General features: G+C 67.6%; 86 protein-coding genes and 1 tRNA gene (1 of these 87 only partly in view). 45 read left to right on the top strand and 42 right to left on the bottom strand.

Features of this window, described 5'->3' with window-relative positions; all coding sequences use genetic code 11:
• Positions 1 to 68: 68 nt before the first annotated feature.
• Positions 69 to 626, bottom strand: coding sequence for a hypothetical protein (locus tag CD928_RS13940; RefSeq protein ID WP_255247174.1), 558 nt, complete (start codon positions 624 to 626; stop codon positions 69 to 71).
• 258 nt (positions 627 to 884) lie between these two features.
• Between CD928_RS13940 and rtcR the strand changes: the two genes are divergently transcribed.
• Together rtcR and CD928_RS13930 are read left to right on the top strand one after the other, a co-directional pair.
• Positions 885 to 2,474 (top strand): RNA repair transcriptional activator RtcR, encoded by a 1,590-nt coding sequence (gene rtcR, locus CD928_RS13935; protein WP_095387701.1) that lies wholly within the window; start codon positions 885 to 887, stop codon positions 2,472 to 2,474.
• 325 nt (positions 2,475 to 2,799) lie between these two features.
• Complete coding sequence (locus CD928_RS13930) at positions 2,800 to 3,837, top strand: IS110 family transposase (protein WP_095387700.1); 1,038 nt, start codon at positions 2,800 to 2,802, stop codon at positions 3,835 to 3,837.
• Between the two features lie 620 nt (positions 3,838 to 4,457).
• Here the strand turns inward: CD928_RS13930 and CD928_RS13925 are convergent.
• The 3 genes from CD928_RS13925 to CD928_RS13915 all read right to left on the bottom strand — a co-directional run bounded on the left by CD928_RS13925 (position 4,458) and on the right by CD928_RS13915 (position 8,398).
• Positions 4,458 to 6,440 carry a site-specific integrase gene (locus tag CD928_RS13925; protein WP_095387699.1) on the bottom strand — a complete coding sequence of 661 codons (1,983 nt, stop codon included), beginning with the start codon at positions 6,438 to 6,440 and terminating at the stop codon, positions 4,458 to 4,460.
• 252 nt (positions 6,441 to 6,692) lie between these two features.
• Positions 6,693 to 7,922: a cyanate transporter gene (locus CD928_RS13920; protein ID WP_095387698.1), complete on the bottom strand. Its 1,230-nt coding sequence runs from the start codon at positions 7,920 to 7,922 to the stop codon at positions 6,693 to 6,695.
• A complete protein-coding gene (locus tag CD928_RS13915) occupies positions 7,919 to 8,398 on the bottom strand; it encodes a nucleoside deaminase (protein ID WP_095387697.1) in 480 nt (159 codons plus the stop codon). The genes CD928_RS13920 and CD928_RS13915 overlap by 4 nt, the downstream gene beginning before the upstream one ends.
• A 144-nt stretch (positions 8,399 to 8,542) precedes the next feature.
• On the opposite strand from CD928_RS13915, the gene CD928_RS13910 reads away from it, so the two are divergent.
• The 4 genes from CD928_RS13910 (at position 8,543) to CD928_RS13895 (ending at position 14,540) form a co-directional block, all read left to right on the top strand.
• A complete protein-coding gene (locus CD928_RS13910; RefSeq protein WP_095387696.1) occupies positions 8,543 to 9,409 on the top strand; it encodes a LysR family transcriptional regulator in 867 nt (288 codons plus the stop codon).
• 199 nt (positions 9,410 to 9,608) lie between these two features.
• The gene (locus CD928_RS13905) at positions 9,609 to 10,136 is read left to right on the top strand and encodes an RNA polymerase sigma factor (RefSeq protein WP_255247173.1); all 528 of its coding nucleotides are present in this window, start codon (positions 9,609 to 9,611) and stop codon (positions 10,134 to 10,136) included.
• On the top strand, positions 10,133 to 11,089 hold the full coding sequence (locus CD928_RS13900; protein ID WP_095387695.1) for a FecR domain-containing protein: 957 nt from the start codon (positions 10,133 to 10,135) through the stop codon (positions 11,087 to 11,089). Before CD928_RS13905 ends, CD928_RS13900 begins: the two co-directional genes overlap by 4 nt.
• A gap of 91 nt (positions 11,090 to 11,180) precedes the next feature.
• Positions 11,181 to 14,540 carry a TonB-dependent receptor gene (locus CD928_RS13895; RefSeq protein ID WP_255247172.1) on the top strand — a complete coding sequence of 1,120 codons (3,360 nt, stop codon included), beginning with the start codon at positions 11,181 to 11,183 and terminating at the stop codon, positions 14,538 to 14,540.
• A 297-nt stretch (positions 14,541 to 14,837) separates the two neighbouring features.
• Here CD928_RS13895 and CD928_RS13890 read toward each other — a convergent pair.
• A tRNA-Leu gene (locus CD928_RS13890) sits at positions 14,838 to 14,924 on the bottom strand.
• Between the two features lie 314 nt (positions 14,925 to 15,238).
• Here CD928_RS13890 and CD928_RS13885 point away from each other — a divergent pair.
• The 15 genes from CD928_RS13885 (at position 15,239) to CD928_RS13810 (ending at position 31,880) form a co-directional block, all read left to right on the top strand.
• Positions 15,239 to 16,804 (top strand): hypothetical protein, encoded by a 1,566-nt coding sequence (locus CD928_RS13885; protein ID WP_095387694.1) that lies wholly within the window; start codon positions 15,239 to 15,241, stop codon positions 16,802 to 16,804.
• Between the two features lie 80 nt (positions 16,805 to 16,884).
• On the top strand, positions 16,885 to 19,566 hold the full coding sequence (locus tag CD928_RS13880; protein WP_095387693.1) for a TonB-dependent receptor: 2,682 nt from the start codon (positions 16,885 to 16,887) through the stop codon (positions 19,564 to 19,566).
• 260 nt (positions 19,567 to 19,826) lie between these two features.
• Positions 19,827 to 20,705 (top strand): type II secretion system protein N, encoded by an 879-nt coding sequence (locus CD928_RS13870; RefSeq protein ID WP_095387691.1) that lies wholly within the window; start codon positions 19,827 to 19,829, stop codon positions 20,703 to 20,705.
• Positions 20,706 to 20,710: 5 nt separating this feature from the next.
• Entirely contained in the window at positions 20,711 to 22,870 is a 2,160-nt protein-coding gene (gene gspD, locus CD928_RS13865) for a type II secretion system secretin GspD (protein ID WP_095387690.1), read from the top strand.
• Entirely contained in the window at positions 22,867 to 24,372 is a 1,506-nt protein-coding gene (locus CD928_RS13860; RefSeq protein ID WP_095387689.1) for a GspE/PulE family protein, read from the top strand. Before gspD ends, CD928_RS13860 begins: the two co-directional genes overlap by 4 nt.
• Positions 24,365 to 25,582: a type II secretion system inner membrane protein GspF gene (gene gspF, locus CD928_RS13855; protein ID WP_095388065.1), complete on the top strand. Its 1,218-nt coding sequence runs from the start codon at positions 24,365 to 24,367 to the stop codon at positions 25,580 to 25,582. The genes CD928_RS13860 and gspF overlap by 8 nt, the downstream gene beginning before the upstream one ends.
• Before the next feature lie 11 nt (positions 25,583 to 25,593).
• A complete protein-coding gene (gene gspG / locus CD928_RS13850; RefSeq protein WP_255247205.1) occupies positions 25,594 to 26,079 on the top strand; it encodes a type II secretion system major pseudopilin GspG in 486 nt (161 codons plus the stop codon).
• Entirely contained in the window at positions 26,066 to 26,548 is a 483-nt protein-coding gene (locus tag CD928_RS13845) for a GspH/FimT family pseudopilin (RefSeq protein WP_255247171.1), read from the top strand. Before gspG ends, CD928_RS13845 begins: the two co-directional genes overlap by 14 nt.
• Positions 26,538 to 26,912, top strand: coding sequence for a type II secretion system minor pseudopilin GspI (gene gspI / locus CD928_RS13840; protein ID WP_255247170.1), 375 nt, complete (start codon positions 26,538 to 26,540; stop codon positions 26,910 to 26,912). The genes CD928_RS13845 and gspI overlap by 11 nt, the downstream gene beginning before the upstream one ends.
• A gap of 80 nt (positions 26,913 to 26,992) precedes the next feature.
• Positions 26,993 to 27,637 carry a GspJ family type II secretion system protein gene (locus CD928_RS13835; protein ID WP_255247204.1) on the top strand — a complete coding sequence of 215 codons (645 nt, stop codon included), beginning with the start codon at positions 26,993 to 26,995 and terminating at the stop codon, positions 27,635 to 27,637.
• Positions 27,634 to 28,638, top strand: coding sequence for a type II secretion system minor pseudopilin GspK (gene gspK / locus CD928_RS13830; protein WP_095387686.1), 1,005 nt, complete (start codon positions 27,634 to 27,636; stop codon positions 28,636 to 28,638). Before CD928_RS13835 ends, gspK begins: the two co-directional genes overlap by 4 nt.
• Before the next feature lies 1 nt (position 28,639).
• Entirely contained in the window at positions 28,640 to 29,791 is a 1,152-nt protein-coding gene (gene gspL / locus CD928_RS13825; RefSeq protein ID WP_095387685.1) for a type II secretion system protein GspL, read from the top strand.
• A complete protein-coding gene (gene gspM, locus CD928_RS13820; RefSeq protein ID WP_095387684.1) occupies positions 29,788 to 30,270 on the top strand; it encodes a type II secretion system protein GspM in 483 nt (160 codons plus the stop codon). Before gspL ends, gspM begins: the two co-directional genes overlap by 4 nt.
• Entirely contained in the window at positions 30,267 to 30,986 is a 720-nt protein-coding gene (gspN, locus tag CD928_RS13815) for a type II secretion system protein N (protein ID WP_095387683.1), read from the top strand. Before gspM ends, gspN begins: the two co-directional genes overlap by 4 nt.
• 102 nt (positions 30,987 to 31,088) lie before the next feature.
• Complete coding sequence (locus CD928_RS13810; protein WP_176473584.1) at positions 31,089 to 31,880, top strand: A24 family peptidase; 792 nt, start codon at positions 31,089 to 31,091, stop codon at positions 31,878 to 31,880.
• On the opposite strand, the gene pal is transcribed toward CD928_RS13810, so the two are convergent.
• The 16 genes from pal to CD928_RS13735 form a co-directional block, all read right to left on the bottom strand.
• Positions 31,867 to 32,382: a peptidoglycan-associated lipoprotein Pal gene (pal, locus tag CD928_RS13805; protein ID WP_176473583.1), complete on the bottom strand. Its 516-nt coding sequence runs from the start codon at positions 32,380 to 32,382 to the stop codon at positions 31,867 to 31,869. The two genes, CD928_RS13810 and pal, sit on opposite strands and share 14 nt — an antisense overlap.
• 115 nt (positions 32,383 to 32,497) lie before the next feature.
• Positions 32,498 to 33,877: a Tol-Pal system beta propeller repeat protein TolB gene (gene tolB, locus CD928_RS13800; protein ID WP_095387682.1), complete on the bottom strand. Its 1,380-nt coding sequence runs from the start codon at positions 33,875 to 33,877 to the stop codon at positions 32,498 to 32,500.
• Between the two features lie 5 nt (positions 33,878 to 33,882).
• A complete protein-coding gene (locus tag CD928_RS13795; RefSeq protein ID WP_255247169.1) occupies positions 33,883 to 34,680 on the bottom strand; it encodes a hypothetical protein in 798 nt (265 codons plus the stop codon).
• A 36-nt stretch (positions 34,681 to 34,716) separates the two neighbouring features.
• Complete coding sequence (tolR, locus tag CD928_RS13790; RefSeq protein ID WP_095387680.1) at positions 34,717 to 35,181, bottom strand: protein TolR; 465 nt, start codon at positions 35,179 to 35,181, stop codon at positions 34,717 to 34,719.
• Positions 35,181 to 35,879, bottom strand: a complete 699-nt coding sequence (tolQ, locus tag CD928_RS13785) for a protein TolQ (RefSeq protein ID WP_095387679.1) — start codon at positions 35,877 to 35,879, stop codon at positions 35,181 to 35,183. The genes tolR and tolQ overlap by 1 nt, the downstream gene beginning before the upstream one ends.
• On the bottom strand, positions 35,873 to 36,352 hold the full coding sequence (locus CD928_RS13780) for a YbgC/FadM family acyl-CoA thioesterase (RefSeq protein WP_095387678.1): 480 nt from the start codon (positions 36,350 to 36,352) through the stop codon (positions 35,873 to 35,875). Before CD928_RS13780 ends, tolQ begins: the two co-directional genes overlap by 7 nt.
• A 100-nt stretch (positions 36,353 to 36,452) precedes the next feature.
• Complete coding sequence (gene ruvB / locus CD928_RS13775; RefSeq protein WP_095387677.1) at positions 36,453 to 37,478, bottom strand: Holliday junction branch migration DNA helicase RuvB; 1,026 nt, start codon at positions 37,476 to 37,478, stop codon at positions 36,453 to 36,455.
• Positions 37,475 to 37,741: a hypothetical protein gene (locus tag CD928_RS23050; RefSeq protein ID WP_141237156.1), complete on the bottom strand. Its 267-nt coding sequence runs from the start codon at positions 37,739 to 37,741 to the stop codon at positions 37,475 to 37,477. The genes ruvB and CD928_RS23050 overlap by 4 nt, the downstream gene beginning before the upstream one ends.
• On the bottom strand, positions 37,719 to 38,060 hold the full coding sequence (locus tag CD928_RS13770) for a GIY-YIG nuclease family protein (RefSeq protein ID WP_095387676.1): 342 nt from the start codon (positions 38,058 to 38,060) through the stop codon (positions 37,719 to 37,721). The genes CD928_RS23050 and CD928_RS13770 overlap by 23 nt, the downstream gene beginning before the upstream one ends.
• Positions 38,061 to 38,125: 65 nt before the next feature.
• Positions 38,126 to 38,536: a GFA family protein gene (locus CD928_RS13765; protein ID WP_095387675.1), complete on the bottom strand. Its 411-nt coding sequence runs from the start codon at positions 38,534 to 38,536 to the stop codon at positions 38,126 to 38,128.
• Positions 38,533 to 39,132, bottom strand: a complete 600-nt coding sequence (gene ruvA, locus CD928_RS13760; RefSeq protein WP_095387674.1) for a Holliday junction branch migration protein RuvA — start codon at positions 39,130 to 39,132, stop codon at positions 38,533 to 38,535. Before ruvA ends, CD928_RS13765 begins: the two co-directional genes overlap by 4 nt.
• Positions 39,133 to 39,343: 211 nt before the next feature.
• Positions 39,344 to 39,817 (bottom strand): crossover junction endodeoxyribonuclease RuvC, encoded by a 474-nt coding sequence (gene ruvC / locus CD928_RS13755; RefSeq protein WP_095387673.1) that lies wholly within the window; start codon positions 39,815 to 39,817, stop codon positions 39,344 to 39,346.
• Between the two features lie 100 nt (positions 39,818 to 39,917).
• A complete protein-coding gene (locus CD928_RS13750; RefSeq protein ID WP_095387672.1) occupies positions 39,918 to 40,664 on the bottom strand; it encodes a YebC/PmpR family DNA-binding transcriptional regulator in 747 nt (248 codons plus the stop codon).
• A 72-nt stretch (positions 40,665 to 40,736) separates the two neighbouring features.
• Positions 40,737 to 41,054, bottom strand: coding sequence for a heavy metal-binding domain-containing protein (locus CD928_RS13745; RefSeq protein WP_095387671.1), 318 nt, complete (start codon positions 41,052 to 41,054; stop codon positions 40,737 to 40,739).
• Positions 41,055 to 41,085: 31 nt separating this feature from the next.
• Positions 41,086 to 41,328 (bottom strand): DUF2312 domain-containing protein, encoded by a 243-nt coding sequence (locus CD928_RS13740; RefSeq protein WP_095388060.1) that lies wholly within the window; start codon positions 41,326 to 41,328, stop codon positions 41,086 to 41,088.
• 54 nt (positions 41,329 to 41,382) lie between these two features.
• Positions 41,383 to 41,712, bottom strand: a complete 330-nt coding sequence (locus CD928_RS13735; protein WP_095387670.1) for a DUF1244 domain-containing protein — start codon at positions 41,710 to 41,712, stop codon at positions 41,383 to 41,385.
• 111 nt (positions 41,713 to 41,823) lie between these two features.
• On the opposite strand from CD928_RS13735, the gene pyk reads away from it, so the two are divergent.
• From pyk to CD928_RS13695, 8 genes are all read left to right on the top strand, one after another.
• Complete coding sequence (pyk, locus tag CD928_RS13730; RefSeq protein WP_095387669.1) at positions 41,824 to 43,278, top strand: pyruvate kinase; 1,455 nt, start codon at positions 41,824 to 41,826, stop codon at positions 43,276 to 43,278.
• A 144-nt stretch (positions 43,279 to 43,422) separates the two neighbouring features.
• A complete protein-coding gene (locus CD928_RS13725) occupies positions 43,423 to 44,220 on the top strand; it encodes a hypothetical protein (RefSeq protein WP_095387668.1) in 798 nt (265 codons plus the stop codon).
• A 50-nt stretch (positions 44,221 to 44,270) separates the two neighbouring features.
• Positions 44,271 to 44,633: a hypothetical protein gene (locus tag CD928_RS13720; RefSeq protein WP_095387667.1), complete on the top strand. Its 363-nt coding sequence runs from the start codon at positions 44,271 to 44,273 to the stop codon at positions 44,631 to 44,633.
• Between the two features lie 255 nt (positions 44,634 to 44,888).
• Positions 44,889 to 45,662 (top strand): arginyltransferase, encoded by a 774-nt coding sequence (locus tag CD928_RS13715; protein WP_095387666.1) that lies wholly within the window; start codon positions 44,889 to 44,891, stop codon positions 45,660 to 45,662.
• A gap of 210 nt (positions 45,663 to 45,872) precedes the next feature.
• Positions 45,873 to 48,311: an FAD-dependent oxidoreductase gene (locus CD928_RS13710; RefSeq protein ID WP_095387665.1), complete on the top strand. Its 2,439-nt coding sequence runs from the start codon at positions 45,873 to 45,875 to the stop codon at positions 48,309 to 48,311.
• Positions 48,311 to 49,192, top strand: a complete 882-nt coding sequence (locus tag CD928_RS13705) for a hypothetical protein (RefSeq protein ID WP_255247168.1) — start codon at positions 48,311 to 48,313, stop codon at positions 49,190 to 49,192. The genes CD928_RS13710 and CD928_RS13705 overlap by 1 nt, the downstream gene beginning before the upstream one ends.
• Before the next feature lie 10 nt (positions 49,193 to 49,202).
• On the top strand, positions 49,203 to 51,143 hold the full coding sequence (locus CD928_RS13700) for a cytochrome c3 family protein (protein WP_095387664.1): 1,941 nt from the start codon (positions 49,203 to 49,205) through the stop codon (positions 51,141 to 51,143).
• Between the two features lie 42 nt (positions 51,144 to 51,185).
• Positions 51,186 to 52,034 (top strand): phosphodiesterase, encoded by an 849-nt coding sequence (locus CD928_RS13695; RefSeq protein WP_095387663.1) that lies wholly within the window; start codon positions 51,186 to 51,188, stop codon positions 52,032 to 52,034.
• A gap of 5 nt (positions 52,035 to 52,039) precedes the next feature.
• Here the strand turns inward: CD928_RS13695 and CD928_RS13690 are convergent, their stop codons facing one another.
• The 7 genes from CD928_RS13690 to CD928_RS13660 form a co-directional block, all read right to left on the bottom strand.
• Positions 52,040 to 52,978 carry a D-2-hydroxyacid dehydrogenase gene (locus CD928_RS13690; RefSeq protein WP_095387662.1) on the bottom strand — a complete coding sequence of 313 codons (939 nt, stop codon included), beginning with the start codon at positions 52,976 to 52,978 and terminating at the stop codon, positions 52,040 to 52,042.
• Positions 52,979 to 53,083: 105 nt separating this feature from the next.
• Entirely contained in the window at positions 53,084 to 54,544 is a 1,461-nt protein-coding gene (cysS, locus tag CD928_RS13685) for a cysteine--tRNA ligase (protein WP_095388058.1), read from the bottom strand.
• Between the two features lie 46 nt (positions 54,545 to 54,590).
• A complete protein-coding gene (locus CD928_RS13680; protein WP_095387661.1) occupies positions 54,591 to 62,867 on the bottom strand; it encodes a hypothetical protein in 8,277 nt (2,758 codons plus the stop codon).
• Positions 62,868 to 62,897: 30 nt separating this feature from the next.
• Positions 62,898 to 64,775, bottom strand: coding sequence for a ShlB/FhaC/HecB family hemolysin secretion/activation protein (locus CD928_RS13675; protein WP_255247167.1), 1,878 nt, complete (start codon positions 64,773 to 64,775; stop codon positions 62,898 to 62,900).
• A 125-nt stretch (positions 64,776 to 64,900) separates the two neighbouring features.
• On the bottom strand, positions 64,901 to 65,668 hold the full coding sequence (locus tag CD928_RS13670) for a hypothetical protein (RefSeq protein ID WP_095387660.1): 768 nt from the start codon (positions 65,666 to 65,668) through the stop codon (positions 64,901 to 64,903).
• Complete coding sequence (locus CD928_RS13665) at positions 65,655 to 67,721, bottom strand: adenylate/guanylate cyclase domain-containing protein (protein ID WP_255247166.1); 2,067 nt, start codon at positions 67,719 to 67,721, stop codon at positions 65,655 to 65,657. Before CD928_RS13665 ends, CD928_RS13670 begins: the two co-directional genes overlap by 14 nt.
• 24 nt (positions 67,722 to 67,745) lie before the next feature.
• The gene (locus tag CD928_RS13660) at positions 67,746 to 70,841 is read right to left on the bottom strand and encodes a CHAT domain-containing protein (protein WP_095387658.1); all 3,096 of its coding nucleotides are present in this window, start codon (positions 70,839 to 70,841) and stop codon (positions 67,746 to 67,748) included.
• A gap of 215 nt (positions 70,842 to 71,056) precedes the next feature.
• Between CD928_RS13660 and CD928_RS13655 the strand changes: the two genes are divergently transcribed.
• Genes CD928_RS13655 through grxD form a run of 3 tightly spaced genes read left to right on the top strand, consistent with a single transcriptional unit; the run spans position 71,057 to position 72,015 of the window.
• Entirely contained in the window at positions 71,057 to 71,383 is a 327-nt protein-coding gene (locus tag CD928_RS13655; RefSeq protein ID WP_095387657.1) for a DUF1476 domain-containing protein, read from the top strand.
• 12 nt (positions 71,384 to 71,395) lie between these two features.
• Entirely contained in the window at positions 71,396 to 71,629 is a 234-nt protein-coding gene (locus CD928_RS13650) for a BolA/IbaG family iron-sulfur metabolism protein (RefSeq protein ID WP_176473581.1), read from the top strand.
• 53 nt (positions 71,630 to 71,682) lie between these two features.
• Positions 71,683 to 72,015: a Grx4 family monothiol glutaredoxin gene (grxD, locus tag CD928_RS13645; RefSeq protein ID WP_095387656.1), complete on the top strand. Its 333-nt coding sequence runs from the start codon at positions 71,683 to 71,685 to the stop codon at positions 72,013 to 72,015.
• Positions 72,016 to 72,030: 15 nt separating this feature from the next.
• Here the strand turns inward: grxD and CD928_RS13640 are convergent, their stop codons facing one another.
• Genes CD928_RS13640 through CD928_RS13630 form a run of 3 tightly spaced genes read right to left on the bottom strand, consistent with a single transcriptional unit; the run spans position 72,031 to position 73,444 of the window.
• Positions 72,031 to 72,360: a multidrug efflux SMR transporter gene (locus tag CD928_RS13640; RefSeq protein WP_095387655.1), complete on the bottom strand. Its 330-nt coding sequence runs from the start codon at positions 72,358 to 72,360 to the stop codon at positions 72,031 to 72,033.
• A gap of 18 nt (positions 72,361 to 72,378) precedes the next feature.
• Positions 72,379 to 72,690 (bottom strand): alkylphosphonate utilization protein, encoded by a 312-nt coding sequence (locus CD928_RS13635; RefSeq protein WP_095387654.1) that lies wholly within the window; start codon positions 72,688 to 72,690, stop codon positions 72,379 to 72,381.
• A gap of 4 nt (positions 72,691 to 72,694) precedes the next feature.
• Positions 72,695 to 73,444: a class I SAM-dependent methyltransferase gene (locus tag CD928_RS13630; protein WP_095387653.1), complete on the bottom strand. Its 750-nt coding sequence runs from the start codon at positions 73,442 to 73,444 to the stop codon at positions 72,695 to 72,697.
• A gap of 126 nt (positions 73,445 to 73,570) precedes the next feature.
• On the opposite strand from CD928_RS13630, the gene CD928_RS13625 reads away from it, so the two are divergent.
• Entirely contained in the window at positions 73,571 to 75,310 is a 1,740-nt protein-coding gene (locus tag CD928_RS13625; RefSeq protein ID WP_095387652.1) for an amidohydrolase family protein, read from the top strand.
• Between the two features lie 18 nt (positions 75,311 to 75,328).
• On the opposite strand, the gene CD928_RS13620 is transcribed toward CD928_RS13625, so the two are convergent.
• Both CD928_RS13620 and nhaA read right to left on the bottom strand, forming a co-directional pair.
• The gene (locus CD928_RS13620) at positions 75,329 to 76,921 is read right to left on the bottom strand and encodes a hypothetical protein (protein WP_095387651.1); all 1,593 of its coding nucleotides are present in this window, start codon (positions 76,919 to 76,921) and stop codon (positions 75,329 to 75,331) included.
• Positions 76,921 to 78,207: a Na+/H+ antiporter NhaA gene (nhaA, locus tag CD928_RS13615; RefSeq protein ID WP_095387650.1), complete on the bottom strand. Its 1,287-nt coding sequence runs from the start codon at positions 78,205 to 78,207 to the stop codon at positions 76,921 to 76,923. The genes CD928_RS13620 and nhaA overlap by 1 nt, the downstream gene beginning before the upstream one ends.
• A gap of 150 nt (positions 78,208 to 78,357) precedes the next feature.
• Here nhaA and CD928_RS13610 point away from each other — a divergent pair, with 150 nt between their 5' ends.
• The 5 genes from CD928_RS13610 to CD928_RS13590 all read left to right on the top strand — a co-directional run bounded on the left by CD928_RS13610 (position 78,358) and on the right by CD928_RS13590 (position 84,483).
• Complete coding sequence (locus CD928_RS13610) at positions 78,358 to 79,770, top strand: glycosyl transferase family protein (RefSeq protein WP_095387649.1); 1,413 nt, start codon at positions 78,358 to 78,360, stop codon at positions 79,768 to 79,770.
• A complete protein-coding gene (locus CD928_RS13605) occupies positions 79,767 to 80,900 on the top strand; it encodes a hypothetical protein (RefSeq protein WP_141237155.1) in 1,134 nt (377 codons plus the stop codon). The genes CD928_RS13610 and CD928_RS13605 overlap by 4 nt, the downstream gene beginning before the upstream one ends.
• A gap of 109 nt (positions 80,901 to 81,009) precedes the next feature.
• Entirely contained in the window at positions 81,010 to 81,918 is a 909-nt protein-coding gene (locus CD928_RS13600; RefSeq protein ID WP_095388055.1) for a sulfite exporter TauE/SafE family protein, read from the top strand.
• Positions 81,915 to 82,688 (top strand): TIGR02186 family protein, encoded by a 774-nt coding sequence (locus CD928_RS13595; protein ID WP_095387647.1) that lies wholly within the window; start codon positions 81,915 to 81,917, stop codon positions 82,686 to 82,688. Before CD928_RS13600 ends, CD928_RS13595 begins: the two co-directional genes overlap by 4 nt.
• A gap of 82 nt (positions 82,689 to 82,770) precedes the next feature.
• Positions 82,771 to 84,483, top strand: coding sequence for an ATP-binding protein (locus CD928_RS13590; RefSeq protein ID WP_095387646.1), 1,713 nt, complete (start codon positions 82,771 to 82,773; stop codon positions 84,481 to 84,483).
• 131 nt (positions 84,484 to 84,614) lie between these two features.
• On the opposite strand, the gene CD928_RS13585 is transcribed toward CD928_RS13590, so the two are convergent.
• From CD928_RS13585 to CD928_RS13570, 4 genes are all read right to left on the bottom strand, one after another.
• Entirely contained in the window at positions 84,615 to 85,001 is a 387-nt protein-coding gene (locus tag CD928_RS13585; RefSeq protein ID WP_095387645.1) for a VOC family protein, read from the bottom strand.
• 46 nt (positions 85,002 to 85,047) lie between these two features.
• A complete protein-coding gene (locus CD928_RS13580; protein WP_095387644.1) occupies positions 85,048 to 86,184 on the bottom strand; it encodes a cell wall hydrolase in 1,137 nt (378 codons plus the stop codon).
• A gap of 140 nt (positions 86,185 to 86,324) precedes the next feature.
• Positions 86,325 to 86,807, bottom strand: coding sequence for a DUF1772 domain-containing protein (locus CD928_RS13575; RefSeq protein WP_095387643.1), 483 nt, complete (start codon positions 86,805 to 86,807; stop codon positions 86,325 to 86,327).
• 81 nt (positions 86,808 to 86,888) lie between these two features.
• Complete coding sequence (locus tag CD928_RS13570; protein ID WP_095387642.1) at positions 86,889 to 87,683, bottom strand: ABC transporter ATP-binding protein; 795 nt, start codon at positions 87,681 to 87,683, stop codon at positions 86,889 to 86,891.
• Between the two features lie 369 nt (positions 87,684 to 88,052).
• Between CD928_RS13570 and rimP the strand changes: the two genes are divergently transcribed.
• From rimP to rbfA, 6 genes are read left to right on the top strand one after another with little or no spacing between them, the layout of a single operon-like run.
• The gene (gene rimP, locus CD928_RS13565) at positions 88,053 to 88,598 is read left to right on the top strand and encodes a ribosome maturation protein RimP (RefSeq protein ID WP_095387641.1); all 546 of its coding nucleotides are present in this window, start codon (positions 88,053 to 88,055) and stop codon (positions 88,596 to 88,598) included.
• The gene (nusA, locus tag CD928_RS13560; RefSeq protein WP_095387640.1) at positions 88,598 to 90,253 is read left to right on the top strand and encodes a transcription termination factor NusA; all 1,656 of its coding nucleotides are present in this window, start codon (positions 88,598 to 88,600) and stop codon (positions 90,251 to 90,253) included. Before rimP ends, nusA begins: the two co-directional genes overlap by 1 nt.
• Positions 90,234 to 91,001 carry a DUF448 domain-containing protein gene (locus tag CD928_RS13555; protein ID WP_095387639.1) on the top strand — a complete coding sequence of 256 codons (768 nt, stop codon included), beginning with the start codon at positions 90,234 to 90,236 and terminating at the stop codon, positions 90,999 to 91,001. Before nusA ends, CD928_RS13555 begins: the two co-directional genes overlap by 20 nt.
• Before the next feature lie 9 nt (positions 91,002 to 91,010).
• Positions 91,011 to 93,548 carry a translation initiation factor IF-2 gene (gene infB, locus CD928_RS13550; RefSeq protein ID WP_095387638.1) on the top strand — a complete coding sequence of 846 codons (2,538 nt, stop codon included), beginning with the start codon at positions 91,011 to 91,013 and terminating at the stop codon, positions 93,546 to 93,548.
• 45 nt (positions 93,549 to 93,593) lie between these two features.
• Entirely contained in the window at positions 93,594 to 94,151 is a 558-nt protein-coding gene (locus tag CD928_RS13545) for a DUF1697 domain-containing protein (RefSeq protein ID WP_095387637.1), read from the top strand.
• Complete coding sequence (gene rbfA, locus CD928_RS13540) at positions 94,148 to 94,558, top strand: 30S ribosome-binding factor RbfA (protein ID WP_095387636.1); 411 nt, start codon at positions 94,148 to 94,150, stop codon at positions 94,556 to 94,558. The genes CD928_RS13545 and rbfA overlap by 4 nt, the downstream gene beginning before the upstream one ends.
• 30 nt (positions 94,559 to 94,588) lie before the next feature.
• On the opposite strand, the gene CD928_RS13535 is transcribed toward rbfA, so the two are convergent.
• The 5 genes from CD928_RS13535 to CD928_RS13515 form a co-directional block, all read right to left on the bottom strand.
• Positions 94,589 to 95,170: a YceI family protein gene (locus tag CD928_RS13535; protein ID WP_095387635.1), complete on the bottom strand. Its 582-nt coding sequence runs from the start codon at positions 95,168 to 95,170 to the stop codon at positions 94,589 to 94,591.
• 95 nt (positions 95,171 to 95,265) lie between these two features.
• On the bottom strand, positions 95,266 to 96,687 hold the full coding sequence (locus CD928_RS13530; RefSeq protein WP_095387634.1) for a wax ester/triacylglycerol synthase family O-acyltransferase: 1,422 nt from the start codon (positions 96,685 to 96,687) through the stop codon (positions 95,266 to 95,268).
• Between the two features lie 72 nt (positions 96,688 to 96,759).
• Positions 96,760 to 97,062 carry a DUF1971 domain-containing protein gene (locus tag CD928_RS13525; RefSeq protein ID WP_095387633.1) on the bottom strand — a complete coding sequence of 101 codons (303 nt, stop codon included), beginning with the start codon at positions 97,060 to 97,062 and terminating at the stop codon, positions 96,760 to 96,762.
• 3 nt (positions 97,063 to 97,065) lie between these two features.
• Positions 97,066 to 97,479, bottom strand: a complete 414-nt coding sequence (locus tag CD928_RS13520; protein WP_095387632.1) for a hypothetical protein — start codon at positions 97,477 to 97,479, stop codon at positions 97,066 to 97,068.
• On the bottom strand, positions 97,472 to 97,951 hold the full coding sequence (locus tag CD928_RS13515; RefSeq protein ID WP_095387631.1) for a group III truncated hemoglobin: 480 nt from the start codon (positions 97,949 to 97,951) through the stop codon (positions 97,472 to 97,474). The genes CD928_RS13520 and CD928_RS13515 overlap by 8 nt, the downstream gene beginning before the upstream one ends.
• Before the next feature lie 82 nt (positions 97,952 to 98,033).
• On the opposite strand from CD928_RS13515, the gene CD928_RS13510 reads away from it, so the two are divergent.
• Positions 98,034 to 98,063, top strand: the beginning of a protein-coding gene (locus tag CD928_RS13510) for an Rrf2 family transcriptional regulator (RefSeq protein ID WP_095387630.1). The gene runs 402 nt beyond the window's last position; only the first 30 of its 432 coding nucleotides appear in the window; the start codon lies at positions 98,034 to 98,036; its stop codon lies beyond the right edge, outside the window.

The following is a 98,063-nucleotide window of genomic DNA, read 5'->3' as shown; positions in this document are numbered from 1 at the left end:
ATCTTGCGCTGCGCGCGCCTCCGGTCGGGCTACGCCCGCCCTCCGCCGCACGCAGCGCAAGGCGACCCTCAACTAACCGGCATCATATCCGAAAAGGGGGTCCCTCTTCGACGCCGATAGGGGGTCCCTTTTGAACGCCGTTTGACAGCCGCGGCCATCAGCTGCGGCATCGAGGCCTTTTCCAGCCACTCACGGACGAGTCGCTTCGGACGCGAGCCGAGCGAACGGCGCCCGACCTGGCCCGAGCGCATGATCTGCACGAAGTTGCGCAGCATGCGGCCATTGTCGATCACGCGGCCGAAGACACGCACCGCCAGATCGGGATCGGCGACGGTCAGATAGGCGGCGAGCAATGCCGGCATATCCTTCATAGCGCCCGACTTGCGAGCGTAGACCGCCGCCTTGGCGACGAAATCGGGCGAGACTGCCTGCGCGGCCTCCAGAACGTCGGCAAGCTGGGCGCCAGCCCCCGAATAGAAGCTGTCCGACAGCGTGCCCGTCGCGGCAAGCTGCGCGAGCTTCGCCTCGGCGCCATAGGCATAGGCCGCACCGCCGGCGTTGTTCACCGCGTCGGCCCGCGGCAGAAAGCGCGCGAGGGCGCTCGAGAAAAGCGACTTGTTGGCCATCGTCCAACTCCAAGATCTTGGAACCTTGGGGCGGCCGGCCCATTCCGGCCGCCCTCTGTTCCGCTCTGCCGGGTGACGTGACCCCGACGCAGATAGCTTTGCAGAAGGCGTGCCAAATGGGCTCAGCCAATCGGTTTGACAGACATCTAATTGATATAAATGAATAATAAATTCAGAAGAAGAACGGGTACTCTCTTCGCATGCTAGAGATTTAGAGATAATGATATCGCTAGTTATATTTCTGTATAAAATGTCCCTATGAAACCGCTCACCGTCATCGGCTTCCTTGGCTCGACGCTCGACGCTGCCAAGTTCGGCCCCTCCCGTTGGAACAAGTGGCGTCCGACGGTCAGTATCTGCATGCAGGAAGATCTGCGGGTCGATCGCTTCATACTGCTGCACGGCACCTACCACCGCCGTCTCGCCGAATATGTCGCTGATGATATCCGCGACGTGTCCCCTGAGACCGAAGTGGCTCCGCATCTGCTCGACTTCGACGATCCGTGGGACTTCGAAGAGGTTTATGGGAAGCTCCTCGACTTCGCGCGAAGCTTTCCGTTCGATCCCGACAATCAGGACTATCTGATCCACATCACGACGGGTACGCACGTTGCGCAGATCTGCCTCTTCCTGCTGACCGAAGCGCGATACCTGCCTGGGAAGCTGCTCCAAACGCAGCCGCAGCGCGGTGCGCCGCAGCCGGTGGGGACGTGGAGCGCCATCGATCTCGACCTGTCGCGGTACGACAGCATCGCGACGCGCTTTGCCGAGGCGAGCGCGGAAAGCGCAAGCTTCCTCAAAAATGGCATCGAGACCCGCAACGCCGCCTTCAACCGTATGATCGACGAGATTGAGCAAGTCGCGGTGCGCAGCCGTGCGCCGATCCTCCTCATGGGTCCGACCGGCGCGGGGAAAAGCCAGCTCGCGCGCAAAATCTATGAGCTCAAAAAGCTCAGACACCAGATTGGCGGCGCCTTCGTCGAGGTCAACTGTGCGACCCTCAAGGGCGACAGCGCGATGTCCGCACTGTTCGGACATCGCAAAGGCGCTTTCACTGGCGCGGTCCAGGACCGGCCGGGCCTGCTCAAGACAGCCGACAAAGGGGTGCTCTTCCTCGACGAGATCGGCGAGCTCGGCCTCGACGAACAGGCGATGATCCTGCGGGCGATCGAAGACGGACGTTTCCTTCCGGTAGGCGCCGACAAGGAAACGGCCAGCGACTTCCAGCTCATCGCCGGCACCAATCGCGATCTCGTGGACGAAGTTGCGGCAGGCCGGTTTCGCGAGGACCTGTTTGCCCGTCTTAACCTCTGGACATTCAGCCTTCCGGGGCTTGCCGAGCGCCGAGAGGATATCGCCCCCAACCTCGACTATGAGCTCGAGCGCTTTGCCGAGCGCGAAGGCATGCGCGTGACGTTCAACAAGGAAGCGCGGGATCGCTATCTGCGCTTCGCCGAAGATCCTGGATCTCGCTGGCGCGGTAATTTCCGTGATCTCGCTGCCAGCATCACGCGCATGGCAACGCTTAGCCCCGCGGGACGCATCGATATCGACACCGTGGCTTTTGAGTCGGCGCGGCTTCGTTCGCTCTGGTCGGGCGACAAGCATGCTGGCGATGCGCTCGATGGCCTATTGTCGGCAGATCGACTCTCGCAAATCGATCCGTTCGACCGCGTCCAACTCGCTTATGTCGTCGGGGTCTGCCGAGGCTGCGGCAGCCTGTCGGCGGCGGGGCGGCAATTATTCTCCGCCTCGCGGGAGCAGCGAAGGTCGACGAACGACGCGGATCGACTGCGCAAATACCTTGCCCGCTTCGATCTCGATTGGATCAGCGTTACGGGCGAGTAGACGCTTGGTGCGCTAACCGAAAAGGTGATCAATGGGGCATCTCCCGATGCAACCTGGAAGATCCGCTATCCGAATCTTCACCCGCAAAGCGGATGAGGTGGATGGCTCCCGCTCACGGCATCCAGGTGCCAAGATGGGTTGCTGTCATGCAAACCCGAGCAGAGGAGCCATCCACCATGGAGATTACCACGATCGGCCTCGATCTGGCCAAGAATGTTTTTCAGGTTCACGCANAAAGCGGATGAGGTGGATGGCTCCCGCTCACGGCATCCAGGTGCCAAGATGGGTTGCTGTCATGCAAACCCGAGCAGAGGAGCCATCCACCATGGAGATTACCACGATCGGCCTCGATCTGGCCAAGAATGTTTTTCAGGTTCACGCAGTTGATGCGGCGGGCGATGTCGTTGTGCGAAAGACGCTTCGCCGTGCTCAGCTTCTGCCCTTCTTTGCGAAGACGGGGCCGTGCCTTGTCGGCATCGAGGCCTGCGGGACGTCGCACCATTGGGCGCGCGAACTGACCGCACTTGGGCACGAGGTGCGGCTGATGCCGCCTGCCTATGTGAAGCCATATGTGAAGCGCGGGAAGAACGATGCCGTGGATGCGGAAGCAATCTGTGAAGCGGTCACGCGGCCGACGATGCGCTATGTCGCGGTGAAGTCGCGCGAGCAGCAGGCGGCGCTGACGCTGCATCGTAGTCGCAGCCTGCTCGTCGGGCAGCGGACGCAGTTGATAAACATGATCCGAAGCCTGCTCGCCGAGTTTGGGATCGTGATCCCGGAAGGGCGGGATCGCGCGCTGATCATGGCACGGCAGATCGTCGACAGCGAGCGCGCACCGGAGGTGCCAGACGATGCAGCGATGATCGTAGCGATGCTCTCGCAGCAAGCACTCGATATCCATGCGCGGCTTCACGCGATCGAACTTCGGCTGGCAGCGCTCCAGCGCAGCGATGAGGTCGCGCAGCGCCTCTCGACGATCCCTGGTATCGGCCCGGTCGGCGCAACGGCTTTGGCGGCGTCGGTAAGCGATCCCCACCAGTTCCGTTCGGGCCGGCAGTTCGCCGCCTGGCTCGGGCTCACGCCGCTACAAAAGTCGAGCGGCGGGAAGGAGCGGCTAGGGCGGATCAGCAAGATGGGAGACAAGTATCTGCGCCGGCTGCTGGTCATCGGCGCGACCTCATTGGTCCGCCGCGCGAAATACAAACCTGAGACGGCAGACCCGCGGCTCGTTGCCCTGCTGGCCCGCAAGCCCGTGAGGGTCGCGACGGTCGCCATGGCGAATAAGATGGCCAGGATCGCCTGGGCGCTCATGACGCGCGGGCAAGTTTATCAGGCCCATCACGCCCCGATGCTGAAAGGATAATAGAAGGAGCTTGGCTGAGGAGATCAGCCTTACGATGTTGTAAGCGCGATGCGATGTGATGGCGATACCGGTCAGACCGGGAACCGGGACAACCCATGGACAGTCAAAGGCGTCATAGCCTGATAAGCCGATCGGGACCGGGTTCGCGGACTCCATCAGGGCCAGCAGTCCCTACCGACTGCATCAACAGGCCGGACAGACGACTGCAACCGACCAAAACGCCGAACGTCAATTTATGCTTGCAACGCGGGAGCCATCCACAGAGAGCCTGATAAGCCGATCGGGACCGGGTTCGCGGACTCCATCAGGGCCAGCAGTCCCTACCGACTGCATCAACAGGCCGGACAGACGACTGCAACCGACCAAAACGCCGAACGTCAATTTATGCTTGCAACGCGGGAGCCATCCACAGAAGACTGTCAGCACACGGCCACAACTGAATGTAAACTGTCGACCAGGGCGGCCTATAGGCCATCACCATGTTCACCATAAAGAGGGGCGATGGTGATCGACTGGCGAAGACTTTCGGACCGCGGACCGGGTGGCAACTTGGTAGGATAGTCCACCGTTTGCGGTGCGCGGGATTGGGTGTTGGCGGCTCCAGGTGCCGACGTGAAGTTTCAGTTGCTGGACATATCTCGGGGCGACCGCGCTCGGCGAGGTCTCCGTTTCGCTGGCGGGAGTAGCGAAATCGTTTGCGGTTTCAAATGCTCCGTGACCATCGGCACCTTTGCCACCGCATCTCGCAAATGTGCGAGGCGTGTGGCCTTGGAATAGCGGCCGCCGGTTTCCGAGCTGATCTTGTGGCCAACAAGGTCCGCACGCACCTCTTGATCAACCATATTGGCTTTGAGCTCGTCGGTCAGCGTGTGGCGGAATGAATGCATGGCCTGTCCGCGCTCGATGAATGGTAGGCGCGATGCTATTTTGCCCCAGTGTAGCTTGTAAAAGGCATCACCCAGCGTTCCTTTGCCACTCTCGGCGGTCAGCTCGGGAAAAAGCAATGTCTCCCCGGCATCGCGCATTGACCCGACGTAGTCCGGAAGGCCCAGCCGCACGAGCTCGTCCGCGAAAGGAACCAGTCGATTCGATGTCTTGGTCTTGAGCTTCCGAACCGTGTTGTCGCGGATATTGAAATGCCAGATGTCATCTTCCTGCTCGATATCGGCCAGTTCAAGACCGCAAATTTCCTCACGTCTGAGGCCGGTATACCAAGCGATCAATGGCACAAAGTAACAGGCGTCGTGGACGATTGTCTTGCCCGGCGCGAACCTGCGGCTGATCGACGCGCTCCCCGACCATGGCGCCAAGCCGAACAGCTGTCTGCCCTCTTCGATCGAATAAGTGTCGCGAAGCGTGCGGGGGTCGCGGTCATCGGCAATGATGAAGGCCGAATAATCGAGGCTCGCGATTGTCTGATGACGCGCGAACCAGTCGGTGAGCTGGCGCAGAAAACCCCAATGCCGGTTCGTCGTGCCGATGCCAAGGCCGATTTCTTCCTCCGGAATTTTCTTCGCCTGCACAAGCGCGTCGGTCTGGTCCCCAATCTCCTGGATGGTCATGGTGCGGTGTTTCGGGGACTTTCGGAAACTGGGCCCGTGCAACCGGTTGAAGTGCGCGTTCAGCTTGCCGAGATCGATGTCCGTGACACTGGCGAGGGGCCGTCCCTCCATGATTTGCTCGAGCAGGAGCGCCGGCAGCTTGAACTGCTCGCGGGTTTTCTCGGTCCAACTCGGTCCCTTCTTGCGCGCGTTGCCGTCAAGACCGCCGGTGCGCGGATTGGCCTCGATAAAGGCAGCTGCGGCTTCGGACGGTGACATTGTGCGCCACGGAGACGGGGATCCGTCGGTAGCGTCGACAAGGGCCGCGGCGGCAGGAGGCGGTGGCGCCGACAAGATCGGCGCCGGTGCAGGCGCGACATAGGGCACGGGCGGAGCCATTACGGCGGGCGGATAGGCGGCACCGGGATTGGCGACGATCTCGCGATATTCCTTGATCGCCCGAACGCCGGCCTGGTGGATGATACGTTTGGCCATCTGGAGATTGAGCGGCGACAGCGGGATTTGCAGGTCGCTGAGATGGAGCGGCGCCAAGGCATTCGCATCTTCGCCGGCGAGCGCGCCGACATAATCTTCCCAGGTCAGAATCTCGATCGGCGGCTCTTCGCCTGTTTCGGGATCGTCGGGCGGGATGCGGATCACGAGCAGCGGGCCAGTCTCGCCGTTGCGGGCAAGGTCGCCGCTGACAGCTTCACTCAAGTCGAGGTGGGTTTCGAGCGCTTCTTCCGGAAGCTGGTCGCCAAGATCGGCGAGTTGCAATTGCGCGTGTGCGGCTTCGAGGCGGTCCCGCTCGCGTAGCATCTGGCGCCGGAAAATCTCGGCGCGCTGGTCGGCGGTCAGACCATCCCGGCTTATTGTCTGCATCATGCTCATGCGTAGCGCCTCGCTCCTCACAACCAGCGCTGGCGTCATGATGCGCGCGCGTGTATGATTTGTCGTCCGAAGCGACATGCGTATCCGGAAAGGCTTATCGTCGCCTAAACGAATGATACGGCGGAAATAATAAGTGCCATCCTTGCGGATGCTGTTTTGGATGCGCGTCATTGGCCGTGGCCCCCTTAGAAATACCCCGGCGTGGCGACGCCGGAGAGGATGAGGGCAGAAACCGTTTTATTTCAGTTAGTTGCTTGGACACTAGGTGAGTATCCTGCCGCCCCAGCCAGCCGGTGCTCCCATGACGCTTCGGGATACGAGCTCTGCCTCAAAGCCGCTGAAACCATGTTCGGCTCGCGGATGGGCAAGCCGGGATGGCCCGGTCACACGACCCGCCCCGCTCATTGAGCGGCCGCCGAATCCTCAGCATCGGCAAGTGCCGGAAGCCGTCCCCGAGTCGGCATGGGCCGGCAAGGGCGAGGCGGCTGTCATGGCGCCGGCATAGCGGGACGGCGCGAGCCGCGCGATCAGCACCGCCACGATCGCCGCGCAGCCGAGATGAAGCAGCCAGCCGGCGACGAAGCCGCCGGTCCGATCGTGCAGCGCCGCCACGATCCACGGCGCCAGCGCCGCGATCATGAAGCCGCCGCCTTGCATCGATGCCGACAAGGTGCCCGCTTCGACCGGATCGGGCAGATGGTCGAGCGCGACGATCATCATCAGCGCGAAGCAGCCGCCGAGCCCGGCGCCGAGCAGCGAGGCGAGCGCGAGCGGCGCGACTTGCGGGGCGAACGCCAGACCGGCGAAGCCGATGGCCTGCATCGCGAGAGTCAGCCCCAGCCAGCCGCGGCGGTCGTCGCGCCCGCGCGCGGCGATCGGCAGCAGCAGCGCCGCGGCCGCCTGGCCGATCGCCAGCACGGCGAGCAGGCTGCCGCTCGCGGCGGCGCTGTGGCCCTGCTCCTGATAATAGGGCGCTAGCCACGCGACCGCCGACGCATAGCCGCCGTTCACCAGCCCGAAGCAGGCCATCAGCATCCAGCTGCGCGGGCGGCGCAGCAGCGCGGCCATGGTGCCGCGCGCGCTGTGTGATGCGTCGTCGCGCGGCAGACGGAGCGCCAGCGCCAGCGCGGCGACCGCCGGCGCGGCGAGCATGGCGAGGCCGGTGCGCCAGCTTCCCGACGCCTCAGCTAGGATCGGCGTCGCCTGGGCGCCGAGCGCGCCGCCGCCCATCAGCATCGCCGAATAGAGCCCCATGACGATCGCCACCCGCCCAGGGAAATCGCGCTTGATGACGCCGGGAAGCACCGCCTGGACGATCGCCGCGCCCAGCCCGCAGAGCAGCGCGGTGCCGAGCAGAAGCCCGCCGCTCGCGGCGAACAGGCGCAGGAGCGAACCCGCGGCGAGCAGCGCCAGCGCCAGCACGACCAGCCGGCGCGGCGCGACCATGCGCTGAAGCGGCGGGCCGGCAAAGGCGCCGACGCCCATCAGCAGCATCGGCAGCAGCGTGAGCAGCGCCATGCCCTGAAGGCCCAGTCCCGTCGCCGCGTCGATCGCGCCGGCGAGCGGCCCGACGCCGGTCAGAAAGGGCCGGAGGTTGAGGCCGATCAGCGCGATGGCCGCGAGCGGCAGCAGCCGCGCGCGCGCCGTTTTCATGATCGATCCGCCCGCTGCCCCCGCTGCCAGTCGGCATAAAGATCGGGGTCGGCCCGGGCCGCCGCCGGAACGTGGCGGATCGCCATCGATTGTTCGGCAAAGGGTTTTGCGAGGTCGGCGTAAACGGCGGCGGTCGACAGGCCGTAGGGTGCGCCATCCTCGTTCGAATAGGCGTAGGCGACCGCGCCAACGCCGGAAAGGCGCATCGCCGCCATGCACATCGGACAGGGGTGGCCGCTCGCGAAGATCTTGCAGCCGCTGAGGTCGGGCGAGCCCAGCGCGCGGCTCGCGGCGCGAAGCGCCGACAGCTCGGCATGGGCGGTCGGATCGCCGCTGGCGAGTATCTCGTTGACCCCGGTCGCCACGACCACCCCATCCTTGACGACCACCGCGCCGAAGGGCCGCCCGCCGCGTTGGGCATTGGCGCGCGCGAGGGCGATCGCGTCGCGGAGGAAGCCTTCGGTTGCATCGGTCATAGCGGGTTCCTCCATCGTCAGCGTTTCGCCCTTTCTCGGTGCGTCAATCCCGAGATCGTCGCTCCGGCAGCTCAGATAAGGTTTCGCTGAATCATTCTCAAACGCAATGTTTGAATATATAATATCCATGTTTATAATGATGCGATGCTCGATCCGCGCCTTCTTCGCGCTTTTGTCGCCATCATCGATACCGGCAGCTTCACGCTTGCCGCCGATCGGCTGCACAGCACCCAGTCGACGATCAGCCAGCAGCTGGCCCGGCTCGAACAGGCGATCGGCCAGGCGCTCGTCGATCGGGCGGCAAGGCCGGTTCGCGCCACGGCGTCGGGGGACCGCCTGCTCGGCTATGCCCGCCGCATATTGGCCTTGCAGCAGGAAGCGGAGACGCTGCTGTCCGACCGCGCCGGCACGGCGGCGATCCGCATCGGCGTCCCCGACGATATCCTGACCTTGCCGATGGGCGAACTCTTCGCGCGCTTTGCCGAGGCGCATCGCGAGGTGCGCCTCGACGTCACGACGGGGCTCAGCCGCGATCTCGAGCGGCGGTTTCGTGCGGGGGAATTCGATATCGTCGTGGTCAAGGAGGTGACGGCGAGCGCCGACAGTCGCGCGAGCTTTCCCGAGGCGATCGGCTGGTTCGAAAGCGCGCGCCGCGCCCGCCCTTGGAGCGAACCCGTGCCGCTCGTGACCTTTCCGCCCGGCGGCCTGTATCGCGAGGCGATGTTCGACCGGATCGAGCGTGAGCGGCGCCACTGGTACGTCGCGTTCACCGCGACCAGCCTTGCCAGCATCCTGACCGCGGTCGAGGCCGGCCTTGGCCTTTCGCTGCTGCCCAGGGGGGCCGTGGATCGGGACGGCATCCGTCCTTATGCCGGCTTTGGGGAAGAGGCGCCGCTGGTCGTTTCGGCCTATTCCTGGGAAAGCTCCGGCCTGATCGGCTGGCTTCTCGACCATATCGGTTCGGTGCTCAGCGATCGTCACGCGGCGCACCGCGCCCGCTTGGGCGTCTGACCGGATACGAAGGGGGAGGGAAGGGCGCTCCGGCCTTCGGAACAGGCCGATTCTCCAGCGGCAAAAAATTTTGCCTGGAGAAGAAGGAAATCCCGCGCCCGCGCCTCTTGGGGGTGCAAAACAGGAAAATGCGGGGAGGAGAGACGAGGTCACGACGACGAGCGTGAATGTCGAGCGGTGGCGCCGCAGGGCCGCGTGGGTGACGGAGCATGTCATTCCCCACGAGCGGGCCGTGCGCGCCTGGCTCGCGCGCCATGCGTCGCAGGAGGATGTCGACGACGTGATTCAGGAAAGCTATTCGCGGTGCGCCGCGCTGGAAAGCGTCGATCATATCGATCGCCCCGACGCCTATTTCTTCTCGATCGCGCGCAACCTCCTCGTCCAGCGCCTGCGCCGCGCCCGGATCGTGCCGATCGAGGCCTTTGCCGAGATCGACGCCTATCAGGACGATCTGCGCCCTTCGCCCGAGCGCGAAGCCGGCGGCCGCATCGACTATGGCCGCATGCTGGCGCTGATCGACAGCTTGCCGGAGCGCCGCCGCCGCATCGTGCGGATGCGAAAGATCGAAGGGCTTTCGCAGCGCGAGATCGCCGAGCGGCTCGGCGTGAGCGAAAGCATCGTCGAGAACGAGATCTTCCGCGGCGTGCAGGCCGTCCAGCGCGCCTGGCGCGACGGTGAGGCCGAGGCCGAGGCGCGCATGAACGATGACCGGGAGCAGCGGACATGACGCGGCGCCGCCCCAGCGACATCGATATCGAGGCCGCGCGCCATGTCGCGCGGATGGACCGCGACGACTGGTCCGACGCGCAGGAGCGGGAACTGCGGGACTGGCTCGCGCGCGACCCGCGCCATTCCGGCGCGCTGCTGCGCGCGCAGGCGGCGTGGATGACGTTCGATCCGCCGCGTCCGGCGCAGGCCGGGCAGTTCGACACGCCGGAACGGCGCAAATGGCCCAGTCGCCGGAACCTGCTCGCGGGCGGCGGGGCCGCCATCGCCGCCTCTTTCGCGGGCGCGTTAATGCTCGGCGGCGGAACGAGCTATGCGACCTCGGTGGGCGAAATCCGGCGCGTGCCGCTCGCTGACGGCTCGATCGCCGCGATCAACACCGCCAGCACCATCGAGGTGAAGCTGGACGACGCGGCGCGCCATGTGCGGGTCGAACAGGGCGAAGCCTGGTTCCAGGTCGCCAAGGACAAACAGCGCCCCTTCGTCGTCGCGGCGGGCCGCGCCCGCGTTCGCGCGGTCGGCACCGCCTTTTCGGTGCGCCGGCGCGCGGGCGGCGCCGACGTGCTCGTCACCGAAGGCGAGGTCGAGGTCTGGGCCGACGGTGCCGAGGGGCATCGCGTCCGTCTCAGGGCCGGCGCGCGCGGCTTTATCGCCGACGATGCGGCGATCGTTCAGCAGCCGGCCGCGCCATCGGCGATCGACCGCGCGCTCGCGTGGCGCAGCGGCAAGGTCGATCTCGCCGGCGACCGCCTCGACAGCGCGGTCGCCGAATTCAATCGCTACAATCAGCGGCGGCTCGCCATCGCCGATCCCGCCATCGCGGGCGAGCGGCTCGACGGCGTGTTCCGCACCGACGATCCCGAAGGCTTTGCGCAGGCGGTTCGCATCACCCTCGGCGTTCCTGTCGATCTGTCCGATCCGGCGCAAATCCGCATCGGCAGTCCGGCGCGCTAAAAACTTTCCGTCAAACCGAAGGAAAATCGCGGTTCGGGACTCTTGAAAGGTCGAAGGCGCCCAAAAGGAGCGCCCGGCATGGGAGGGAAACATGGGGATGGGAATCGGCCGCAGCGCCTTCATGGCCACGACCGCGATCGTCTGCGCCGCGACCGCGACGCCGGCCTTTGCACAGGTCAAGAGCTTCGACGTTCCGGCGCAGTCGGCGACCACCGGCATCGCCGAACTGGGGCGGCAGGCCGACATCCAGATCGTCGCCGCGCGCAAGGATACCGAGGGCAAGCAGGTCAACGCCGTCCGCGGCGACATGACGGCCGAACAGGCGCTCGCGGCGCTACTGAAAGGCACCGGCCTGACCGCCCGCCGCACCGGGGCGCAGACCTGGTCGGTCGTCCGCACCGCCGAACCGCAGGCCGCGGCCGACGACGGCTACGCCGCCAACGAAATTGTCGTCACCGCGCAAAAACGGGTGGAATCGGTACAGGACGTGCCGATCGCGGTCACCGCGCTGTCGCAGAAGACGCTGGAAGAGCAGAAGATCGAGGGCGGCCCCGACATCATGCGCGCGGTGCCGAACCTGACGTTCAGCAAGTCGAACTTCACGGGTTACAACCTCTCGATCCGCGGCGTCGGTACCAAGGCGGTCTCCGCGACCAGCGATCCCGGCGTTGCCGTTTCCTTCAACAACAGTGGCCTGATCCACAACCGCTTCTTCGAACAGGAATTTTTCGACATGGAGCGCGTCGAGGTGCTGCGCGGGCCGCAGGGGACGCTCTATGGCCGCAACGCGACCGGCGGCGTCGTCAACCTGATCACCGCCAAGCCCGATTTCGGCGGGTTCGAAGGGAATATCAAGGGCGAGGTCGGCAACTACAACAGCCGCCGCCTGCTCGCCATGCTCAACGTGCCGCTGGTCGAAGATGTGCTGGCCGTCCGCGTCGCGGGGTCGATGACCCAGCGCAGCGGCTATGACTATAATGCGACGACCAAGAATCACATCAACGGCCGCGATCTCTGGTCGCTCCGCACGACGGTCGCCTTCGAACCGGCACCGTGGTTCCGCGCCAATCTGATCTGGGAACGCTTCAACGAGAACGACAATCGCTCGCGCACCGGCAAGCAGCTTTGCCACCGCGACGACGGGCCGACCCATGTCGGGGGGGTGGACCTCGCCGATGGGGCGAATATCTATGGCAGCGTCGAAATCCGACGCGCGCTGTTCGGGCAGGGATGCAAGCCCGGAAGCCTTTACGACGACGGCGCGTTCGACACGCCGAACGGGCTATCCTACAGCTTCATTCTGGGTGCGGTTGCGCTGAAGGATGCCGGACAGGGTATCGGTATCGATCCGGTCACCGGCAATTTGGTGGGCGTCATCCAACCCGTCGATCCTTACGGCGGTCTCAAACAATCGCGTGACCTGCGCACCATCGATTCCATCCGCGATCCGCGATATCGGGCGAAGGCGGACCTTCTCCAGTTCAACCTCGATATGGATATCACCCCGGCCCTGACATTTACGTCCCAGACGGCCTTCAATTCCGACCGGGTCTATTCGTTCCAAGACTATAATCGCTTCAAAAGTCTGCCGGTTTTCACCGACACGACGCCGCTTCTTCAAGGTGGGGTCCTGAATCCTCCGCCCAGTCCCTACCATGATCTGATTCCGGGCGGCATTTTCTGCGATCCGCAGATCGGTTGTACCGACACAATTGCGGGTTTTGACATCAGCCAGTCCAAGTCGAAGCAGTTCAACCAGGAGTTCCGGCTGCAATCGTCGTTCGACGGTCCGTTCAACTTCAGCGCCGGTGTCAATTACACGCGGTTCAAAACGCTGACCGACTATTATGTGATGTTCAACGTGCTGACCGCCACGGCGTGGGGTGCGGGATTTTATCCTCCGTTCGGCCAGGATTGGGATCCCAACGTGTGCCAGGGGTCGAATACGCTGAATGGGGGAAACACCGGAAGCGCATTGCCGGTCCCCGCGAGCGATCCGCAAGCGATGTGCCCCTATGTCGATCCCAATCCGGTCGAGAGTATCGACGGCAACGGACATAATTATTTCCGTTCCAAAAACCCGTACAAGCTCAAATCCACGGCGCTGTTCGGCGAAGCCTATTATAATATCCGCGACGACCTGAAACTGACGGCGGGTTTTCGCTACACCGAGGATCGCAAGACCTTCACCCCCGTGCCGTCGCAAGTTCTGCTGGCACGCTCTTTGATCGGCGGCGGCAACGTCTCGGCCGGATATCCCGAAGATCCGCCGATCAAGCAGAAGTGGGGCGAGTGGACGGGGCGCATCGGCCTCGACTGGAAGCCCGAGCTGGGCTTTACCGACGACACGATGCTCTATGCCTTCTACTCAAGAGGGTATAAGGGCGGCGGTGCCAATCCGCCCAGCCCGGACTTCGCGACCAAGGAAGAGTGGCTCGCCAACGCCATCGCCGATGGCGTCCTACAATCCACGCTCGACTTCATCGAATTGTTCAACCAGCTACCGGTGCTCTCTCTGACCGGCGTGGAATATGGCCCCACATTCGAGCCCGAATTCGTCGATGCCTTTGAAATCGGTTCCAAAAATATCCTGCTTAACGGGGCGCTGACCTTCAACGCCACCGCCTTCTATTATGACTATAAGGATTATCAGGTCTCGCAGATCAGGGACCGGACGGCGGTGAACGAGAATTTCGACGCCAAGGTCTGGGGACTCGAATTCGAGACGGTGTTCGCACCGACGCGCAATCTTCGGCTCAACGCCAATATCGGCTATCTGCGCACGAAGATCGGGAAGGGCGAAACCTCGATCGACATCATGAACCGCACCCAGGGTAATCCCGACTATACGCTGGTACGGCCCTGGATGCAGCTACCGTCTAATTGCGTCCTCCCGACTCATGTCGCGGCGGATTGGGCGGCGCGCCCGAATAACGGCATCGCGCAATTTTACGGCATGTGTGGCGGCGTCCGTGGGCTGATCGGCGGCTATATCGGCTCGAACATCCCCGACTCCGCCTTTGGCGGTGCGCAATATGATCCCGCCAATTATCCCGAACTCAACGGCGGAGCGGGTCTGCGCGCGGACCTCAGCGGCAACGAACTGCCCAATTCGCCGCGCTGGACCGCCAATTTCGGCGCTCAATATACGGTCGACTTCGATCAGGACTGGAGCGCCACGATCCGTGGCGACGCCTATTGGCAGGCAAAGAGCTGGGCACGCGTCTACAATCTCGCGCCCTATGACCGGCTGCGCGACTGGACCAACTTCAACCTGTCGCTCCGCATCGATGGTCCCGAGGATCTGACGTTCGAAGCCTATGTGAAGAATGTCTTCAACTCGACCCCGCTCACCGACGCCTTCCTGAACTCTGACGACACGGGCCTGACGACCAACGTCTTCACCCTCGATCCGCGGATCATCGGGTTCAGCATCGCGAAGAAGTTCTAGCTCCTCTCCACAGGGCAGCCTCGGGCCGATGCCTGCTACCCAGGCAGGCATCGGCCCGTTCTTTTTTGAAAGAAGCGGCAGAGCGGATTCGAGAAGGCCCGTCGAGGAGAGGGGTCGTATATTTATCGCGATCCCCTCCCCTGGGGATAACTGGTCGCTATCCCGTCCTTCCAGGCACGGGGTAGCGGCCTTCTTGCGCGTGGGGCGCGAGGCCGGGTTACAATGACGAAGGGGAGCCTCGGTCGAAGGCATCCCACGTCGACAATTTTTGAAAAGTCCTTGTTTTCCAAGGGATAATGGTGCGGTCGAGAAGACTCGAACTTCCACGGCCTTTCGGCCACAACGACCTCAACGTTGCGCGTCTACCAGTTCCGCCACGACCGCACATCATGATGGTCCGGACGCATCCGGTACCAGGTAGGAGCGGGCGCCTAGCAAAGCTTTCCGGGCGATGCAAGCGAGCTTGGCCGCATTTCTTCATTGCATGCGCGAAGGCGCGAAAGGCGCGGCTCTGGCCGCTGTCACCAAAGCGACCCCGAAGAGTCTCCATACTGTCATCGCTCTACCGTCAGAGCGTCATCGAATCACCCTAGTGGCGGCGACACCGGGGGCGCGGGGCCAATCCCTTGCCCGTCTGCCGGTGGCTTTTTCATCAGGGGCGCCCGTCCGGCGGGCGTGCACCGGGAACGGAGATTTTCATGGCGGCTTTCGCACGCGTTCGTTTGGTCATGCTCAGCGGCGTGGCCTGTTCCATTCTGGCGGCCTGCGGGGCCGACGGCGTCGCATCGCCTGGTGAAGGCGTGATCGTCATTCCGACGCCGACCCCCACCCCGACGCCGACCCCCACGCCGACCCCGACCCCGACCGGCGTCACCCCCGCCGCGAATTGCCCGACCATCCCGGGCAGCGACCAGCTCAGCGATCTCGGTACCATTTCGGGTCCCGAGGGCACGTGGCGCAATTGCGGCTTCCCGTCGCGCTTCAACGCGTCGACCGCCATTCCGAAGGTCGCGGGCGTCGTCTATTCGCTGCCCGGCCGCGTCGACGTCGGCACCGACCAGGGCGCCGCGAGCACGAACAATGTCGTGACGCTGACGATCGACCCGGGCGTCATCGTCTTCGGTTCGACCGGCGTCTCCTATCTCGCGGTCAACCGCGGCAACCGCATCGACGCGGTCGGCACCGCGACCCAGCCGATCATTTTCACCGGCCGCGGCAACATCGTCGGCACGGCGACCGACAACACCTCGCAGCTCTGGGGCGGGATCATCCTGCTCGGCCGCGCGCCGGTCACCGACTGTCTCGCGCCGGGCGCCGCCGAAGGCACCGTCGCGTGCGAACGCGATACCGAAGGCACGTCGAACGCGCTCTACGGCGGCGCCCAGCCGGCGGATAATTCGGGGCGCCTGTCCTATGTCCAGATCCGCTATTCGGGCTTCATCCTCAGCGCCGACAAGGAACTGCAGGGCCTGACCCCGTCGGGCGTCGGCTCGGGCACCCAGTTCGACCATATCCAGATCCACAACAGCTCGGACGACGGCATGGAAGTCTTCGGCGGCCGTCCGAACTTCAAATATATGGTCGTGACCGGCGCCGAGGACGACAGCTTCGACACCGACGTCGGCTACAAGGGCAATATCCAGTACGCGATCGCGGTGCAGCGGGCCGGCGGTTCGGTCGGCGACTCGATGATGGAAATCGACTCGGACGGCAACGAGAATGCGGTGCCGCGCCAGAATGTGACGATCTCCAACTTCACCTTCATCCATCGCAACGCCGCGGCGAGCAACGCCGCCGCGATCCGCATCCGCGGCGGTGCCGACTATACGTTCGTCAACGGCCTGATCACCTCGGATACGTCGTGCATCCGCATCGACAGCACCTCGACGACGCAGACGACGGGCGCCGACGAGCAGGGGCCGCCGAAGTTCTTCTCGGTCTCGGTGAAGTGCGGCAGCCGTCCCTTCCGCGGCGGCGGCAGCCCGGCGGTCACCGATACCGAGGTGCAGACGATCTTCACCGCGGGCACGAACAACCGCTTCGATTATGCGCCCAGCCTGACCGGTACCTTCATCAACGGCGCGACCGAGTCTGGCTTCTCCGCCTTCGATGCCAAGACGCTGAACAGCTTCTTCGACACCACCGCCTATGTCGGCGCGGTCCGCGACGCCAGCGACACCTGGTATCAGGGCTGGACCTGCAATTCGGCGACCGCGAGCTTCGGCGCCAGCAGCGGCAGCTGCGCCAGCCTGCCGACCACCTGATCGCCCGCGATCCATTCGGGGAGCGGGCGCGCCCGAGGGCGGCCCGCTCCCTTCCTTGCATAGTCTCAGGGACATTCAACATGACCAAGCGGCCGATCTTCGCCAGCCTGCTCCTTCTCAGCTCCGCTCTCGTCGCGCCCGCGGCGCTGGCCCAGGACGCCGCCGCCGAGCCGGCGTCCCCGGCCGCCGACGAACCCGCGCCGCAGGAAGACGAGCAGGGCGACGTCTCGATCCCGGGCGGCAGCGGCCAGGAGATCGTCGTCACCGGCCGCTTCACCCCCAATGTCGTGCGCGCGACGCCCGAGGTGGTCTCGGTGCTGTCGTCGGCCGACATCGCCCGCACCGGCGAAGGCGACATCTCGGGCTCGCTCCAGCGCGTCACCGGCCTCAGCGTGGTCGGCGGCGGCTTCGTCTATGTCCGCGGTCTCGGCGACCGCTATTCGCTCGCGCTTCTGAACGGTTCTCCGCTGCCCAGCCCCGAACCGCTGAAGCGCGTGGTTCCGCTCGACATCTTTCCCTCGAACGTCATCGATTCGACGCTGGTCCAGAAAAGCTATTCGGTGAATTTCCCGGGCGAATTCGGCGGCGGCGTGATCAACCTCACGACCAAGGCGAGCCCGCGCGAGACCTTCCTCACCGTGTCGGGCGGGATCGGCTGGGACAGCGAGACGACGAACCAGCTCGGCTACACCTATTATGGCAGCGACACCGACTGGACCGGCTTCGACGACGGCACGCGCGACATTCCGCACTCGCTCGCCGCCGCGCTCGCCAGCGGCAAGCCGATCCTCGAGGGCGCCGATTTCAGCGACGACGATCTCGAAGCGATCGCGATGGATCTCGTCAACGCGCCGACGACGCTGCTCCAGCAGAATAATCATATCCCGGTGAACTGGTCGGCCGGCCTCACCGGCGGCACGACGATCGCGCTGCCCGACGGCGAGCTCGGCATCATCGCGACCGCGGGGATCAGCAACAAGTGGCGGACGCGCGACACGCTGCAGCAGACGTCGGTCAACGCCGACCTGTCGGGCGATCCGCAGACGAGCTATAACCGCGTCGTCACCGACAACCGCGTCGTGGTGAACGGCCTGCTCGGTTTCGGGCTCGAACTCGGCGACCAGAAGATCCGCTGGACCAGCCTCTATATCCGCGACACGCTGAAACAGGCACGGCTCGCGCTCGGCACCGACCGCAACCAGTCCGACCGCGACATCATGAAGCAGGATACGGCCTGGTACGAACGCCAGCTCATCAACACGCAGCTGGTGGGCGAATTCAAGTTCGACCGGCTGAGCGTCGACCTGCGCGGCGGCTACGCCAATTCGCAGCGCGAGGCGCCCTATGAGCGCAGCTTCACCTATGTCCGCACCAATCTTCCCGTCGAGCAGGACCCGACCGGCGACAAGTTCGTCAACGACCTCGGTGGCAACAAGGGCGACGCGACGATCGCCTTTTCGGACCTCAACGAGGATCTGTGGTCGGGCGGCGTCGACCTCTCCTACGAACTCGCGCCACAGCTCACCGCGACGGTCGGCTACGCCTATAGCGACACGCACCGCGTCTCGTCGCGCCGCTCGTTCCAGTACCGCGCTTCGAACCTGCCGGTCGCGGTGCAGCAGCTGCGCCCCGACTATCTCCTCTCCGACGCGACCATCCAGCTCTACGACATCACGCTGCTCGAAACCTCGGCGCAGGACGGCACCGCGGCGTTCGACGCCAACCTTACCACCCACGCGGGCTATGCCCAGCTCCAGGCCGAACTGATGGCGGGGCTGAATGTCAACGCCGGCGTGCGCTACGAGGACGCGAAGCAGACGGTCGCTCCGATCGACCTGTTCAACAGCGGTTCGTCGGCGATCGTCCCGACCAACCTCAAGAACGACTATTGGCTGCCCGCGATCACCCTGACCTGGGAAGTCGCGCCCGACATGCAGCTTCGCCTGAACGGGTCGAAGACGATCGCGCGCCCGCAGTTCCGCGAACTGGTCGCGCAGGTCTATCAGGATCCCGAATCGAACCGCCTGTTCCGCGGCAACCCCTCGCTGACCGACAGCACCCTGTGGAATGCCGAGGCGCGCTACGAATGGTATTTCGACCGCGACCAGCGCTTCTCGGCGGCCGCCTTCTACAAGTCGATCGACAATCCGATCGAGGCCTATACCTCGATCTCCGATTCCTCGGTGAACACCAGCTATGCGAACGCCCCCAAGGCGACGCTCTATGGCGCCGAGTTCGAGCTGCAGAAATATATCCCGCTCGATACCATGTCGGATGCGGCCTTCTGGCAGAGCCGCCGCCTCGTGCTGATCGGCAACTACACCTATACCAAGTCGGACATTCAGGTCCGCGACGGCGACACCACCACGATCAACGGCGTGGTGCACGATGCGGGCGATTATTTCTTCGACGGCTCGCCGCTCACCGGCCAGTCGGACCATCTGGTCAACGTCCAAATCGGGCTCGAGGACACCGACCGGCTGTCGCAGCAGACCCTGCTCCTCACCTATGCCAGCCCGCGCGTCACCAGCCGCGGCCCTTCGGGGCAGCCCGACCTCCTCGAAAAGCCGGGCATCTCGCTCGATTTCGTCGCGCGTCAGGGATTGCAGCTGATGGGCAAGGAGATCGAACTGAAGTTCGAGGCGCGCAATCTGACCGGCCGCAGCTACAAGGAAGTGCAGGAAGCGGGCGACAATCGCATCTACTTCAACCGCTACAAGCTGGGACGCAGCTTCTCGCTGAGCGCGTCGGTGAAGTTCTGACGCCTTTTAGCCCCTCCCCTTCAGGGGAAGGGTTGGGGTGGGGTGCATCGGCCTTGCGCAAGGCCGATGCACCCCACCCGCTGCGACTAGCGAACAAGTTCGCAAGTCTCGCTGCCCTCCCCTGAAGGGGAGGGCGAAGAGGTGTCACCGCCAGACTCGCCCCTCTGACAAAAAACTGTAATCTTCCTGTCAACCGATTGTCACCAATCGCCCCTAGGCGATTCGCGAGACGGCCACTTTTTGGGGGACAGGAACATCCTATGGCGACGCTGATGCCCGGATCGGCCGTTCGGCTGCCGCGTGCGCTGCCCGCCTGGCTGCGTCCCCGCTCGCGGTCGGCGCGCGATCTGGGACCGCGGCTCATCCTCGCGCTGATTGGCGCGCTGCTCGTCTGGCAGTGCGTGCGCCTGCTCTGGACCCTCATCGTTCCGCTGTCGCCGCTCGGCGCGTGGCAGCCGCAGACCGCGGTCATTGCTTCACCCGCCGAACGCCGCGCGCTGTTCGCCGGCTTCGACCCCTTCTTCCGCACGGGCGCGCAGGGTCCCGCGAGCGCGACGGTCACCTCGCTCGGCCTCACCCTCTACGGCATCAACCTCAACGAGGCGACGGGCGGTGGGTCGGCGATCATCGCGGGCGAGGACGGGGTGCAGGCGAGCTACGCCGTCGGCGACGAGATTGCTCCGGGGGTCCGGCTCGCCGGGGTCGCGTTCGACCATGTCACGCTCGATCGCGGCGGTGCGCAGGAAAGCCTGTTCCTCGACCAGAGCGGCGACGCGCCGGTCGCCAATCCGGCGGCCCCGCTGCCCGCGCCGACCCCCGAGCCGGGCTCGGCAAGCGCCCCGAACGCGGGCGGCGAACTGTCGCCCGCGGCGCTGAAAGCCGGGGTCGGCTTCGCGCCGCGCACCGAAAACGGCCGGGTGACCGGGCTCGTCGTCCAGCCGCAGGGCGACGGGGCGACCTTCCGCGCCGCCGGCCTGCGTCCCGGCGATGTGATTCGCTCGGTCAACGGACGCCCGATCGGTTCGGCGGGCGACGCCGCCGGGCTCGCGGGCCAGTTCACCCCCGGCGCGCGCCTCTCGCTCGAGGTCGAGCGCGGTGCCAACGTCGTCCCCGTCGCGATCTTCCTTTCAAAGTCATAGGGTTTATGCGTCTCAAACTGTCCTTGATGCTCGCCGCCGCGCTGGTTTCCGCCACGCCGGCACCGGTGTTCGCCCAATATACGCTGAACGTCCGCGACGCCGACATTCGCGCCTTCATCCAGGATGCGGCGCGGATCACCGGGCGCACCTTCGTCATCGACGGGCGCGTCAACGGCAAGGTATCGGTCGTCACCGACCGGCCGCTGTCGCGAAGCGAGTATTTCGAGATTTTCCTCGCGACGCTGCGCTCGAACGGGCTCGTCGCTGTGCCGGGGCCGAACGGCAGCTACCGCATCCAGCCGATCGACGGCGCGGCGTCGCAGCCCGGCCGCATCGGCAGCGCGCGCGCGGCGCAGAACCAGTTCGTGACCGAGATCATCCGCCTTCGGCATATCGACGCGGTGGCGGCGGTCGAAACGCTGCGCCCGCTCGTCAGCCCGCAGGGCTCGCTGACCGCCAACCGCAACGCCAACAGCCTGGTCGTCGCCGACTTCGCCGATAATATCCGCCGCATCCGCACGCTCGCGGCGAGCATCGACCGCGACAGCTCGACCAGCCAGATCGTGACGCTAAAGAACGCCGGCGCGCGCGAGATCGCCGCCGCGCTGCAGGCGCTCGTTCCCGCCGCGGGCGAGGGGGCGCAGGCGCCGGTCGCGATCGTGCCGATCGACAGCAGCAACGCAATCGCGCTCCGGGGCGACCAGGCGCTCGTCGCGCGCTTCGTCGCGATGGCGAACGACCTCGACCAGAAGGCGGCGGGCGGTACCGAATTGCGCGTCTACTGGCTCGAACATGCCAATGCCGAAACCTTGCTTCCGACCTTGCAGCAGCTCGTCGGCGGCGGCAGCGATCCGGCGCAGAAAGCCGGCCTGTCCCCGGCTTCGTCGTCCTCTTCCGACGGCAGCGCGGCGGCGCCCGCTGCCGCCCCGGCGGCGACGACGCCCGTTTCGACCAGCGGCTCGGGCGGCAGCATCGCGACGCGCGGGCCCGCGATCATCACCCGCTACGAAGGCGCCAATGCGATCATCGTCGCCGCCAACGCCGATGTGCAGCGCCAGCTTGGCGAACTGATCCGCCAGCTCGACACGCGGCGCCCGCAGGTGCTGGTCGAGGCGATCGTGGTCGAGATCGGCGACGATGCCGCGAAGAAGCTCGGCGTCCAGTTCCTGCTCGGCGGCAAGAACATCCCCTTCGCCGCGACGAGCTACGGCAACGCCTCGCCCAACATATTGACGCTCGGCGGCGCCTATGCCGCGCACCAGCTCTCGCAGGAAACGACGACGGTCAACGGCGACACGGTCGTGACCCAGCAGAACAGTTCGCTCGGCAACAGCCTGCAGGAGGCCGCCGCGGCGTCGCTGCTGTCGGCGACCGGCGGCTTCGCGGGCTTCGCGGGCGACATCGGCAAGAACACCGTGTTCGGCGCGATCATCAACGCGGTGAAATCCGACACCACGTCGAACCTGCTCGCCACCCCGCATATCGTGACGCTCGACAACCAGCAGGCGAAATTCCTCGTCGGGCAGGAGGTGCCGATCACCACCGGCGAAGCGCTGTCCGACAATTTCGACAACGCCTTCCGTACCGTCCAGCGCGAGGAGGTCGGCATCAAGCTCGAGGTCACGCCGCAGGTCAACGGCGCGGGCGAGGTCAAGATGTTCATCCGGCAGGAGGTGTCGAGCGTCGCCGGCCCGGTGTCGTCGCGCAACAGCGACCTCATCCTCAACAAGCGCTCGTTCGAGACGGTGCTGACCGTCGACGACGGCGAGATGTTCGCGATCGGCGGGCTGCTCAACGACGACGAGCGCCGCACGATCGAGCGTATTCCGCTCTTGAGCGACATTCCGCTGATCGGCGAACTGTTCAAGTCGCGGAGCCGCAGCCGCGCCAAGACCAATCTGATGGTCTTCATCCGCCCGACGATCCTCCGCAATCGCGAGGACAATGCCGCGCTCACCGCGCGCCGCTATGGCTATATCCGCGACTTCCAGGCCCAGCGGAACCCCGACCGGGAGCCCGCGATCGACGCGCTGGTGCGCGACTATCTGGGCACCGTGCCGCCGGCGCCGAGCGCGCCGACCGCCGCCGACGTCACCATAGCCCCCGCGCCGCCCGTGCCGGTCGACATCCCGCCCTCGACCGCAGCCGATGGAGAACAGCCGTGAGCGACGGCGATCCGGCCGCGCAGCCGCCCGCGGCGCCGGTCGACATTCCCTATGGTTTCGCGCGCGCGCACGGCGTCGTGATCGCGCCCGACGGCGCCCCGGACAACATGGGCCGCTGGCTCGCGACCCTGCGCGAGGGCAGTGACGCCGCGGTGCTGATCGAGGTCAAGCGCCACCTCGCGCAGCCGCTGCGCGTCGTGAGCGCCAACGCCGCCGATTTCGACCGGCTGCTTTCCGACCATTATGCCGTTGACGCGACGAGCGCGATGGCGGGGTCGCTCGATGGCGGCGACCTCGACCTCAGCCTGCCGAGCGCCGAGGATCTGCTCGACAGCGCCGACGACGCCCCCGCGATCCGCCTGATCAACGCGATCATCGCCGAAGCCGTCCGCCAGGGCGTCAGCGACATCCATATCGAGCCCTATGAAAGCGGGCTGGTCGTGCGGATGCGCACCGACGGCGTGCTGCGCGAGCATCTGCGCATGCCGCCCCACGTGGCGCCCGTCGTCGTCAGCCGCATCAAGGTGATGGCGCGGCTCGACATCGCCGAGCGCCGCGTGCCGCAGGACGGGCGCATCGCGCTGACGCTGGCGGGGAAAGCGATCGACGTCCGCGTCTCGACGCTGCCCAGCCGCGCGGGCGAGCGCGTCGTGATGCGCATCCTCGACAAGGATACGGCGGGGATCGACTTCGACGTGCTCGGCCTGTCGGGCGAGGCCGACCGCATCCTGCGCGAGGCGCTCGCCGAGCCCAACGGCATCATCCTCGTCACCGGCCCGACCGGGTCGGGCAAGACGACGACGCTCTATGCCGCGCTGAAGCAGCTCAACGACGGCCAGCGCAATATCCTGACCGTCGAGGATCCGGTCGAATATGCGGTCGACGGCGTCGGCCAGACGCAGGTCAACGCGAAGGTCGGGCTCGATTTCGCCGCGGGGCTGCGCGCGATTCTGCGGCAGGACCCCGACGTGGTGATGGTCGGCGAAATCCGCGACCGCGAGACCGCCGACATCGCGGTGCAGGCGTCGCTGACCGGCCACCTCGTGCTGTCGACCGTCCACACCAACGATGCGGTGGGCGCGATCACGCGCCTCAAGGATCTGAAGGTCGAGCCATTTCTTCTCGCCTCGACGCTCCGCGCGGTCATCGCGCAGCGCCTCGTGCGCAAGCTCTGCGACCATTGCCGCGAGCCGGTGCAGGCCGACAACAGCATCGCGGCGATGCTCGGGCTCGATATCGGCACCGTCATCTGGCGCCCCAAGGGCTGCGATCAGTGCGGCCACACGGGCTTCAAGGGCCGCATCGGCGTGTTCGAGGCGATCAAGGTCGACGAGACCGTCCGCCGCTACATCTACGCCGGCGGTGACGAGGCGATGATCGCCAAGCATGCTTTCCTGAAGGCGCCGACGCTCGCCAGTGCGGCGCGCGCGATGGTCGCCAAGGGGCTGACGACGCCCGAGGAGGCGATCCGCGTCGCGCGGCGCGAGGATGTCGATGCCTGACTTTCGCTATGTGGCGATCGACCGCCAGGGGCGCGAGCGCAAGGGGCGGTTGACCGCGGCCAACGACGACGCCGCGCGCGCCGACCTCATCCGGCGGCATCTCCACATCGTCGCGGTCGAACCCGCGGGGTCGCGCGCCTCGGCGGGGCGCTCGCTGCTCGCCTTTCGCCGGAATCGGTTGTCCGCCAAGGAACTCGCGCTCTTCACCCGCCAGCTCGCGACGCTTGCGGAGGTCGCGCCGCTCGAGGAGGCGCTAAGGACGCTCACCCGCCAGAGCGAGGCGGAAAGCGCGCGGCTCGTCATCGGTGACGTCCACGCTGGCCTCCTCGAAGGCCGCCGCCTCGCCGATGCGATGGCGCGGCAGGCGCCGAGCTTTCCGCCGCTCTATCGCGCGATGGTCGCGGCGGGCGAGACGACGGGCAGCCTGACGGTCATCCTCGCGCGCCTCGCCGACCTGCTCGAACGCCAGGCCGAAGTGCGCGGCAAGCTGGTCGCGGCACTCGCCTATCCGCTGGTGCTCGCGGTCGTCGCGATCGGCGTCGTCGCGGCGCTGATGATCTTCGTCGTCCCGCGCGTCGTCGAACAGTTCACCGACGTCGGGCAGCAACTTCCCTTCCTGACCCGCGCCGTCATCGCGCTGTCGAGCTTCGCGGCGAACTGGTGGTGGCTGATCGCGCTGCTGATCGCCGCCGCCGCCTTCGGCTGGGTCAGCGCGATGCGGCGCCCGGCGTTCAAGGCGCGCGTCGACGCGCGGCTGCTGCGGCTGCCGCTGATCGGGCGGCTGCTCCGCGATCTCTATGCCGCGCGCTTCGCGCGGACGCTGTCGACGATGGTGTCGAGCCGCCTGCCGCTGGTCGAGGGGCTGCGCCTGACCGTCCCGACGATCCGCAATGCCGCGCTCGCCGGGGCGACCGCGGGGCTTGTCGACCAGGTGCGCGCCGGGGGCAGCCTGTCGGCCGCGCTGCGCGACGCCGGGGTGTTTCCGCCGCTCCTCGTCTACATGACCGCGAGCGGCGAGAGCGCGGGGCGGCTGGAGCAGATGCTCGAGCGCGCGGCGGACTATCTGGAGCGCGAGTTCGACCGCTTCACCGCGGCCTCGATGGCCTTACTCGAACCTGTCATAATTGTCGTTATGGGGTCGTGCGTCGCGCTGATCATCCTCGCCATCCTCTTGCCCATCCTCCAGTTGCAGAACCTTGCAGGACTATGAAAATGTCGCTGATGAAGCTAATCTTTCGCCTGATGCTCGACATCTCGCGCCCCGCCGCTCCGCGCCGCCGCCGCAAGGGCGAGCGCGGCTTCACCCTGACCGAGCTGATGGTCGTCATCTTCATCATCGGGCTGCTCGCGACGGTGGTGATGATCAACGTGCTGCCGAGCCAGGACCGCGCGATGGTCACCAAGGCGAAGGCCGATATCGCGACGCTCGAAAACGCGCTCGAGCAATATCGGCTCGACAATCTGACCTATCCCGCGTCGACCGACGGGCTGAACGCGCTCGTCACCGCGCCGCCGTCGCTCGCCCAGCCCGAACGCTATCGCCGCGGCGGTTATATCAAGAAGCTGCCCGCGGATCCGTGGGGCCGCCCCTATAATTATCAGGCGCCGGGGCCGAACGGCGCGGCCTTCGACGTCTGGTCGCTGGGCGCCGACGGCGCGCCCGGTGGGGCCGATGACAATGCGGACATCCACGGTGGAGACCGCTAGGGCCGGACGGCCCGGTGACGGCAAGCCGCGCGCGAACGGCTTCACGCTGGTCGAACTGATGGTCGTGCTCTCGATCCTCGCGCTCGCGGCCGCTGCGGTCGTGCTCACCATTCCGGGCGAGGAACGTGACGTGCGGGGCGAGGCCGACCGGCTCGCCGCGCGCCTTGCCGCCGCGCGCGACGTCGCGGTGATCGAGGGGCGCAGCGTCGCGGTCAATCTGGCGCCGTCGGGCTATGGTTTCGAGCGGCGGGTGAGCGGCGCGTGGCAGCCGCTCCCCGGCCGCGCCTTCGAACAGCGGAACTGGCCGGGCGGGCTGCGATTCATCGCAGCCAGCGGCGAGGGCGTGACGCGCATCCTCTTCGACCGCGTCGGCACCAGCCCGACGCCGCAGGCGGTCGTGCTGACGGGCGGCGACGCGCGCGAGGTCGTGCGCGTCTCGGCGGCGGGGGAGGTCAGCCGTGGTCCGTGACGTCCCGGCGGGCGAAGGCGGCTTCACCCTGCTCGAAATGCTCGTTGCGCTGAGCATCATCAGCATCGCGGCGCTGACGCTGGTGCGGCTCGACGCCTATGCGGTGCGCACCGCGGGCGATCTCGACGAAAGCACGATGGCGGGCATCGTCGCGCAGAACCGCGCGGTCGAGCTTTGGACCGACCCCGCGCCGCCGACGATCGGCGCGAGCACCAGCCGCGTCGCGAACGGCGGCCGCAACTGGCGGGTCGACCAGCGCGTCGCGAAGACCGCCGACGACAGCCTGCTGCGCATCGACCTCGCCGTGCGGCCCGAACGCGGGCGCGGGCAGGCGGTGCTGACGATCATCCGGCCGTCGCGATGAGGCATCGTCTGCTACCATTCCCGTGTTCCCCGGCGAAAGCCGGGGTCCAGGGCGCTGCAAAGCGACGGTCCGCGCGGCCTCTGGAGGCCTCGGCTTCCGCCGGGGCGCGCTGCTCTGACGGGCAGCGCGGTTTCACGCTCGTCGAAATGCTCGTGGCGCTGTCGATCTTCGCGGCGATCGCGGCGATGGGCGTCGGCCTTTTGCGCAGCAGCGTCGACACGCAGGATGCGGTGCAGGGGCGATTGAAGGCGATGGGCGGGATCAACCGGCTGCGCGCGGTGATGGCGAACGATTTGGCGCAGGCGCTGCCGCGCGCGACGCGCGGCCCCTCGGGCGAGGAGGTGCCCGCCTTCGTCGGGTCGGCGACCGGCTTCGCCTTCGTGCACGGCGGCGCGAGCGCGCTCGATGCGGGGCCGCGCCCCGCGGTCGAGCGCGTCGGCTATGCGCTCGTCGGCGGTGAGTGGCGCCGCGCGACGCAGCCGATGCTGGACGGCACCGCGCTCGGCGACGGCGACCGGCTGGCGGGCGAGGTGACCGGCGCCGCGATCCGCTATCGCGACGAGGCCGGCAACTGGAGCGAGACGTGGAATTCTGGGCTTGCCGATCGCCTGCCGCGCGCGCTCGAGCTGCGGCTGACGCGCACCGGCCGCGCGCCGCTGGTCCTCCTCTTCCTCACCGCGCCGACCCCGCCTCCGCCCCCCGGCGTCGAGGTTCCGGCACCATGACGCGCGGATCCCAGGAACGCGGCGCGGCGCTGCTCAGCGTGCTGCTGCTCGTCGCGGTGATGGCGGTGATCGCGGCGACCGCGCTCGACCGGCTGACGCTCGCGACGCGGATCGCGGGCAGCGCCGCCGCGGTCGACCAGGGCCGCGCCTACAGTTTCGCCGCCGAACAGATCGCGCTGCGCCGCGTTGCCGATCTCGTCGCCCGCGACCCCGCCAAGCTGACGCTCGCGGGCGACTGGTTGGGGCGCGATTTCGTTCTGCCGCTGCCGGGCGGGCAGGGGACGGCGCGGCTCACCGATGCGAACAATTGCTTCAATCTCAACAGTCTGGTCATCGAGGCGGCACCCGGCCGGCTCAGCCAGCGCGCGGTGACTGTTCGCCAGTTCGCCGAGCTGATGGCGCTGCTCGGCGTGGGTCGCGGCGAGGCGGAATCGATCGCGGGCGCGACCGCCGACTGGATCGACAGCGACAGCAACGAAGGTCCGCTGGGCGCAGAGGACGGCGTCTATCGCGGGTTGGAGGCGAGTTATCTGCCCGCCAACCGCATGATGGCCGACGTCAGCGAATGGCGCGCGGTGCGCGGCGTGACCTCCAAAATCTATGCGCGGCTGAAACCGTGGATCTGTGCCTTGCCCGTCGCCGATCCGGTGAAGCTCAACGTCAATACGCTCGCTCCCGAACAGGCGCCGTTGATCGCGATGCTGATGCCCGGCGAAATCGGCCTCGCCGACGCGCGGGCGGCGCTGGCCGCGCGGCCCGCCGGCGGCTATGGCAGCAGCGTGCGATTCTGGCAGACGCGCGCGCTCGAACGGTTCGAGCCGCCGAACGGGGTCGACGAACAGGCGGGCGTGACCAGCCGGTGGCTCGCGCTGACGACGCATGTGACGATGGGGGACGGGGATTTGACGGCACAATCTCTCATCGATGCCTGGGGCGGCGCACTGGCGGCCGGAGCCGCGCCCCCGGCGATCGTGCGCCGCGACTGGGGCGAAAGCGATTGAGATGACGTCGACGCTGATTCTCTGGTTGCCGCCGCTCGCGGCGCTCGATGCCGCTTCGGCGGCGACCGACGTCGCGTGGTTGCGAATCGACGACGGCCTCGTCGTTGATTCGGGACAGGACGACGGCTGGGTCGACGCGTGGGAGCACCCGCGCGATGAGGCGAACGGCGACCATCGGCTGATCGCGCTTGCTCCGGCCGCCGACGTTCCGGTCCGCTGGCATCATTTCCCCGACGCCGCGCCGGCGCAGGCGGCGGCGGCGGCGCGGATCGAGGCGCTGAAACACTGTCTCGGCGATCCCGCGGACCTCCACATCGCCGCGGGGCAACCCGCGACCGCGGGGCAGGCGGTGCCGGTCGCGGTGACGACGCACGCGGCGATGAGGATATGGACCGAATGGCTGCAGGAGCGTGGTCTCGACCCCGCGGCAATCGTGCCGGCGGGCGCCATGGTGCCGCCGCCCGAGCCCGACACGCTGTGGACCGCTGCGGTGGGGCGCGAGCAGATCGTCCGCACCGACGACCGCGCTTATGTCTCCGACCCCCAACTCGATACGCTGATCGCCGCCGGACGCACCATCGTGCCGCTCGATGCCGAACGGATGCGCGAGGCGCTGCTGCTGTCGCTCGCCGCGCCGCCGCTCGACCTGCTCAGTGGCGCGTGGAAGCCGAAGCGGCGCTGGGCGGTCGATCCCGCACAGGTCCTGTGGGGAAAGCGGCTGCTGCTCGCGCTCGTCGCGGTCAGCCTCGCCATCCCGATCGTCCACGCGATCCGCCTCGGTTCCGACACGCAGCGCGCCGACGCGGCGGTTGTCGCGATGGCGAAGAAGGCGGGCGTTGCCGCTCCCGACGCCGAGGCGGCGGAAGCCGAGCTCGACCGGCGTCTCGCGGCGGCGGGTGGCGGGCCGCTCGCCTTTTCGGTGCCCGCGTCGGCGCTCTACGACGCGATGCAGGATACGCCGGGGGTGACGCTGAAGACGCTGTCGCACCGTACCGACGGCACGCTGACGACGTCGCTGGCGGCGCCGCGCGTCGAGGACCTCAACCGGGTGCTGCTCGCGCTCCAGACGCGCGGCTACCGCGTCACCGCGCAGCCGATGGCGGGTGCCGACGGGCAGCAGATGGCGAATATCACGATCCGGGCGGTGCCATGATGGAACGGGTGCAAAGCTGGTGGACGGGACTGTCGCTGCGCGAGCGCTGGCTGGTCGGCATCGCGGGCGCGCTGGCGCTTGGCGTGCTCCTGTGGGCGCTCGGGCGTCCGGCCTATGCCGCCTTCGCCGATCTGGAGGGTGATCACCGCGCCGCGATCGAGCGCGAGGGGCGCGTCGCCGCCAAGGTCGCCCTGCTCGCGCGGCGCCCCGCGAAATCGGTCGCCACGGCGGTCGACGCGGTGGCGATCGACCAATATCTCGCGCAGTCGGCGGGCGAGATCGGGCTGACGCTCGACCGTAACGAGGCGCGCGGCGCGGCGCAGGCGACCATCGCGATCGCGACGGCCAAGGCGCCGGTGCTGACCGACTGGCTCGCTTCGCTCGAGACGCAGGGCTTCGTCGTCGACCAGCTCACCATCACGCCGGCCGCCGACGGCACGGTCGGCATGACCGCCGAACTCAGAAAGGGCGGCCAATGACGCGCGGCACGAAGCGCTGGATCATCGCCGCGGCGCTGTTCGCGCTGCTGCTGATCGCCGCGACCTTTCCGATGCGGCTCGCGCTCGCCCTGTCGGGCGCGTCCGATGCCGGGTTCAGCGCGCGCGCGGTGCGCGGATCGGTCTGGTCGTCCGAACTCGTCGACGCGCGGCTGGGCGCCTTGCCGCTCGGCACGCTCGACGCCAGCCTGTCGCCGCTCGCGCTGCTGAGCGGGCGAACCGAACTCGCCTTCGAGCGCGGCGACGAGCGGCTCGGCGCGCTCGCGGGGCGGCTGCACGGCAGCGATCCCCGCGGCCTTTCGGAGGTCAATGGCGTGACCAGCCTGTCGGGCGGCCTCGGCATGATCCCGGTCGACACCTTGCGGTTCGAGGGCGCGACAGTCCGCTTCGATGCGGCGGGGAAATGCGCCGAAGCGGGCGGGCGGTTGCAACTGTCGGTCGCGGCGCCGATCGCGGGGCTCGACCTGTCGCGCGGCCTGTCGGGCCCGCTGTCCTGCGCGAAGGGGCGGGCGCAGGCGGCGCTCGCCAGCCAATCGGGAATGGAGCGGCTGATCCTCTCGTTCGACGGCAGCGGCGCTTGGCGGGCCGAGTTCGCGATCAACGTCGACGACGACCCCGCGATGGCGGCGGCGCTCGTCGCGCTCGGCTTCCGGGCCGGACAGGGCGGCTTCCGGCTCGCGACCAGCGGCCGCTTCTAGGACATGCCTTCTTTCTTCCGTTCGCGTCGAGCGAAGTCGAGACGCCATGCTGGATCGAGGGGCGTCTCGACTTCGCTCGACGCGAACGGGGTAGGATAGGGCGTGGAAGCGGGTCCCGCGTTCCTGAATGCGCTCCCGATCGGCGCGGGGATCGCCCTCGCGGCGCTGATCGGCGCGATTCTCGGCAGCTTCATCGCGACACTCGTGCTGCGCTGGCCCGCCGGGCGCTCGGTTGCGGGGCGGTCGCGCTGCGACGTCTGCGACGCGCCGCTCGGCGCGCGCGATCTCGTGCCGCTGCTGTCGGCGCTCTGGCTACGCGGCCGCTGCCGCCGGTGCGATGCGCCGATCGATCCCTTTCACGGGCGCGTCGAGCTCGCGTCCGCGCTCATCGGTGCGCTCGCGTTAGCTGTAATACCGGGCACTTCGGGTTGGCTCTGGGCGCTGTTCGGCTGGCTGCTGCTCCCGCTCGCGCTGCTCGATGCGCGCCATATGTGGCTGCCCGATCGGCTCAATGGGCTGCTCGCGGTTGTCGGGCTGGCGTTAGCAGGTCCGTTGCTCGGCACCGCGCTGCTCGACCGCTGGATCGGTGCGCTCGCTGGCGGGGTGATTCTCGCGCTCGTCGCCTGGGGCTGGCGCCGCGCGCGCGGGCACGATGGCATGGGCGGCGGCGACCCCAAGCTCGTTGCCGCGATCGGCGCCTGGCTCGGCTGGCAGCCGCTGCCGCTGCTGCTGCTGCTCGCAAGCCTCGGCGGGGTCGGCTGGGCGCTTCTCACCCAAGGAAAAGGGGACCCGCCGCTGGCATCGCGGCGGGTCCCTTTCGGTGTTTTCCTGTGCGCCGCAGCCTTCGCGGCGGTGCCGCTCTGGCCGTGGCTCGCGGCGCTTACTGCCCGATGACGACCGTCACCGCACGGCGGTTCTTCGCCCAGGCGGCTTCGTTCGAACCGAGCTCGGCCGGACGTTCCTTGCCATAGCTGATGACCTGGATGCGGCTCGGGTCGATCCCGAGCGAGGCGAGGTAGTTCTTCGCGGCATTGGCGCGGCGCTCGCCGAGCGCGAGGTTGTAGTCGCGGGTGCCGCGTTCATCCGCATGACCCTCCAGCGTGACGCGGACGGCGGGGTTGCGTTGCAGCCATTGCGCCTGGCTCTGCAGCGTCGCCTGGTCCTCCGCATCGACGTTATACTGGTCGTAATCGAAGAACACGCGGTCCGACGAGACGTTGGCGACGAAGTCCTGCTGCGATCCGGGGATCACGGCGTTGCCGATGCCGCTGTCGGCGGAACCGGTGTCGGTGCCTTCGGGCGCCGGGGGCAGGACTTCGGGCGCCTTTTTCGAGCAGGCGCCGACTGCCAGCATGGTGATGGCCGCGATCATGGCGGTGGTTTTGCGTATCGTCATGGTATCGGTCCTTCTGTTGTTGTGCATTTGATCCCGCACGAGGCGAGGTTAACTTAGGTTGAAGTGATTACGGAACCCCTTTTGAACCCTAGGGGGGCGCTTTGGTTCCGCCGCGTCAGGGCCGGATCGGGCCCCAGCTCGGGTCCGATCCGTCGCGCGGGGTCGGCAGGCGGCGCAGGTTCACGCCGGTCAGGTCAACCTGCCAGATGCTCGACTTGCCGTCGCGCCCCGCCGTGGTGCGGAAGAACTGGATCACGCGGCCGTTCGGCGCCCAGGTCGGCGCCTCGTCCTGCCAGCTGTTGGTCAGCATGCGGACGCCGCCGCCCGAGGGCGTCATCACGCCGATGCGGAACTCGCCGCCGCCCATGCGGGTGAAAGCGATCAGGTCGCCGCGCGGCGACCATTCGGGGGTGGCGTAGCGCCCGCCGCCGAAGCTGATCCGCTGCTGGCCCGATCCGTCGATGTTCATCGTATAGAGCTGCTGGCTGCCCGACCGGTCGCTTTCGAACACGATCTTCCTGCCGTCGGGCGAGAAGCTGCCGCCGACGTCGATGCCGGGCGTGTTGGTCAGCCGTACCGGCGTCCCGCCCTCGGCCGAGATGCGATAGATGTCGGTGTTGCCGCCGACCGCCATCGAAAAGAGGATCTGGCGGCCATCGGGCGACCAGCGCGGCGCGAAGGTCGCGTTGCGGCTTTCGGTCACCAGCTTCTGCGACCCCGTATCGACATTGTAGATGAAGACGCGGACGCGATCAGCCAGATAGCTGACATAGACGATCTTCTTGTAATCGGGCGAGAAGCGCGGGCTCAGCGCGAGCGCCTGGCCGTTGGTGATGAATTTGTGGTTGCCGCCGTCCGAATCCATGATCGCGAGCTGCTTGGTGCGGTTCCCCTTGGGTCCGCTCTCGGCGATATAGGCGATGCGGCTGTCGAAGAAGGGCGATTCGCCCGACAGGCGCGAATAGATGGCGTCGGCGCATTTGTGCGCGGCGCGGCGCCAGTCGCCCGGCTGGATCTCGAAACCCTGGCGCACCAGCTCGCTGCCGAGCGCGGTATCGTAAAGATAGCAGCCGACGATCAGCCCGCCGGTGCCGCTGGTCCGCACGAAGCCGTGGACGACATTCTCGGCATTGCGCGCCTTCCAGTCGGCGAAGCGCGGCGCGGTGACCTCGGGCATGGTGATCGCGCGGACACTGGCAGGGCCGAGCGGCGCGTAAAGCCCGCTGCGCTCGAGGTCGGCGGCGATCACCTCGGCGATCTGGCGGCCGAGGTTGTCGGTGCGAAGCCCCGCGACGGTCGCGACCGCGGGGGTCGCGAGCGCGGGAACCGCGATGACGGTGCGGTCCTGCGAGAGCTGGCCCTCGATCGTCTCGCGGGGTTCGGTCTGGGTGACCGCAGGCGGTGTCGGCGCCGCGGGGGCGGCCGTTTCCTGCGCGAAAACCGGCGCGGCGGTCAGCAGCAGCGCGAGCGAAAGGCTGAGTGGGCGGAGGGTCATCTCTCTTACCTCTTGATGAAATCGAGCGTGTAATTCTGCCAGAAATCATAATTTTCGGCTGGCAGATCGAAGGGGGCGGCGAGTTCGACCGCGCGTTTTGCGCATTCCTGGTGGCGCTTGATCTGGAACGTGTTGCTGTCGTTCTCGCCGGTGGTGGTGACGCTCGTGAAGCCCGCGAGCGCGCCCGACCGGGTCAGGCGGAATTTCACCACCGTCTTGAGCTGGTCGACATCGATGCCCGAAACGCGGCAGCTGTTCCAGCGCGGCCCCACCGCCGCCTTGATGCTGACGTCGATCGAGCGTTTGACCTCGGCGGCGGTCGCCGCCGCCGGGGCGCCCTTGCTCGACGACTGCTTGGGCTGTGATCGCGACAGGCCCTCGGCGATGCCGTCGAGCCGGCCGGTCGGCCGCGTCGGTTTGTCCTTGGGCTTCGGCGTCGCCTTGGGCGAGGGTTTGGGCTGTGCTTTCTGCGCCGGTTGCTGCTTCTTGGGGGGGGCGGGCTTGGGGCGTGTCACCTGCCTCGGCGATGGAGCCGGCGTCGGCGCCGCCACCGGTTCGGGGAGCGGCGGCGTGGGGACGGGCTCGGGCGCCGCTATGTCGGTCGCATATTCCTCGCCCAGCCGCGCCGCGGGCGGCAGATCGCTGATCTCGGGAGCGGTCGAGGTCGCGGCGGTCTCGGCGATCAGGTCGACCTCCATCGGCGGGTTGTCGAAGCGCCGGTCGCCGGCGGTCCATTGCACCGAGAGCAGGCCGATGACGAGGACGTGCAGCGCCACCGCGATGGCGACGCCGTTCCTTTCCATGCCCCTTGATGCCCGTTGTTCGGCCATTTTCCCAGCCTATTGCCCGGTTTCTGAACCCGTCGTGACCAAGGCGATGCGCGAGAGGCCGGCGCGGTTAAGCTCGCCCATCACCTGCATCACCCGGCCGTAGTCGAGTCCCTTGTCGGCGCGCAGCATGATCTGGCGTGGCCGGTCCTGGCCCGCATCCGCCTGCGCGATTGCCGAGAGCCGCGCGGGCAGTTCGGCCTCGCTGACCGGATCCTCGCCGATATAGATGGTGTCGTCGCCGCCGATCGAGAGCTGAACCGGCTCGCGCTCCTCGGTGTCGAGCGGCTTGGCGCGGCTGTCGGGCAGGTCGATCGGCACCGCGGCGGTGAGCAGCGGCGCGGTGATCATGAAGATGATCAGCAGCACCAGCATCACGTCGACGAGCGGGGTGACGTTGATCTCCGACATCGGCGTGCGCCGCCCGCCGCGCCCGCGGCGTCCGCCGCCGCCGCCGGATGGTCCGCTCATCGCCATCAGGCTTCGACCTCCAGTTCGCGGCTGAAGGTCGCGTGCAGCCCGTCGGCAAAGCGGCCGAGCCGCGATTCGAGGCGGTTCAGCCGCTGCGAGAAGGCATTGTAGGCGATCACCGCGGGGATGGCGGCGAACAGGCCGATCGCGGTCGCAAAGAGGGCCTCGGCGATGCCCGGGGCGACCACCGCGAGGCTGCTGTTATTCTCCGCCGCGATCGCGGTGAAGCTGCGCATGATGCCCCAGACGGTGCCAAACAGGCCGACGAAGGGGGCGACCGCGCCGATCGTCGCCAGCGTGCCGATCTTCTCCGCGAGGCGGTCGACTTCGCCTGCGATCGCGCTGTTCATAGCGATGCCCAGCCGTTCGCGGGTGCCTTCGCGGTCGACCGTCTTGCCGGCGGTCGAGCGGCGCCATTCGGAAATGCCTGCGGCCAGCACCTTGGCGCTCGGCAGTTCCTCGCGGCCGTTCTCGTCATAGAATTTGTCGATATTGCCCGCGCGCCAGAAATCGCGCTCGAACCGCTCCGACGCACGCATCAGCTTGCCGACGCCGCGACCGTGGGTGAAGATGGTGGCCCAGACATAGACCGACGCGGCGAGCAGGCCGATCATCACGGCCTTGACGATGACATCGGCCTGCAGGAAGAGCGCGACGGGGGACAGGGTCGCCGCGTCGGCGGCCAGCTTGATATTGTCTAGCAAGGGATGCTCTCTCCATTCATGATCGCGGTGAAACGGCTGGCCCAGCCCGCCGGCTGGCGCCGCGGCCGGCCTTCGGGCGACAGAAAGGCCGCCGTGACGCGGCCGTCCGTCAGCATTTCGCCCGATAACGTATGATGACCGCGAAGGATGCGCTGGGCGATGACGACGCTCGCGCCGCGCACCGCCTCGACGGTGCTGACGACCAGCAGGTCGTCGTCGAGCTTCGCGGGCCTCAGATATTTGATCGCGAGATCGGTCACCGCCCAGGCGCCGTCGCCCGCCTCCATCGCCGCACGCTGGTCGATGCCGGCGAGCCGCAGCATGTCCGACCGCGCACGCTCCATATAGCGCAGATAATTGGCGTGATAGACGATGCCGCTGAGGTCGGTGTCCTCGAAATAGACGCGCGTCCGGTAATGATGCGCGGCCCCCACGAAAGCGCCGGGGACGAAGGGGGGAGGGACGTCAGCCATTGCTCAGACCGATAGCCGGTGCACGACTCGTCGCAAACCCCCCTTTCACCATTCGTCGCAGGCCAGCGGCATTTGGCGGAAGGAGCGGCGGTTTTCCGGCCTATTTTCCCTGGTCGAACAGCCCGTCCTGCGTGCCGGCCGGCGGATTGAGCCCGAGATGCTTCCACGCGCTCGCGTTGAGCATCCGCCCGCGCGCGGTGCGAGCGATCAGGCCGATCTGGAGCAGATAGGGCTCGATCACGTCCTCGATCGTGTCGCGCGGCTCCGAAAGCCCCGCTGCCAGCGTCTCGACCCCGACCGGACCACCGCGATAAATGTCGGCGATCATTGTGAGGTAACGCCGGTCCATCGCGTCGAGCCCGAGCGCGTCGACTTCGAGCCGGTTGAGCGCGGCATCGGCGGCTTTCGCATCGACCACCGCCGCACCCGCCACCGTCGCGAAATCGCGTACGCGGCGCAGCAGCCGCCCGGCGATGCGCGGCGTTCCGCGCGAGCGTTTGGCGATTTCGAGCGCGCCGTCGGGCGCGATGCCGAGGCCCAGCAGCCGCGCTGCGCGGCCGATCACCTGTTCGAGCTCGGCATGGGTATAGAAATTGAGCCGCACCGGAATGCCGAAGCGGTCGCGCAGCGGCGTCGTCAGCAGGCCCTGCCGCGTCGTCGCCCCGACGAGCGTGAATTTGGGCAGGTCGATCCGCACGCTGCGCGCCGACGGCCCCTCGCCGATCATGATGTCGAGCGCGCGGTCCTCCATCGCCGGATAGAGAATTTCCTCGACCGCGGGCGCGAGCCGGTGGATCTCGTCGATGAACAGGACGTCGCCGTCCTCGAGATTGGTGAGCAATGCCGCGAGGTCGCCCGCCTTCGCGATCACCGGCCCCGAGGTCGAGCGGAAGCCGACGCCAAGCTCGCGCGCGACGATCTGCGCCAGCGTCGTCTTGCCGAGCCCCGGCGGGCCGAAGAAGAGCACATGGTCGAGCGCGTCCGACCGGGTTTTCGCCGCCTCGATGAAGATACGCAGATTCTCGCGCGCCGCCGCCTGCCCGACGAATTCGGCGAGCGACTTGGGACGCAGCGCCGCGTCGGCGTCCTCGGGGGTGCGCAGGGGGGTGGTGATCGAGTCGGTCATTGGAAGGTGCAACGCTCAGCTTGATAATTCCATGCGCCACCCCCGTCGAGGCATGTGTCGATGCGGGAATAGGTCAGAAACTCGGGGCCGAAATGACCGATCACCATGAAGAAAATGGCAAAGGCGATATACCCCGCGATCCGTTTCAGTTTCATTTGCTGCATGTCCGCGCACCGCTGGGCCTTGGACCCTGAAACAAGTTCAGGGTGACGAAGAAAAAAGGCGATATCACAAACCTCGTCATGCTGAACTTGTTTCAGCATCCATGGCCCGGCCGATCGGTCCGGCGCCGATTTCGAAGGCCAGATCGCGCCACTCGGGATTGCCGGTCTCGATGAGATTGATCTTCCATTGGCGATGCCAGCGTTTCAATTGCTTTTCGCGGGAAATGGCTTCGTGCATCGTGTCGAACAGTTCGAAGTGGACCAGCCGGTGGGTCCGGTATCTTGCCGCAAAGCCTTTCGTGATTCCGCTGCGGTGCTGCCACATGCGCTGAACGAGATTCGATGTGACGCCGATATACAGGGTGCCATTGAGGTAGCTGGCGAGAATGTAGATGCAGGGTTGAAAGACATCGCGCATGACCGCTCGCTCAGGGTCGTGGATGCTGAAACAAGTTCAGCATGACGAGGAAGAGGGGGCGGCGCTTAGTCATAATGTTCTATCGCCTCGCCGGCGATCGAAACCCAAGGCTCCTTGCGCTCTTCGTAGACCGAATAGTCGGGCACGAAGCCGTGGCCGGGCTCGAAATTCCCGAGCGGGATCGCATAGGCGTCATGATAGGGCCGCGCCCGATACCAGACGCCCGAACCGCAGGTGCCGCAAAAGAAGAAGTCGGCGGTGTTGCCGCTGGCACCGGTATATTGCCACATCTTCGTTTTCGCTTCGCCTTCGATGCGGACCTGCTCGGCCGGAAAGCGGGCCTGCGCGGCGAAGGCGCTGCCGCTCCGCGCCTTGCACTCGCGGCAGTGGCACACCGACACGCGGATCGGCTCGCCGGTGCAGGTGATGCGGATCTCGCCGCAGCGGCAGGAGGCGTGGCGGGTGATTTCGGTCATTTCGCGGCCTTCTTGAGTGCGGCGCGCACCAGCGCATCCAAGGTTGCGCCGGCTCCCAGCTCCTCGCTCGCCGCCGCGACCGCCGCGCTCGCTTCGCCGGGCTTGAAGCCGAGGCCGGTGAGCGCGGCGACGGCGTCGGCGAGCGGGCCGCCGGTGGGGACGCTGGCACCGGCGCTCCCCGCGATGCCGCCCAGCGCTCCGGCCTTGTCCTTCAGTTCGTGCGTGATGCGCTGCGCCAGCTTTGGCCCGACGCCGTTGGCGCGCGCGATCATCGCGCTGTCGCCGCTGGCGAGCGCGCGCTGGAGCTCGGCGACTTCGAGCGCCGAGAGGATCGCGAGCGCGACCTTGGCGCCGACGCCCTGGACGCTGGTGAGCAGGCGGAACCAGTCGCGCTCCTCGGCGCGCGCGAAGCCGAGAAGGCGCAGGAAATCCTCGCCGACCAGCATTTCGGTGTGGATGGTGACCTCGCCGCCGGCGGGGCCGAGCGCGTCCAAAGTGCGCGCCGAGGCCTCGACCAGATAGCCGACGCCGCCGACGTCGATCACCGCATGGCCTGCGCCGCTTGAATCGAGCCGTCCCGTCAGTTTTGCGATCATGGACCGGTGCTAGCGCGGGGAGAACGAAAAGGGAATCAATTTCCCGCCGCCGTCTCCTTCGCACCGTCAATTAGGCCTTTCCTACATTGTTCGGCCGTGTCAGCCTTCATCGGACTTTTCAGGCGAAGGATGCGGCCGGTCGAGTCGGGCGCATTACGGAAGGCCAAGGGGGACGTCGTTGGGCTGAACTTTCCTGAACTTTGGAATATGCTTATCCCAGGCTCCGATGATTGGCGTGACAGATCGCGACTGCCAGCGCGTCCGCCGCGTCGGCGCCCGCGACCTTCGCGCCGGGCAGCAGCACGCGGAGCATCGCCTGCACCTGCTCCTTCGCCGCGCCGCCGGTGCCGACGATCGCCTTTTTGACGAGGCGCGGGGCATATTCGGCGACGGGGAGGCCGCCGCGCGCGCAGGCGAGGAGGGCGACGCCGCGGGCGTGTGCGAGCTTCAGCGTCGATTGCGGATTGTCGTTGACGAACACTTCCTCAACCGCGGCCGAGACGGGCGCATGGTCGGCGATGACCGCGGCGAGGACGGTGTCGAGATGGGCGAGCCGGTCGGGCAGCGCGGCCTTGGCGTCGGTCTTGACCTGGCCGTTGGCGACGTGGCTGATCCGGCTGCCCTCGACGCGGATCACGCCCCAGCCGGTGCAAGAGAGCGAAGGGTCGAGGCCGAGGATGATCATGACCGGAAGCCCCTCCCCTTCAGGGGAGGGGTTGGGGTGGGGGCTGTCGAGGTTGCGCGAGGCCGATGGACCCCACCCCTGAAGGGGAGGGGGGGTAAATTCACCCCAGTTTCTCCATCACCGCGTCGGGGATGTCGTAATTGCCCCACACGGTCTGGACGTCGTCGTCGTCGTCGAGCGTATCGATCAGCTTGAACAGCGTCTGCGCCGTCGCTTCGTCGGCGACCTCGCTCTTCAGCGTCGGGCGCCAGGCGAGCTTCACGCCCTCGGCGTCGCCGAGCTTGGCTTCGAGCGCCTTGGCGACCTCGTGCAGATTCTCGACGCTGGTCCAGATCTCGTGGCCGTCCTCGGACGATTCGACGTCGTCGGCGCCGGCGTCGAGCGCGGCCTCGAACACCGTGTCGGCGTCGCCCGAGCTCGCCGGATAGGTGATCTGGCCGAGCCGGTCGAACCCGTGCGACACGCTGCCCGACGTGCCCAGATTGCCGCCGTTCTTGGCGAAGGCGGTGCGGACGTTGGTCGCGGTGCGGTTGCGGTTGTCGGTCAGCGCCTCGACGATCAGCGAGACGCCGCCGGGGCCATAACCCTCGTAGCGGATTTCCTCGTAATTCTCGCCGTCGTTGCCCGCCGCCTTGTCGATCGCGCGCTGGATATTGTCCTTGGGCATCGACTGCGCCTTCGCCGCGTTGACCGCCGCACGGAGGCGCGCGTTGGCGTCGGGATCGGGCAGGCCCATCTTCGCCGCGACGGTGATTTCGCGCGCGAGCTTGGAGAAGAGGGCGCTGCGCTTCTTGTCCTGCGCGCCCTTGCGGTACATGATGTTCTTGAATTTGCTATGGCCGGCCACGGCCTACCTCCATCGATATGGAAAAATGTGGCGCCGCCCTAGCGTGCGCGGCTTTTCGAGACAACCGCCGTGTCAGAGAACGACCGCGGTTCCGCTCGCCGACACCATCAGCATCGACCCGTTCTGGCCGAGCACCTCATAGTCGAGGTCGACGCCGATCACCGCATTGCCGCCGAGGCGCGCGGCCTCGGCTTCCATCTCGGCAATCGCTTCCTTGCGGGCGCGGGCGAGGACATCCTCATATTTGCCCGAGCGGCCGCCGACGATGTCGGTGATGCTGGCGAACAGGTCGCGGAACAGATTGGCGCCGACGATGACCTCGCCGGTGACGATGCCCAGATATTCGCGAACCGGCTGGCCTTCGACTGCATTGGTCGTGGTGCTGAACATCCTATCGTCTCCCTATGGCGTGGCGCCCGCGTCAGTCGATGCCGAGCGCCGATTTATACACGTCGAGGATCGCTTCCATCTCCTTGCGATCGTGGATCGGCATTTTGCGGAGGCGGACGATCTGGCGCATGATCTTGGGATCATAGCCCTGCGACTTGGATTCGTTGTAGACGTCGCGGATATCGTCGGCGATGCCCTTTTTCTCTTCTTCCAGCCGCTCGATGCGCTCGATGAAAAGGCGCAGTTGTTCGTCGGCAGTGATGGCTTCGCTCATTTTGGACTCCGCTGGGGTTGGATTTTGCGCGGCGAGAATCGCCTCGGCGCCCAACTAGCGAGGTCCGGGATTCTTCGCCATGCTTTCTTCCATCCGGGCGAGCTGTTCGTCGGTCGCCGGGGTGTGATGGCGCGCCTTCCATTCGGCGGTCGGCATGCCGTGGACGATCGCGCGGCCCGATTCCTTGTCCATGTCCCCCGCCTCGGCGATCCAGTCGCCAAGGCAGTTGCGGCAGAAGCCGGCGAGGCCCATCAGATCGATGTTCGCCGCATCGTGGCGATGGCGGAGCAGTCGCACCAGCCGGCGGAAGGCGGCCGCCGCGACGGCATCGTCGAGGGCGTCGAGCGCATCGGGGGCGGCGGTCTGGTCTTCGCTGCAGGACATCGGGCGTTTCTCTCCTTTGGGGACTGAATAGCTATACGGCGGTTGCCTTGGCGCGATCAACGCGCCATGCCCCGCAAGAACCGTAACGGCAAAATGACAAGCGGAGCAATCGTGGTCCAGAGTTTCACCCCCCGCCAGCGCAAAGTGCGCATCCTGGCGACCCTTGGTCCTGCGAGCGCGAATCCCGAAATGATCGCGGCGCTGCACCGCGCCGGCGCCGATGCCTTCCGCGTCAACATGAGCCACGGCGACCACGAAGGCCATGCGAAGGTCATCGCGGCGATCCGCGCGCTCGAAAAGGACACCGGCCGCCCGACGACGATCCTCGTCGACCTGCAGGGGCCGAAGCTGCGCGTCGGGACCTTCAAGGCCGGGCCCGCCGATCTGGTGAAGGACAAGAGCTTCGTTCTCGATACCGACAAGGCGCCGGGCGACGCGACGCGCGTCCATTTGCCGCATCCCGAGCTGTTCGCCGCGCTCGAGCCCGGCACGCGCCTGTTGGTCGACGACGGCAAGCTGGTGCTGCGCGTGCAAAGCGTGTCGCCGGATCGCATCGAAACGATCGTCGAGGTCGGCGGCCGGATCTCGGATCGCAAGGGGGTCAATGTCCCCGATGTCGTCGTGCCGCTCGCGGCGCTCACCGAAAAGGATCGCCGGGACCTCGCCTTCGCGCTCGATCAGCATGTCGACTGGATCGCGCTCTCCTTCGTGCAGCGTCCCGAGGACGTCGCCGAGGCGCGGCGGCTGATCGGCGGCAAGGCGGCGCTGCTCGTCAAGTTCGAGAAGCCGTCGGGGGTGCAGCGGCTCGAGGAGATATTGGAGATCGCCGACGCCGCGATGGTCGCGCGCGGCGACCTGGGGGTCGAACTGCCGCCCGAGGCGGTGCCGCCGCTCCAGAAGCGCATCGTCGCGACCGCGCGGCGGATGGGCAAGCCGGTGGTCGTCGCGACGCAGATGCTCGAATCGATGATCGTCTCGCCGACCCCGACCCGCGCCGAAGTGTCCGACGTCGCGACCGCGATCTACGACGGGGCCGACGCGATCATGCTGTCGGCCGAGACCGCCGCGGGCGCCTGGCCGGTCGAGGCGGTGGCGATGATGGATTCGATCGCGCGCTCGGTCGAAAGCGATCCCGATTACTACCGCCGGCTCCATTTCACCGAGACCTTTCCCGACGCGACGACCGCTGATGCGCTCGCCGAGGCGGCGGGGAGCATCATCGGGACGATCGGCGCCGATGCGATCATCTGCTTCACCGCGTCGGGGTCGACGGCGCGCCGCGTCGCGCGCGAGCGCCCGGGCGCACCGCTGCTCGTGCTGACGCCCAAGAAGGAAGCCGCGCGGCGGCTTGGCCTGCTGTGGGGCGCGCACGCCGTTCCGACGAAGGACATCGGCAGCTTCGAGGAGATGATCGCCAAGGGCAAGCGCATGGCGCTGCGCCACGGCATCGGCCGCGCCGGCGCGAAGCTGGTGATGATGGCGGGGGTTCCCTTCGGGACGCCGGGATCGACCAACGTGCTGCACGTCGCGACGCTGACTGGCGATGAATTGAAGGGATATGGATGATGTGACGGCAGAATGGGGAAACCCGGCGCGGCTTTTCCGTTCGGGGATGCTGCGCCCCGTCCGAATCTCCTGTCTATGCTTCGGGGGGTCGATACGGTAATGCGTTGGTCCCCACAGCGGTGAGAGAAGGGTGCCCGTTCGCATATGTTGAGGAATTTGTTTTCGAAAGGTGCGGGCGCCACCGAGACCGAACCCGAGCCAAGTTCCGAAGGGTCTGCGGTAAGCGAATCCCGCGCCTATACCGTCGGCTGGCTGCTCAATGTCGAAGGCGCCAGCGTCATCTGGGACACTCCGCGGCCCGTGCGGATCGAGTCGCAGAGCAAGGACCCCCGATCGGTCGGACAATGCCCGTCCGTGCTGGATTTCGACCGCCGCCACTTCGTGATCAATTGCCCCATCGACGTCCACCTGCGGCTCAACCTGACCGGCGGGGGGATGGAAATCACGAATGTGCTCGCAGAAAAGAGCCCGATCCGCGCCGAGGCGCTGCAACGGTGGATCGTGTTCCAGCCGCGGCACGAATGGCGCCACCCGCAGCGCCCCGTCCTCCAGATGCTGACGTCTTACGTCTTCGTTTCGGACGACCCGGTCTATGTCAATCAATATCCGCCACTCTTCCATTATACGCCCGACCGGCCGGGCATTCAGATCAGCGGTCGCTTTCCGATCGATATCTGGCCGCGCCCCTTGCAGTGGGCGTTCGAGTGGCACGACACGACGAAGGACCTGATCCTGCGGCGCGGCGAACCGCTTTTCTATGTCCGGTTCGATGGCCCGGATCCGGCGGCGCCGACGCGGCTGATCGAGGCGAAGAAGACGCCCGAGCTCGAAAGCTATATGGCGTCGATTTCGGGTGTTACGGAAATCGTCGGGCAGACCTATTCGCTGTTCAAGACGGCCCGCGAGCGCCGGCCGGCGAGGCTGCTCTACCCCAAGGATTGAGCGATCCCGCTTCGCTTGCACGATGATGGTCGAATCAAGAGGAATTTGCATTGAGATATGTCGAGGTTGTCGAATGGTCGGCGAAGGACGGCGGCGTTCACTTCACCGTGAAGGATGAGGACCAGGCGCTTCACCGCTTTGAGATAGGCGCCGAATGTTCCGCGGTCCTGGCGGGTGCGCTGGTCGCCGAACTCGAAAAGGTCGAGGGGCCGGATCGCGAAGCGCAGTTGCTCCGCCCGGTCGGGATGCAGACCGGGAAGACAGCGCAGGATGAGCCGATGCTGTTCATGACGCTTCACGGCGGGGCCGAACTGCCGTTCGTTTTCAAGCGCGAGAGCCTGGACGTCCTGATATCCGAGCTCCAGAAGCTCAAAGCCCTTATCGAACCCGGAGCGCAGATCCACTGGCGCTAACCGGCGTGCGCCGGCGACGGACTCAAGGGCTATAGCTGAGCTGCGTTCCGTTTGGCGGTCGACGTCGATTCTGATTCAGTTCGGCACAAAAGTTACCGCGCGATTCAGAAAATTTCGCCCCTGATTCAGTTCGGGACGGACAAAAATGGTAAATGATGTTTGCACCATTGACGGCGCGCGGCATATTCGGTGCATGTCGCGTGTCGGGACCCCACGTGGGAGGGCTCGCATCACTAGTCCGGAGGCCTGTCTCGCGTGTCCGCGCCGTTTCGTTTTCCGCGCTTCTTCGTCACCAGCCCGGCGCCCTGCCCTTATCTGGCGGGCAAGACCGAGCGCAAGGTGTTCACCGAACTCGGCGGCCATAACGCGAACGAGCTCAACGACGCGCTGGGCCGTATCGGGTTCCGCCGCAGCCAATCGGTCGCCTACCGGCCGAGTTGCGCCGATTGTTCGGCGTGCGTGTCGGTGCGCGTGTGCGCGAACGCCTTCGCGCCCAGCCAGTCGCAGAAGCGCAATTTGCGCCGCAACGGCGACCTCGTCGCCACCGCGTGCAAACCCTGGGCGACCGACGAGCAATATGCGTTGCTGCGCTCCTATCTCCAGTCGCGCCACCCCAATGGGGGTATGGCCGACATGGACGAGCAGGATTTCGCCGACATGGTCGAGCAAACCCCGGTCGATTCCTATATGATCGAATATCGCGAGCCGACGGCTGACGGCAGCCCCGGCCGCCTGGTCGGCTGCTGCCTGACCGACCGGCAGGGCGACGGGCTGTCGATGATCTACAGCTTCTTCGACACCGCGCATCCGCTGCGCGAGGGGCTCGGCACCTATATCATCCTCGACCATGTGCAGCGCGCGGCGGGCGCGGGGCTGCCCTATGTCTATCTCGGCTATTGGATCGAGGGATCGGCGCGCATGGCGTACAAGGCGCGGTTCCGCCCGCTCGAAAAGCTGGGCCCCGACGGCTGGTCGCGTTTCGAGCCGGTCGCATCGGACCGCATCGCGGCGATCTTCGAGCTCGCCTGACGCCGGCGGCCCCCCACCAGAATCTCTTCGTCACCAGTTGACCTCCTCCCGCTTTCAAGGGCATAGCTTCGCATCCAGGACATAAGTCCGGGTCGCATCCGTTATTGGTCGCCGGGGGCTGGCGATGGGGGGTAGGATGCCCATGCGCGCATTTGTCTGCATCCGCGGGAATCGACTGCTTCGAGCGGTCGGATTTGGCGCGGGCGCCGTATGAGCGAAGCGGTCAAGGTCGCGATCATCGGGTCGGGGCCGGCGGGTCTCAGCGCCGCGTCGCGCGCGGCGCAGCTCGGATTGAGCCATGTGCTCCTCGAAAAGACCGATCACCTCTCTGACACCATCTTCAAATATCAGAAGGGCAAGCATGTCATGGCGACGCCCGCTCGCCTCGACCTGCGTTCCGACTGCCGCTTCGATGAAGGCTCGCGCGAGGCGATCCTGGGCATCTGGGAGGAGGATGCCGCGGCGAACAAGGTGAACATCCTCTATCGCGCCGAGGTCGTCGAAGTGACGGGCGCGAAGGGCGCATTCCAGATCAAGACCGCGAAGGGCGATACGATCGTCGCCGAGACGATCGTGCTCGCGATCGGGACGCAGGGCAATCCGAACCGGATGCGCTGCCCCGGCAACGACCTGCCGCACATCATCTATCAGGTCGACGATCCCGAGGATTTCAAGGACCGGCATATCACCGTCGTCGGATCGGGCGACGCGGGGATCGAGAATGCGCTCGGCGTCGCCGAGGAGGCGCTCGAGAACCGGGTGACCATCCTCAATCGCTCGAAGGATTTCGCGCGCGCCAAGGCGAAGAATGTCTCCGACCTGATGGAGGCGGGCGAGAATGGCGCGATCAGCGTCCGCACCGAAACGCAGCCCAAGCTGGTCGAGGAGGGCTGGCTGACGCTCGAGACGCCGACCGGCGACGAGAGGATTCAGTGCGACGTCATCGTCGCGCGCCTCGGCTCGGTCGCGCCACGCGCCTTCGTCGAATCGATGGGGATCGAATTCACCGGTCCCGACCGCGAGGCCTTTCCGAAGCTGTCGCCGACCTTCGAGACGGTGGTGCCGGGCATCTATGTCATCGGCGCGCTCGCAGGCTATCCGCTGATCAAGCATTGCATGAACCAGGGCTATGACGTCGTCGAGTTCCTGAACGGCAACGCCGCGCTGACTCCCGCCGACGAAAAGGATCTGGCGGCGATCTTCGCCGATTTGCCGGGGCCGAAATCGGTCAGCGAATGGCTCGACTTCCTGCGGACGCGCGTGCGCATCTTCGCCGACGTGTCGCCGCTGCAGATGCGCGAATTCATGCTCGATTCGAAGGTCGCCTTCTACCGACAAGGCGAGGTGGTGTTCGAGAAGGACGAGCCCGGATCGTCGCTGTTCGCGATCGCCGACGGCCACGCGCTGGTCGAGGTCGCGCCGGGGGTGACCGTGCCGATCGAGCAGGGTTCGATCTTCGGCGAGGTCGGGCTGATCTCGGGCCGCAAGCGCGGCGCGACGATCCGCGCCGGCGAGGACAGCATCTTCGTCGAGATGTCGCGCACCGCCGCGATCAAGCTGATGGGCGCGGTACCGGGCGCGAAGCGCGTGATCGAGCGCATCTCGCTCGAACGCCAGCTGCTCCAGATCTTCAAGGGCGGGCTGACCGTCGACGATCTCGCGCCCGTCGTCGATGGCGCCGAGGTGATCCGCGTGCCCGCAGGCAAGACCGTGCTCGAAGAGGGCGATGCGGGGGACGATGTCTATGTTATCCGGTCGGGGTCGATGGTGGTCGAGAAGAGCATCGGCGGCAAGCCGATCTTCCTCCGCTACCTGCCCGCCGGCAGCTACTTCGGCGAGATGGCGGTGCTGAGCGGCGCACCCCGCAACGCGACGGTGAAGGCGGCGGTCGGCAGCGAGGTGATCAAGCTGACCGGCGCGGGCTTCCAGGCGATGCTCGCGGCGCGGCCGCAGGTGCGCGAGGCGACCGAGAAGGCGGTCGCCGAGCGCGCGCAGATGAACAGCTTCATCGAATCGCGCAAGGCGAGCTATTCGAGCGCCGTCGATCTTTATTCGGACACCGCGAGCTTCATCATGAAGGAGGGGCTCGGCGAGGCGACCGATGCCTTGCTGATCGACGAGAATCTGTGCGTCGGCTGCGACAATTGCGAAAAGGCGTGCGCCGACAGCCACGAAGGACTCTCGCGGCTCGACCGCGAGGCGGGCAAGACCTTCGCTCACCTGCATGTCCCGACGAGCTGCCGCCACTGCGAGCATCCGCACTGCATGGCCGACTGTCCGCCCAACGTCATCCACCGCGGCCCCGACGGCGAAGTGTTCATGGAAGAAGGCTGCATCGGCTGCGGCAACTGCATGCGCAACTGCCCCTATGGGGTGATCCGCATGGAGGCGGCGCCGCCGCCGAAGCCGGGGCTGCTCAGCTGGCTGCTCCTGGGGCGCGGGCCGGGGCCCGGCGAGCCGTCGTCCAAATGGACCAAGGCGAACATGCCCGAGGGCAAGAAGCCGAAGAAGATCGCGGTCAAATGCGACATGTGCAAGGGACTGGCGGGCGGTCCCGCCTGCGTGCGCGCGTGTCCCACGGGCGCCGCGATCCGCGTGTCGCCCGAAGAATTCCTGTCGATCGCGCGGCTCGAAGAGGACGCCGGCTGATGGCGACGCTCTTTCGCCGTCGGCGCGCGAAGGCGACCCAGACCGAGCGCGTGCGCGAACGGCGGCACGAAGGCTTCCTGCGCCACGCCAATTTCCGCTGGGCGAAGATCTCGGGCGGGCTCTGCCTGCTCGTCATCGTCTCCTATACGCTGATTGACGTGACTCCGCGGCCCAATGGCGGCAGCTGGTACGGCTATACGCTCGGGACGATCGGCGCGCTGCTGATCCTCTGGCTCACCGCACTCGGCTATCGCAAACGCCGGATGACGAGCGACTTCTGGTCGCTGAAGGCGTGGACCTCGGCGCATGTCTATCTGGGTCTCAGCCTGATCGTCATCGGCACCTGGCACACCGGCTTCCAGCTCGGCTGGAACGTCCACACGCTCGCCTGGGCGCTGATGATGCTGGTGATCCTGTCGGGCCTCTATGGCGTCGCCGTCTATGCGCTGCTGCCGCAGGCGCTGTCGAACAACCGCGAGCAGATGACGCAGATGCAGATGCTCGAGGCGATCCGCGCCTTCGACCGCCAGCTCCACGCCGCCGCGCAGCCGCTGCCGCCGGACGAGGCGGCGCCGGTTCTCGCCTCGCTCGAACAGGATCCGTTCGCCGGCGGGATCGCGGCGCGGCTGACCGGTCGCTATCCCAATCGCGCGACCGCGACGGCGCGCGCGGCGCTGGCCGAGGCCCTGGGCGGCGATGCCGAGGCGCGCGCGAAGGTGATCGCGCTGCTGTCGCAGAAGGAGGCGGCGCTGGCGCGGCTGCGCGAGCATCTCCGGCTGCGCGCGCTGCTCGAAATCTGGCTCTATGTGCATGTGCCGCTGACCTTCGCGCTGATCGCGGCGCTGTCGGCGCACATCATCAGCGTCTTCTTCTATTGGTAGGCGGGGGACGATGAGCTTCATCCTGCGCCGCATCGCGACGACCAAGACGGGCAAGCAGATCGTCCGCGATCTCGCGCTGCCGGGCGACACGATCTCGCTCGGGCGCGACAGCGGCAACGCGATCCACATCGCCGATCTCGCCGTGAACCCGCATCACGCCACCATCGCGAGCGCCGACGGACGGCATGTCCGCATCGCCGCGCAGGAAGGGCTCGGCTTCGACCTCAACGGGCGGACGCTCGACAGCGCCGACATCGACAGCGCCGCGGGCGCCGAACTGCGTTTCGGCGGCCACCGGCTGACGATCGCGCGCGAGGGCGAGGCTATCATCCTGCTCGTCGAGCGGATCGACGAGCTGTCGCAATCGTCGAAGGACGTCGACGAGGCCAAGGCCTTCTCGCTCGCGGGGACCATGCCCGGCAAGCGCGTCGGCGCCTGGACCTTCGCGCTGTTCGTGCTGCTCGCCTTCCTGATCGGGCCGATCTGGGCGTGGCACAGCTACAAGGGCGTCGACGAACGGCCGCAGGGTTATCACGCCGACAGCGCCTGGCTGTCGGGGCCGCTGTCGAGCGCGCATGCGAACCTGAAGAACGACTGCCAAGCCTGCCATGTCGAACCCTTCGTCGCGGTCACCGACAAGGCGTGCGTCGGCTGCCACACCGGCGAGCACAAGGCGATGAGCGCGAGCCACGCCGGCGCGCCGACCGCGATGCTGCTCGCCGCCCGCGCTCCCCCGGGAATGGGGGAGAAGGTACTGGCGGGCTTCGCGAATGCGTTCAACAAGCCGCAGGGCCGCTGCGTCGGCTGCCATACCGAGCATGAGGGCGCCGGGCCAATGCCCGCGACGCCGCAGGCCTTCTGCGCCGACTGCCACGCGGGCATGGCGGCGCGGCTGACGGCCGCAGGGTTCAAGGCGAGCGTTGCCGACGCGGGCGATTTCGGGACCAGCCACCCGGGCTTCCGCCCGCTGGTCCGCGCCGCGCCGGGTGCCAGGCCGATGCGTGCGATCCCCGGCAAGCCCCTTCTCGATCATGACGGCCTCAAATTCCCGCACGACCTCCACCTTCAGGCCGGGGGCGGCGTCGCGCGCATGGCCGCGAGCTTCCGCGGCCGGTTCGGCTTTGGGCAAAAGCTCGAATGCGAGAATTGCCACCGGCCCGAGGCAGACGGCGTCCGCATCGCGCCGGTCGCGATGGAGCGCGACTGCGCGATGTGCCACAGCCTCGCGTTCGAGACCGTCGGCGGGGTCACCCGCACGCTCCGCCACGGCGAACCCGATCAGGTCGTCGCCGACCTTTATGCCTATTATCGCTCGACCCCGCCGACGCGACCGCTCCAGCTCGGCGGCATGGCGCGGCGGCGTCCGGGCCAATATGCCGAGGGGCAGGTCTACAACATCTATTTCCGCGAGGCCGCGGTGCGCCCGGGACGGGCGGAGGATGCGGTGCGCGCGGTCTTCTCGAAGGGGGGCGCCTGCTATGACTGCCACACAATCTTCGCGCCGCGATCGGGTAACGGCTGGCGCGTGATGGCGGTGCACCAGACGCCGCGTTTCCTCGAAAAGGGCTGGTTCGACCATGCGGCGCACAAGGAAACCGACTGCGCCGATTGCCACACCGCGGCGAAAGGATCGAAGCTGGCGAGCGAGTTGCTCGTGCCGGGGCTCGGCCAGTGTCGCACCTGCCATGTCGGCGGCGACGGCGCGCGACTGGCGACGGCGAAGGTCGGGACCGCGACCGCATCGCCCTGCGCGATGTGCCACGAATATCATGACGACGGCGGCAAGCCGTGGATGCCCGAGCGCCAGCGCCGCAAGGATGTGACCGCCATCACAGATCGGCCGCCGCGCGGCGTCTACGCTGTGCGCGAGATCACAGGGCCCGAACGCCGGGGCCTTTACGATGCGACATGGCGCGCCCCGGCCTTGAGTCGGGTGCGAGGGGGTGGCTAATCATCGGCCGGCCGGCGCGCCGGCACGGAGCAGGGGACGGAGATGCTGATCGCCCAGATCACCGATATCCATATCGGTTTCGATCCGGACAATCCGGCCGAATATAACCGCAAGCGCCTCGACGAGGTGCTCGACGTGCTGATGAAGGGGCCCAACCGGCCCGACCTGCTGCTCGCCACCGGCGACATCACCGATCGCGGCGACCCCGCGAGCTACCGCCGCCTCGCGACCGCCTTTTCGCGCTGTCCCTTTCCTGTGTGGCCGAGTGTCGGCAATCACGACCTGCGCGACAATTTCCGCGACTATTTCCCCGGCTTCGACGACGGCAACGGCTTCATCCAGTACAGCATCGACCTCCCCGAATTGCGGCTGGTCACGATCGACACGCTCGAGGAGGGGCGCCACGGCGGCGCCTATTGCGAGGCGCGCGCGGCGTGGCTCGAGGCCGAACTGGCGAAGGATAGGGCAAAGCCCACCTATATCGTGATGCACCATCCGCCGGTCGAATGCGGTATCGACTGGATGAACACGCATAGCGACGAACCCTGGGTTCACCGCTTCACCGCGGTCGTGCGGCGGCATCCCCAGGTGCGCGGGCTGATCTGCGGCCACCTCCACCGCAGCGTTACCGTCGCCTGGGAGGGCCGCACCGTTGCCATATGCTCCTCGATCGCGCCGCAGGTTTCGCTGGACCTCCGCCCGATCGACGAGGAGCAACCCGACGACCGCCCGATGATCGTCGCCGAGGACCCCGCCTATGCGCTCCACCACTGGAACGGGCGCGAGCTCGTCAGCTTCTACGACCATGCCGGCGCGCACACGATGCTCGCCAAATATGACGAGCGGCTGCAGCCGCTGGTGCGCGAGCTGAAGGCCGAGCGGCCGGTCTAGCCCTTCTAATAGCCCAGCGTCAGGTCGACCTGCGGCGCGACGGGCTCTCCGCGCTGCCAGCGGCCCAGATTGTCGAGGAAGCGCTCCGCCGCGCGGACGAACATCTTGTCCTGCGCGCGGCCTGACAGGTGCATGGTGACATGCGCGTTGTCGAGGCTCCACAGCGGGTCGCCCTCCGGGAGCGGTTCGGGGGTCGTGACGTCGAGGAAGGCCGCGGCGATTTGTTGCTCGTTCAGCGCCGCGACGAGCGCGGCCTGATCGACGACGCTGCCGCGCGCGATGTTGATCAGCGTCGCGCTCGGTTTCATCGCCGCCAACTCTCCGGCGCCGATCATGCCGTCGGTCTCCGGCGTCGCGGGAACGGCGAGGATCACCCAGTCGAACTCGCCGAGCCGCGCGCGCCACTGGTCGGGCGACAGGCTGTTCGCGCCCGGCGACCGGCGCACGATCGTCACGTCGACTGCAAAGCCCCTCAGCCGCTCCTCGATCAGCTTGCCGATCGCTCCATAGCCGAGCAGCAGCGCCTTCGATCCGTAAAGCTCGACCTTGCCCGGCGAATCGAGCAGCCATTCGCGGCGGTCCTGCGCGCGGACGACGTCGCGATAGCCCTTGGCGACGGTCAGCATCCCCATCACCACATATTCGGCGATCGTGATCGCGTTGATCCCGGCGCCGTTGGTGACGACCGTTCCGCGCTGTCGCAGCAGGTCGAGCGGCATGCCGTCGACCCCGGCATAGATCGAATTGAGCCATCGGAGCTTCGTCGCCGCTTCGATCGCCGCCGCCATATCCTTCTTGTCGTACATGTCGAACCAGCCGATCTCGGCTTCGGGGGCGAGCGCCATCGCTTCTTCCTTGCTCATGAAGAAGCGGGGTTCGACCCAGTCGGGGAGGCGGTTCTCGACGAGCGGGCGGATCAGGCCGGACAGGACGGTGATGGTCATATATCTCCCCTCCCGCTTGCGGGAGGGACCGGGGGAGGGCCTGTCGTCCGCTGCGGGTTGGCTCTACATGCCCTCCCCTGACCCCTCCCGCAAGCGGGAGGGGAACTATGCCTCCAGCCGCCAGTCCCAGCCCAGCGGGTCGCCGTCCATCACCTCGACCCCCGCGGCGTTGAGTTCGTCGCGCAGCGCGTCGGAGGCGGCGAAGTCCTTGGCGGCGCGGGCTTCCTTGCGGCGGGCGAGCGCGGTTTCGATTTCGGCTTCGGTGATCGTCGCGGCCTTGGGGCGGATGCGAAGGTCGGCGCGCGACAGGGTCAGGATTTCGAGACCGAGCACGCGATCCATCGTTTCGAGCGCCGCGCGCTTCTGTCCAGCATCGACCTTCTTCATCGCCGCCACATCTTCGATCAGCGTCAGCGCGACGGGCGTGTTGAGATCGTCGGATATCGCCGCGTCGAAGCGCGCGAGCAGGTCGGCGAGGCGGTTGTCGGTCACCGGCGCTGCTTCGGCTTCGCGGGCCGGTGCCGCGGCCATCACCAGCCGCTTCAGCCGCGTCAGCGCCGCGCCGAGCCCTTCCCACGAAAATTCCAGCTCGCTGCGGTAATGCGCCTGCAGGCACATCAGGCGGTAGGCGAGGGGGTGGTAGCCCTTGTCGATCAGAAGCTGCACGCGCAGGAATTCGCCGCTCGATTTCGACATTTTGCCGCTGCGGTCGACGAGGAAATTATTGTGCATCCACAGGCGTGCGCCGCTGTCGGCCGAGCAGCCGTGCGCCTGGTTCTGCGCGATCTCGTTCGGGTGATGGATCTCGCGGTGATCGATGCCGCCGGTATGGATGTCGAAGGGGAAGCCGAGCAACGCCTCCGACATCACCGAGCATTCGAGGTGCCAGCCGGGCGCGCCGCGGCCCCAGGGCGAATCCCATTCCATCTGGCGCTTTTCGCCCGTCGGGGTCTTGCGCCAGATGGCGAAATCGGCGGGGTGGCGCTTGCCGTCGACGGGGTCGATGCGGCTCTCGCCCTCGTCACTGCCGTGGCGGGCGAGGCGGCCATAGTCGGCGACGGTCGTGGTGTCGAAATAGAGGCCGCCGTCGAGCTCGTAGCAATGCTTGTCGGCGATCGCTTTCGCGAAGTCGATCATCGCTGGGACATAGTCGGTCGCGATCGACCAGTGCGCGGGCTGGCGAATATTGAGCGCCTTCACGTCGGCCCAATAGGCCTCGGTATAATGGCGCGCAATGTCCCAGATCGACGTTTTTTCACCTTTTTGGGCCTTTTCCGCCGCCGCCTTCTCCAGCTTGTCCTCGCCCGCGTCGGCGTCGTCGGTCAGATGGCCGACGTCGGTGATGTTGATGACGTGGGTGAGTTTGTAGCCCTTGAACGACAGCGTGCGCCCCAGCGTGTCGGCGAAGACATAGGCGCGCATATTGCCGATGTGCGGATAGTTGTAGACCGTCGGCCCGCACGAATAGACGCGCGCCTCGCCGGGGTGGACGGGCCGGAAGTCTTCCAGGCTGCGCGTCAAGCTGTTGAACAGCCGCAGCGGCGCGGGGGCAGAGGCATCGGTCATCGCCGCGCCCATGCCTTGCGCCGGGGCACCCCGTCAACCGAAACCCCTATTCGGCGGGGGGCGTCCACAGATCGTCGTTGCCCGCGCCGGTCACCGGATCGTCGAGCAGCGGCTCACCGGTCAGCGGATCGATCGCGCGCATCGTGATCAGCGCCGTCGGCAGGCTGGTGCCGTCGCCATCGTCGTCGTTGCTTTCCTCTTCGATGACGTCCTGGACCGGGAAGCCGCTTTCGTTCGGGAACACGACCACGACGCAGGCGCCGGTGTTGGCGATCACACAGCCGTTGAAGGTCGACCGTTCCTCGAAATCGCTGACGGTCAGCAGCGGGATGGTGTCGAGCCCCGTCACCGGCCCCTGCGGGCCGAGGTGGACACCGTTGATGACGAGCCGTGTTCCCGACCCTTCGGTGTTCACGGTGAGACCGCCCGCGCCGAAGATCAGCCCGCGGCGTTCGCCATAATCGGTGCCCGCGCCGCTGTTCTGGACATAGAAGCCATTGAAGACGCTGACGTTGATGCCGCCCGCGTACAGGGCGCCGTCGTCGCTTATGATCCCGTCGTTCTGCGCCAGCCGCTCCTCGATCGCGTCGGTCGTCGTCGCGGCGGCGACATCGTCGATCGCCGCGAGGGTCGCAACGATGACGTCCTCCGAAGCGATGCGGAGCATTCCTGCTGGCGCATCGCTGCTGGCGCCCGACAGCCGGATCGAACCTTCGCCCAGAACCACTTCGAACGAGTCGTCGGCGAGGATGTTGAGCGTATTGGCGTCGCTCATGCCTGTCAGCGCGACGTCGCCGATCACCCGCGCCGTTCCCGACGTGTCGATCGTCAGCGATCCGTTCGCGCCGAGGTTCGATGTCGAACCGCCCGCGGTCATCGTGAAATCGTCGATCACCACATCGGGCGGGCCGCTGCCGATAAAGCGGAAGTTCGACGTGTCGACCTCTGACGCGTGGATGGCGATGTCGCTTCCATAGATGCGGCTCAGCTCGCCGGCGTCGATATTATAGCCATTGCCTGTGCCGTCGCCGCCGATGAAGGTCTGGCGGCTGTTATCGTTGTTCGTGATCCCCAGGCTTCCGGTGACGCCGGCGGTGCCCACGCGCGCATTGGAGCCGATCGAAATATCGGTCGAGGCGATCGAGATCGACTCGCCGGTCACGACGCCGTCGATCTGCAGCGCCGACTGGCCGTAGACCGAAATATCGCCGTCGACGCTGACATTGGTCAGCGCCATCGGGCCGAAGGCTTCGAGCCGGGTGCCGCCCGCGGTCAGCGCCGTCACCGTCAGGCGCGCGTTGTCGCTGCCGAGCGTGGCGAGCCCCGCGACGTCGCCGTTCGTGACCGACAGATCGCCGTCGGTCCGCACCGTGGCGTCGCCGACATCGGTCACAAGGTTTGCGAAGACGAGGCTGCCGCTGCCCCGGATCTCGACGCTGTCGCCGCTTGCGTCGACCGCGCCGCCCGAGGCGAGCGCACCGACCATGATCGCGCCCGCATCGCTCGTCAGGCTGGTGGCGCCCTGGCTGGCGATCGCGTCGACCGTCACCCCGGTCGCCCCGTCGAGCGCAACATTGCCTCCTGCGGTGATCGCGCCGCCATCGATCGTGCCGCTCGCCGTTACGCCGACATTGCCGTCGGCGCGGAGCGTGTCGACCCGGTCGCCCGCGGGGGTCATCAGCGTCGCGAGATCGGCCGAGCCGGCAGTGATCGCGATGTCGCGTCCGGCGAGGAGGGGGGCGGTGACGCCGACCGCGCCGGTTGCGTTCACCACGACGTCGTCGGCGGCGCTGAGGCTGCCGAGCGTCGCGGTCGCGCTTTGCGTGCGGATGCTGCTGTCGCCTCCGGTGACGCCGAGCCCCAGCGTTCCGCCGCCGTTGACGGCGATCGCCGTCGCTGCGGTCAGCAGGATATCGTCGCCTGCCGACAGCCCGCTCGCATTGATCGCACCGCTCGACGAATTGAGGTCGATATCGGCCCCGTCGAGGCTGGAGCTGCCTTCGCCCTGCCCGATGGTGAAACCCGATCCGGACGAATAGAAAAGCGCGAAGCCGTCGGGCCCGTCGCCCGTCGCGCGGACATCATTCGCGGTGATCGCACCGCCCGCGCGGACGTCGATGTCGTCGCCGGCACTGAGCTCCGACAGATTGGCGGTCGTCCCCGCGATGACCAGCGCATCCTCGCCTGCGGTGGCCGCTGTCACGCTCGCCGAGCCGCCAGCGCGGATGCCGAGCATGTCGGCGGCGCTGCTGTCCGCAAGGACGATATTGCCGCCGGCGTCGAGATAGGCGTTGCCCGCCGCGGGATTGTCGGTGCTCGGGTCGAGATAGCCGCCGAGCGCGTTGACGCTGGCGTCGATCGAGCCGGTGGTGCTGAGCCGGATGTCGCCGCCGGCCGTATAGGCGCCGCCGATCGTTCCCGTGGCCGTCACATCGACGAAGCCGGCGATATCGGCCTGGGCGATGGCGACGCCGCCGCCGTTCGCCTGCGCGTTCAGCGATCCGTCGCTCTGGACACCCGCCACCGCGATGCTGGCGCCGCTGATCTGGATATCGGCCCCGGCGGTGATCGTGCCGCCCGCGACCGCGCCGGTGGCGAATAGCCCGGCGCTGTCGCCCGCCGACAGGTCGTCAAAGCCGATCGACGCGGCGTCGATCGTCAAACTGTTGCCGGCATCGGCGTCGGCGATGTTCACTGCACCGGCCGCGATAAGCTGGATATCGCTGCCCGCCTGCAGCAAGCCGGTTCCCGAAAGCGTGCCCGCCGCGTTCGCCGTCAGCGCGTTGAACGCGGATATGTCGCTCGCGACGATATTGCCGGCGCTGCTGGTCAGCGCGACGTTCGAGCCGTCGGGATCGACGTCGGTCGTTTGCAGGACGAAGAACAGCGGGTTGGAGCAGCAGGCCGCATAAAAGATTTCGCGTTCGTCGGCTCCAGCCCCGGTGGTTCCCGAGTTGGTGACGCTGATGGCGCCCGCCGCCTCGACCGTCAGGTCATCGCCGGCCGTGACGCCCGACAGCGTCGCGGTGGAGCCGGCATTGACGAACAGGTCCTCGCCCGCGGTCGCGCCGGTGATGGTGACGCTGCCGCCGCCGTGGACCCCGAACAGGCTCGCCGCGGCGCTGTCGGTCAGCGTGACATTGCCGCCCGCATCGACGAACAGGCGGCCTTCATAGGGGAAGCCATCGGGATCGGGGCCGCCGCCGTCGGCGCGAACCGAACCGGTGACATTGCCGCCCGCATTCAGCGTCACATTGCCCGTCGAGCGGATCGTGCCGTTGATGTCGGCGTCGGCGTCGATGTTCACGCGGCCGATGGCGTTGATCGTGCCGAAGCTGACGCTATCGCCAAAGGCGGTCGCGAACATATCTTCATTGGCCTGCACCAGTCCCGTCAGGACGATGCTGTTTCCATAGAGGTTGATATCGTCGTCGGCGGTGATCGCGCCGCCGCTTATGCCCTCGGCGCCCGCTGTGGCGCCATTGGCGATGAGATCGACCGCATTGGCATCGATGCTGGCGAACGCGATCGACTGGCCGGTGGCCCGGAAATCGCCGCCCGCGCTCGCATCGGTGAAGCCGATCGCGCCGCTGCCGCCCGAGGTTGTCGTGAGGGTGATATCGCCGCCGGCATCGATCGCCTGCGCGGCGATCGAGGCGCCGGTCAGCGTGGTGCCGTTCGCCGCGCTGATGTCGCCGGAAAAGCCAAGCGCGCCGCCCGACGTTGCGACGACGTTGCTGCCGTCGCTTTCATTGTCGAGGCCGGTTCCATAGGCGAAGGCCGCCCCGGCGCTGAGCGTGCCGCCGGCGTCGAGCCGGACGTCGTCGCCCGCGTCGAGTTCGGCGACCGCGATATTGCCGGGCGCGCCGATCGTCACGTCGTGCCCCGCCGCGATCGCGCCGGTGGCGACGACGCCGCCCGAGGTCGCGGTCAGGATCGCGTCGGTCCCCGCGGTGACCGCTTCGAGCGACAGGTCGCTGCCGCTGATGTTCGTCGTGAGGCCCGATTGCAGCAGGCCCGTTCCGGTCACCGTCCCGCCCGCGGTCGTGCTCAGGTTGGAAAAGGCCGTCACGTCCGCGGCGTTGATCGTCGCGGTCGGCGCCGACAGGGTGGCGTTCGACAGGTCGGGGGTGCTCGACTGGATTTGCAGCATCATGACCGGCGGGGCCGAACCCGACGAGGGACCCAGTTCGTAGACGACCCGGCGATCGTCGGCACCGGTGCCGAGGGTCGCGGCGTTGCTGATCGTCATCGCGCCGCCCGACGTCACGTCGAGGTCGTCGCCCGCCGTCAGATTGGCGAGGGTCGCGGTGGTTCCGGCGAGGACGAAGATATCCTCGCCCGCGCTGCCGCCCGTGATGCTCGTCGCGCCGCCGGATCGGACGCCCAGCATCGTCGCCGCGCTGCTGTCGGTCAGCGTCGCATTGCCCGCAGCATCGACGAAGACATAGCCTTCCGACGGAATGCCCGACGGATTGAGATAGGTGCCCGCGGCGTCGGCCTCGACGGTCGCGTTTCCAGTCGCGCGCAGATTGACGTTGCCGCCGGCGCGATAGGTGCCGGTCAGGTCGCCGTTGGCGAATATCCCGATATTGCCCGCGACATCGGCGAGCCCGATCGCGAGATCGCCGTCGATCGTAAAGGCCGACAGCGACGCCGGGGTCTGGACCGTGCCCGACAGGTTGATTGCCTGGCCCGTCAGGCTGATGGCGCCCCCCGCGGTGATGTCGCCGCCCGTGATGCCGCTGGCAGCAGCGCCATCGGCATAGAGCGAGACCGTCGTCCCGGCGTCGATCGCGTTGAAGTCGATCGCCTGGCCAAGGACCGAAACATAGCCGCCCGCGGTCGAATTGCCGAGGTCGACCGCTCCGACGGCGGAAATGTCGATGTCGCCGCCGGTAATGATCGAATTGAGCCCGGTCGCGAAGCTCGCCGCGTTGGCGATGAAATCATTGTCCGCTTCGGCGTGCTCGACGGTGGTCGCGCCGCTGCTGCTCAGCACGATGTCGGCGCCGTGCAGGCGGTCGGTCGCGATGGGCCCCGCAGAGGCGGTCAGCGATAACGTGCCGCCCGCGTCGATCAGGCTGCCCGTCGCGGCGCTTATGCCGTTCGTCGCGGTGGCGGTGATATTGCCGTCGGCGCCGATGGTCGCGGCGGTGCCGGTGCGGCCGTCGTGGCGAATGTCGATCTGGTCGCCGGCGGTGATCGTCAGCGCGCCGCCGGCGCCGATCGTCCCATCCGTTCCGGCATAGGCACCCACCGAACTGCCCGTGGTCAGCGTCATGTCGCCGCCGGTGGTGATCGCGCCGCCGTTGGCGGCCAGGAAGATCCCCGCCCGTGCCGTGTCGGTGTCGTTGCTGGTGGGATCGGCCAGCCCGGACGCCTGCGCGTTGAGGCTGGCCATCGCGATACCGCCGCCGTTCGCGCGCAGTTCGATGCGGCCGGCGTTGTCGCCATTGGCGGTCAGATTGGTGGCGCCGAGATTGATCTGTCCCGGGGAAGTTCCGGCCGCGATCTCGATGATCACGCGGCCGCCCGTGGTGGCGGGCTGGTTCCCTGCAGCGCCGTCATTGCCCGTTCCGCCGCCGTTGCCGCCGGTGCCGCCGCTTCCCGACGTGCCCGCGACGTCGATGGCGACCGTGTCGGTGCCCGACGTGATCGTGCCGCCGTTCGCCAGCAGGCGCACGGTGCCGCCGACCCCGGCGCCGCCATTGCCGCCCGCGCCGCCGATCGAGCCTTCCACATAACCATTGTAGGAGCCGGCGCCGCCGGTGCCCCCCGTTCCCGCGCTGCTCAACGGTACAAGACCTGGCGAATCGCTGCCGAGCGTGACGGTGGCGCCGTTGCTGGCGGCGATTTCCAGCGTGCCGCCGGTTCCATCGCCGCCCTGGCCGCCCGCGGGTCCGACCGGGAAGGTGGCAAAGAAGCCCGCGCCGCCGTCACCGCCGGTGCCGCCCGTCGCCCCGGTGACGAACTGGGACTGATTCAGCGTCACGGCGCCGTTCGCGCCGGTCGCCTCGATGCGCCCCGTGCCGCCTGTCGCGTTGCCGCCAGCGCCGCCTTCTCCGGCCTCGGAGAAGATCGAACCATTGCCACCCTGGGCCGAAGCATCGACGACCATGTTGCCGATTCCGGCATCGAAATCATTGACGATGAATTGTGCGAGCCCACCGATGGCGCTGCCGCCATCGCCGCCCGCGATGCCGAACCCGCCATTGCCGCCGAGCCCCCGCGCGTTGCTGGTGAGGATGGCCGGGATATCGATGCCCGTGTCGATCGTCGCGATCCCGCCTTGGCCGGTGCCGCCGGTTCCGCCCGTGCCCAACCCCGTCGACGGGCCGCCGCTGCTCGATGCGAAGACATTGCCGCCGTTGCCGCCCGCGCCATTCGCGCTGGCGGTCAGGCTGCCGACACTAAGCGTCGGCACCGCGACGGTGATCGTCGCGGTGCCGCCGGTGCCGCTGGCGCCGGCGCCGGCATCGCCGCCGATGCCCGCGAAAGCGCTGAAATCGCCGCCGTCGCCGCCCTGTCCATCGGCGTGCGCCTGCATATTTTCGGCGGTGACCGCGGCAGTGCCGCCGATGGTGATGGCCGCGGTGCCGCCCTGGCCGGCGGCGCCCGCGCTCGCGGGGGTTGGCAGGGGAGCGCTGTCGTCGGTGCCGTCCGAGCCCCTGCCGCCGATGCCATCGGCCTGCACCGCGAGGCTCACGACGTTCAGCGTTCCGCCGAGCAGGTTCATCGTCGCGGCGCCGCCGGTTCCGGCACCGCCGCCCGTATCGTTATCGCCGAGGCCGTTGGCGCTGAGCCGGATCTGGCCCGCTGAGACCACGCCCCCATTCTGGGTGAAGCTCGCGGTGCCGCCCTGGCCGTTGCCGGTCGCCGCAGCGAAGGCGCCATCGGCGGAGACCGTCAGGGTTCCGCCGGCGACCAGGGTGCCGCCGTTATTGATGGTGACCGTCGCACTCCCCGGCGCGCCATTGGCGCCGCCCGACAGCAGCGTCAGGTCGCCGGTCGCGCCGATCGTCTGCCCGCTGCCGCCGTTTCCTACGGTCAGGCTCGCGCTGGCATCGCCGATGAAGGTTGCGTTGCCGTCGACGGCGACCAGGCCGGGACCGACGGGCAAAAAGGTGGTGGGCGGCCCCGATGGTATCTGGCCGAGCGGCTGGCCGACAAAGGCGCCGCTGGCATGCGCTTCGGTGTCGTTGTCGAAGAAGACATCGTGGACGGTGATGTTCGCTGCGATGCCGCTCGCCGGGATGGTATCGATCGCCCCGCCGTTGACGTTATAGCCCGCCGACAGCACCACCGACCCGTCGGGCTCGGTCTGCGCCGTGGTGGCTTCGTCATAGCCGACCTGGCCGGACACCAGCATCGACACCGCATTATTCTTGGGAATCGCGACCATATAGATGCGGTTTTGGTCGGTATCGCCCTGCTGGTGCGCGGGGCCGACGGTGCGTCCGCCGTGGGTGATGACTGTGCCGCCCTGCGCGCCGACGAGAACATTGATGTCGAACAGGCCGCTGTTGATGCGAATGTCGGCCTGTTCGGCGGCGACATAGGCGGTCGACCCGTCGGTGGTGACGATGCCGTTCTGGACGATGCGCGGCGCGACAAGCGCGACATAGCTGCCGCCGGGATTGGCCGCGACGAGGGCGCTGCCCGGATAGGCGGCGTTGACGCTCGCGCCGGACGCGATCTCGACCGTTGAGGTTCCCGCGGCGCCGCGAAAGCGGATTTCACCGCCGGGCCCGAACAGTCCGCCGGTGGTATCGATGTCGTTGGCGGTCAGCACCAGGCTGCCGACATTGAGGACCCCGGTGCTGCCGATCAGCACCCCGCCGGCGTTGTAGAACCAGATGCTGCCACCCTGCGCGTTGCCGCCGGTGGCGAAGCGCGAGCCGATATAGCTGTTGACCGTGCCGTTGAGCGCGACCTGGCGGCCGATCGACCCGCCGCTCGCGTCGGTGAAGCGGTTGAGCACCGTATATTGGCCGGGGCCATAGAATTCGAGCGTGTTCCCCGCGGGAAGGAAGTCGATCGCACCGCCGGTGGGAGCGTTGTCGGTCGGGGTCCAGTTGATGATCGTCTGCGCGCCCGTCACCTCGACCTGCGTCGAACCGGCTGGCCCGGCCCCGCCGTGCGCTGCGGGGGGAGAGATGACGCCGTTCACATTGCCGCCGACCACTTGTCCCGTGCCCGCGACCTGCGCCATCGCGGGGCCACCGAAGGCCAGCGCGGCGAGGCTCGCGGCGATGGCGCAACTGCCGAGCAGGCGCCGTCTGCCTTGACGGATCGGCGAGGGGATGGAGGTGGCACGCATGGCAAGGGTCCTCGATGCGAAAGTCATGGATCAGCGCGCCCGGACGCCGAACTGCGTCGTCAGCGTGACGAGCAGCCGGGGGTCGGGCCGCTTGGCCAGCAGGGCGGGGCGGTTGAGCGGGGCGGCGAAAGTGACGTCGAGCCGCGCGAGGTCGCCATAGGTGACGCGCACGCCTCCTCCCGCCGAATAGAGTTTCTGGGGATTGAGGCCGTTGAAGGCGCTGTCCTTGTTCCAGACCCAGGCCGCGTCGAAGAAGGCGAAGGGCTGGACGGCGAAGCTCCTGGTATTGGCGGGGACGAGCGAGCCGTAGCGCGCCTCGAGCGACACCGCGGCGCCGCTGTCGCCGATCACCGTGCCGGGGTCGAAACCGCGGCCGACGGTGAAATTGCCGCCCGAAAATTCCTCATAGGCGAGCAGCGGGTCGCTCGCCCATTGCGCGCGCGGCGCCGCCGACAAGGTGAATTGCTTGACCGGCCGCCATTCGGCGAGCGCATTGGCGCGCAGCAGGAAGGCGTCGGGCTTGCCCTCGATGCGCGACAGCGGGACCGCGCCGGGCAGGAAGCAGGCCGCGCCACCGGGACCGCAGTCGTCGCTGGCGCCGAGGAAGTTGACGCCCTGCCGCGCCTCCAGCGAGGTCGCGAAGGCCCAGTGCGGTTCCGACGGGCTGTAGCCGCTGCGGCCGGCGATCGATGCGGGGTCGATCCAGTTCGCGTCGGCGCGCAGGTTGAAGACGCGCAGCCGGTCGCGGTTGAGCGGCACGCCGCCGAGGCCGATGTCCTGGTCGATGAAGTCGAGCCCGCCGCCGAGCGTCAGCCGGTGCGCTTGCGTCAAGGTCAGCGGATAGGAGGCAAAGAGGCTGATGACCTGGGTATTCGACTTGATCGCGAGGCCGGGAAGGTCGGGGCGTGTCCACGCATAGGTATAGCTGCCCCCGAGCCGCAGCCCTTCGCCGCCGACGCGGAATTCGTGCGCGAGCTGGACCACCTGCTGCTCGTCGAGGTCGGCGGTCGAATAGATGCTTGCGGTGGTCAGGTCGCCCATGCCGGTGAGCCCGGCGACCCGCGCCCGCGCGATGCCGCCCCAGCGGCCGACGTCGTGCGATCCGAAATTCTGGATGCTGGCGTCGAAGATCAGCGGGGTGCGGACGACCGTGACCTCGCCGACGACTTCGCCAGGGTTGGCGCCGGGACGCAGGGTCAGCCGCGCGTCCATGCCGGGAATATCGCGCGCGAGCAACAGGTAGCGCTCGGCGTCGAGGATGTTGAACACCGGCTGGTCGTCGAGCCGTGCAAGATAGCGCTGGAGCAGCCCTTCGTTGGCGCCGGCGTCGCCGCGCACCTCGATCCGCGTCATGCGCGCGGCGAGGATGTCGAGCCGGACGACGCCGTCGTCGATCGTCTGGGGCGGCACGCGGACTGCGGCCAGATAGCCCTTCGACCGCAGCATCGTCGCGGCGCGGTCGCGGATGTCGCAGACGACCGAGATCGGCAGATCCTGGCCGACCCGGTCGGCCCAGGCGGCATCGAGCATGGCGGGGTCGATCCCCTCGATGCTCGAGAATTGCACCTGGCGCACGGAGATGCGGACATTCGCATATTGGGGATCGGCGAGCGGGCAGGGGGCGCGTTCGATGCTGTCGTCGGCGGCGATGATCCGCTCGGCGGGCGGCGTGGCGGGCGGCAGCGCCGGACGTTGGATTTCCTCGCGCGTCGGGATTTGCGGCGTCGCCTGCGCCCAGGCGGCCGCGGGCAGCACGGCGGCGATCAGCCCGGCCGAGCAGGCCAGCGCGGCGCGTTTTCGCAGTCGCGCGGGCCGTGCCGCTTCATCGATATCCCAAAGCCCCACGTCGCCCATGTCCACCCCTTGCGTGTCGGCAAGGTCGTCGTTGCGACCTTGCGCCAAATTCATCCGATACCGCCGGAATGCCGGCAGCAGGAAGTTTTCGACCCAAGGAAAGGAGGGGCCGCTCGACCGGCGGCGTTCTTTTCCTATTATCAGATGGATCGGGCCGATTCAACGACAACCCGACCGCGTCAGCCTCCCGCCGTTTCCGACCCCGCCATCGCGTCGACGAGCCGATCGAGCTGCGGCGTGCAGCCCTTGGCGACCAGCATGGCCGCGGCGCCGTCGGCGCCTTCGGGCATCGCGTCGAGCGGCGCGAAACGGATCGAGACGGGGGCGGTCAGCCCCGCGCCCGACAGCCGGTAGTCGACGCCATATTGCACCGGCATCGTCGCGGTCGGCCATTTGCGGTAATTGGCCCCCGAAACGAAGGCGACGGTTTCGTTCCGGTCGCCCTGCTCGATCTTGAGCAACTCGTCGCTCTCCATATGCGGGCGCCAGAGCATCAGCGTCGCCGGGTCGGCGACGCAGAACGTGCCGCTCTCGCGATAATCGACCAGCCACAGATTCGGCGCATGGATGTCGGCGGGCGGCGGCCCGCCGGGGTCGCCGCGAGTGAAACCGCCGCGCGCACGGCCCTGCGGACCCGAGGCGAGCATGCGCGCGACCGTCGAGCCCGTCGTCTGGCTCGCCTGGACGGTGCCGCCGGCGCTGTAGCTGCCGGGCCCCGAAAGCGTGCGCGTCTTGCCGCCCTGGATCAGGACGACACGGTCGCCGGCGACGAGCGTGACCTTGTCGCTGGCCTTGAGTTTGGTGCCGGTCGGATATTTGCTCGCCGAAGGACCGGTCGAACGGACGACCATCGACTGGGCGGCAGCGGTTCCGGCGACGGCGACCGTCATCGCGGCGGCCGCGGCGGCCAGCCCCAGGCGGCGCATCCGGGCGTCAGGACAGAACATAGCTTTCTCCTCTTTCGGTCTCGTTCAGGCGTTTTACCAGAAACATGATGGCGGCATCCTGCGCATATTCGGTCTGCGCCGCTGTGGCGCCGGTCACATAAGCGCTTTTTTCTCCCGCCTCGTGCGCGGCGACCATCGCCGCGATGCGCGCGCGCTGTTCGCCCGTCAGGTCGGGGCGTGGGGTGAAGACGTCGACGGGCCGCGCGCGCCCGCGCAACGTGACGCGGCCCATCGGCACCAGATCGTCGCGCCCGGCGTGCTCGGCGGCCTCGGCCGAGATCAGCACGCCGGTATTCAGGCTCTTGTTCGCTGATTCGAGGCGCGAGGCGGTGTTCATGCTGTCGCCAAGCGCGGTATACTGGATGCGGCCCTCGCCGCCGAAATTGCCGACGATCGCGTCGCCGACATGCAGTCCGACGCGCGTCATGCCGAGCGGCGGGACGCCTTCGGCCATGTCGACGCGAAAAGCCTCGCCCGCCTGGTACATGGCGACCGCCGCCGCCGCCGCCCGTTCCCCGTCGTCGGGCCGGCTGATCGGCGCGCCCCAGAAGGCGACGATGGCGTCGCCGACGAACTTGTCGATCGTTCCGCCATGGTCGAGCACGATGTCCGACAGGCGGTCGAGATATTCGTTGAGCAGCCGCGCCACCGTTTCGGGGGTGACGGCGTGGCTCAATTTGGTGAAGCCTTCGAGGTCGGTGAAGACGCAATAGATGTTGCGCCGTTCGCCGTGCAGCGACAGCTGGTCGGGATCGCGCATGATCTGCGCTGCCACGTCGGCGGGCAGATATTTGCCGAGTGCCGATTGCGCGAAGGCGCGCTGGCGCGATCCGATCGTCCGCGCCGCGGTGCCCACGGCGGCATAGCCGAACAGCCAGCCGACCGCCCAGCCGAAGGCGGGAAGCGTCGTGGTGTCGACCCCGCGACCCTGCATCCAGAAAGGAAAAGCGACGAAAAAGGCCATCTGGCCGAGGAAGGCGAGCGCGACCCAGCGCGCACGCAGGTCGATGAGGCTGGTGAGCGAGCCAGCCGCGACGACGAGGACCGCGAGCACCCACAGCGCCGGGCCGGGGATCGGGTCGAACCAGGCCCGGTCGAGCTGCTGCGCCAGCATATGCGCGTGGACCTCGAGCCCGATCATGGTTTCGTTGCGCCCGGTGACAGCGTCGGGAAAGCGGCTGAGCGGGGTGTTGAACCGGTCGACGTCGATGATATCGCCGCCGATCAGCACATAGCGCCCCTTGATCAGGTCGGCGAAGCCGGCGCGCATGTCGGCGTCCATCGGCAGCGCGAAAGCGTCGATCGGGATGTTGGCGAACACGGGCTCCTCTTGTCCCGCATCCGCGCGCGCGGGAAGGAGGAAGCGGATGGCGCCGCGATAATCGGCATGCGCCGGGTCGACCGGCGCCAGCGCATTGGCCATCAGCGGCGGCAGTCCCGCGGGCCGGGCGGGCCAGTTGCGGATCACGCCGTCGTCGTCGGTGTGGAACAGGACGCTCGTCGGCCGGGTCTTCGCAGTCGTCACGTCGGCGATGAAGGACTGCAGGAATTTCTGCTGTTCATAGAAGATCGTGTCGGGATTGCTCGCCTGTTCGACATAGGCGAGCCAGGTCGGCGTCCGCATCGCGCGGAGCTGCGCCTGCAGGAGCGCATCGTCGGGGCGCGGCGAATCGAAGCCGATGTCGATGCCGATCGCCTTCGCGCCCATCTGGTCGATATTGGCGAGCGCGCGGGCGAGAAGCGTCCGGTCGAGCGGCGAGCGGATGCCGGTGTTGAACAGGGTTTCGTCATTATAGGTGATCATGACGATCCGCTTGTCCTGCCCGACATGCGGCGCCATCGCGGTCGCGCGCGCGTCGTAGAGCGCGCGTTCGGCGTCGCGCGCGAGCGGCAATTGCCAGCCTAGCCGTGCGATCAGCACCGCGAGGCAAAGGAACAGGATCGTCGCTGCAAGGCGCGACGGGCCGAGCTGGGTCGCCAGCCGCCGGATGCGCTTGCCGAGCGGAACCGCCGCGGGACGATCCGCCGGCGCCGCCGGATCGGGCGCGGTCACCATGTCCTCCCCCCGCGCCATCGTTCAGCCGGCGTGCCCGGCGGCCTCCCCGGCCTGCGGCGCGGCTGCGGTCGTCGCCGGAGCCTGCAGCAGCGCCTGCCCGCCGTCGCCAATGATCGCGAAGCCCGCCCAATAATAGGGATGCGAGGTTTGCTTGTCGTCCATCAGCTTCGTCTGCGTCGCCCACAGCGCGTCGGCGACGCTTTCTCCCTTCGGCGCCGCGAACAGCCCGCCGATCAGCCGCTTGGTCGCGTCGAAATCGTCGGGCGCGGGCCAGTGGCTCGCGATCACCGAGCGGCCGCCGGCACCGATGAAGGCGCGGACCAGCCCGTCGAGCGCGTTGCCGCCGCCGCTCGCCACCCCCGCCTCGCGCGTCGCGGCGACCGATGCCGCGCCCGCGGTGTCGCACGCCGACAGGATGACGAGGTCGGCGTCGAGCTTGAGGTCGTAGATTTCCTGGAAGCTGAGCAATCCGTCCGAATCGCCGTCGCCGAACGAGGTGACGAGCACCGGGCGCGCCGGGCACGAGGCCCGCGGCGCGGTGACCAGACCATGCGTCGCGAAATGGATGATGCGATATTGGTCGAGATCGGCGCGGGTCTTGACCGCCGTGTCGGTGAAGGCGCTGCCGGTCAGCAGCGTCGCGGCGTCGCGGCCCATCGCGTTCCGCGCGGTGACCAACTCGTCGGCCGAGATCGGGCGGCTCCACTGCGAAATATCCCACTGGCAGTCGCCGTCGACCGCCGACATCTCGCCGCCGCGCGTTCCCGTCGAGGGCAGCGCGCCGGTGACCGGCTGGTTCTGCCCGAGCCCGAAATATTCGTTGGCGGCGTGCGACGGCGCGGTCTGCCGCGCATTGCGGAAGGCGAGCGCGGAGACCGAGGTGCTCGGCCGCACCGTCCGCCCCAGCCATGCGATCTGGCGCATGTCGAACGGGTCGGCGTTGGCATCGAGCAGCCGCTGCTCGTAATCGGCAAGCCCCTGGTCGGACGTGACGAGCAGAGTGATCGGCAGCCGCAGCATCGCGCCGTCGGGTTCGAAGATCAGATGCGCGATCCCCGGCAGGCGGTCGGCGACGGGGCCGAACAATTGCGTATAGAGCTTGCGCGCGGTCGCGGCGTCGAAGGGGTAGGTGACGCGCCGGCCATTCTCGACGATCGAGATGGTCGAGCGGATGGCGTCGACCGCATTCTCCAGCCCCGCCGCGCCGATGTCGGCACGCCACAGCTTGGCATCGTCGTGCCCGATCAGCATCGCATAGACGGCGTCGCCGACGACGAGCATCTTCAGATAGGCTTCGTCGCCGCGGAGCACCTGCTGGAGCTCGGCGAGGTCGAGCTTGCCCGGTTCCACGACGCGATATTGCGGAAAGGCCGAAAGCTGCGCGATCGTTTCCGCCTGCTGGAAGCCGAGATTGTCGAGCCGCGTCTTGAGGTCGGCGCGCATCGCACCGATTTCGGGCGTGGCGGGGAGCTGCGCGAGCCGCGCATCCTCGATCCGTGCGCGCTCGATGTCGCGATTGAGATTCGTCGCCTGGCGGAACAGCCGCGCGCCCTCGCCATTGCCGCCCGACAGCTCGCGCGCGAGCACCGCTTGCGTGTCGGCGACGCCGGGCCGGATCTGGAGCTGGCTGGCGACGAAGAAGTCGCCGATCGCCGAGGGATCGGTGGCCGCGCGCGCCGCGAGCAGCCGGTAATAAGGCGCCATCATGTTCGCCATGCCGGTCGTCGACCGCTGCGAGCTCGCGAGCGCGGTCACCACCTCGCGATAGATGCCCAGCGCCTGCTCGTCCTGCCCTTGCCGCGACAGAAAGGCCGCATAGCGCGCGCGTGCCGACGCGAGCGCGTTGGTTTCGGGATATTCGACCGCGAGCGCGTCGACCGATTCGCGAAAGCGCGCGTCGGCGGCTCCCTTGTCGCCGAGCGCCTCTTCGGACAGCGCCAGTTCGCCGAGCATCTGCGAGCGTAGCCGGACGATCGAGGTCACGCGCCCCTCGCGCACCGCCATCGCGTCGGCGAGCCCCTTGAGCTGCGCCGCTTTCGCCGCCCGGGCATTGCCGCGCAAGCGTTCGACGGTGCCGAGCAGGTGCGTCGCCTGCGCGTCGATGATCGTCGCGCGCTCGGCGGGGGTCAGCCGTTCGCGATCCGATGTTTGCTGGATCGCGCGCGCCGAACTGCCGCCGTTGACCCCGGCGACGATCTCGGGGGTCAGCGTCACCGCGTCGCCCTCGACCGTCACCGCGCTGGTCAGCGGCGGGATCGGCGTTTGCAGGATCGCCGCCGCGCCATCGTAATCGCGCTGGTTGAGCGCATGGATCGCGCGGAAATTGCGGCGCAGGCGCTGCTGCACCGGGTCGCCGGTCGGGATCGCCTCGACCTCGGCGAACAGCCGATCGGCTTCGGCGAATTCGCCGAGATTCGATTTCTGGAGCGCGCGGTTGAGGGTGAACTCGGTCGGGTCGATCCCGGCGGTTTGCTGCTCGCCCGGCGCGCGGCGCGACAGCGCCTCGAAGAATTCGGCGGCGTCGGCATAATCGCCGCTATGGTTGCGCCGATATCCCTCGGCGAGCGCCTTGTCGACGTCGATGGTGCCGGCGAGCGTGCGCGCGAAGCCGTCATCGCCGCCGACGGAGGTGGTCGCGACCTTGATCACGCCGGGTGCCACCGCATGGCGGCGGATCGATTCGAGCGCGAGGTCGAGCGCATCGCCATAAGCCGCGAAGCCCTCTGCGGCATAGCTGGTGTCGCCATCGGCCTCGATCCGGGTGCGCCAGGCGACGTCGCTGCCCTTGACGGTGCAGGCGCCGGCGGCATCGCAATCGATCGTGCCGGCACGGCCGCGCTCGACGCGCGCCTTGGCTTCGGCGGGGGTCGCGCGCAGCATGCGGACATAGCCGACCGGCTGGCTCGCGTCGCGGCACAGGATCATCCAGGCGCGGTCGAACATCCCCTCGATCACGCTGTCGCGGACGGTCGCCTGAACCTCGCACAGCGAGCCGCCCTGGCTGCCGATCGCGAAGCTGTCGCGCAGCGTCGGGTCGTCGCCCTGCGCCTGCGCGGCGCTGCCCGCGCCCAGCGCGAGCGCGGCCAGAATCATAGGAAAGCCCTGTCGAACGGTCATCGTCGCAATCCCCCAAAGCCATACGCAATCGCACCCTGCGGCAGCTTGGCGGCAAGGCGCAGTCTTTTATAGTGCTGCGGTACGACCCATCCCGTTGCCCCGACCTTAAGCCCCTTGTTCGCAAAAGGGAAGTGATCTGCCGCACAGGCGGCTTGCGCCGCGGGGGGACGCGACCTATCTGCAACAGGAACGGATTTTCACCAGATGAGGACGAGATGAGCGCATTCGACGACCGCGGCCGGGCCCAGGAGGCGAAATTCGCCCGCGACCAGGACGTGCTGTTCCGCATCACCGCGCGGCGCAACCGGCTGCTCGGCGAATGGGCGGCCGAACGCATGGGCCTGACGCCCGAGGAAACCGACGCCTATGCGAAGGCGGTGGTGCAGGCCGATTTCGAGGAAGCCGGTGACGAGGATGTGATCCGCAAGCTCGCGGGCGACCTGACCGCCGCCAACGTCGAGATCAGCGATGCCGAAATCCGCGCCGCGCTCAATGAAAAGACCGCCGAGGCGCGCCGCCAGTTCATCGACGACCAGAACTGAGGGAGTGCACCTGTGGCGATGCGCGAAGAGGATCTGCGAGCGATGATCGCCGCCGCCTTTCCCGATGCCGAGGTGACGATCACCGATCTTGCGGGCGACGGCGACCATTATGCCGCGCACGTCGTCAGCGCCGCCTTTCGCGGCATGACCCGCGTCGCGCAGCACAAGGCGGTCTATGCCGCGCTGGGGGGACGCATGGGCGGCGAACTTCATGCCTTGCAATTGACGACCGGCGTTCCTTCATAGGAACCCCATGCTTTTGCGGCGCCGGATTGCGGCGCCCGACCGGAGACCGACAAATGACCGACCCCGCCACCCACGACCGCATCGCCAAGCTGGTTGGCGACCATCCGGTGCTGCTCTTCATGAAGGGTACGCCGCTCTTTCCCCAGTGCGGCTTTTCCTCGCGCGCGATCGCGATGCTCGACCGGCTCGGCGTCGAATATGATACCGTCGACGTCCTGCAGGACATGGAGATCCGCCAGGGGATCAAGGAATTTTCCGACTGGCCGACGATCCCCCAGCTCTATGTGAAGGGCGAATTCGTCGGCGGCTCCGATATCATGATGGAGATGTGGGACGCCGGCGAACTGCATACGCTGATGGACGGCATCCCGACGCGGGCCGAATAGGCTCGCTTTGACGCATCAGTGGGCGGCGGTCCTCGAAAAGAGGTTCAGGATCGCGACGCCCGCGACGATCATCGCCATGCCAAACAGCGCGGGCGCGTCGAGCCTTTGTCCCTGGAATACCCAGGCGACGGTGGCGATCAGCACGATGCCGACCCCCGACCAGATCGCATAGGCGACGCCGGTCGGGATGTCGCGGAGCGCCAGCGACAGGAAATAGAAGGCGATGGCGTATCCCGCCGCCATGACCAGCGACGGGCCGAGGTTCCGAAAGCCGTCCGATTGTTTCAGGAAGGATGTCGCGATCACCTCGGCGACGATCGCGATGGCGAGATAGAGGTAAGGCACTGCTCGCTCCCTTGAGGCCTAGCGCTTGCGGACGAACTCGGCGCGCAGCACCAGACCCTTGATGCCTTCGTGGCGGCAGTCGATTTCCTGATCGTCGCCGGTCAGGCGGATCGACTTGATCACGGTGCCGACCTTCAGCGTCTGCCCGGCGCCCTTCACCTGCAAGTCCTTGACCAGCACGACCGAGTCGCCGTCGGCGAGCAGATTGCCCACCGCGTCGCGGACCTCGGGCCCCGCCGCGGCGGCTTCGGCGCGCGCGCGGGCCTCGCTCGCGGACAGCCATTCGCCGCTCGCCTCGTCATAGACATAATCTTCGTCGTTGCCGGTCATCGTCTCACTCGGGTTTGCGGAAGCGCAGCGCGAACTGGTCGGTCTTGCCGCGGATGGAAGGGTCGAAGACATTGGCCGTACGCGGATCTTCGGGCCGCGCATAGAGGTCGCTTTCCGCCTCGACCGCGAATCCCGCCTTGGTGAGCGCCGCGACGACCGCCGCCTTGTCGATGCGGTGCAGGCTGTCGGACAATGTCGTGCCGCTGCCGTCGGCGGCGCTGTGATCGACGACGATCAGCGTCCCGCCGGGCTTGAGCGCCGCGAACAGCGCCGCGCTCGCCTTGTCTCCGGTGCCTTCGGGGAAGGGCTTGAGGTAGAGGTCGTGGAAATTCTGCACGGTGATGATCGTGTCGAGCGGCACCGGAAAGGGCGGCGCGGCGAAGGGGCCCGCGACCGCGTCGACATTGGCATAGGCGGCGTCGACCGCCGCCTGATCGTCGCCATATTGCTTCTTGAAGGCGATGAACTCGGCGGGCTGGAAGGCGTAGACATGTCCCTCGGGCCCGACCGCGGCGGCTAGGAGGCGGGTGACATAGCCGCCCCCCATCACATAATCGCCGACCGCCTCGCCGGGTGCGATCCCAGCGAAGGCGAGCAGTTCGGCGGGCTTGCGCGCCGCGTCGCGTTCGCGGTCGGCAGCGGGCCGCGCGGGATCGGCGAGCGCGGCGCTGTAATCGGGTGCGGCGGCGGGCTCGGCGGCGAGCGAGGGCGCGGCGGTCGCAAGGAGGAGGGCGAGGGTAAGCGAGCGGATCATGGCGGCGACTCCCTTTGGATTTGTCACGCCATCATAGCGCTTCGCCGGGCTTCCGGCGCGATTATTTGCACATCGCGCATTTGGTGATAGGTTTCGTCCTGAAACGAAAAAATCGGGAGAGTCGGGATGTACGATCTGGTAATTCGCGGCGGCACGGTCGTCGATGGCACGGGCGGCACGCCCTTCGTGGCCGATGTCGCGATCGAGGGCGATCGCATCGCCGCGGTGGGCGAGAATCTGGGCGCCGGCCGCGAAGAGATCGACGCGAAGGGCCGGATCGTCACCCCCGGCTTCGTCGACGTTCACACCCACTATGACGGGCAGGCGACATGGGATGCCGAAATGGCGCCATCGAGCTGGCACGGGGTCACCACGGTCGTGATGGGCAATTGCGGCGTCGGCTTCGCCCCCGCCAAGCCCGACCGCCACGACTGGCTGATCAGCCTGATGGAAGGCGTCGAGGACATCCCCGGCACCGCGCTCGCCGAGGGCATGGCGTGGGACTGGGAGACCTTCCCCGAATATATGGACGCGCTCGAACGGCTGCCGCGCACGGTCGACGTCGCATGCCACGTCCCGCACGGCGCGGTGCGCGCCTATGTGCTCGGCGACCGCGAAAAGCCCGGCGCGATCCCGACCGAGGCGGATATCGCCGAAATGTCGCGCATCGTCGAGGAAGGTGTGCGCGCCGGCGCGCTCGGCTTCTCGACCAGCCGCACCGTGCTCCACAAGTCGGTCGACGGCGAACTCGTCCCCGGCACCACCGCGACCGCCGAGGAGCTGATCGCGATCGGTCGCGCCATGGGCCGCGTCGGCTACGGCGTGTTCGAAATGGCGAGCGACATGAAGCGCGAGTGGAACGAGTTCCAGTGGATGGGCGATCTCAGCCGCGAAACCGGCCTGCCGGTGACCTTCGCCGCGCTCCAGTCGATCGCCAAGGAACTGCCGCTCGAAGAGCAGATTTCGGAAATGCGCCAGCAGAATGCGAGCGGCGCCAACATCGTCGCGCAGATCGCCTTGCGCGGCAACGGCATCATCATGGCGTGGCAGGGCACCGTCCACCCGTTCCGCTTCAAGCCCGCGTGGAACGAGATCATCGACCTGCCGTGGGCCGAGCAACTCGCGAAGCTTCGCGACCCCGCCTTCAAGGCGCGGATGATCGACGAGGAGAATGTCTGGCCCGAAAGCGACATCCTCGATTTCCTCAAGATCGTCGCATTGGGCTGGCCCGTGCAGTTCGAAATGGACCCCGATTTCAATTACGAGCCGAAGATGGACGAAAGCATCATGGCGCGCGCGACCGCCGCGGGGATGAGCCCGTCCGAATATGCCTATGAGCTGCTGATGAAGGACGATGGCAAGGGCTTCATCTATTTTCCGATCCTCAATTACCGCGACGGCAACCTCAATTTCCTCGAGGATCTGCAGGCGGCGAACGACACGGTGAACAGCCTGTCCGACGGCGGCGCGCATTGCGGGACGATCTGCGATGCGGCGTCGCCGACCTTCATGCTGCAGCATTGGGTGCGCGATCGCGCGGGCGCCCGCATCGCGCTCGAACATGCGGTGAAGCGCCAGTGCCGCGACACCGCCTTGCTCTATGGACTCGAGGATCGCGGGCTGCTCGCGCCCGGCTATCTCGCCGATCTGAACGTCATCGACATGGACGAGATCAAACTCGGCAAGCCGTGGCTCGCCTTCGACCTGCCCGCGGGCGGCAAGCGCCTGCTGCAAAAGGCCGACGGCTATGTCGCGACGATCAAGTCGGGCGTCGTCACCTTCCAGAACGGCGAAATGCAGGGGCCGACCCCCGGCGGCGTGATCCGCGGACCGCAGCGCGTCGAACTGGCGATGGCGGCGGAGTGATCCGCCGCCCCGCCGCGGTCATGGCGCGGTAAGGTCCGACGGCAGCGTCGGTTCGCTGAGGATCAGCATCATCCGCCGCCAGCTTTCGTCGCGGTCGGGACTGCCGCGCTCGACATAGGCGCGGACCATGTCCTCGCCGATGCCGTAGTTGATCACATAGCTGCGATACTGGTCGGTGAAGGCGACCGACTGCTCGGCGCGCTGCGGCGACACGAGCAGATATTTCTGCGTTAGCGCCACGGCGGTCGGCCGGTCGATTGCGCCGTCGAGATATTGCTGCGCGATGGTCAGGCGCGCGCCCTGCAACGCCTTCAGCGCGTCGTTGAGCTGCCAGTAGCGATCGTCGCCCGGCGGCGCGATGCCGGCGAGCGGCATCAGCACGTCGCGCTCGGTGTCGGGCCGCGTGCGGTCGGGGAAGGCGAGGTCGATGCCGTAATTGGCGCTGCCCTCGGCGATCAGGCTTTGCGGGCTGTAGAGCGGATAGACGCTGAACTCGGTCCAGCCGCGCGCCTTCACCAGCTGCTCCTCGAGTTTCATGTTGAGCAGGTGGTGGCCCGGATAGCCTTCGTGGCAGCCGAGGTCGAGCGCACGCGACAGGCGGATCGGCAGGTCGGTGTTGACCTGGATGATGCTGTGATAGCCGCCCTGGTAATAATTATAGCCGCTCCAGCTCTTGCCGGTGACGAACTGCAGGTCGAAGCTCTCGCCCTCGGGCATCGTCACATGCGCGGCGGTGCGGCCGCGGCAGCGCGCGATCGCGGCGTCGAACACCGGCTGCAGCTTGTCCTTGGGGATGGTGAAGCGGTCGAGATAGGCCTCGACCCGCGCCGCGAGCGAGCCGTCGCCGGGGACGAGCGCCGCGATCGCGGCGAGCTGCGCGTCGTAGCTCGCGAGCGGCTTCAATTGGGGGCGCACGCCGAACAACCGCTCGGCCTCTTCGGCGAAGGGGAAGCGCGTCCCCTCCATCATCATCAGCCGCGTTTCGGCGGCGCGGAGCTGGGCACGCAGGAAGGCGGCGCGGCGCCGCTCGATTGGGTCGGAAAGATCGGGCGCCGCGGCATCGAGCTTGGCCATCAGCTGCCGCGCCGCGGCGAGCAGGGTCGGTTTGTCGCGCGGCGCCTTGGTCGCCGCTTCGAGCAGGCTCGGCGGGCCGTAATAGGCGTCGATATAGCCCCTTTCATGGGTGCCGATCTCGAGGGTCAGCAGCACATAGGCCGACGCGATCGCATCGACCGCCTGCGCGGCATACGTCGCCGCAGTCGGGTCGACGGGCGCGGCGGGCGCCGGCCAGGCGTTCGCGTCGGCGCCGGCGGATGCGGCGGGGGTTTCGGGTGGCGGCGCGCCGGGTGCCGGCAGGTCGGTCATGCCCGAGACGACCTCCATCCTGCGGACGTCGATCGCGGGAACATTGACGCTCACCTTGGCGGGGGCGCTTTCCTCCCCGTCCGGGCCCGGTGCCGGTGCGGCGGAGGCGGGAGCGGGCGCAGCGGGAGCGCCGCGTTCCTGAGCCTTGCGCTCGGCAACGACGCGCTTCATTTCGGGGTCGAGCGCGTAGCAGCCCGACAGCGCGGTGCCCGCGGCGAGCAGCAGGAGGATCGTGGGGGTGCGCATCAGACGGGCACGGCTCCTTTCGTTTCCGACGTGTCGCGGACATCGCCGTCGCCGTCGATCTCGGCATCGCTATCGGCCTCGATCGCGGCATGGCTGGGATGCGGCGGCGCGAAGCGGAGCACCGCGAAACCCGCGAGCGCGGCGACGAGCGATCCCATCAATATGCCGATTTTCGCTTCCTCGACCAAGAGGGCGTTCCCCGGAAAGGCGAGGCCGCCGATGAACAGGCTCATCGTGAAGCCGATGCCGCACAGCAGCGCGACGCCATAGACCTGGAGCCAGGTCGCGCCGCGCAGCCTGCCCGCTATGCCGAACCGGACTGAGAGCCAGACGCTGCCGAAAATGCCGATCTGCTTGCCCAGGAACAGCCCCGCCGCCACGCCGAGCGGCAGCGGCGCGAAGATCTGGTCGGCGGTCAGCCCGCCGATGTCGACCCCGGCATTGGCGAAGCCGAACAGCGGCACGATGGCGAAGGCGACCCACGGGTGTAGCGCATGTTCGAGGCGGTGGAGCGGCGAAGCGGCGCTGTCGGGCGCACCCGGCGTCGCTTCGAAGGGGATCGCCATCGCCGCGAGGACACCGGCGATCGTCGCATGAACCCCCGACAGCAGCATCGCATACCAGAGGAGCGCGAAGACCAGCAGATAGACGGTCAGGCGCTTCACGCCCGCGCGGTTGAGCGCGAACATCAGCGCGAGCAGCGCGGCCGCGGCCGCGAGCGCGGCGAGATCGATCTTCGCGGTATAGAAAAGCGCGATGATCGCGACCGCGCCCATGTCGTCGACGATCGCGACGGTGACGAGGAAAAGCTTGAGCGAGGTCGGCGCGCGCTTTCCGAGCAGCGCGAGGACGCCGATCGCGAAGGCGATGTCGGTCGCGGCGGGGATCGCCCAGCCTTGCGCCAGCCCCGGCTCGGACCCCGCGAAGAGCATGTAGAGGATCGCCGGCACCGCCATGCCCGCCGCCGCGGCGATCATCGGCAGCCGCCGCCGGTCCCAGCTCGCGAGCCGTCCGTCGACGAACTCGCGCTTGATCTCGAGCCCGACGAGCAGGAAGAAGATCGCCATCAACCCGTCGTTGATCCATAAATGCACCGTCATCGGCCCGAGCTTGTCGGTGAGGATCGGGCCGGTCACCGCGTGGACCGCGTCGTGATAGAGGGCGCCGAGCGGCGAATTGGCCACGATCATCGCCAGCGCCGCGGCGAGGATGAGCAGCATCCCGCCGGCGCTTTCGCTTTCGAGAAAGTCGCGCAGCGCGGAACGGGTAGCGGGGCCGGGGGCCATCGGGCGATTATATTCCTGCCAGATCGGATGTTTTCGCGGGCTTAGTAACGCGCGCTTCCCGGTTCGTCACCCTTTACAAAGAAAGGGTTTCCATTACCCCTTGTCGCGAGATGGCGACGGGGGCGTCGTCGGGGAAGACGGGGCACGGGGGTGGAACTGTCGATCGCATGGCTGCCGTGGTTCGTGCATGGCGCCGCGCACGAGTTGATGCTTTTTGCGGCGGTCGGCATCCTGCTGATCGGGCTCGACGACCTGCTGCTCGACGCGGTGTGGCTTGCGACGCGCGGTCGCTCGCAGCCCTCGGCCCGGGGCGGAACGCGCGTCGTCGACGGCAGCTTTGCGATTTTCGTCCCCGCCTGGGATGAAGCGGCGGTGCTTCCCGCGATGCTCCGGAGGACACTCGCCGCCTGGGAGGGCGAGGATTTTCGCCTCTATGTCGGCTGCTATCCGAACGACGCCGCGACCTTGCTCGCGGTCTCGCCGCTGGTCGCGCGCGATCCGCGGCTGCGCCTCGTCATCGGCGCGGCGGACGGCCCGACGACCAAGGGCGACAATCTCAATCGGCTGTGGGCGGCGCTGCTCGACGACGAACGGGCGGAGGGCGCGCGCTTCGCCGCCGTCGTTCTCCACGACGCCGAGGATCATGTCCATTGGGGTGAACTGGCGCTCTATCGCGCGATGCTCGCCGACCATGCGATGGTGCAGATTCCGGTGGTGCCGATGATCCGCAAGGGCGCGATCTGGGTCGGCGGCCATTATGCCGACGAATTCGCCGAGGCGCATGGAAAGGAACTCGCGGTTCGGTCGCGGCTCGGCCTGCCGATCCCGTCGGCGGGGGTGGGATGCGCGCTGTCGCGGGGCGCGCTGTCGCTGCTCGCGCTCCACCGCGACGGGCGGCCCTTTCGCGCCGACAGCCTGACCGAGGATTATGAGGTAGGAATGCTCCTCGGCGCTCATGGCCTGCGCGCGCGTTTCGTCGCCGCCTCGGCGGGGGCGGGCGATCCGATCGTGTCGCGCGGCTGTTTTCCGGGCCGCGCCGATGCCGCGATGCGACAGAAGGCGCGGTGGATCGCGGGGATCGCGCTCGAGGGCTGGGATCATCTGGGATGGAACGCGGTCGCCGAAGGGGGCGGCGCCCGTGGCTGGGCCGCGCGCTGGATGTTGTGGCGCGACCGGCGCGCACCGCTCGCCGCCGCCGTCATTCTCGCCGCCTATGCCGGGCTGGTCCTGACCCTATTGGGCTGGGTGGGGCAGGGGATGATCGGCTGGCCGCCGCCGATCGCGCATGAGGGGCTGCGCCTTCTCCTGGATTTCGCGGCCGCGCTGCTGCTGTGGCGGCTTGGCATGCGCTGTCACTTCACCGCGCGCTGGTACGGCTGGCGGCAGGGGTTGCGCGCGGCCCCGCGCGCCTTCGTCGCCAATGTCATCGCGGTGCTTGCGACGTGGCGGGCGGTGGCGATCTATTGCCACATGCTGCGGTCGGGCGAGGTCGTGTGGGACAAGACCGAGCATGACACCGAAGCCGCTCCCCGCCCGGTCGCCATGCCGGTTCGCCTGCCGTGATGATCCGGCAGGCGGGGCCACGCGCGCGCCGCGATGCGCCGGCGCTGCGCTTCCTGCTGCTTTGCGGCGGCGGCTGGATCGCGCTGCGCCTGCTCGCGAACTGGAATCCCGCCGTCCCGGTGCCGCCGATGCCGCCTTCGCCCTGGTCGCCGCCGTCCCGGTTCGCCATGAACACGATGTCGGCGGCGTCGCCCGTTGCCGCGGATCACGCGCCGGTGGCCGGCAGCGCGAAATCGCATCCGGTTTCGGGCGTTCCACCCGTCGCCGAAGATCGCAGCGGCTGGCAAGGCCATGCCGCAGCGCTCGCCGGAAAGGGGGGCGGGCTCGATCGTCACGGCCTTCGCCTCGCGCTGATGGCGCGGCTGCTCTCGCCGCTGGCCCAGGGTAACGCACGCGCGGCGGTGCCGACCGGCGCGATCTGGATGCCGGCGAACGCCGCGGCGCGCGCCGAGCCCGGATCGGGCAAGCCTTTCTGGATGGCGCGCGATCTTTCGGGCTGGTCGCTGTCGGGGTGGCTGTTCCTGCGCCAGGGCTCGGCATCGGCGCCGGGAGTGATCGCCGCGGGCGGCGAACTCGGGGGCAGCCAGGCGGGGATGCGCGCCGTCTATGGATTCAGCGACCAGGGCCGGACGCGTGCCTTTGCGCGCGCGACGATCGCGACCGACCGGCCGGGCCAGCGCGAGGTCGCGCTCGGGCTGGCCTTCTCCCCGGTGGCGCATCTGCCGGTCGATATCGCGATCGAACAGCGCCTTGCCGCGGGCCCCGAGGGGCGCACCGCGCTGGCGGCGACGGTCGGCGGCGGCGTCAGCGATGTGGCGCTGCCGGGCGGTTTCCGGCTGGAGGCATATGGCCAGGCCGGGGTGGTCGGCGCCCATCGCCGCGACGGCTTCGCCGAGGCCGCGGTCGTCGTCGATCACGCGGTTGGCAGGGACGCGCCGCTGCGGCTCGGCGGGCTGGCGGTTGCCGCGGCGCAGCCCGGCGCATCGCGGGTCGACGTCGGCCCTCGGTTGACCCTGCGCCTGCCCGACGTCGGGCAGGGCAGCCGGATCGCGGTCGACTGGCGGCAGCGCGTCGCGGGCGATGCGCGCCCCGCGAGCGGGCTCGCAGTGACGCTGGCGGCCGACTTTTGAAAATCGCGCGGCCATAGGCGCGCAGCCGATTCCCCGGCCCGGAAAAATCGTCTAGGGTCGCATGAATCGGCGCCGCCCGGGCGCCGGCATCACGCGTCGGGGCCTGTTCTTGGATCTCTATCTTCCTGTCGCCAACCTGTCGGTCAACGCGCTGTTCATCATCCTGCTCGGCGGCGGGGTCGGCTTTCTGTCGGGCATGTTCGGCGTCGGCGGCGGCTTCCTGACCACGCCGCTGCTGATCTTTTACGGGATTCCGCCGACGGTGGCCGCGGCATCGGCGGCGACGCAGGTCACGGGCGCCAGCGTGTCGGGGACGATGGCCTACCTCGAGCGCGATGGCGTCGACCTGCGCATGGGCGCGGTGCTCGTCGCGGGTGGCCTTGTCGGGTCGGTGATCGGCGCGGGGCTGTTCGAGCTGCTGACCGCCTGGGGACAGATCGATACGGTGATCTCGATCCTCTATGTCGCGATGCTGGGATCGGTCGGCACGATCATGGGGCGCGAGGCGTGGGGCTCGCTGCGGGCGATGAAGGCGGGGATACCGCCGCCCCCGCGCAAGCGCCGCCATCACCCGATGGTCGCCAACCTGCCGCTGCGCTGGCGCTTCTATCGCTCGGGCCTCTATATCTCGCCGCTCGCGCCGCTGCTGCTCGGCATGGGGGTCGGGATATTGACGATGCTGCTCGGCGTCGGCGGCGGCTTCATCATGGTTCCCGCGATGGTCTATCTGCTCGGCATGGGGACGCAGGTGGTCGTCGGCACCTCGCTGTTCCAGATATTGTTCGTGACGATCGCGACGACGATGGTGCATGCGATGACGACGGGTGCGGTCGACATCGTGCTCGCGGGGTTGCTGCTGCTCGGCAGCGTCACCGGCGCGCAGGTCGGCGCGCGCTTCGCCCAGTCGGTTCGGCCCGAATATCTGCGGCTGCTGCTCGCGGTGATCGTCCTTCTCGTGGCGCTGCGCATGGGGGTCGACCTCTTCATCCGCCCCGAAGAAATCTATACCGTGCAATGACGCGCCTGGCCGCCTTGCTGCTGGGGCTTGCCGCCACGCTGTTGCCCGCCGGGAGCGTGCAGGCGGCCGACCCGCGGCTGGTGCCCGACGTGTCGAACCGCGCGATCGACATCCAGTACAGCTTCACGGGCGAGGAACTGCTGCTGTTCGGCGCGATCCTCTATCCGGGCCAGCGCCTGCCCGACGACCGCGCTGATATCGTCGTCGTGCTGAAAGGGCCGGTGCGTCCGATCGTGCTGCGCGAGAAACAGCGCGTCGCGGGCATCTGGGTGAACGCCAGCAGCATTCGCCTGCGCACCTCGCCCGGCTTCTATGCGATCGGATCGTCGCGCCCGATCGACAAGCTGGTCGACGAGCGTACCGCGGCGATCTTCGAACTCGGGCTCAGCAACCTGTCGATGTCGCCGACGGGCTTTTCCGAAGCGAAGAAGCTCGAACGCTTCGAGGGCGGGCTGATCGATCTCTATCGCCGGCTCGGCCTTTTCTATGAAAACCCCCGCGCGGTGGAGATCAGCGAAGGGGTGCTCTATCGCGCGCGCATTCCCGTGCCGGCGCGCGTTCCGGTCGGCAATTACCGCGCCGAAACCTACCTGATCAGCAAGGGCCGCGTCATCGCGGTCGCCTCGCGCGACGTCGAGATCCGCAAGGCGGGGTTCGAACGCTTCGTCGCGCTCGCGGCGCAGCGCCACGGCTTTCTCTATGGCCTGACCGCGGTCCTCCTGTCGCTCGTCCTCGGCTATGGCGCTTCGGCGATCTTCCGGCGGCGCTGAACCCCAAAAAAGCAGCATAAGCGCTTTCTTTACCATCCGGTGCGATACCGGTGTCGGGACTGACAACAGGCGGGGCATTGGGATGGACATGCAGAGCGGCGGGTTCAGCGCCGGCGATCAGACGGCCGCGCAAACCGTGCGCCTCGCCGGTGGCGGGACCGTCGCGCCCATCGCGGCGGTGACGGCGCATCATCGCGACGAGCTGCTCGTCGGCGAAGTGATCGACATCGCGGGTTCGACCTCGCGCATCATCCTCGACGCGGGAGCGATCGGCCGGCTTGCGGGGTCGGGCGACCCCGCGGTCGCGATGGCGGGCCAGGTCGGCGCCCAGATCAAGGTCCGCGTCGGCAACGTCTGGCTTCTCGCCAGTATCCGCGACCAGCAACTTCACGAAGGCGACAGGGGCGTGATCGTCGCCTCGGTCGACTTCCTCGGCGAGGGCGACGAGGAGAAGCTGACCGGGCGCATCCACAATTTCCGCCGCGGCGTCACCCGCTATCCGGTGCCGGGCAGCGAGGTCTATGCGGCGACCAGCGCCGATTTGAAGCAGATCTATGCCGCCGACGAGCGCGCGCATGTCGAGATCGGAACCGTCTATCCGACCAAGGATATCCGCGGCTCGCTCTATGTCGACGCGATGCTCGGCAAGCATTTCGCGCTATTGGGTTCGACCGGCACCGGCAAATCGACGAGCGCGGCGCTGATCCTCCATAGGATCTGCGAACTCGCGCCGCAGGGCCATATCGTGATGATCGACCCGCACGGCGAATATTCGGCTGCCTTCAAGGGCACCGGCGCGCTGTTCGACGTCGACAATCTCGCGATGCCCTATTGGCTGATGAACTTCGAGGAACATTGCGAGGTCTTCGTCACCAGCGAGGGTCGCGAACGGCAGGGCGACTGCGACGTGCTCGCCAAATGCCTGCTCCAGGCGCGGCAAAAGAACCGCCTGGCCGAAGGGATGACCAAGCTCACGGTCGATTCGCCGATCCCCTATCTGCTCTCCGACCTGCTCGCCATCCTGTCGAACGAGATGGGCAAGCTCGACAAGGCGACCTCGTCGGCGCCCTTTATGCGGATCAAGGGCAAGATCGAGGAAATGCGCGCCGATCCGCGCTATAATTTCATGTTTTCGGGCATGCTCGTCGCCGATACGATGGCGGCCTTCATCGGCAAGATCTTCCGCCTGCCCTCGGACGGGCGCCCGATCTCGATCATCGACGTGTCGGGGGTGCCTTCGGACATCACCAGCGTCGTCGTCGCGGTGCTGTCGCGCCTGACCTTCGACTATGCGATCTGGTCGCGCGGCGAGCCGCAGCGGCCGATCCTGCTCGTCTGCGAGGAGGCGCACCGCTACATCCCGGCAAAGGACGTCGGCCAGGGGCAGGCGGTGCGCAAGATTCTCGAGCGGATCGCCAAGGAAGGCCGCAAATATGGCGTGTCGCTCGGCCTGATCACCCAGCGCCCGTCGGACCTCGCCGAAGGCGTGCTGTCGCAGTGCGGCACGATCATCTCGATGCGCCTCAACAACGAGCGCGACCAGCATTTCGTCAAGGCCGCGATGCCCGAGGGCGCGCGCGGTTTCATCGATTCGATCCCGGCGCTGCGCAACCGCGAGTGCATCGTCTGCGGCGAAGGCGTCTCGATCCCGATCCGCGTCTATCTCGACACGCTCGAAGAGGACAAGCGCCCGGCGTCGAGCGACCCGCTATTCTCGAAGCTATGGCGCGATACGGGCGGCGAGGTCGAAATCCTCGACCGGGTGGTCAAGCGCTGGCGCAGCCAGGGGCGTTGATTTTCTTCGCCTGACGGCGAAGGCGGCACCGGCCCGCTCCCCCCACCCGGCGGCCTCCCGACATAGTATTCTATGGGAGGCCGGGTGGGGGAGCGGGCCGGTGCCGCGTCTGGCTCAGCCAGACAAGAACATCAGCCCGCCGGCGGCTCCCACAGCTCGATCGGATTGCCCTCCGGATCGTGCACCCGCGCGAAACGGCCGGTCGCGGGGTCGTTCCACTCGTCCTTGGTGATGATCTCCTCGCCAGCGGCGCGGAAGGGTTCGAGCACCGCGTCGAGATCGTCGACGCGGAAATTGATCATATGCTGGCGGTCGGCGGTGAAATAATCGCTGTCGGCCTTGAAGGGTTCGAAGACGAGCGGACCGGCGGTGACGTTCCATACCCATTCGTTGGGCGGCACGCTGTCGTCGGCGCTGCAGCCGCCACCGACGCCGAGCCGCTGCTGATACCATGTCTTGAGCGCCGCAGGGTCGCGCGACCGGAAGAAGAGCCCGCCGATGCCTTTCACATGTCCCATGGGATGCCTCCCTGTCTGGTGAAGCGCGAATGCTAGGACGATTGCTTCAACGAATCCACTCCCCGCTGCCCTTGAACTCGTCGCGGATCTGGCCCGACTGGTTGAGCCGCGGGTCGGCATAGGTGGGCGGCGGCGATGCCGGCTGCCGGGCGGCGGTGACCGGCGTACCAATGTCGCGCCCCTGCTGCGCCAGCGCGCCGGGCATCGGGGCGGCCGCGACGTCCGGGAGCGGCGCGGCGGCGGTTTCGGGAAGCAGCGCGGCCGGCACCGCGCCCTTCGCGCGCGCCGCGATCTGCTCGGCGACCGGCAGATAAGGCCCCGGTGCCGGCTCGCGGCCGAGATAGGGCGCGCGGAACGCGTCGGGCATCCCCCAGCGCCCGCGCCAGCGGTGAAAGATATGCGCGCCGACGATATTGGTCATCACCAGGCTCTTGCCCCAGCGCGGCCAGATCGCCTGCGTGTGATAATGGGTCGCGAGGCCGACGCCGGAAAAGACATATCCGCCGAGCGCCGCCGAGGCGATACGGCTCGCGCGCAGCCAGTTCCGCTTTTCGGGCGCCCGCGCCATCGCGCCGTCGCAGGCGAAGGTGAACTGGCAGACGCCCGGACGCTGCGACCCCTGGAAGACGACGCCGCAGACGGTGTTGGGGAAGCTCGGGTGGCGGACGCGGTTGAGCACGACCTGCGCGACCCCGCGCATCCCGTCGTCGCTTTCGGACGCCGCCTCGTAATAAATGGCGGCGGTCAGGCAATAATGCGCTCGCTCGCGGTCGAGCGCGGTCGCGCCGCGAAAGACATAGGATTTGGCGGGCGGGCCGACGAACGCTTCCTGTTGCAGCGTCGCGGGGTCGGCGGGCGGCTGTCCGGTGGCATCGGCATATCCGACGCTCGCGGGATCGGGCAGCGTCGGATCGATCTTCAGCGCGTCGGCATAGCTTCCGGCGTTCATGATCGCCCAGCGCTGCGGGTCATAGGGCTTGAAGTCGAGCGGCACGCTGACGCTATAGGGGCCGAAATGCGGCGTGTAGGCGCGCAACTGCCCGCTTCCCAGGGCCATCGCCAGCGAGGCGACGATCACCGCGGCGATCAGCCCGGCCCAGAAATTGCGCCCCGGCCCGGCCGGCCGTTCAGCCAGCGGATCGAGCCAGGCGATGCCGGGCGTAAGATGCAGTTCGGGTTTCATGCGCGCGTCGGAATCCGGTGCCGCCCCGCGCGACCGATTCGCGCGCGACCCACGCTGACCCTCTTAAGCCGCGAGATACGAACAAAAAGTTGCGCCGCGGGCGAAATGTCCCGCGGCGGGACAGGCGAAAAAGGCGCCTGTCAGCGCGCGAGCAGCGCGATCACGAAGAGGATCAGCGCCGTGGTCGAGGCGATCGTGCGGACATGGTTCCACGCGGTCCATTCGCGCAGATAGCGCGCCCACAGCTCCGCGCCGGCCGCGCTCGCCGGATCGCTCGCAGCGAGCGCATTGTTGCGGGGGACGTTGAACAGCATCGTGACGACGAACATGCCGGCGAAATAGAGGAGGCCGCCCGCGAGCATCGCCGGGGCGCCGGGCCGGTCCCATCCGAGAAGCGCGATGATCGCGAGCGCGAGGCTCGACAGGCTGCTGCCGAGGAAGAGCGGCATGAACGGCGAGCGCAGGATCGCGGCGTCGATGCTGTTCATCGCCGCGACGCCGGCGGTCGTGTCGATGCGGCCGAGCGCCGTCATCACGAACGCCGAGAAAGCGAAATAGAGCCCGGCGAGCAGGCCGCAGGCGACGACCGAGAACCAGAGCAGGATAGTGATCGCGTGATCCATGACAGCCTCGTCCCGGCAAACGGCGCGGGTCGCGAGACTAGACGAGATCGGGAGGCTTTGCGAGCCCCGCCGGCCGGCCTGTCAGCCGTCGATCTCGGCGTGATACCATTCGCCGCGCGGGGTGACGGTGATGTCGAGGCCGAAGAGGTCGGTGAGCGTGTCGCTCGTCAGCAGGTCGGCCTTGGCCCCGTCGCGGAGGAGGTGGCCGCCGCGCAGCATCACGATGCGGTCGATCTCGGGCAGGATTTCCTCGATATGATGGGTGATGAGCAGCATCGTCGTGCCGCCCCGCGCGACGCCGCGCAGCATGTCGAGGAAATGGTGCCGCGCCGCGGGGTCGAGCCCCGCGCAGGGCTCGTCGAGCAGCAGCGCGCGCGGCCGGTGCGCGAGGGCGCGGGCGATCAGAACGCGGCGCGCCTCGCCGGTCGACAGGCTCGCCATGCTGCGCCCGATCAGGCGGCTCGCGCCGACCTCTTCGAGCGCGGCGCGCGAGACGTCGATCATCTCCTGCGTATAATGTTGATGCTTCCAGAGGCCGCGCGAGGCGAAGAAGCCCGAGACGACGCAGTCGAGCACCTCGAGCGGCGGCTCGGCGTCGAAATCGAGCTGTTCGGTGGAGGAGACGATGCCGAGCAGCTTGCGAAGCTCGAAGACGTTCCAGCTGTCCTGCCCGAAGATACGGACATCGGCGCCCCAGACGGGATAGAGCTGGCGCGTGATCAGCTTGACCAGCGTCGACTTGCCCGAGCCGTTGGCGCCGAGGATCGCGGTGCTTTCACCCGCGCCGATGGTCAGTGCGGCGAGATCGAGAATGCAGGCCTCGTCCGCCATGACGCGGACATCGGCGAGGGCGAGGAGGGGAGAGTCGTCGGCCATGGCGGCGCGTTGAGCATGGTGCGGTGCGATAGGGCAAGGGGGAAATGGTTTGGCGGGGACGTGGCGGTCGCTTTGGGGTGGGGAGCGGACGATCCTCCGATCCTCCCTGTCGCGCAGCGATGGGGAGGTGGCAGCGGCGTAGCCGCTGACGGAGGGGCCGAGCGCGAAGCGCTCGCTGGCGCTCGCGGCCCCTCCACCATCCTTCGGATGGTCCCCCTCCCCACGGCTCCGCCGCAGGGAGGATCTCTCCGCAACGCGCCTATATGCAGCGCACTTCTTGACATGGTTAGCCAGTTGGGACGTCGGGGCCGCGGGCCGCGGCGGCTGTTTCCGCATGGTTCTTCCGGTCATCCGATTTGGGATCATCAGTTGGTCGATTTCGACGCCCTCAATGCGATCATCGCGCCCGAAGCCGAGGCGATGGGCCTTGCGCTCGTGCGCGTCGCCTTCTTCGGCGGCGACAGCGACCCGACCCTGCAGGTGATGGCCGAGCGGCCCGACACGCGCCAGCTCACCATCGCCGATTGCGCCGATCTGTCGCGCCGTATCTCGGAACGGCTCGACGCGCTGGAAGAGGCGGGCAAGGACCCGATCGACGGCGCCTACCGGCTCGAGGTTTCGTCGCCCGGCATCGACCGGCCGCTGACCCGCCGCGCCGACTTCGCCGACTGGGCGGGGCATGAGGCGAAGGTGGCGCTCAAGGAGAAGCTGGACGGGCGCCAGCGTTTCAACGGTACCCTCGTCGGGATCGACGGCGATATCGTGACGATTTTGGACAAGGAAGAGGTCGAGCATAAACTGCCGTTCGACGCGATCGACACCGCGAAGCTCGTTCTCACCGACAAATTGATTGCCGCAACCGTCCCGCTCTCGACCGAGGGCGCCGACGATATGGAAGAAGAAGGACAGGACTGATGGCCACTGCCATTTCCGCCAACAAGGCCGAATTGCTCGCGATTGCCAACAGCGTCGCCAGCGAGAAGATGATCGACAAGACGATCGTCATCGAGGCGATCGAGGAAGCGATCCAGCGCGCGGCGCGCGCGCGCTACGGCGCCGAGAACGACATTCGTGCGAAATTGGACCCGCAGACCGGCGATCTCCGCCTGTGGCGCGTCGTCGAGGTGGTCGAGCAGGTCGACGATTATTTCAAGCAGGTCGACCTCGCCGCAGGCCAGAAGCTGCAGAAGGACGCCAAGATCGGCGACTTCATCGTCGACCCGCTCCCCGCGGTCGACCTCGGTCGTATCGACGCCCAGTCGGCGAAGCAGGTGATCTTTCAGAAGGTCCGCGAAGCCGACCGCGAGCGCCAGTATCAGGAATTCAAGGACCGCGCGGGTGAGATCATCACCGGCGTCGTCAAGTCGGTCGAGTTCGGCCACATCGTCGTCAACCTCGGCCGCGCCGAGGGCGTGATCCGCCGCGACCAGCAGATCCCGCGCGAACTGATGCGCGTCGGCGACCGCGTTCGCGCGCTGATCCTGTCGGTGCGCAGCGAGACGCGCGGGCCGCAGATTTTCCTGTCCCGCGCACACCCCGACTTCATGAAGAAGCTGTTCGCGCAGGAAGTGCCCGAAATCTACGACGGCATCATCGAGATCAAGGCGGCCGCCCGCGATCCGGGCAGCCGCGCCAAGATCGGCGTGATCAGCTATGACGGCAGCATCGACCCCGTCGGCGCCTGCGTCGGCATGAAGGGCAGCCGCGTGCAGGCGGTCGTCCAGGAAATGCAGGGCGAAAAGATCGACATCATCCCCTGGTCCGAAGACACCGCGACCTTCGTCGTCAACGCGCTCCAGCCCGCGACGGTGCAGCGCGTCGTCATCGACGAGGATGACGGGCGGATCGAGGTCGTCGTTCCCGACGACCAGTTGAGCCTCGCCATCGGCCGCCGCGGCCAGAACGTCCGTCTCGCCAGCCAGCTGACTGGCAGCCAGATCGACATCATGACCGAGGCCGACGCGAGCGAGAAGCGCCAGCGCGAATTCGTCGAACGTTCGACGATGTTCCAGGAAGAGCTCGACGTCGACGAGACGCTCGCGCAGCTTCTGGTCGCCGAAGGCTTCGGCGAGCTCGAGGAAGTCGCATACGTGCCGCTCGAGGAACTGGCGGGCATCGAAGGCTTTGACGAGGAGCTGGCGCAGGAACTGCAGAGCCGTGCGACCGAGGGGCTGGAACGCCGCGAGGAAGCCGCGCGCGCCGAGCGCCGCGAACTGGGGGTCGAGGACGATCTGGCCGAGGTTCCGCACCTGACCGAAGCGATGCTGGTCGTGCTCGGCAAGGCGGGGATCAAGACACTCGACGACCTCGCCGACCTCGCGACCGACGAACTGATCGCCAAGAAGCGGCAGGACAACCGCCGCGGCCCGTCGCGCGAACGCAGCGAGCGCGCTGAGGACAAGGGCGGCGTGCTCGGCGAATATGGCCTGAGCGAAGAGCAGGGCAACGAGATCATCATGGCAGCGCGCGCGCACTGGTTCGACGACGAACCCGTGGCCGAAGCGCCGCAAGCCGGGCCCGCGGCGGAGCCGCAAACCGGGGAGGCCGCCGATGCGGACCCCGCGCAATGATCAGCTGAGCGAAACCAGCCGCGCGGGGAAGCGCGGGGAGCACGTGCCCGAGCGGCGCTGTGTGGTGACCGGCGAGGTTTCGCCGGCCGACCGGCTCGTGCGCCTCGCACTCGGGCCCGACGGCGCCATCGCGCCCGACGTCCACGGCAAGGCGCCGGGGCGCGGCGCGTGGATCGGCGTGCCGCGCGCCGAGCTCGAGGCGGCGCAGGCGAAGGGCAAGCTCAAGGGCGGGCTCGCGCGGGCGCTGCACGAAGGTCATATCGCGATCCCCGACGATCTCGGCGAGCGGATCGCGGCGCAGCTTGCGCGCGCGACGCTCGACCGACTGGGGCTCGAAGCGCGCGCGGGCACGCTGATCAGCGGCAACGACAAGATCGAGCAGGCGGCGCGGCGCGGGCAGGTCCGCCTGCTGCTGCACGCGCGGGATGCCGGCGAGGATGGGCGCAAGAAACTGGCGCAGGCGTGGCGCGTCGGTGAGGATGACGAAGGCTCGGGCCGTGAAGGGATGGTCTTGCCGGTGGACCGGCAGTCCCTATCTATGGCATTGGGGCGTGAAAATGCGGTGCATTTGGCGATTATCGACGCCCGCGCCGCCGACCGGGTGCTGGCGCATTTGAGCCGCTGGCAGTTTTTCACCGGATGGAGTAGGGACGCGGCCAACCGCGTTCCGACGGAGGATTCCCGCGCGGCGGGAGACGAGGCGGCGTCCACGGATTCCGGGGCTTCGGGCGCGTTTTTGAAGGAATGATGGTTTTCGATGAGTGACGAACAGGACAAGCCGACTCTTACCCGCAAGCCCCTGGGGCTGAAGCGGACGGTCGAGGCCGGGCAGGTGCAGCAGCAATTCAGCCACGGACGCCGCAACACGGTGGTGGTCGAGGTGAAGCGCCGCCGCGTGATCGGACGTCCGGGCGAAGCCGCACCCGCGCCCGAGCCCGAAGAGGTCCAGGCCGCACCCGCGCCCGCGCCGAAGCCCGCCCCGGCCCCCAAACCGGCCCCGGCGCCGCGCGCGACCGAATCGGACAGCCTGATGTCGCGTCAGGAACGCCAGGCGCAGCTGCTTCGCGAAGCCGAGGAAGCCCGCATGACGGCGCTCGAGGAAACGCGCCGCCGCGAGGAAGCCGCACGCGCCCGCGCCGCCGAGGAAGAAAAGCAGCGCGTCGAGGCGCGCGAGGAACAGGTGGCGGCCAAGGCGACCGAGCCCGCGCCCGCGCCCGCCGCGAGCGAGCCCGAGGCGGCCGAAGCCCCCGCGGCCGAAACGACGCCCGCCGCCGCCGCTGCGCCGCGCGCCGCGGCCACCGCCGCTCCTGCGCCGCGCCGCTTCACGCCGGTCGAGGCGCCCAAGCGTCCCGAGCCCAAGCGTCCCGAGCCCAAGGCGAATCGCGGCGCCGACAATCGCCGCCAGTCGGGCAAGCTGACCGTCGCGCGTGCGCTCAACGATGACGAGGGCGCCCGCGCCCGCAGCCTCGCGGCGCTGAAGCGCGCCCGCGAAAAGGAGCGGCGCTCGCATATCACCTCGTCGGGTCCGCGCGAAAAGCAGATCCGCGAAGTCGTCGTGCCCGACACGATCACGGTGCAGGAACTCGCCAACCGCATGGCCGAAAAGGGCGCGGACCTGGTGAAGGCCCTGTTCAAGATGGGCATGCCGGTCACCGTCAACCAGACGATCGACCAGGACACCGCCGAGCTGCTCGTCACCGAATTCGGGCACGAGATCAAGCGCGTCAGCGAGGCCGACGTCGACATCCGCCACGACAAGGACGTCGACGACGCCGCGGCGCTGAAGCCGCGCGCGCCGGTCGTCACGATCATGGGCCACGTCGATCATGGCAAGACCAGCCTGCTCGACGCGCTGCGCGGCGCGAACGTGCAGGCGGGCGAGGCCGGCGGCATCACCCAGCATATCGGCGCCTATCAGGTGAAGACCCCCGACGGGTCGCTGGTGACCTTCCTCGATACGCCGGGCCACGAAGCCTTTACCGAAATGCGCCAGCGCGGTGCCAACGTCACCGACATCGTCATCCTGGTGGTTGCCGCCGACGACGGGCTGAAGCCGCAGTCGATCGAGGCGATCAACCATGCCAAGGCGGCGGGCGTGCCGATGATCGTCGCGATCAACAAGGTCGACAAGGAAGGCGCGAATCCCCAGCGCGTGCGCGAGCGCCTGCTCGAGCATGAGGTGATCGTCGAGGAAATGGGCGGCGACGTCCAGAATGTCGAAGTGTCGGCGCTCAAGAAGACCGGTCTCGACAAGCTGCTCGACGCGATCGCGGTGCAGGCCGAGATCATGGAGCTGAAGGCCAACCCCGACCGCGCCGCCGAAGGCACGGTGGTCGAGGCGAAGCTCGACAAGGGCCGCGGGCCCGTGGCGACGATCCTCGTCCGCCGCGGCACGCTGAAGGTCGGCGACATCTTCGTCTGTGGCGCCGAAAGCGGCCGCGTTCGCGCGCTCGTCAACGACAAGGGCCAGCAGATCAAGGAAGCCGGCCCGTCGATGCCGGTCGAGGTCCTCGGCCTCGGCGGCGTGCCGATGGCGGGCGATACGCTGACCGTCGTCGAGAATGAGGCGCGCGCCCGCGAGGTCGCGGCCTATCGCCAGAGCGAAGCGCTGAAGAAGCGGACGGCGCAGGCGCCGGTCAGCCTCGAAGGCATGTTCTCGGCGCTCGCCGACAAGGCCAATGTCATCGAATATCCGGTGGTCATCAAGGGCGACGTGCAGGGCAGCGTCGAGGCGATCGTCAATGCGCTCAACAAGCTGTCGACCGACGAGATCCGCGTCCGCGTGCTCCATTCGGGCGCCGGCGCGATCACCGAGAGCGACGTGACGCTCGCCGCCTCGACCAAGGCGCCGATCATCGGCTTCAACGTCCGCCCGAACGCCAAGGCGCGCGAGATCGCGAACCGCGAGAAGGTGCGCTTCATGTACTATGACGTCATCTATCACCTGACCGAGGAAGTCGCGAAGGAGATGGCGGGCGAGCTGGGTCCGGAGCGCATCGAGAATGTCGTCGGCCGCGCCGAGGTCAAGGAAGTCTTCCCGGCTGGCAAGCGCGACAAGGCCGCGGGTCTGCTGGTGCTCGAGGGATCGATCCGCAAGGGGCTCCACGCGCGCCTCACCCGCGACGACGTCATCGTCTCGGCGACGACGATCGCCTCGCTCCGCCGCTTCAAGGACGATGTCGCCGAAGTGCGCGCGGGCCTGGAGTGCGGCGTCGTGCTGGCGGACACCAACGACATCAAGCCGGGCGACCACCTCGAAGTCTTCGAAGTCGAGCTGCGCGAACGGACGCTGTAAATCACTTCCCCTCCCGCGTGCGGGAAGGGATCGGGAGGCGCCAGCATGGCACGCTATGTGGCACTGTTCGGCAGCATCAACGTCGGTGGAAACCGGCTGAAGATGGCCGATCTGCGCGCGGCGTTCGAAGCCGAGGGGTTCAGCGACGTCGAAACCGTCGTGGCGAGCGGCAATGTCATCTTCTCGCACCCCGCGCGGCCGACGCGCGGGCTGGAGGAAAAGCTGACGCTGATGGTCGACGACCGGTTCGACATGAGCTGCGCCGCCCTCGTGCGCAGCCGCGACGAACTCGCCGCGGGAATCGCCGACAATCCGTTCGCGGGCACCAACGAGGACAAGTTCGTCCACACCATGTTCCTCGACGGGCAGCCGACCGCGGCGCAGTTCGATGCGCTGGCGGCCGACAAATGGATCAAGCCGAACGAGCGCCTCGCGCTGGGCGACCGGGCGCTTTATATCGATTATGGCGACGGCGTGGCCGACAGCAAGCTCACCGCGCGCCTGATCGAGCGTCGGCTGGAACATAAGGGCACGGCGCGCAACATGCGTTCGATCGCTCGGATCGTCGACAAGCTCGACCAGTTGGAGAAAGCGGAGCGATGAAAACCGAAAGGGATCGGAAAAGGGATAGCGGCCCCTCGGTTCGCGTGCTGCGCGTCGGCGAGCAGGTACGCCACCTCCTGTCCGAAATTCTCGCGCGCGGCGATGTCCACGACGATGTGCTCGCGACGCATCCGGTCAGCATCACCGAAGTCCGCATGTCGCCCGACCTGCGCCACGCGACGGTGTTCGTGAAGCCGCTGCTGGGCAAGGACGAGGAGGCGGTGCTGAAGGCGCTGCGCACCAACACCGCCTATCTCCAAAAGAGCGTCGCGGCGAAGGTGCGGATGAAATATGCCGCCAAGCTGAAATTCCTCGCCGACGAAAGCTTCGACGAGGCGAGCCATATCGATGCGCTGCTGCGCGATCCGAAGGTGGCGCGGGATTTGGGGGGCGGTGAAGAGGGCTGAACTCCTTGCTGTCCCTCATGCTCGCGCTCATCAGGCCGGCACCAGCCGGGTGTTGATGATGATCCGCACCTTGCGGCCGACGATGAACGAATAGGCGGTCATGCCGAAATCGCGGCGGTTGATCGTCGTCGTTCCGGTGAGGTCGATGGTCTCGCGTCCGGTCGCGCGTGCCGGCGGGTTGGAGAAGGTGACGGCGAGCACGACCGGCTTCGTTACGCCGCGCGCGGTGAGGTCGCCCGACACATTGCCTGTCGTCGCCCCGGTCATGGCCAGCGCATGGCCGGCGAAGCGGACGATCGGATGATGGTCGACGTCGAAGAAATTCCTGCCCTTCAGCCGCCCGGTGGTGAGCGCATCGCTCGCGCTGAGCTGGCGCGCGTCGATCGCCACGTTCAGATCGATCCTGTCCATCGCGCCGGGCGATAGCGCGACGCTGCCCGATACCGAGGGGAAATGGGCGGTGCGGCTGCCGATGCCGAGAAAGCCGACCTTCGCGTCAACGCGGCTCGCCGCGCTGTCGATGCGGTAGGCGAGGGTCGCGGGGGCGCTGGCCGCCGGCGCCGCGAGCAGGAGCGCGGCCGTCGCAAGCGATGAGATGGCGAATGTCGGCATGGTCACCCGTCTTCGGCTAGCCGCCCTGACGGCGATGTATCGCGCGTTTCGGGGGAGTGCGAAAGCGGATTCGTCAAAGCCCGCGCGGAGGTTTTCTACTTCCCCTTCCTGATCCCCGCCGCTGCCTCCAGCTCGACCAGCGCATCCTCCAGATAGTCGATCATCCGCTGCGCATGCGGGACGCTGCGGCGGCAGGCGGTGATGCCGAAGTCGATATTCTTGTTGTTGCTGACTTGGGTGATGTTCATCGCCATGCCGTCGACCGGGATGCTCGCGGGATACATGCCGTCGAGCCGCGCGCCGTTCCAATACATCTGCTCGCGCGGTCCCGGCACGTTCGAGATGGTCGCCGAATAGGCGGGGAATTTGTCGGCGGTGCGGGTCAGCGCGGTGAGCATCTGCGGGAAGCTGGTGATCGCGGTGTAGAGCTGAATCTGCTGGGCGGTCATCGCGCGGAGCTGTGCCTTGGCCGCGTTCATCGACGCCTGGATCGCCGCCATCCGTTCGGCGGGATCGTCGATGTTGGTTGCGAGATTGGCGGTGACCGAGGCGACCGAATTGCCCGAATCGACGTCGTCCTTGGGGCGGATCGACACCGGCGCCATGGCTTTCAGGGGCTTGTCGGGCAGTTCGTTCAGCGATTGCAGATATTTCCGCATCGCGCCCGCGCACATGCCGAGCACCGCATCGTTGATCGTCCCGTCATAGGCCTTGCCCACCGCACGGACGCGGTCGAGCGACCAGCTTTGCGCGACGAAGCGGCGCGCGCCGGTGATGTTGCGGTTGAAGCTGGTGCGCGGCACGCCGGCGAAGGGCGTGACGAGTCCCTCGCCGCCCAGGCCGACCATTGCCGCGGCATATTGATTGAGCGCCTTGGTCACCCCGACGCTGTTCCCCCATTGCTCCTTCAGGAATTCGCCGATCGCGCCGATGTCGGTCAGGCTGGGGCGCGGCGCCTTCCTGGGCAGCGGGAACTGGCGCTTATAGGCTTCATAGGCCTCGACCGACAGCGGCGAAGCGGTGCGCCGCTCCTTGGGGTCGGGCGACAGCATCGAATTATAGAAATGGATGCTCGCCGCGCCGTCCATCAACGCGTGGTGGATCTTCTTGAAGGTCGCGATCTGGCGGTTCGGCAGGCCCGAGATCAGCGTGATCTCCCACAACGGCCGGGTGCGGTCGAGCAGCCCCGAATGGAGGCGCGAGGCGAGTTCGAACATCTCGCGGTAGCGCCCCGGCTTGGGCAGCGCCGCGGCGCGGACATGATAGTGCATGTCGATGTCGCGGTCGGGCTCGAGCCGGATCGGGCCGTACTGGCCGAGCGGGGTCAGCTTCAGCACTTCGCTGAACGGGCGCCGCAGCCCTTCCGACTGGCGGAGCAGCGCGAGTTGCTCGTTCAGCCATTCGGTCTCGTCGACATCGTCGGGGAGGGTGTAGAGGTTGATGCCGCCGATGTGCATCGGCATCTCGCGGCTTTCCCCCCACAGGAACATCGCGTCGGTCACCGGCATCAGGCGCATCGGCAGCTCTCCCCGTCATGCTGCGGCATTTGAGCGCAGCATGACAGCGAGCAGCGGTGAGTCAAGCGGAGGTCAGGGCGCGCAGAAGGCGATTTCGATCGTCACCGACCCTTGCCGTTCCAGATGATGCGGAACGCAGGGTGGGATCAGCATCGTGTCGCCGGTCTTCAACAGGCGGGCGCCCCCTGTCTCGTCGTCCCAGTGGAAACGGATCGACCCGGCGAGGACCGACAGCAGCCCCCATGCGCCCTCCTTGAGGTCGTGGCGGCGGAGCAGGCCCGCCGGAATGGCGTCCGCCCCGAACGGGCCGATCCGCCGGTAGGCGCGGGCGCCGGAGGGAAGCGGCGGCCCGCGCTCGGCGATCGGCACGGTCATGGTCTAAAAGCCCGCGGCCGCTCGGACGACGAAGAAGGTGACGCCAAGGAAGGCGAAGCCAGCGGGCACCGCGAGAATCTGCGCCGCGACGGTGCGCCGGTCCATCGGCCCGGTCCAGGTGTCGAGCAGGCCATCGCTGCGGTCGAGCGGCGAATCATGCTCCGCGCCCTTCTGCGCGTTGAGCAGCTTCGCGGTGCCGAAGAACATCAGCATGTAGAGGCCCGAGATGACGAGCATCATCACCGTCGCCGCATCGCGCCCGGTCGCCGCGAAGATGCCGAGAAAGAAGACCGCATAGCAGGCGAACATCGCGTGCCAGGTCGAGCGCGGAAGCTGGAAGCCCGCCTGGACCCCGCTGGTTTCATAGGGATCGTTGGAGCGATAGACGGGCGGGGGAACGGAGGGGAGATCAGACATCGGGCAACTCCACTTTCTTCGCGAGGGGATCGTCCCGGTCGCGGTGAACCCAGATGCCGGTGAGCAGGCTCTCGGCGATCATCCGCGCCTTCGCGCCGACATGGGCGGTGGCTTCCGGGGTCGGGGCGATATCGTGCAGCGTCCGGTAGAAGAGCCGTAGCCACTGCTGGAAATGCTCCTGCCCGATCGTCGGGATCGCCAGATGCTTCATCATCGGATTGCCGGTGAAATTGCCGGCGCTGAGCAGGATCGACTGCCAGAAGCGGTTCATCTGGCCGAGGTGCTTCGGCCAGTCGTCGATGCGCGCGTCGAAGATCGGGCCGAGCATCGCATCCTCGCGCACCGAGGCGTAGAAGCGATCGACCAGTTCGGCGATGAAAGGCTCGTCGATGCCCATGGCCAGCGCCTCGGCGCGTCGCTCCTCCCGGGCGGCGATGGCGTGGGGATGGGCCTGGACCGTTCGTGTCGTCATAATGTTCCGACTCTATATTGAGTATCTGAAATACCTCTTTAAGCGGGTTGCCGCAAAAAGCAATATCTAATATACCACTTTTATGCGGCTCAGTCTCCATAGCGATTATGCC

This window comes from Sphingopyxis sp. GW247-27LB (assembly GCF_002277025.1).
Classification (GTDB): domain Bacteria; phylum Pseudomonadota; class Alphaproteobacteria; order Sphingomonadales; family Sphingomonadaceae; genus Sphingopyxis.
This window is presented reverse-complemented; position numbering and strand designations above follow the sequence as displayed.

Coding starts and splice junctions, on each gene's coding strand:
- CD928_RS13570 (WP_095387642.1), bottom strand. CDS start 87,683: ATGGCCGACGACTCTCCCCTCCTCGCCCTCGCCGATGTCCGCGTCATG.
- infB (WP_095387638.1), top strand. CDS start 91,011: ATGAGTGACGAACAGGACAAGCCGACTCTTACCCGCAAGCCCCTGGGG.
- CD928_RS13530 (WP_095387634.1), bottom strand. CDS start 96,687: ATGCGCCTGATGCCGGTGACCGACGCGATGTTCCTGTGGGGGGAAAGC.
- pal (WP_176473583.1), bottom strand. CDS start 32,382: ATGACGATACGCAAAACCACCGCCATGATCGCGGCCATCACCATGCTG.
- CD928_RS23050 (WP_141237156.1), bottom strand. CDS start 37,741: ATGCTGAAACAAGTTCAGCATGACGAGGTTTGTGATATCGCCTTTTTT.
- ruvB (WP_095387677.1), bottom strand. CDS start 37,478: ATGACCGACTCGATCACCACCCCCCTGCGCACCCCCGAGGACGCCGAC.
- ruvC (WP_095387673.1), bottom strand. CDS start 39,817: ATGATCATCCTCGGCCTCGACCCTTCGCTCTCTTGCACCGGCTGGGGC.
- CD928_RS13770 (WP_095387676.1), bottom strand. CDS start 38,060: ATGCGCGATGTCTTTCAACCCTGCATCTACATTCTCGCCAGCTACCTC.
- CD928_RS13725 (WP_095387668.1), top strand. CDS start 43,423: ATGTTGAGGAATTTGTTTTCGAAAGGTGCGGGCGCCACCGAGACCGAA.
- CD928_RS13795 (WP_255247169.1), bottom strand. CDS start 34,680: ATGGAAAGGAACGGCGTCGCCATCGCGGTGGCGCTGCACGTCCTCGTC.
- cysS (WP_095388058.1), bottom strand. CDS start 54,544: ATGACCGATGCCTCTGCCCCCGCGCCGCTGCGGCTGTTCAACAGCTTG.
- CD928_RS13680 (WP_095387661.1), bottom strand. CDS start 62,867: ATGCGTGCCACCTCCATCCCCTCGCCGATCCGTCAAGGCAGACGGCGC.
- CD928_RS13745 (WP_095387671.1), bottom strand. CDS start 41,054: ATGTTCAGCACCACGACCAATGCAGTCGAAGGCCAGCCGGTTCGCGAA.
- grxD (WP_095387656.1), top strand. CDS start 71,683: ATGACCGACCCCGCCACCCACGACCGCATCGCCAAGCTGGTTGGCGAC.
- CD928_RS13585 (WP_095387645.1), bottom strand. CDS start 85,001: ATGGGACATGTGAAAGGCATCGGCGGGCTCTTCTTCCGGTCGCGCGAC.
- CD928_RS13625 (WP_095387652.1), top strand. CDS start 73,571: ATGTACGATCTGGTAATTCGCGGCGGCACGGTCGTCGATGGCACGGGC.
- CD928_RS13575 (WP_095387643.1), bottom strand. CDS start 86,807: ATGGATCACGCGATCACTATCCTGCTCTGGTTCTCGGTCGTCGCCTGC.
- CD928_RS13670 (WP_095387660.1), bottom strand. CDS start 65,668: ATGTTCTGTCCTGACGCCCGGATGCGCCGCCTGGGGCTGGCCGCCGCG.
- rbfA (WP_095387636.1), top strand. CDS start 94,148: ATGAAAACCGAAAGGGATCGGAAAAGGGATAGCGGCCCCTCGGTTCGC.
- CD928_RS13880 (WP_095387693.1), top strand. CDS start 16,885: ATGACCAAGCGGCCGATCTTCGCCAGCCTGCTCCTTCTCAGCTCCGCT.
- tolB (WP_095387682.1), bottom strand. CDS start 33,877: ATGACCCTCCGCCCACTCAGCCTTTCGCTCGCGCTGCTGCTGACCGCC.
- nusA (WP_095387640.1), top strand. CDS start 88,598: ATGGCCACTGCCATTTCCGCCAACAAGGCCGAATTGCTCGCGATTGCC.
- CD928_RS13925 (WP_095387699.1), bottom strand. CDS start 6,440: ATGACGCGCATCCAAAACAGCATCCGCAAGGATGGCACTTATTATTTC.
- CD928_RS13900 (WP_095387695.1), top strand. CDS start 10,133: ATGACGCGGCGCCGCCCCAGCGACATCGATATCGAGGCCGCGCGCCAT.
- CD928_RS13525 (WP_095387633.1), bottom strand. CDS start 97,062: ATGACCGTGCCGATCGCCGAGCGCGGGCCGCCGCTTCCCTCCGGCGCC.
- rtcR (WP_095387701.1), top strand. CDS start 885: ATGAAACCGCTCACCGTCATCGGCTTCCTTGGCTCGACGCTCGACGCT.
- CD928_RS13735 (WP_095387670.1), bottom strand. CDS start 41,712: ATGTCCTGCAGCGAAGACCAGACCGCCGCCCCCGATGCGCTCGACGCC.
- CD928_RS13555 (WP_095387639.1), top strand. CDS start 90,234: ATGCGGACCCCGCGCAATGATCAGCTGAGCGAAACCAGCCGCGCGGGG.
- CD928_RS13595 (WP_095387647.1), top strand. CDS start 81,915: ATGACGCGCCTGGCCGCCTTGCTGCTGGGGCTTGCCGCCACGCTGTTG.
- gspD (WP_095387690.1), top strand. CDS start 20,711: ATGCGTCTCAAACTGTCCTTGATGCTCGCCGCCGCGCTGGTTTCCGCC.
- CD928_RS13885 (WP_095387694.1), top strand. CDS start 15,239: ATGGCGGCTTTCGCACGCGTTCGTTTGGTCATGCTCAGCGGCGTGGCC.
- CD928_RS13590 (WP_095387646.1), top strand. CDS start 82,771: ATGGACATGCAGAGCGGCGGGTTCAGCGCCGGCGATCAGACGGCCGCG.
- CD928_RS13710 (WP_095387665.1), top strand. CDS start 45,873: ATGAGCGAAGCGGTCAAGGTCGCGATCATCGGGTCGGGGCCGGCGGGT.
- gspG (WP_255247205.1), top strand. CDS start 25,594: ATGAAGCTAATCTTTCGCCTGATGCTCGACATCTCGCGCCCCGCCGCT.
- nhaA (WP_095387650.1), bottom strand. CDS start 78,207: ATGGCCCCCGGCCCCGCTACCCGTTCCGCGCTGCGCGACTTTCTCGAA.
- CD928_RS13660 (WP_095387658.1), bottom strand. CDS start 70,841: ATGACCGTTCGACAGGGCTTTCCTATGATTCTGGCCGCGCTCGCGCTG.
- CD928_RS13910 (WP_095387696.1), top strand. CDS start 8,543: ATGCTCGATCCGCGCCTTCTTCGCGCTTTTGTCGCCATCATCGATACC.
- CD928_RS13580 (WP_095387644.1), bottom strand. CDS start 86,184: ATGAAACCCGAACTGCATCTTACGCCCGGCATCGCCTGGCTCGATCCG.
- CD928_RS13705 (WP_255247168.1), top strand. CDS start 48,311: ATGGCGACGCTCTTTCGCCGTCGGCGCGCGAAGGCGACCCAGACCGAG.
- CD928_RS13700 (WP_095387664.1), top strand. CDS start 49,203: ATGAGCTTCATCCTGCGCCGCATCGCGACGACCAAGACGGGCAAGCAG.
- CD928_RS13620 (WP_095387651.1), bottom strand. CDS start 76,921: ATGCGCACCCCCACGATCCTCCTGCTGCTCGCCGCGGGCACCGCGCTG.
- CD928_RS13520 (WP_095387632.1), bottom strand. CDS start 97,479: ATGTCTGATCTCCCCTCCGTTCCCCCGCCCGTCTATCGCTCCAACGAT.
- gspL (WP_095387685.1), top strand. CDS start 28,640: ATGACGTCGACGCTGATTCTCTGGTTGCCGCCGCTCGCGGCGCTCGAT.
- CD928_RS13535 (WP_095387635.1), bottom strand. CDS start 95,170: ATGCCGACATTCGCCATCTCATCGCTTGCGACGGCCGCGCTCCTGCTC.
- gspK (WP_095387686.1), top strand. CDS start 27,634: ATGACGCGCGGATCCCAGGAACGCGGCGCGGCGCTGCTCAGCGTGCTG.
- CD928_RS13515 (WP_095387631.1), bottom strand. CDS start 97,951: ATGACGACACGAACGGTCCAGGCCCATCCCCACGCCATCGCCGCCCGG.
- CD928_RS13675 (WP_255247167.1), bottom strand. CDS start 64,775: ATGAATTTGGCGCAAGGTCGCAACGACGACCTTGCCGACACGCAAGGG.
- CD928_RS13765 (WP_095387675.1), bottom strand. CDS start 38,536: ATGACCGAAATCACCCGCCACGCCTCCTGCCGCTGCGGCGAGATCCGC.
- gspF (WP_095388065.1), top strand. CDS start 24,365: ATGCCTGACTTTCGCTATGTGGCGATCGACCGCCAGGGGCGCGAGCGC.
- CD928_RS13740 (WP_095388060.1), bottom strand. CDS start 41,328: ATGAGCGAAGCCATCACTGCCGACGAACAACTGCGCCTTTTCATCGAG.
- CD928_RS13695 (WP_095387663.1), top strand. CDS start 51,186: ATGCTGATCGCCCAGATCACCGATATCCATATCGGTTTCGATCCGGAC.
- tolR (WP_095387680.1), bottom strand. CDS start 35,181: ATGGCGATGAGCGGACCATCCGGCGGCGGCGGCGGACGCCGCGGGCGC.
- CD928_RS13780 (WP_095387678.1), bottom strand. CDS start 36,352: ATGGCTGACGTCCCTCCCCCCTTCGTCCCCGGCGCTTTCGTGGGGGCC.
- CD928_RS13655 (WP_095387657.1), top strand. CDS start 71,057: ATGAGCGCATTCGACGACCGCGGCCGGGCCCAGGAGGCGAAATTCGCC.
- CD928_RS13630 (WP_095387653.1), bottom strand. CDS start 73,444: ATGATCCGCTCGCTTACCCTCGCCCTCCTCCTTGCGACCGCCGCGCCC.
- ruvA (WP_095387674.1), bottom strand. CDS start 39,132: ATGATCGCAAAACTGACGGGACGGCTCGATTCAAGCGGCGCAGGCCAT.
- gspN (WP_095387683.1), top strand. CDS start 30,267: ATGACGCGCGGCACGAAGCGCTGGATCATCGCCGCGGCGCTGTTCGCG.
- CD928_RS13545 (WP_095387637.1), top strand. CDS start 93,594: ATGGCACGCTATGTGGCACTGTTCGGCAGCATCAACGTCGGTGGAAAC.
- CD928_RS13915 (WP_095387697.1), bottom strand. CDS start 8,398: ATGACCGATGCAACCGAAGGCTTCCTCCGCGACGCGATCGCCCTCGCG.
- CD928_RS13940 (WP_255247174.1), bottom strand. CDS start 626: ATGGCCAACAAGTCGCTTTTCTCGAGCGCCCTCGCGCGCTTTCTGCCG.
- CD928_RS13690 (WP_095387662.1), bottom strand. CDS start 52,978: ATGACCATCACCGTCCTGTCCGGCCTGATCCGCCCGCTCGTCGAGAAC.
- CD928_RS13895 (WP_255247172.1), top strand. CDS start 11,181: ATGGGGATGGGAATCGGCCGCAGCGCCTTCATGGCCACGACCGCGATC.
- CD928_RS13920 (WP_095387698.1), bottom strand. CDS start 7,922: ATGAAAACGGCGCGCGCGCGGCTGCTGCCGCTCGCGGCCATCGCGCTG.
- CD928_RS13635 (WP_095387654.1), bottom strand. CDS start 72,690: ATGACCGGCAACGACGAAGATTATGTCTATGACGAGGCGAGCGGCGAA.
- gspM (WP_095387684.1), top strand. CDS start 29,788: ATGATGGAACGGGTGCAAAGCTGGTGGACGGGACTGTCGCTGCGCGAG.
- CD928_RS13870 (WP_095387691.1), top strand. CDS start 19,827: ATGGCGACGCTGATGCCCGGATCGGCCGTTCGGCTGCCGCGTGCGCTG.
- CD928_RS13930 (WP_095387700.1), top strand. CDS start 2,800: ATGGAGATTACCACGATCGGCCTCGATCTGGCCAAGAATGTTTTTCAG.